Source organism: Bradyrhizobium sp. IAR9 (assembly GCF_013408065.1).
Classification (GTDB): domain Bacteria; phylum Pseudomonadota; class Alphaproteobacteria; order Rhizobiales; family Xanthobacteraceae; genus Bradyrhizobium.
The window spans coordinates 1-113,193 of record NZ_JACBZW010000009.1 but is presented as its reverse complement, the minus strand read 5'-3'; the positions used below and the strand labels follow the sequence as shown (position 1 = coordinate 113,193).

General features: G+C 65.4%; 103 protein-coding genes, 1 other RNA gene and 1 pseudogene (1 of these 105 only partly in view). 72 read left to right on the top strand and 33 right to left on the bottom strand.

What is annotated here, in order from left to right; genetic code table 11:
- From GGD67_RS23420 to GGD67_RS23410, 3 genes are all read left to right on the top strand, one after another.
- A protein-coding gene (locus GGD67_RS23420; RefSeq protein ID WP_179736140.1) for an FAD-binding oxidoreductase crosses the window boundary here: on the top strand, window positions 1-7 show its final stretch. 1,418 nt of this gene lie to the left of the window's left edge; 7 of the gene's 1,425 nt are visible here — the last part of the coding sequence; its start codon lies beyond the left edge, outside the window; the stop codon is at window positions 5-7.
- A gap of 135 nt (window positions 8-142) precedes the next feature.
- Window positions 143-1,441, top strand: coding sequence for a Spy/CpxP family protein refolding chaperone (locus GGD67_RS23415; RefSeq protein ID WP_179736138.1), 1,299 nt, complete (start codon window positions 143-145; stop codon window positions 1,439-1,441).
- Between the two features lie 36 nt (window positions 1,442-1,477).
- Entirely contained in the window at window positions 1,478-1,849 is a 372-nt protein-coding gene (locus GGD67_RS23410; protein ID WP_026202237.1) for a hypothetical protein, read from the top strand.
- 52 nt (window positions 1,850-1,901) lie between these two features.
- On the opposite strand, the gene GGD67_RS23405 is transcribed toward GGD67_RS23410, so the two are convergent.
- The gene (locus GGD67_RS23405; protein WP_179736136.1) at window positions 1,902-3,374 is read right to left on the bottom strand and encodes a caspase family protein; all 1,473 of its coding nucleotides are present in this window, start codon (window positions 3,372-3,374) and stop codon (window positions 1,902-1,904) included.
- Window positions 3,375-3,801: 427 nt separating this feature from the next.
- Between GGD67_RS23405 and GGD67_RS23400 the strand changes: the two genes are divergently transcribed.
- The 3 genes from GGD67_RS23400 to GGD67_RS23390 are packed head-to-tail and all read left to right on the top strand — an operon-like array spanning window position 3,802 to window position 7,697.
- Window positions 3,802-4,833 carry a TRAP transporter substrate-binding protein gene (locus GGD67_RS23400; RefSeq protein ID WP_179736134.1) on the top strand — a complete coding sequence of 344 codons (1,032 nt, stop codon included), beginning with the start codon at window positions 3,802-3,804 and terminating at the stop codon, window positions 4,831-4,833.
- Window positions 4,833-6,707, top strand: a complete 1,875-nt coding sequence (locus GGD67_RS23395) for a TRAP transporter large permease subunit (RefSeq protein ID WP_246784437.1) — start codon at window positions 4,833-4,835, stop codon at window positions 6,705-6,707. The genes GGD67_RS23400 and GGD67_RS23395 overlap by 1 nt, the downstream gene beginning before the upstream one ends.
- Window positions 6,708-6,719: 12 nt before the next feature.
- Complete coding sequence (locus tag GGD67_RS23390) at window positions 6,720-7,697, top strand: NAD(P)-dependent oxidoreductase (RefSeq protein ID WP_179736132.1); 978 nt, start codon at window positions 6,720-6,722, stop codon at window positions 7,695-7,697.
- 6 nt (window positions 7,698-7,703) lie between these two features.
- Here GGD67_RS23390 and GGD67_RS23385 read toward each other — a convergent pair whose 3' ends face one another.
- Complete coding sequence (locus tag GGD67_RS23385) at window positions 7,704-8,870, bottom strand: ABC transporter substrate-binding protein (protein ID WP_179736130.1); 1,167 nt, start codon at window positions 8,868-8,870, stop codon at window positions 7,704-7,706.
- A 328-nt stretch (window positions 8,871-9,198) separates the two neighbouring features.
- Between GGD67_RS23385 and GGD67_RS23380 the strand changes: the two genes are divergently transcribed.
- From GGD67_RS23380 to GGD67_RS23370, 3 genes are all read left to right on the top strand, one after another.
- Window positions 9,199-11,589, top strand: a complete 2,391-nt coding sequence (locus GGD67_RS23380) for an EAL domain-containing protein (RefSeq protein ID WP_246784436.1) — start codon at window positions 9,199-9,201, stop codon at window positions 11,587-11,589.
- A 103-nt stretch (window positions 11,590-11,692) separates the two neighbouring features.
- The gene (locus GGD67_RS23375) at window positions 11,693-12,994 is read left to right on the top strand and encodes an MFS transporter (RefSeq protein ID WP_179736126.1); all 1,302 of its coding nucleotides are present in this window, start codon (window positions 11,693-11,695) and stop codon (window positions 12,992-12,994) included.
- Between the two features lie 156 nt (window positions 12,995-13,150).
- Window positions 13,151-15,733 (top strand): EAL domain-containing protein, encoded by a 2,583-nt coding sequence (locus GGD67_RS23370; RefSeq protein ID WP_179736124.1) that lies wholly within the window; start codon window positions 13,151-13,153, stop codon window positions 15,731-15,733.
- A 74-nt stretch (window positions 15,734-15,807) separates the two neighbouring features.
- Here GGD67_RS23370 and GGD67_RS23365 read toward each other — a convergent pair whose 3' ends face one another.
- The 6 genes and pseudogenes from GGD67_RS23365 to GGD67_RS23340 form a co-directional block, all read right to left on the bottom strand.
- Entirely contained in the window at window positions 15,808-16,761 is a 954-nt protein-coding gene (locus GGD67_RS23365) for an MBL fold metallo-hydrolase (RefSeq protein ID WP_179736122.1), read from the bottom strand.
- Between the two features lie 130 nt (window positions 16,762-16,891).
- Entirely contained in the window at window positions 16,892-17,845 is a 954-nt protein-coding gene (locus GGD67_RS23360; protein WP_179736120.1) for an MBL fold metallo-hydrolase, read from the bottom strand.
- Window positions 17,846-17,932: 87 nt separating this feature from the next.
- Window positions 17,933-19,138: an NAD(P)/FAD-dependent oxidoreductase gene (locus tag GGD67_RS23355; protein WP_179736118.1), complete on the bottom strand. Its 1,206-nt coding sequence runs from the start codon at window positions 19,136-19,138 to the stop codon at window positions 17,933-17,935.
- Between the two features lie 122 nt (window positions 19,139-19,260).
- The gene (locus GGD67_RS23350; RefSeq protein WP_104463432.1) at window positions 19,261-19,581 is read right to left on the bottom strand and encodes a hypothetical protein; all 321 of its coding nucleotides are present in this window, start codon (window positions 19,579-19,581) and stop codon (window positions 19,261-19,263) included.
- Window positions 19,582-19,678: 97 nt separating this feature from the next.
- Window positions 19,679-20,023: pseudogene (locus tag GGD67_RS23345) on the bottom strand (helix-turn-helix transcriptional regulator); the annotation flags it as partial.
- 12 nt (window positions 20,024-20,035) lie between these two features.
- Window positions 20,036-20,995 (bottom strand): AraC family transcriptional regulator, encoded by a 960-nt coding sequence (locus GGD67_RS23340; protein WP_177237001.1) that lies wholly within the window; start codon window positions 20,993-20,995, stop codon window positions 20,036-20,038.
- A 383-nt stretch (window positions 20,996-21,378) separates the two neighbouring features.
- On the opposite strand from GGD67_RS23340, the gene GGD67_RS23335 reads away from it, so the two are divergent.
- Window positions 21,379-22,311, top strand: a complete 933-nt coding sequence (locus tag GGD67_RS23335; protein ID WP_018319687.1) for an AraC family transcriptional regulator — start codon at window positions 21,379-21,381, stop codon at window positions 22,309-22,311.
- A 23-nt stretch (window positions 22,312-22,334) separates the two neighbouring features.
- On the opposite strand, the gene GGD67_RS23330 is transcribed toward GGD67_RS23335, so the two are convergent.
- Together GGD67_RS23330 and GGD67_RS23325 are read right to left on the bottom strand one after the other, a co-directional pair.
- A complete protein-coding gene (locus GGD67_RS23330) occupies window positions 22,335-23,261 on the bottom strand; it encodes a catalase (protein ID WP_179736379.1) in 927 nt (308 codons plus the stop codon).
- A gap of 132 nt (window positions 23,262-23,393) precedes the next feature.
- Window positions 23,394-24,020 (bottom strand): TetR/AcrR family transcriptional regulator, encoded by a 627-nt coding sequence (locus GGD67_RS23325; RefSeq protein WP_179736116.1) that lies wholly within the window; start codon window positions 24,018-24,020, stop codon window positions 23,394-23,396.
- A gap of 128 nt (window positions 24,021-24,148) precedes the next feature.
- Here GGD67_RS23325 and GGD67_RS23320 point away from each other — a divergent pair, with 128 nt between their 5' ends.
- From GGD67_RS23320 to GGD67_RS23305, 4 genes are all read left to right on the top strand, one after another.
- Window positions 24,149-25,378 carry a cytochrome P450 gene (locus tag GGD67_RS23320; RefSeq protein WP_179736113.1) on the top strand — a complete coding sequence of 410 codons (1,230 nt, stop codon included), beginning with the start codon at window positions 24,149-24,151 and terminating at the stop codon, window positions 25,376-25,378.
- Window positions 25,379-25,520: 142 nt separating this feature from the next.
- Window positions 25,521-29,132, top strand: coding sequence for an AsmA-like C-terminal region-containing protein (locus GGD67_RS23315; RefSeq protein ID WP_179736111.1), 3,612 nt, complete (start codon window positions 25,521-25,523; stop codon window positions 29,130-29,132).
- Between the two features lie 359 nt (window positions 29,133-29,491).
- Window positions 29,492-30,610, top strand: coding sequence for a DUF2336 domain-containing protein (locus tag GGD67_RS23310; protein WP_018319694.1), 1,119 nt, complete (start codon window positions 29,492-29,494; stop codon window positions 30,608-30,610).
- A 34-nt stretch (window positions 30,611-30,644) separates the two neighbouring features.
- Complete coding sequence (locus tag GGD67_RS23305; protein WP_018319695.1) at window positions 30,645-30,887, top strand: hypothetical protein; 243 nt, start codon at window positions 30,645-30,647, stop codon at window positions 30,885-30,887.
- 154 nt (window positions 30,888-31,041) lie between these two features.
- On the opposite strand, the gene GGD67_RS23300 is transcribed toward GGD67_RS23305, so the two are convergent.
- Window positions 31,042-31,539 carry a GNAT family N-acetyltransferase gene (locus GGD67_RS23300; protein WP_018319696.1) on the bottom strand — a complete coding sequence of 166 codons (498 nt, stop codon included), beginning with the start codon at window positions 31,537-31,539 and terminating at the stop codon, window positions 31,042-31,044.
- Between the two features lie 167 nt (window positions 31,540-31,706).
- Window positions 31,707-32,810 (bottom strand): calcium/proton exchanger, encoded by a 1,104-nt coding sequence (cax, locus tag GGD67_RS23295; protein ID WP_179736109.1) that lies wholly within the window; start codon window positions 32,808-32,810, stop codon window positions 31,707-31,709.
- 295 nt (window positions 32,811-33,105) lie between these two features.
- Between cax and GGD67_RS23290 the strand changes: the two genes are divergently transcribed.
- Window positions 33,106-33,369, top strand: a complete 264-nt coding sequence (locus tag GGD67_RS23290) for a hypothetical protein (protein WP_092253962.1) — start codon at window positions 33,106-33,108, stop codon at window positions 33,367-33,369.
- Window positions 33,370-33,528: 159 nt separating this feature from the next.
- On the top strand, window positions 33,529-34,290 hold the full coding sequence (locus GGD67_RS23285; protein ID WP_091961499.1) for an outer membrane protein: 762 nt from the start codon (window positions 33,529-33,531) through the stop codon (window positions 34,288-34,290).
- Window positions 34,291-34,397: 107 nt separating this feature from the next.
- Here GGD67_RS23285 and GGD67_RS23280 read toward each other — a convergent pair whose 3' ends face one another.
- The 8 genes from GGD67_RS23280 to ssrA form a co-directional block, all read right to left on the bottom strand.
- Window positions 34,398-34,847 carry a hypothetical protein gene (locus GGD67_RS23280; protein WP_018319699.1) on the bottom strand — a complete coding sequence of 150 codons (450 nt, stop codon included), beginning with the start codon at window positions 34,845-34,847 and terminating at the stop codon, window positions 34,398-34,400.
- A gap of 418 nt (window positions 34,848-35,265) precedes the next feature.
- Window positions 35,266-37,137, bottom strand: a complete 1,872-nt coding sequence (locus GGD67_RS23275) for a ferrous iron transporter B (protein ID WP_179736107.1) — start codon at window positions 37,135-37,137, stop codon at window positions 35,266-35,268.
- A gap of 37 nt (window positions 37,138-37,174) precedes the next feature.
- Window positions 37,175-37,450, bottom strand: a complete 276-nt coding sequence (locus GGD67_RS23270; protein ID WP_018319701.1) for a ferrous iron transport protein A — start codon at window positions 37,448-37,450, stop codon at window positions 37,175-37,177.
- A 114-nt stretch (window positions 37,451-37,564) separates the two neighbouring features.
- Window positions 37,565-37,816: a ribbon-helix-helix domain-containing protein gene (locus GGD67_RS23265; protein ID WP_018319702.1), complete on the bottom strand. Its 252-nt coding sequence runs from the start codon at window positions 37,814-37,816 to the stop codon at window positions 37,565-37,567.
- Complete coding sequence (locus tag GGD67_RS23260; protein ID WP_018319703.1) at window positions 37,813-38,016, bottom strand: DUF4169 family protein; 204 nt, start codon at window positions 38,014-38,016, stop codon at window positions 37,813-37,815. Before GGD67_RS23260 ends, GGD67_RS23265 begins: the two co-directional genes overlap by 4 nt.
- A gap of 281 nt (window positions 38,017-38,297) precedes the next feature.
- Complete coding sequence (gene fumC, locus GGD67_RS23255; protein ID WP_179736377.1) at window positions 38,298-39,746, bottom strand: class II fumarate hydratase; 1,449 nt, start codon at window positions 39,744-39,746, stop codon at window positions 38,298-38,300.
- A gap of 89 nt (window positions 39,747-39,835) precedes the next feature.
- Complete coding sequence (locus GGD67_RS23250; RefSeq protein ID WP_018319705.1) at window positions 39,836-40,354, bottom strand: SspB family protein; 519 nt, start codon at window positions 40,352-40,354, stop codon at window positions 39,836-39,838.
- Window positions 40,355-40,469: 115 nt separating this feature from the next.
- Window positions 40,470-40,835, bottom strand: a transfer-messenger RNA (tmRNA) gene (ssrA, locus tag GGD67_RS23245).
- 96 nt (window positions 40,836-40,931) lie between these two features.
- On the opposite strand from ssrA, the gene GGD67_RS23240 reads away from it, so the two are divergent.
- The 12 genes from GGD67_RS23240 (at window position 40,932) to GGD67_RS23185 (ending at window position 51,374) form a co-directional block, all read left to right on the top strand.
- Window positions 40,932-41,276 (top strand): chromate transporter, encoded by a 345-nt coding sequence (locus tag GGD67_RS23240; protein WP_246790849.1) that lies wholly within the window; start codon window positions 40,932-40,934, stop codon window positions 41,274-41,276.
- On the top strand, window positions 41,273-41,800 hold the full coding sequence (locus GGD67_RS23235) for a chromate transporter (protein ID WP_179736105.1): 528 nt from the start codon (window positions 41,273-41,275) through the stop codon (window positions 41,798-41,800). The genes GGD67_RS23240 and GGD67_RS23235 overlap by 4 nt, the downstream gene beginning before the upstream one ends.
- A 95-nt stretch (window positions 41,801-41,895) precedes the next feature.
- Complete coding sequence (locus GGD67_RS23230; RefSeq protein WP_179736103.1) at window positions 41,896-42,657, top strand: tripartite tricarboxylate transporter TctB family protein; 762 nt, start codon at window positions 41,896-41,898, stop codon at window positions 42,655-42,657.
- A 7-nt stretch (window positions 42,658-42,664) separates the two neighbouring features.
- Window positions 42,665-44,179 (top strand): tripartite tricarboxylate transporter permease, encoded by a 1,515-nt coding sequence (locus tag GGD67_RS23225; protein ID WP_026202241.1) that lies wholly within the window; start codon window positions 42,665-42,667, stop codon window positions 44,177-44,179.
- Window positions 44,180-44,303: 124 nt separating this feature from the next.
- Window positions 44,304-45,284, top strand: a complete 981-nt coding sequence (locus GGD67_RS23220; RefSeq protein WP_179736101.1) for a tripartite tricarboxylate transporter substrate binding protein BugD — start codon at window positions 44,304-44,306, stop codon at window positions 45,282-45,284.
- Window positions 45,285-45,455: 171 nt separating this feature from the next.
- Window positions 45,456-46,250 (top strand): thymidylate synthase, encoded by a 795-nt coding sequence (locus tag GGD67_RS23215; RefSeq protein ID WP_018319711.1) that lies wholly within the window; start codon window positions 45,456-45,458, stop codon window positions 46,248-46,250.
- 5 nt (window positions 46,251-46,255) lie between these two features.
- Window positions 46,256-46,741, top strand: a complete 486-nt coding sequence (locus GGD67_RS23210) for a GNAT family N-acetyltransferase (RefSeq protein ID WP_179736099.1) — start codon at window positions 46,256-46,258, stop codon at window positions 46,739-46,741.
- Window positions 46,741-47,253: a dihydrofolate reductase gene (locus GGD67_RS23205; RefSeq protein WP_179736374.1), complete on the top strand. Its 513-nt coding sequence runs from the start codon at window positions 46,741-46,743 to the stop codon at window positions 47,251-47,253. Before GGD67_RS23210 ends, GGD67_RS23205 begins: the two co-directional genes overlap by 1 nt.
- A gap of 153 nt (window positions 47,254-47,406) precedes the next feature.
- Window positions 47,407-48,543, top strand: a complete 1,137-nt coding sequence (gene hflK, locus GGD67_RS23200) for an FtsH protease activity modulator HflK (protein WP_018319714.1) — start codon at window positions 47,407-47,409, stop codon at window positions 48,541-48,543.
- Window positions 48,540-49,436: a protease modulator HflC gene (hflC, locus tag GGD67_RS23195; RefSeq protein WP_018319715.1), complete on the top strand. Its 897-nt coding sequence runs from the start codon at window positions 48,540-48,542 to the stop codon at window positions 49,434-49,436. The genes hflK and hflC overlap by 4 nt, the downstream gene beginning before the upstream one ends.
- 72 nt (window positions 49,437-49,508) lie before the next feature.
- Window positions 49,509-49,715 (top strand): DUF2065 domain-containing protein, encoded by a 207-nt coding sequence (locus tag GGD67_RS23190; RefSeq protein ID WP_018319716.1) that lies wholly within the window; start codon window positions 49,509-49,511, stop codon window positions 49,713-49,715.
- A 141-nt stretch (window positions 49,716-49,856) separates the two neighbouring features.
- Complete coding sequence (locus tag GGD67_RS23185; RefSeq protein WP_179736097.1) at window positions 49,857-51,374, top strand: Do family serine endopeptidase; 1,518 nt, start codon at window positions 49,857-49,859, stop codon at window positions 51,372-51,374.
- A 161-nt stretch (window positions 51,375-51,535) separates the two neighbouring features.
- On the opposite strand, the gene serB is transcribed toward GGD67_RS23185, so the two are convergent.
- Window positions 51,536-52,441 carry a phosphoserine phosphatase SerB gene (serB, locus tag GGD67_RS23180; RefSeq protein ID WP_092253337.1) on the bottom strand — a complete coding sequence of 302 codons (906 nt, stop codon included), beginning with the start codon at window positions 52,439-52,441 and terminating at the stop codon, window positions 51,536-51,538.
- An 11-nt stretch (window positions 52,442-52,452) separates the two neighbouring features.
- Here serB and miaA point away from each other — a divergent pair, with 11 nt between their 5' ends.
- The 9 genes from miaA (at window position 52,453) to GGD67_RS23135 (ending at window position 61,478) form a co-directional block, all read left to right on the top strand.
- The gene (gene miaA / locus GGD67_RS23175; protein WP_179736095.1) at window positions 52,453-53,409 is read left to right on the top strand and encodes a tRNA (adenosine(37)-N6)-dimethylallyltransferase MiaA; all 957 of its coding nucleotides are present in this window, start codon (window positions 52,453-52,455) and stop codon (window positions 53,407-53,409) included.
- 329 nt (window positions 53,410-53,738) lie between these two features.
- A complete protein-coding gene (locus GGD67_RS23170; RefSeq protein ID WP_018319720.1) occupies window positions 53,739-55,514 on the top strand; it encodes an acetolactate synthase 3 large subunit in 1,776 nt (591 codons plus the stop codon).
- Window positions 55,515-55,518: 4 nt separating this feature from the next.
- Entirely contained in the window at window positions 55,519-56,490 is a 972-nt protein-coding gene (locus GGD67_RS23165) for a threonine dehydratase (protein WP_179736093.1), read from the top strand.
- A 23-nt stretch (window positions 56,491-56,513) separates the two neighbouring features.
- Window positions 56,514-57,056, top strand: coding sequence for an acetolactate synthase small subunit (gene ilvN / locus GGD67_RS23160; protein ID WP_011089241.1), 543 nt, complete (start codon window positions 56,514-56,516; stop codon window positions 57,054-57,056).
- A 3-nt stretch (window positions 57,057-57,059) separates the two neighbouring features.
- Window positions 57,060-57,755, top strand: coding sequence for a class I SAM-dependent methyltransferase (locus tag GGD67_RS23155; RefSeq protein WP_091961418.1), 696 nt, complete (start codon window positions 57,060-57,062; stop codon window positions 57,753-57,755).
- Window positions 57,756-57,800: 45 nt separating this feature from the next.
- Window positions 57,801-58,691, top strand: coding sequence for an EamA family transporter (locus tag GGD67_RS23150; protein ID WP_179736091.1), 891 nt, complete (start codon window positions 57,801-57,803; stop codon window positions 58,689-58,691).
- A gap of 7 nt (window positions 58,692-58,698) precedes the next feature.
- Window positions 58,699-59,301 carry a LysE family translocator gene (locus GGD67_RS23145; protein WP_179736089.1) on the top strand — a complete coding sequence of 201 codons (603 nt, stop codon included), beginning with the start codon at window positions 58,699-58,701 and terminating at the stop codon, window positions 59,299-59,301.
- 147 nt (window positions 59,302-59,448) lie between these two features.
- A complete protein-coding gene (ilvC, locus tag GGD67_RS23140) occupies window positions 59,449-60,468 on the top strand; it encodes a ketol-acid reductoisomerase (RefSeq protein WP_018319725.1) in 1,020 nt (339 codons plus the stop codon).
- A 161-nt stretch (window positions 60,469-60,629) separates the two neighbouring features.
- Window positions 60,630-61,478 (top strand): SDR family oxidoreductase, encoded by an 849-nt coding sequence (locus tag GGD67_RS23135; protein WP_179736087.1) that lies wholly within the window; start codon window positions 60,630-60,632, stop codon window positions 61,476-61,478.
- 11 nt (window positions 61,479-61,489) lie between these two features.
- Here GGD67_RS23135 and GGD67_RS23130 read toward each other — a convergent pair whose 3' ends face one another.
- Window positions 61,490-62,110 carry a hypothetical protein gene (locus tag GGD67_RS23130; RefSeq protein ID WP_179736085.1) on the bottom strand — a complete coding sequence of 207 codons (621 nt, stop codon included), beginning with the start codon at window positions 62,108-62,110 and terminating at the stop codon, window positions 61,490-61,492.
- A 107-nt stretch (window positions 62,111-62,217) separates the two neighbouring features.
- Between GGD67_RS23130 and GGD67_RS23125 the strand changes: the two genes are divergently transcribed.
- Complete coding sequence (locus tag GGD67_RS23125) at window positions 62,218-62,871, top strand: TetR/AcrR family transcriptional regulator (protein ID WP_246784434.1); 654 nt, start codon at window positions 62,218-62,220, stop codon at window positions 62,869-62,871.
- Window positions 62,872-63,086: 215 nt separating this feature from the next.
- Window positions 63,087-64,799 carry a sulfatase-like hydrolase/transferase gene (locus tag GGD67_RS23120; protein WP_179736081.1) on the top strand — a complete coding sequence of 571 codons (1,713 nt, stop codon included), beginning with the start codon at window positions 63,087-63,089 and terminating at the stop codon, window positions 64,797-64,799.
- 158 nt (window positions 64,800-64,957) lie between these two features.
- Here GGD67_RS23120 and GGD67_RS23115 read toward each other — a convergent pair whose 3' ends face one another.
- The gene (locus tag GGD67_RS23115; protein WP_179736079.1) at window positions 64,958-66,517 is read right to left on the bottom strand and encodes a glycine betaine ABC transporter substrate-binding protein; all 1,560 of its coding nucleotides are present in this window, start codon (window positions 66,515-66,517) and stop codon (window positions 64,958-64,960) included.
- On the bottom strand, window positions 66,514-67,296 hold the full coding sequence (locus tag GGD67_RS23110) for an ABC transporter ATP-binding protein (protein WP_179736077.1): 783 nt from the start codon (window positions 67,294-67,296) through the stop codon (window positions 66,514-66,516). Before GGD67_RS23110 ends, GGD67_RS23115 begins: the two co-directional genes overlap by 4 nt.
- 280 nt (window positions 67,297-67,576) lie before the next feature.
- On the opposite strand from GGD67_RS23110, the gene GGD67_RS23105 reads away from it, so the two are divergent.
- Window positions 67,577-68,395: an ABC transporter ATP-binding protein gene (locus GGD67_RS23105; protein WP_179736075.1), complete on the top strand. Its 819-nt coding sequence runs from the start codon at window positions 67,577-67,579 to the stop codon at window positions 68,393-68,395.
- The gene (locus GGD67_RS23100) at window positions 68,395-69,183 is read left to right on the top strand and encodes an ABC transporter permease (RefSeq protein ID WP_018319734.1); all 789 of its coding nucleotides are present in this window, start codon (window positions 68,395-68,397) and stop codon (window positions 69,181-69,183) included. The genes GGD67_RS23105 and GGD67_RS23100 overlap by 1 nt, the downstream gene beginning before the upstream one ends.
- 48 nt (window positions 69,184-69,231) lie before the next feature.
- On the opposite strand, the gene GGD67_RS23095 is transcribed toward GGD67_RS23100, so the two are convergent.
- Window positions 69,232-69,681 (bottom strand): cupin domain-containing protein, encoded by a 450-nt coding sequence (locus GGD67_RS23095; RefSeq protein ID WP_018319735.1) that lies wholly within the window; start codon window positions 69,679-69,681, stop codon window positions 69,232-69,234.
- Window positions 69,682-69,819: 138 nt separating this feature from the next.
- On the opposite strand from GGD67_RS23095, the gene GGD67_RS23090 reads away from it, so the two are divergent.
- The 19 genes from GGD67_RS23090 to GGD67_RS23000 all read left to right on the top strand — a co-directional run bounded on the left by GGD67_RS23090 (window position 69,820) and on the right by GGD67_RS23000 (window position 92,706).
- The gene (locus GGD67_RS23090) at window positions 69,820-70,845 is read left to right on the top strand and encodes an ABC transporter substrate-binding protein (RefSeq protein ID WP_177236956.1); all 1,026 of its coding nucleotides are present in this window, start codon (window positions 69,820-69,822) and stop codon (window positions 70,843-70,845) included.
- A gap of 30 nt (window positions 70,846-70,875) precedes the next feature.
- Window positions 70,876-71,580, top strand: a complete 705-nt coding sequence (locus tag GGD67_RS23085) for an NUDIX hydrolase (RefSeq protein ID WP_179736073.1) — start codon at window positions 70,876-70,878, stop codon at window positions 71,578-71,580.
- A gap of 93 nt (window positions 71,581-71,673) precedes the next feature.
- On the top strand, window positions 71,674-72,984 hold the full coding sequence (locus GGD67_RS23080) for an ABC transporter substrate-binding protein (protein ID WP_092253307.1): 1,311 nt from the start codon (window positions 71,674-71,676) through the stop codon (window positions 72,982-72,984).
- A 14-nt stretch (window positions 72,985-72,998) separates the two neighbouring features.
- Window positions 72,999-73,766 carry an ABC transporter ATP-binding protein gene (locus tag GGD67_RS23075; RefSeq protein ID WP_018319739.1) on the top strand — a complete coding sequence of 256 codons (768 nt, stop codon included), beginning with the start codon at window positions 72,999-73,001 and terminating at the stop codon, window positions 73,764-73,766.
- A 2-nt stretch (window positions 73,767-73,768) separates the two neighbouring features.
- Window positions 73,769-74,473 carry an ABC transporter ATP-binding protein gene (locus GGD67_RS23070; protein WP_018319740.1) on the top strand — a complete coding sequence of 235 codons (705 nt, stop codon included), beginning with the start codon at window positions 73,769-73,771 and terminating at the stop codon, window positions 74,471-74,473.
- A gap of 5 nt (window positions 74,474-74,478) precedes the next feature.
- Window positions 74,479-75,360 carry a branched-chain amino acid ABC transporter permease gene (locus GGD67_RS23065; RefSeq protein ID WP_092253303.1) on the top strand — a complete coding sequence of 294 codons (882 nt, stop codon included), beginning with the start codon at window positions 74,479-74,481 and terminating at the stop codon, window positions 75,358-75,360.
- Window positions 75,357-76,376 (top strand): branched-chain amino acid ABC transporter permease, encoded by a 1,020-nt coding sequence (locus tag GGD67_RS23060; RefSeq protein ID WP_179736070.1) that lies wholly within the window; start codon window positions 75,357-75,359, stop codon window positions 76,374-76,376. The genes GGD67_RS23065 and GGD67_RS23060 overlap by 4 nt, the downstream gene beginning before the upstream one ends.
- On the top strand, window positions 76,336-77,265 hold the full coding sequence (locus tag GGD67_RS23055; RefSeq protein WP_018319743.1) for a polyphosphate kinase 2 family protein: 930 nt from the start codon (window positions 76,336-76,338) through the stop codon (window positions 77,263-77,265). The genes GGD67_RS23060 and GGD67_RS23055 overlap by 41 nt, the downstream gene beginning before the upstream one ends.
- Window positions 77,262-78,299: a patatin-like phospholipase family protein gene (locus GGD67_RS23050; protein ID WP_179736068.1), complete on the top strand. Its 1,038-nt coding sequence runs from the start codon at window positions 77,262-77,264 to the stop codon at window positions 78,297-78,299. Before GGD67_RS23055 ends, GGD67_RS23050 begins: the two co-directional genes overlap by 4 nt.
- An 818-nt stretch (window positions 78,300-79,117) precedes the next feature.
- Window positions 79,118-81,457 (top strand): mechanosensitive ion channel domain-containing protein, encoded by a 2,340-nt coding sequence (locus GGD67_RS23045; RefSeq protein ID WP_179736066.1) that lies wholly within the window; start codon window positions 79,118-79,120, stop codon window positions 81,455-81,457.
- Window positions 81,458-81,554: 97 nt separating this feature from the next.
- Complete coding sequence (locus GGD67_RS23040; RefSeq protein WP_179736064.1) at window positions 81,555-82,547, top strand: tripartite tricarboxylate transporter substrate binding protein; 993 nt, start codon at window positions 81,555-81,557, stop codon at window positions 82,545-82,547.
- Window positions 82,548-82,708: 161 nt separating this feature from the next.
- The gene (locus tag GGD67_RS23035; RefSeq protein ID WP_084674887.1) at window positions 82,709-84,361 is read left to right on the top strand and encodes an NAD-dependent malic enzyme; all 1,653 of its coding nucleotides are present in this window, start codon (window positions 82,709-82,711) and stop codon (window positions 84,359-84,361) included.
- Between the two features lie 277 nt (window positions 84,362-84,638).
- Window positions 84,639-85,031 (top strand): BlaI/MecI/CopY family transcriptional regulator, encoded by a 393-nt coding sequence (locus tag GGD67_RS23030; protein ID WP_018319749.1) that lies wholly within the window; start codon window positions 84,639-84,641, stop codon window positions 85,029-85,031.
- A complete protein-coding gene (locus GGD67_RS23025; RefSeq protein WP_179736062.1) occupies window positions 85,028-87,544 on the top strand; it encodes a M56 family metallopeptidase in 2,517 nt (838 codons plus the stop codon). Before GGD67_RS23030 ends, GGD67_RS23025 begins: the two co-directional genes overlap by 4 nt.
- Window positions 87,545-87,689: 145 nt before the next feature.
- Entirely contained in the window at window positions 87,690-89,162 is a 1,473-nt protein-coding gene (locus GGD67_RS23020) for a DUF1800 family protein (RefSeq protein WP_179736060.1), read from the top strand.
- A 2-nt stretch (window positions 89,163-89,164) separates the two neighbouring features.
- Window positions 89,165-90,415: a DUF1501 domain-containing protein gene (locus tag GGD67_RS23015; RefSeq protein WP_179736058.1), complete on the top strand. Its 1,251-nt coding sequence runs from the start codon at window positions 89,165-89,167 to the stop codon at window positions 90,413-90,415.
- A 170-nt stretch (window positions 90,416-90,585) separates the two neighbouring features.
- Complete coding sequence (locus tag GGD67_RS23010) at window positions 90,586-91,749, top strand: serine hydrolase (protein ID WP_179736056.1); 1,164 nt, start codon at window positions 90,586-90,588, stop codon at window positions 91,747-91,749.
- Between the two features lie 167 nt (window positions 91,750-91,916).
- On the top strand, window positions 91,917-92,435 hold the full coding sequence (locus GGD67_RS23005) for a septal ring lytic transglycosylase RlpA family protein (protein ID WP_179736054.1): 519 nt from the start codon (window positions 91,917-91,919) through the stop codon (window positions 92,433-92,435).
- A 115-nt stretch (window positions 92,436-92,550) separates the two neighbouring features.
- A complete protein-coding gene (locus GGD67_RS23000; RefSeq protein WP_018319756.1) occupies window positions 92,551-92,706 on the top strand; it encodes a hypothetical protein in 156 nt (51 codons plus the stop codon).
- Here the strand turns inward: GGD67_RS23000 and GGD67_RS22995 are convergent.
- The 3 genes from GGD67_RS22995 to GGD67_RS22985 form a co-directional block, all read right to left on the bottom strand.
- The gene (locus GGD67_RS22995) at window positions 92,678-93,022 is read right to left on the bottom strand and encodes a hypothetical protein (RefSeq protein ID WP_179736052.1); all 345 of its coding nucleotides are present in this window, start codon (window positions 93,020-93,022) and stop codon (window positions 92,678-92,680) included. The genes GGD67_RS23000 and GGD67_RS22995 overlap by 29 nt on opposite strands.
- 86 nt (window positions 93,023-93,108) lie before the next feature.
- Entirely contained in the window at window positions 93,109-93,381 is a 273-nt protein-coding gene (locus GGD67_RS22990; protein ID WP_179736050.1) for a hypothetical protein, read from the bottom strand.
- Window positions 93,382-93,513: 132 nt separating this feature from the next.
- Window positions 93,514-96,201, bottom strand: a complete 2,688-nt coding sequence (locus tag GGD67_RS22985) for an alpha/beta hydrolase fold domain-containing protein (RefSeq protein WP_179736048.1) — start codon at window positions 96,199-96,201, stop codon at window positions 93,514-93,516.
- A gap of 228 nt (window positions 96,202-96,429) precedes the next feature.
- Here GGD67_RS22985 and GGD67_RS22980 point away from each other — a divergent pair, with 228 nt between their 5' ends.
- Complete coding sequence (locus GGD67_RS22980) at window positions 96,430-96,639, top strand: hypothetical protein (protein ID WP_026202245.1); 210 nt, start codon at window positions 96,430-96,432, stop codon at window positions 96,637-96,639.
- Window positions 96,640-96,720: 81 nt separating this feature from the next.
- On the top strand, window positions 96,721-98,211 hold the full coding sequence (locus tag GGD67_RS22975; RefSeq protein WP_179736046.1) for a carboxylesterase/lipase family protein: 1,491 nt from the start codon (window positions 96,721-96,723) through the stop codon (window positions 98,209-98,211).
- A 21-nt stretch (window positions 98,212-98,232) separates the two neighbouring features.
- On the opposite strand, the gene GGD67_RS22970 is transcribed toward GGD67_RS22975, so the two are convergent.
- Window positions 98,233-98,412, bottom strand: coding sequence for a hypothetical protein (locus tag GGD67_RS22970; protein WP_028145412.1), 180 nt, complete (start codon window positions 98,410-98,412; stop codon window positions 98,233-98,235).
- A 154-nt stretch (window positions 98,413-98,566) separates the two neighbouring features.
- On the opposite strand from GGD67_RS22970, the gene GGD67_RS22965 reads away from it, so the two are divergent.
- Window positions 98,567-99,361 (top strand): class III extradiol ring-cleavage dioxygenase, encoded by a 795-nt coding sequence (locus GGD67_RS22965; protein WP_179736044.1) that lies wholly within the window; start codon window positions 98,567-98,569, stop codon window positions 99,359-99,361.
- Between the two features lie 118 nt (window positions 99,362-99,479).
- Here GGD67_RS22965 and GGD67_RS22960 read toward each other — a convergent pair whose 3' ends face one another.
- From GGD67_RS22960 to glgC, 3 genes are read right to left on the bottom strand one after another with little or no spacing between them, the layout of a single operon-like run.
- Window positions 99,480-99,740, bottom strand: coding sequence for a SemiSWEET transporter (locus tag GGD67_RS22960; RefSeq protein ID WP_028145410.1), 261 nt, complete (start codon window positions 99,738-99,740; stop codon window positions 99,480-99,482).
- Window positions 99,741-99,778: 38 nt separating this feature from the next.
- On the bottom strand, window positions 99,779-101,233 hold the full coding sequence (glgA, locus tag GGD67_RS22955; protein ID WP_179736042.1) for a glycogen synthase GlgA: 1,455 nt from the start codon (window positions 101,231-101,233) through the stop codon (window positions 99,779-99,781).
- The gene (gene glgC, locus GGD67_RS22950; protein ID WP_018319764.1) at window positions 101,230-102,492 is read right to left on the bottom strand and encodes a glucose-1-phosphate adenylyltransferase; all 1,263 of its coding nucleotides are present in this window, start codon (window positions 102,490-102,492) and stop codon (window positions 101,230-101,232) included. Before glgC ends, glgA begins: the two co-directional genes overlap by 4 nt.
- A 380-nt stretch (window positions 102,493-102,872) precedes the next feature.
- On the opposite strand from glgC, the gene GGD67_RS22945 reads away from it, so the two are divergent.
- Complete coding sequence (locus GGD67_RS22945; RefSeq protein ID WP_179736040.1) at window positions 102,873-103,313, top strand: hypothetical protein; 441 nt, start codon at window positions 102,873-102,875, stop codon at window positions 103,311-103,313.
- Window positions 103,314-103,659: 346 nt separating this feature from the next.
- On the opposite strand, the gene GGD67_RS22940 is transcribed toward GGD67_RS22945, so the two are convergent.
- Window positions 103,660-104,640 carry an ABC transporter substrate-binding protein gene (locus GGD67_RS22940; RefSeq protein ID WP_179736038.1) on the bottom strand — a complete coding sequence of 327 codons (981 nt, stop codon included), beginning with the start codon at window positions 104,638-104,640 and terminating at the stop codon, window positions 103,660-103,662.
- A 488-nt stretch (window positions 104,641-105,128) separates the two neighbouring features.
- Between GGD67_RS22940 and GGD67_RS22935 the strand changes: the two genes are divergently transcribed.
- The 8 genes from GGD67_RS22935 (at window position 105,129) to GGD67_RS22900 (ending at window position 113,040) form a co-directional block, all read left to right on the top strand.
- The gene (locus GGD67_RS22935; protein WP_179736036.1) at window positions 105,129-106,229 is read left to right on the top strand and encodes an ABC transporter substrate-binding protein; all 1,101 of its coding nucleotides are present in this window, start codon (window positions 105,129-105,131) and stop codon (window positions 106,227-106,229) included.
- Entirely contained in the window at window positions 106,207-107,229 is a 1,023-nt protein-coding gene (locus GGD67_RS22930; protein WP_179736034.1) for an ABC transporter permease, read from the top strand. Before GGD67_RS22935 ends, GGD67_RS22930 begins: the two co-directional genes overlap by 23 nt.
- Window positions 107,223-108,020, top strand: a complete 798-nt coding sequence (locus GGD67_RS22925; RefSeq protein WP_179736032.1) for an ABC transporter ATP-binding protein — start codon at window positions 107,223-107,225, stop codon at window positions 108,018-108,020. The genes GGD67_RS22930 and GGD67_RS22925 overlap by 7 nt, the downstream gene beginning before the upstream one ends.
- Window positions 108,014-109,186: an acyl-CoA dehydrogenase family protein gene (locus GGD67_RS22920; protein WP_179736030.1), complete on the top strand. Its 1,173-nt coding sequence runs from the start codon at window positions 108,014-108,016 to the stop codon at window positions 109,184-109,186. The genes GGD67_RS22925 and GGD67_RS22920 overlap by 7 nt, the downstream gene beginning before the upstream one ends.
- A 22-nt stretch (window positions 109,187-109,208) precedes the next feature.
- Window positions 109,209-110,309: an LLM class flavin-dependent oxidoreductase gene (locus tag GGD67_RS22915; RefSeq protein WP_179736028.1), complete on the top strand. Its 1,101-nt coding sequence runs from the start codon at window positions 109,209-109,211 to the stop codon at window positions 110,307-110,309.
- Between the two features lie 254 nt (window positions 110,310-110,563).
- Window positions 110,564-111,409: a CmcJ/NvfI family oxidoreductase gene (locus GGD67_RS22910; RefSeq protein WP_179736026.1), complete on the top strand. Its 846-nt coding sequence runs from the start codon at window positions 110,564-110,566 to the stop codon at window positions 111,407-111,409.
- Between the two features lie 103 nt (window positions 111,410-111,512).
- The gene (locus GGD67_RS22905; RefSeq protein ID WP_179736024.1) at window positions 111,513-111,827 is read left to right on the top strand and encodes a septal ring lytic transglycosylase RlpA family protein; all 315 of its coding nucleotides are present in this window, start codon (window positions 111,513-111,515) and stop codon (window positions 111,825-111,827) included.
- Window positions 111,828-111,870: 43 nt separating this feature from the next.
- Window positions 111,871-113,040 (top strand): Gfo/Idh/MocA family protein, encoded by a 1,170-nt coding sequence (locus GGD67_RS22900; RefSeq protein WP_179736021.1) that lies wholly within the window; start codon window positions 111,871-111,873, stop codon window positions 113,038-113,040.
- The last annotated feature ends 153 nt before the right edge of the window (window positions 113,041-113,193 follow it).

Below are 113,193 nucleotides of genomic sequence, written 5' to 3'. Positions count from 1 at the left end.
GGCGTAGGCCTTCGGCACAACAAAGCCGCCGCAAGGCCGATGCCGTCCACCGGTTCGGGGGCGGGAACTTTCGGCAATCCTGTCGGTTCCAATTCCCGCCAAGTTCCGATGCCTCAATGGCGCGGCTCTGCGGGAGGGTGCGATGGTGCGACCGGTCATTCGAATTGCCGCGATGGCGCTTGCCTGCATGCTGGCGGGCGCGGCTCTGGCCAAGGGCGGCCATGGGGGCGGACATGGCGGTGGCCATGGAGGCGGGCACGGCGGTGGCCATCACGGCGGCGGACATTTCCGTGGCCACGGCGGTGGACATGGGCATGCCGGCGGGCATCATCGCGGCATGCGGTTCACATCCGGTGTCCGACGCGGCGGGCCCAACTTCGGTCAGATCCGCAACGCGGCGATCCGCCCCGCGAGCTTCCGCAATGCCCTGAACACCAGCGCATTCCGGAATGGCCGGCTGATCAGCAATCCGGCAGCGCGTGCACAGCTCGCGGCAGCGGCCGCATTGGCCGGCTGGAGCGGCGCAAGCAGCGGATGGTGGCAGCATGCGGGCGGCGGCTATGGCTGGGTCGGGCCGCTGTTCTGGCCGTTCGCCTATAACGATCTCTACGACTACACGATCTGGGGCGACGGGCTCGGCTTCTGGGGTTACGGATACCCGGACATCTATGCCGGCATTTTCGGCCCCTATGGCTATGATCGCCTGTCGGCCTATCTGCCGCAGCAATCGCAGGGACGACGGCGGGCGCGTAGCGCACCGCTCGATCAGCTCTGCGGCAGTGACCGCCGTGCCATCGCCGGACTACCGATCGATCAGATCGCATCCGCGGTGCAGCCGACGGATGCGCAGGGCACAGCTCTCGATGCGCTCGGCAATGCCTCGATCGACGCCGCAGCGCTGATCCGCACATCCTGTCCGACGCAGGCCGCAGCGACGGCGCCAGGCCGGCTCGCAGCGATGCAGCAGCGCATCGAGGCGATGCAGAAGGCTGTCGAGCTGGTCCAGCCCGCGCTCGACCAGTTCTATGGCTCGCTGAACGACGAGCAGAAGGCGCGCTTCAATGCGCTCGCCGAGGATCAGCGTCGTGCGACGGCATCGAACAATGCGAGGGAATCGTCGGTGCAGGCTTGCAACGTGGCCGCCGCGTTCGATTGGCCTGCTGCTGCGATCGATGAGAGGCTTCGTCCGAGCGACACCCAGCGCGCGGCGCTGCAGGTGCTCCAGGATACCAGCGCAAAGGTCAGCGCATCGCTCAAGGCGGGCTGCGAGCCCAATGACGTGATGACTCCGCCGGCCCGCATGGCCACAATCCGCAAACGGCTCGATGCGATGCTGGACGGGATCAAGTCGGTGCGCGCGGCGCTCGATGATTTCTATGCCACGCTGAACGACGAGCAGAAGGCGCAGTTCGAGGCGATCGGGCCGCGCCGCACGTCCTGAATGGTGCAAGCCAAATAAAGGCCATGGGTGGGGGCAATGAAGTGGTTCGCAAGGCGGCAGCCGGCCGACATCTGGGATGAGCCGATCCAGGGACCGATCGGCGATATCGACGCGGCGGAGCGCATTCGTAACATCTGCGAGGCTGCGAGAGCGGGCGCGGAGGCTGTCGGAGGCTCCGCACCGGCTGATAAGCGCGAACGTGAGCGCTTTGAACGTGCAGCCCGCGTCGCGATGGAGATTGCGATGAAGATCGCGGACGATCTGATGCGTGACGATGCGGTCCGCCGCATCGTCGACCTCTGCGTGAAGGCAAATGATATGAAGACGGCGCAGATCCTGTTTCGCGCGATCCAGGCGGGCTGGATCCGGGAGGCCGTCCAGCACGACTATCCGGCGCTGGCGCAGTAGATCCGGCTCGCGCGTCGGGCGCGAGCCGGATCTATGTCAATGCTGGACAGTCTCAGTATCTGCGGTAGTCGCCGCGATAATGGTCGCCGCCGCCGCGGCCGCCCATTCCCATGCCGATCCCGATTCCGATGCCGATACCCTGCATCACGGCGCCGGGCGGCGGGCCGGGGGGCGGCGCGCGTTCGTAGACCACTTCCTCGGGCGGCGGGCGGCGCTTCGGCGGCGTCTCGACCACCTTGCGCTTGGGCGGGGTGTCGTCGACGCGCTTCTTGATCACGGGCGCGACGCTCGGAGTGACCGGCGTTGCCGGTGTCGTTGGCGTCGAGCACGGGCAGGTCGGGCCCATCGCGACGGCGAGCGGGATCGCTGCGGCGGCGACGGGGACGCCATAATTGCGGTTCTGGACGCGGAGCAGCAGCCGGCGCGCAGTCGCGGCGAGGTCGCTATTGTCCCAATTGGCCAGGTAAGCCTCGAACGAAGCGCGGGTGTTGATCGCGGTTGCGCGCTCCCAGGCCAGCATCTGGCGCCGCCGTTCCAGCACCGTGCGCACGCGCGGCGTGCGGGTGTCCTGCGCGTACAGCTCGATGTAGGCCTGATAGGCCTCCACCGTGTCCTCGGTGATCACGAGCTCATACGCGACCATCGCAGGCTTGCCCCGTAATTCCTTGCGCCAGTCCTCGAGGCTGCGCGTGCCCCCGGCGAGCGCCATCGCGTTCGCGCCCGGAAGAGCGGGTGTGCTGCCGCTGCTCTCGCCGAAGAACTTGAAGTCGGTCGTCAGCGAGGAGCTTTCCCAGGGGATCTGTCGTCCGTCGGTCGATTGCGCGACGGCAACGCGGATGCGCTTGAACACTTCCTCGATCGGCAGATTGGGCTGCTTGGCGATGGTCAGCGCGGCCGTGGTGTAGGGGCTGTCGATGCCGCTGCCGTCCTCGGCTTCGGCGCCGGGCGAAGTCGAATAGGAGATGAAGGAGCCGGGCGCGCCGGCCTTGGTGTCGACGATCGCAAGGCCGTGGCCGGCGCCGCTGAGCGCCGGGAACGGATTGTTGCGGCAGGCATCGAGCATGAAGATGCGCGCCCGCGTCGGCAGCGCGCCGAGCGTGTTGAGCATGTCGTTCAGCCGCACGCCCTGGAGCGGAATGTCGGCCTCGCGCTTGGGATCGAGATCGACAGGCACCAGGTAGTTCTCGCCGTCGATCTGCAGGCCATGGCCGGCATAGAACACCAGCGCCACCGTGTCGGCGCCGCTGGCGCTGACCTTGCCGGCGAAATCCGAGATTGCCGCGCGCATCTCGTTCTGCGCCAGGTTGGCCGCCGTGGTGACGGTGAAGCCGGCATTGCCGAGCAACTCCGTCATGCCCTTGGCGTCGTTGGCGGCGTTGGGCAGCTCGGGCACGGTGCGATAGGCGGATTGTCCGATCACCAGCGCGAGCCGCGCTTCGGCTGCAGCGTCCGTCGGCGTCATCAACTGGGCGAGGGCGAGAAAACCGGAAGCAAGAAGCAAATTGGAAAGGACTGGACGGCGCATGGTGTCACCTCCATCGGCAATATTTGCGATGATGGCACCTTTTCTACGTCTGCGCCATGACGCCGTCTGTGCGCTGGATCACGCTGCGCGCTGCGGCAAAATGGGGCAGGCGCCGGCCCAAGCGCGATGCATCGGTCTAGCCCCATCCATGTGAATCACGCATTGATCCATGCTCCAATTGGATTGATGCAGGCTCGAACGCGACGGGGCCCATTGCGCGGATATGGCCGTAGGCCGATCACTATCGCAAAATCCCCGGGAATCGTAGTCGTTTCGAAGCGCTCACGGACTGCCCAACGCACTTCGCGCACGCTCTGCGGTTGCCGGCCGCCCCGCTTGCCTGCGCCGTCGCTTTGGCCATAAAGTCCGCGCAACAGGCCACGGCAACGACCGCGGCGAACAAAAATAATGTGGGAGAGACCGCACCATGACCATCGTGCCCGTGAACCGTCGCGCGTTCATCAAGTCATCCGCGGCGGTCACCGCCGGCCTCGTGCTCTCCCCCGCCATCATCGGCCGCGCCGAAGCCGCGACGCTCAAGCTGAAATGCTCCTCCTCGCTGCCGAACGATCCCAAATTCGCCAACGGTCGCGTCTACTACGACAACCTCGTCAAGAATTTGAAGGGCAACGGGCTCGGCGAGCAAATCGAGGTCGCCTTCTTCCCCGACAACCAGCTCGGCCAGGAGATCGACGTCATCAACTCGGTGAAGCTCGGCGTCATCGACCTCATGGTGTCGGGCTCCTCGATCTCGGCCAATCTGGTGCCGCTGGTCGGCACCTACGATCTCGGCTTTCTGTTCTCCAGCTTCCCGCAGCAGACCAAGGCGTTCGATGCCGGCGCGGCCAAGCCGATCGAGGACGCCCTGCTCAAGGGCGGCAACATCCGCATCATCGCCTGGGCCTATAATTTCGGCTCGCGCAGCGTATTGGCGAAGAAGCCGGTGAAAACGCCGGAAGATCTCGCCGGCCTCAAGATCAGGACGCTGCCGAACCCCGTCATCACGGAATGCCTGCGGCTGATGGGCGCCGCCGCGACGCCGCTGGCCTTCGGCGAGATCTACACGGCCTTGCAGGCCGGCGTGCTTGACGGACTGGAGCACGATCCGCCGACGATCCTGGCCAGCAAGTTCTTCGAGACGGCCAAATTCTACGCCCTGACGCAGCATAATTTCTCGCCGCTTGCGATCTATTTCAGCGACATGACCTACAACCGCATGGACCCGAAGCTGCGCGAGGGCTTTCTCGATGCCGCGAAGAAGGCCGCGGCCGACACGCGTGCGCATGGGCTTGCAGTCGAGAAGGAGGCGCTGGCCGCCTTGACCGAGAAGGGCGTGACCGTGGCCGAATGCGACCGCGAGGCCTTCAAGAAGCGCGTCGCGCCGCAGATCGAGAACTTCATCAAGGCCCGTCCGGAATCCAAGGCCGTCATCGACATCATCCGCGCGACGCAAGCCTGATGGCCAGGTCCGAGATGGTGGTGACGGCCGCCGTGCCCGTTTCGGCCGGCCGCCACGGCAGCATCGCCCTGCTGCTTCGGCTCAGCGATGCGATCGCGGCCATCCTGCTCGCCGCCGATCTCGTGGTGGTCTGCGTCTCGGTGCTGCTGCGTTTCTTCTTCAACGCGCCGGTCGAATGGTCCGACGACGTCGCACGCGGATTGATGGTCGGCTCGGCCTTCTTCGGTGCGGCGAGCGCGCTCGCGCGCGGCGAGAATGTCGGCGTGTCGTTCTTCCGCGATCTCCTGCCGCTGCGCCTGCGCACGCTGGTCGATGCCGCCGGCGCGCTGCTGGTCGTGCTGATCTCCGGCTACGTCGCCTACAACGCCATCAAGCTGGGCTCGTTGACCGCAGGCCAGACCACCGGCTCCGGCCTGCCGCTGGAGCTGACCTTCTATCCGATGGGCGTCGGCGCGCTGTTCATGACGGTGTTCGCGATCGACCATCTCTGCGCGCGCCCGTTCCCCGACATCATCAGGGGGCTCGTTGCGATCATCATCGTCACGGGCCTCTATCTGGCTTGGGATTACCTGTCGCCGTCCTCGGTGCCGTCGGCGGGCACCTTGATGCTGATCGGCTTCTTCGTAACGCTGTTCGGCGGCTTGCCGATCGGCTTTGCGTTGGCGCTCGCTGCGCTCATCTTCATCTGGGTCGAGGGCGCGCTGCCCGGCGTCATCTTCGCCCAGCAGATGGCGCGCGGCATCGACAATTTCGTGTTGCTTGCGATCCCGTTCTTCATCCTCGTCGGCTACCTCATGGAAGCCAATGGCATGTCGGTGCGGCTGATCGAGCTGCTGCAGCGCGCGGTCGGGCGCATGCGCGGCGGGCTGAACGTCGTGATGGTCGCGTCCATGGTGCTGTTCTCGGGCATCTCTGGCTCGAAGATGGCCGATGTTGCCGCGGTCGGTTCGGTGCTGATCCCGGCGGCGCGCCGCTCGAAGCAGAACCCCGGCGGCGCGGTGGCGCTGCTGGCGGCGTCCGCGGTTATGGCGGAGACCATCCCGCCCTGCATCAACCTGATCATTCTAGGCTTTGTCGCCAACTTGTCGATCGGCGGCCTGTTCGTCGCCGGTCTCTTGCCGTCGGCGCTGATGGCGCTGGTTCTGATCGCGGTGTCCATCATCTTCGGCAAGCGGCCGGACAAGGTCGAGGACGTCGAGCCGCAGATGCCGGTGTCGGGGCTCTGGAGCGGCGCGATCGCCTCGTTCGGCCTGATCTTCATGATCTTCTTCGGCTTCAAGAGCGGCTTTGCCACCGCGACGGAGATATCGGCCTTTGCCGTGGCCTATGCGCTCGTGGTCGGCAGCGTGGTGTTTCGCGAGCTCAGCTTCAAATCGGCCGCGCATAGTTTCGTGCAGGCGGCGACGCGCGCCGGTCTCGTGCTGTTCATCGTCGCTGCCGCGCAGTCGCTCGCGTTCACGCTGACCTTGCAGCAGGTGCCGCATGCGGTCGGCGATTTCATGCTCGGATTGTCGAAGACCTCAGGCGTCTGGCTGTTCATCCTGCTTGCCATCGCCGTGCTGATCGTGATGGGCTCGGTGTTGGAGGGCGCGGCCGCGCTGATCATCTTCGGGCCGCTGCTGCTGCCGGTCGCGGTGCAGCTCGGCGTTGATCCCCTGCATTTCGGCGTCGTGCTGGTCATCGCCATGGGCATCGGCCTGTTCGCGCCGCCGCTCGGGCTCGGGCTCTACGGCGCCTGCCTGATCGGCAACGTGCCGATCGAGCAGACGGTGAAGCCGATCATGGGCTATCTCGGCCTGTTGTTCCTCTGCCTGCTCGTCATCGCCTTCGTGCCATGGCTGAGCACCGCGCTGCCGCGGGCATTCGGCTACTGAAGGAGTTTTGACGTGAAGGTTCTGCTCGCGCACACACCGGAGATGCGGCGCAATTACTATGGCGATCGCAGCCTGAGCGGCCTACGCGCGGCCGCCGAGGTGATCCTGCACGAGAGCGACGAAACCCTGGACGCCGCCGGCCTCGTGCGTGCTGCGCAAGATGCCGACATCATCGTCGCAGACCGCATGACCGAAGGGCGCGGCGAGATCTTCGCAGCGCTGCCGCGTCTGCGCGCCTTCGTCCGCTGCGCGGTCGATATCCGCAACGTCAATGTGGAAGCGGCTTCAAACGCTGGCGTGCTCGTGACCCGCGCCGGACCCGGTTTCGTGCAGGCCGTTGCCGAGCTCGCACTCGGCTTCATGGTCGATCTCTCCCGCGGCATATCCAGGGCGACGGCGGACTACCAAGCCGGCCGCAAGGTCGAGGCGCGGATGGGCCGCCAGCTCGCGGGCAGCAAAATCGGCATTATCGGTTACGGCAGCATCGGCCGTTATCTCGCCGAGGTAGCAAAGGTGCTGCGCATGGAGGTGCTGGTCGCCGATCCCTTCGCAACCGTCAGCGATGCCGCGATCCGGCAGGTCGGTCTCGACGAGCTCCTCGCCGCGTCGGACTACGTCGTCTGCCTCGCGATCGCTAACGAGCAGACCGAGAATTTGATCGGCGAAGCGGCGCTGGCCCGCATGCAGAGGCATGCCGTCTTCATCAACCTCTCGCGTGGCAATCTCGTCGATGAGCCGGCGCTGGCGCGCGCGCTGCTGGAGCATCGCATCGCCGGCGCGGCGATGGATGTCGGCCGCGCGCCCGACCAGATGCCGACGCCGGAGCTGGCGAAGCTTCCCAACGTCATCGCGACGCCGCATGTCGGTGGGCTGACGCCGCAGGCGATCGAATATCAGTCGCTGGAAACGGTTCGGCAGGTCGAGGCAATCGTCAAGGGCGAGATTCCGCCGGGTGCCGTCAATGCCGAGCGCTGGACGCGGCGGCCGTGAGCGGCTTCATAGCCGGTCCACCGCCCTGAACGTTCCGTCCTTCTGGATCACCGTCAAAAACACCTTCGGCGGCGCATCGATCATGCGGATGCCGACATTGACGGCGCTGCCGCTTATGTCGAAGCGGCCGACATCGTTGATGGCGCGGAGCAGGCTCGCGCGCGTCGGGTTCGGCCCGGCCCTTTCCAGCGCCGCGGCCGCCAGCCGGCCGGAGAGATAGCCTTCCAGCGACACGAAGTCCGGTGTCAGCGTCGGATCGAACGCCTTCTGCGCCGCCTGGTAGTCGGCGACGAGCTTGAGCGAGCGGTCCCATGGAAACGGCACGACCTGTGAGACGATGACGCCTTCACCCTCGGGGCCGAGCTCCTTGGCCAGCGCATTGGCGCCGACGAAGGAGACGTTGACGAAGGTCGGATGGAAACCGCTGCGGTGCGCGAGCTTGATGAACTCCGCGCAGGGCCCATAGGTCCCGACCATCACGATCGCCTCGGGTTCGGCGCGCCTGATCACCCGCCAGGCTGCGGTGACCGCGCGGGTGTTGCGCTCGAACGTGCCCTCGGCGGCAAGCTCGAGGTCGCGCTTGGCGAGCGCGCGCTTGACGCCGACCAGACCGTCCCGGCCGAAGGAATCGTCCTGGTAGAAGATGCCAATGCGGGTGAAGTGGCGATCCTCGGTGAGGTGCTTGATCCACGCCTCGGCCTCCGCACCATAGCTCGCGCGGATGTTGACGACGTTGGCAAGCTCGAGGTCGCGCAGGAATTCGGCGCCGCTGAACGGACCGATGAAGGGAACGTTCCTGGCGCTGGTGATCGGAATTGTCGCCATCGCGGTCGGCGTGCCCACCGCGCCGATCAGCGCAAACACCTTGTCGTCCTCGATCAGGTGCAGCGTCTGCGCCACCGAACGGTCGGGGTCGTAGCCGTCGTCGCGGCTGATGAGCTGGAGCTTGCGGCCGTGGACCCCGCCCTTGGCGTTGATCTCGGTGAATGCCGCGACGATGCCTTGCCGCATGCGCTGTCCGAGCGCGGAGGAGGGCCCTTCCAGCGCGGCGGCCTGGCCGAACAGGATCGCATCCTCGCTGACGCCGGCCTCGTCGGCTCTCGCCGCCAGCACGGTCGCGGCGAGGAGCGCGATGGCCAGGACGAGGGATGTCGCTGATCGAAATCGATACATCAGGGAGTTTTTGCCGAATGATGGGAGGAGCCTTGCGCAACATATTCCTGCGAGGCTGAATAGCTCGCTAACCGGCGACGTGTCGGCAGCCCGTAGTACTCCGGGCAAAACCGGCAAGTTGTTTCCACAATGCCGGATCATTCGGGCACTTCGTTAACTAATTCACGCGTTGCGGAATGGAGGGGTTCCGAAATTGTGCAGTTCTTAACCGCGGTCTTGTTCCGATAGCGGCGCCGGCACCTCAACCAGAGGTTCGGTTCGTCGCGGACAGGGGGACGGCGGCTTCAAGATGGGCGATCGCGATCAGAACGATCAGGATCGGAGGCGTATGACCGGATGGTGGCGTGCCGCGCCGCTGCTCGGGCTTTATCGCCCTGCGCTCGTCGCGGTCGGCGTCGGTCTTCTGTTTTCGGTCGTGGGCGCGGCCGCCGTGGCGCGGTGGGAGGATCGCGTCAACAGGATCGAGTTCGAGAACGCGGCCGAAACCGAAGCGATCGTCATGCAGAACGGCATGGGCGAATACATCTCCCGGCTCGTCGCGCTGCGCACGCTGTTCGAATCGACCAACGACGAGGTCACCCGCAGCGAGTTCGAAACCTTCAGCGCCCGTCTGTTCGAGCGCCATCCCGGCATGCTGCGCATCGCCTGGTTGCCGCGCGTCAACCGCAAGGAACGCACCGAATACGAGACCGCGGCGATCGCGGACGGCGTGTCCGGCTATCGCATCAAGTCGCTCCAGGGCACGGGCTTTGCGACGGCGCCGCAGACCGATGAATATTTTCCGGTGTTCTACTCGACCCAGCCGAAGACCTCGGCGGTGTACGGCATGGATTACGCCACCGTCCCGGAGCGCCGCGCGGTGCTGGAGCGCGCCCGCGACAACGACAAGGTCGCAGCCATTCGCACGCGCTTGTTCGAACCGAAGGAGGGCGGCCGGCTGCCCGACGTCCTCGTTGCCGTTCCCGTCTACGCCAAGGGGACCTCGCGCGACACGGTCGCGGATCGGCGCCGCAATCTGGCCGGCTTCGTGGTCGGCATCTTCGACATGCCGCTGCTGATCCAGGCAATTCGCGTCACGACCGGAGCAAGCCCCGCGGTCAGCATGAACGTCTATCCGCCTTTCACGGCGCAGATCGTCAGCCTGGAGCAGATGCTGCCGGATTATTCGTCGGCGGCCACGGCGCCGCAGTCGATGCGGGACGTCGCGCGGGCGCTGCACTGGTCGGGCAGCCTCAAGATCGGCGACACCGATTGGCAGGTGCGGGCGGTTCCAACCGCCGGCGGTCCGCTGGAGACGACTTACGATCGCGCCGGCGCCGTGCTGATCGTCGGCATGCTGCTGACGCTGTCGCTGTCGACCTATCTCATGCTTGCGAGCCGCAATTCGCGGCGGCTGTCGCTGGCGAACCGGCGGGTGCTCGAGCTCGCCCAGACCGACATCCTGACCGGACTGCCGAACCGCGCCTTCTTCCTCACCCGGCTCGACGAGATGAACAGCCAGCTCATCGTGCGGGGCCTGCCGTTCTCGATCCTGATGCTCGACCTCGACCGCTTCAAGAACGTCAACGACTCGCTCGGTCACGGCGCTGGCGATGCATTGCTGCGCCAGGTAGCGCAGCGGCTGAAATCCGCCGTGCGCGCCAACGACGTGCTGGCGCGGCTCGGCGGCGACGAGTTCGCCATCATCCAGGAAACCGGCGAGGATCAGCGCGCCTGCTCGACCGAGCTGGCGGCGCGGATTGCCAAGCTCTTGACCGAACCGTTCCTGCTGCCTGGTCACCGCGTCGAGATCGGCACCAGCATTGGCATCGCCATCGCGCCGGATCACGGCAGCGATCAGGAGCAATTGCTGAAGAAGGCGGACCTTGCGCTCTATCGTTCGAAATCGGCAGGCCGCAACTGCTTCACCATCTACGACGAGGCGATGTCGGCCGAGCTGGAGGCACGCAACACCCTGGAGGGGGATCTGCGCGACGCCATCGCGCGGTGCCAGCTGGAGGTGCACTACCAGCCGTTCGTCGACGCCCTCAGCGGCGCGCGGCGCGGCTTCGAGGCGCTGGTGCGCTGGCGGCATCCGACACGCGGATTGATTCCGCCGGACCAGTTCATTTCGCTTGCGGAGGAGACCGGGCTGATCGTGCCGCTCGGCGAGTTCGTGCTGCGGCGCGCCTGCGCGGATGCGGCCGGCTGGCCCTCCGGCCTCGCGGTCGCCGTCAACCTGTCGCCGATCCAGTTCAAGGAGGCCCGGCTGTTCGAGGTGATCTGCGCGGCGCTCGCCGATTCCGGCCTGCCGCCCCAGCGGCTGGAGATCGAGATCACGGAATCCGTGCTGCTGGAGCGCGGGGTCGAGAACCACGCCTTCATGCAGCGGCTGAAGCAGCTCGGCGTCGAGCTCGCGCTCGACGATTTCGGCACCGGTTATTCCTCGCTCAGCTATCTGACGGCGTTCCCGTTCGACAAGATCAAGATCGACAAGTCGTTCATCCGCAACCTCACCCAGCAGCCGCGCAGCTCCGCCATCATCTCCTCGATCGTGACGTTGGCGCGCGGGCTCGACATGTCGGTCACCGCCGAGGGCGTCGAGACCCGCGAAGAGTACGAGCGGCTGAAGGCGCTCGGCGTCAATTTCGCACAAGGCTATCTGTTCGGCCGCCCGCAGCCGATCGAGCGGATCCTGTTCGACGGGCCGGCCAAACCCTCACGGCGCGACGCCGCCTGAGATCTCCCTGACGCATCTCGCTCAAGGGGCATGCGCGAAAAGCGCTTGACCCGGACATCTCCAGATGGTCGGAAGGATCGTCTAGGGATGAAATAAGCACAACATGCGGCTTCCGTTCTTCTACGGCTGGGTCGTGGTCGCCGTGACCTTCGTCACCATGGCCATCGGCGTCAACGCGCGTACCGCCTTTTCACTGTTCTTTCCTCCCATCATCTCCGAATTCGGCTGGGAGCGCGGCGTCACCGCGGGCGCCTTCTCCTTCGGCTTCGTGGTGTCTGGCGTGGTCAGCCCGCTGATCGGCCGCCTGATGGACCGCGCCGGCCCGCGCGCGGTGATGGAGCTCGGCGTCGTGCTGATGGGCGGCGGATTGCTGCTTGCGCCGCTCACCAGCGCGCCCTGGCACCTCTATGTCACCATCGGCGTCATGGTCGGTGCAGGATCGGTGTGTCTCGGCTATTCCGGCCAGTCGCTGTTCCTGCCGAACTGGTTCATCCGCAAGCGCGGCTTCGCCATCGGCATCGCTTTCGCCGGCGTCGGCATCGGCTCGGTGACGCTGCTGCCATGGGTGCAGCACATGATCGAGCAGACTGGCTGGCGCACCGCCTGCACCGCGATGGGCCTGCTCATCCTGGTCGTGCTGGCGCCGGTCAATCTGCTGCTGCACAAGCGTCCGCAGGATATCGGCCTCGAGCCGGACGGCGATGTCGTCCCGGCCGCAGGTGCGGCCCAGCCGATCTCCAATGTCGTCGATCCCGTCTGGGTCAATACCGACTGGACGCTGAAACGTGCCGTCGCGACCGCGCGATTCTGGTGGATCGCACTCGGCTATTTCTGCGGCCTGTACATCTGGTACGCGGTGCAGGTGCACCAGACCAAGTTCCTGCTCGACATCGGCTTCAGTCCCGGTGTCGCGGTGTGGTCTCTCGGCATCGTCAGCCTGCTCGGCATTCCCGGCCAGATCCTGCTCGGCCATGTCTCCGACCGGATCGGGCGGGAATGGGTGTGGGCGATCAGTTGCGCCGGCTTTGTGATCTGCTTTGCGGCGCTGATGGCGCTGAAGTTCCAGCCGTCGCTGTGGCTGGTCTACGTGATGGTGTTTACGCAAGGCGCGTTCGGTTACGGCCTCACCTCGATCATGGGCGCGGTGGTGTTCGAGATTTTCCAGGGCAAGCACCAGGGCAGCATCTTCGGCACGATCATGCTGGCGGCGCTGGCGGGCGGTGCGGCCGGACCGTGGGTGACCGGCTTCCTCTACGATCGCACTGGTGACTACACGCTCGCCTTCGCCATCGCGATGATCGTGAGCGCCTTGTCGGCGCTCTCGATCTGGCAGGCCGCGCCGCGCAAGGTGCGGGCCGTCGCCGGCCGGCTGCACAAGCTTCACGCGGGAACCGGCGCGGATTAGTTCCGCACCCATCAAGATACCGTCGCCGTTTTCGCGGATCGTTAAGCATGCCGCCTCTTGGCGAGGAGGAATGACGCGGCAAAAAACGACTTGGACACCATCGGAGCGTTAGCGTCGGACCGCTTGCCGTATTTCCCGATATCGCCGGGTCAAACGATGTCCGCCTTCGATTGTCTCACTGAAATTCCGGACGTGCTGCGAGCCGCGCTCGAACGCGCCGACGATGGCGTCGTCATCGTCGATGACGCGCATCGCATCACTCATTTCAACGCCGCCGCGGAGCGCATCTGGAAGTTGGCACGCACCGACGTGCTGGGTCGCGATGCCGAAATTCTCGCCCTCAAGGGCCTTCAGGCCGATCCGGTGGCCGATCTCCGGGACGAGATCAGTCTCGTGCGCCGTGACGGCAGCCGCATCAGGGCGGCTATCGCGCTGTCTTCCGTGAAAATCGGCGGCGCCAATCATTACATCCTGTTTGCGCGTGACGTCACCATCGAAGCCGAGCGCCGCGTCAGGATCGGGCTTCTCCACGCCGTCTCCGACCAGACCAACCGGGCGGTGATCATCAGCGACACCGAGCAGAACATCGTCTATGTCAATTCCGCCTTCACGACGCTGTTCGGCTACAGCAACGCGGAGGCCGAGGGCCGCCGCGCTGGCGAGCTGATCGCCGGCCGGCATACCGATCGCAAGGCCATCGCGAAGCTCATCAAGCGCCTGATGCATGGCGGTCGCCGCGGCGAAGCCGAGGTGCTGGTCTACGACAAGGACGGCGAGGAGATCTGGGTCTGCGCCCGGATCGATGCCTTCCGCGACACGAAGGGCCGGGTCAAGCACATCTTCGCGCTGCTCGAGGACATCACCGAGACCAAGCAGCTGCGCTCGCTCCAGCAACTCATCATGGGCGCGCTCGCCGACGAGGTGCCGATCGGCGAGATCGCCGACAGGCTGTGCCGTCGCGTCGAGGAGATCGCGCCCCACGTGGTCTGCTCGTTGCTTCACGTCGATGCCGCGGGCCTGATCCATCCGCTCGGCGGCCCCAGCCTGCCCGATGATTATTCCCGCGCGCTGGACGGCGTGGCCATCGGCCCCGATGTCGGCTCCTGTGGCACCGCCGCTTTCTACGGCGAACCGGTGCTGGCGACCGATCTGGAGACCGATCCGCGCTGGCAGCCCTACAAGGCGATGCCGCTCGCGATCGGCCTGCGCGCCTGCTGGTCGACGCCAGTCAAGGCGAAGGACGGCCGGGTCATCGCGACCTTCGCCTTTTACTATCGGGAGCCGCGCGCGCCAAGCAATTGGCACCGGCGCATCGTCGAGGCCTGCGTCAATCTCGGCGCCTTCGCGATCGAGCGCAAGGAAGCGCGCGCCGAGATCGCGCGGCTCGCCTATCACGACATTCTCACCGGGCTGCCGAACCGCGCGCAGCTGCGCCACCTGATCACCACGGCGATCGATGCCTGCCCGACCGGCAGCCATGTCGCACTCGCTTTTCTCGACGTCGATCATTTCAAGGACGTCAATGACACGCTCGGCCACGCCGCCGGCGACGAGCTCCTGATCCAGCTCGCCCAGCGCCTGCGCGAGCAGATCGGCCCCGAGGACATGCTGGGACGGCTCGGCGGCGACGAGTTCGTCATCCTGCTGCCGCAACGCAACGCCGAGAGCGCCGCGCGCGTCGCGGCCGACATCACGGAGGCGCTGGCTGCACCCTTGAAGCTCGGATCGAAGCTGATGCCGATGTCGGCCAGCATCGGCATCAGCCTCTATCCCGACCATGCCACCGACATCGACACACTGATGCAGCAGGCCGATGCCGCCATGTACATGGCCAAGCAGGCGGGCCGCTCGACCTATCGTATCTTCAGCGCCGAGATGAACGGGCTCACCGAGCAGCGGCTGGCGCTGATCGCGGCGCTCCGCCGTGCCATCGCCGAAGGCGCGCTGACTCTCAGTTACCAGCCGCAGATCCGCAGCTGCGACGGCGCCATCCACGGCGTCGAGGCGCTGTCGCGCTGGCGTGATGCCGTGCTCGGCGACGTCTCGCCGGCAAAATTCATCCCGCTCGCCGAGGAGTGCGGCCTGATCGAGCAGATCGGACTGTGGTCGGTGCGCGAGGCCTGCCGGCAGATGGCGAGCTGGCGTCGCGCCGGGCTCAACATCCCTAGCGTGTCGGTCAACCTGTCACCGATCAATTTCCGCAACGTCACGCTGGCCGCGCGGCTCAAGGACATTCTCTCCGAATACGATCTGTCGGCGGACGCCTTGATGCTGGAGATCACCGAAGGCGCTTTCATGCAGGACGGCGTCGCCGCGCTCGAGACGATGAACGCGATTCGCGAGCTCGGCGTCGGGCTCTCGTTGGACGATTTCGGTACCGGCTATTCCAGCCTCAGCCGTCTCGCGCATTTGCCGATCCGCGAATTGAAGATCGACCGCAGTTTCATGCGCGATATCGAGCGTGACGCCGGCGCGCTCGCGATCGCCACCGCCGTGGTGCGCGTCGGCCAGGGCCTCGGCATGACCGTCGTCGCCGAGGGCGTCGAGACCGAAGGCCAGCGCAAGACCCTGGCCGAGCTCGGCTGCGACGTCGTGCAAGGCTTTTTCTACGCCCCCGCACTTCCCCCCGTCGCGTTCGAGCGCTGGCTGATCGAGCACTGCGCCGAGCAGGCGAGGGCGATGCTGGGGCGGCTGGATGTTGGGCCGGCAGGCAGCGACGCCGTAAGGCGGTCGGCTTAGGGGCCGCGCCGAACACAGGGTGCGAACTCACTCATGCGGTGAGTACGCATCCCCGGCTCTAACCCGACGAGCGGTCAGTAGTCCCAGAAGGCTGGCACCCAGCGAAAGTGGTCGCCGTCGACCGCGACCCGGCCGATGGACGGGAACGGCATGTGCGTGGCGACGAGGAGTTCTTCGTTCGCTGCCAGCTCGCGCAGAAGATGGACCCGGACGCGGGCCGCCTCTTCGGGATCGTGCTCGAAGCCATTGTGCCAGTCGGGGTGGTCGAACCCGACAGTGAACACGGCGTCGCCGGCGAATGTCAGCCGATCGCCACCGGATGCCAGGCGGACCACGCTGTGCCCGGGGGTGTGGCCACCGGTGCGCGTGACCACCACGCCCGGTGCCACCTCGTGCTCGTCCTCGAAGGTACGCAGCTGGTTGTGGTATTCTTTCGCGAACCGCTTGGCGGTCGCCCGAAGCGCGTCCGGGAATCCCGGCGGCATCGAGACGTGGGAGAAATCGGGCGCCTCCCAGAATGCGACCTCGGCGGCTGCCACGTGGATGCGCAGGTCCGGGCGCAGCCGCTCCTTCACCTCGTCAACGAGCAGCCCGCCAATGTGGTCCATGTGCATGTGCGTCAGCACCACGTCGGTCACGGACTCAAGATCGATACCGGCGGCTTCCAGTCGTTTGCTCAACTGGCCGGCCCGCGGCAAGTGCAAGTCCGGGTCGGATCCCAGTCCGGCGTCGACGAGGATGGTCCGGTCGCCGCTACGCACCACGACCACGTTCAGCGCCCAATCGAACGCGTCCGGCGGCAGGAACATGTCCTTCAGCCACGCCGCGCGGACGGCCGGGTCGGCGTTGTGGGCCAGCATCGCGCCTGGCAGCGTCAGTACGCCGTCGCTGATCACCATCACGTCGATCTCGCCGATCTTCAGCGCGTAGCGCGAAGGAACCAGCTCTTGGGACCCCGGCTCGCCGGGGCGTGTGGTGTGGTGCAGGTTCATGTTCGTCTCCTCAGTGTTACGGATCGTCTGTTTCATCTTGAAAGCTCCTTCGTTCTGTCTTGACGCAGTTCAGTAAGTGACCGCGCGTCTGCCGTGGGCAGTGCGGTCAATGCCTTGAGGTGTTCGGAGATTGGGGCGTTCTGGGGCGACCTGATCCAACACGCGGTTAGTAGTCCCACCAGGTCGGGACCCAACGAAACAGGTCGCCTGCGGTCGCTACCCGGCCGATCGACGGGAACGGCATGTGCGTGGCGACGAGCCACGCGCCCGTCTCCGCCAGCTCGCGCATGAGCCCGATCCGGACGCGGGTCGCCTCCTCGGGATCGTGCTCGAAGCCGTTGTGCCATTCGGGGTGGTCAAACGAGACCGGGAATATGGCATCGCCGGCGAACATCAGCCGGTCGCCGCCGGACGCCAGGCGGACCACGCTGTGCCCGGGGGTGTGACCGCCGGTGCGCCTGACGACCACGCCCGGCGCCACTTCGTGCTGCTCCTCGAAAATGCGCAACTGGTTACGGTATGCGTCCAGGAACTGGCTGGATGCGCGCCGAGCCAAGTCGGCGAGCGCGGGCGGCATGGCGGTGCGGGAGAAATCGGGCGCTCCCCAGAACTTGACCTCGGCCGCGGCCACGTGAATCCGCAGGTCCGGACGCAGCCGCTCTTTCACCCCGTCGACGAGCAGCCCGCCGACATGGTCGAAATGCATGTGGGTCAGCACCACGTCGGTCACCGATCTAAGATCGATGCCGGCAGCATCGAGTCGCGAGCCGAGCTGCCCGGCGCGCGGAAAGTCCGGGTACTCCACACCGAGCCCGCTGTCGATGAGGATGGTCTGGTCGCCGCTGCGCACCACGACCTCGTTCAGCGCCCAATCGAACGCGTCGCGCGAAAGGAACATGTCGTCCAGCCACGCGCCTCGTGCAGCCGGGTCGGCGTTGGTGGCCATCGACTCCGCGGGCGGCGTCAGCACGCCATCGCTGATCACCATCACGTCGATCTCGCCGACACGGAGCGCATAACGCGACGGAACCAGCTCGTCGGACCGCGCTCTGTCGAAATGTGTGGTGTCGTGCAGGTTCATGTTCGTCTCCTTCTGAGCGTGAGAAATCATCTGATTCATCTTTGAGACTCCTCTGTTCGCATGTGGATTGTTGAGGGGCTGCAGCGGGCCGCGCCCGCAGGAGCGCGGCCGTCATCAGGTGGGCGTCTAGAGATCAGTCACGCGTTCCGGATCGGCTGACGCGAGCGCGGCGGCACGCTCGGCGCGCGGCGGGTAGATCCAGACCGTGTTGATCTCCCGCTTCGTCTTCTTGGCGACGTCGCCGACCATCTCGACGTTGCGCTCCCAGCCGCGCGTAAACAGCGCGCCGGCTTCGCCGAGGTCGAGACAGGTGACATAGGTTTTCTGGTGGTAAGGCCTGGTCGTGAGGCCGAGCAGCTCGGCTGCGGCATTGTTGCCGGCGAAGGCGCCCATCCGCGTGGCGTGCTGGCACGACATCAGCGCGTAATTGCCCTCGTCGTCGCAGGCCGCACGCGCCGCATCGCCGGCCGCGAAGACGCCCTGAACGCATGTCACCTGCAGGCAGCGGTCGACAAGCAACCGGCCGAAACTGTCGCGCTCGGCGGGAATCTGCGTCGTCAACGGTGCGGCGCGAATGCCCGCCGCCCAGATCACGGTCTCGGTTTCGATGTGCTCGCCGCTGGACAGGGTGACGCCGGATTTGTCGAGCGAGGCGACCCCTGCACCGAGGCGGGCTTCCACGCCAAGCTTGCCAAGGGCTTCCTCGATGATGGGACGGGGACCCGCGCCCATGTCGGGCGCGATCGACGTGTTGCGTTCGACGATGATGACGCGAGTCTTTGCGCTCGTGCCGAGGATGTCGCGAAGCCGCGCCGGCATTTCGGTGGCCGCCTCGATGCCGGTGAAGCCGCCGCCGCAGACGACGACCGTGTCGCGCCCGTTCGTGGCCGGCCGCTTGGCGAGGCCATGCAGATGCTTGTCCAGCGTGATCGCATCCTCGAGCGAATCGACGCTGAAGCCGTGCTCGGCAAGGCCCGGAATGTTGGGGCGAAACAGCCGGCTGCCGGTGGTCACGACGAGGCGGTCGTAAGAGAGCGTCTTTTTCGTGCCCTTCACTGTCGCGATCTTGACCATACTCGATTTGGTGTCGACCGTCTCGGCGCTGCCCTGAACATAGGTAACATCGATGGCCCTGAGCACGTCGAGCAAGGGCGCCGTCAGGGTCTCGGGCTTTCGTTCATAGAGCCGCGGGCGAACCACGAGCGTCGGCTCGGGGGCAACCAGCGCGATCTCGAGCTGGTCTGGCGAGACGCCCTGGATCTCGCGCAGGCGGGCGGCGGAAAGGGCGGCGTACATGCCGGCAAAGCCGGCGCCGATGATGACTAGTCGCATGAGTTTACTCCTTGATCTCTGCGTTTCGATCTCTGCGTTTCGAAAGTCCGTGCGCGCCCGTCGCTGCTCCGCTTGAGGCAGCGTCCGGTGACGGCACGAAGAGGTGAAGTGAATCGTCGGCCTTAAGGCGCGGCGCAGCGCGACAGCGGCGAACTCGATGGCCAGCCTTGGTGCAACGAACTTTGGCGTAGCCAACCTTGACGAAAGACGACCGGCTGAGTCGTCCTCGGGCCCCAGTCCTGGTAGGGAAGACCGGAGCCATCCCGGGTCATGATGGACACCAGCGGGTAGGTCGGATGCATGGCTTGCGCCGGAATCTCGACCTGCTCGCCCGTCGCCGACGTGAAGCGAACGGCCAGCGAGAGTCCGTACAATGTTGCGGTTGCAAGGCCTCGGCGTCGCGAAGCGATCACCCGCCGGCTGATGAAGTTTTTCCAGGTCATCTTCGGTCTCCGTCGATTGGTCTGGCACGGTGATGGTCTAGCGGATCGAATCTGCCGCTGCGCCAGAGCGATTGCCGCGGTTGCATCGCGATTGCTGCTAACGCTTGTGCCTGCGCCAGTCGCTCGGGCTCTCGCCGGTCAGCTTTTTGAAGGCGACTGCGAATGCCGTTTGCGAGGAATAGCCAAGCGCAGCTGCGATCGAGACGATCGAATCGTCGGAGTCGCGCAGCATCTTCATGGCCTGCTCGAGCCGGTGCTGGCGCAGCCAGGCATGCGGTGAAAGTCCAGTGCTTTCCTTGAACGCGCGGCGGAAATGGAAGCGCGACAGCCCTGCATCCGACACCAGCGCGGCGAGTGACAGGTCCGCCTCGACTTCGAACCGCAGGCGCTGGATCGCGCGGTTCAGTGTCGTCGCTGACAGTCCGCCGATGACGGACTGGATCGGCGGGGCTCGTTAGCGCGCGTGCCGCCTGCGCCAGTCGCTCGGCGTCTCGCCGGTCAGCTTCCTGAAGGCTGCTGCGAACGCCGTCTGCGACGAATAGCCCAGCGCCGCGGCGATCGAGACGACCGCTTCGTCGCTGTCGCGCAGCATCTTCATGGCCTGCTCGAGCCGGTGTTGGCGCAGCCAGGAGTGCGGGGAAAGGCCGGTGCTCTCCTTGAAGGCGCGGCAGAAGTGAAAGCGCGATAGTCCGGCATCGGAAGCCAGCGCATCGAGCGAGACGTCCGCATCGCTGTCCGAGCGCAATCGTTCGATCGCACGGAGCAGGATCTTCGGCGACAGCCCGCCCATGGTCGGCTGGAGCGTGGCTGGCGAACCTGTGTGCGCAACCAGCAGGCGCGTGGCCAGAAGATCCGTCAGCTGATGCCGAAACAGCGTATCCAGGGCTTCATTGCCTCCCAGCGTATCAGCCGCGCTCAGGAGCAGCCGAGACGTAATGGGGTCAGGATGCGCCGTCCGCTCCAGCAGCTCGTTCGTTCCCGTGATCTCGGCTTCGCGAGCAACGCGCTTCAACGTTGCATCGGGAAGATACAGTTGAACCACATCCACGGGCTTCGGAATGTCCCAGCGGGAGCTTGATCCTTCCGGAATGATGACCACGACCCCGCGACGAAACGTGCCGATCGCAACCGATTTTCCTGTCCGCCGCTCCATGCGCTGCACCATGCCGTTATGGGCCATGATCACGTGGTGGCTCATGGGCTTGACGACGTCGTGCAATCGATCATGTTTCCAATGGGCAATCCCGGCGCCGGAGGAGTCCAGTGCCATGCGAAGTGGCTCGGTCCCGAGCACGCGCGCCATTTCCGCATCGGCGCGTCGCTCGGAGCTCGAGCGATCGTGCGGCTGTGAGCCCGGCGGGGGTGGCAAGCCCTGGTGCGAGGGATTGCGCATGAGTGCAGTGCTCCCGGTCATTGGGTGGCTCCTCCTGATCAGCTCAAGCTTTCGATCAGTGTCCGTATTTGTACGGGCGTGTTCTATGCGCTGCGAAGGTTCCGCGTATTTCCTGAAGCGGTGATGCTTTGTCCGATCCTGCTCCAAGCCGCCGCCAGCTTTCACAAACGCACGATGGGCCGGCGACGCGCTTGCCGAGGCATTGAGCCGGGATTGCGCGAGAGGTAACAAAACTCGTTGAAATTGCTCGTGAAAGGCGATCTGAGGCAATAATGCGGCGGGCCGTCATACGGCTGTCGCTCCGACGCGCTGGTCTGGACCGTCGCCTGGCGATGTCGGATAATTAGGGGTGATTTGGCGATGGCGCCGCGCTCCCAAGTCCCCTCTCATACGAGATCACGGCCATGACACAGGCAGCTGCCTTCGCGCAGAAGGTCGAACGTTTCCTGCATCTGAAAGATGCGCCGCCAACGCTGGTCACGCGTTCGCTGCGCAGCGCCGAGCTCGCCGTCACCGAGACCCGGGATGACCATCCCATGCCGCGTCTTTCCGATTCGATGCCCTCGGAGGACGCCTATCTCGTCAGCCTCAAATTTCGCGATTTCGCCGATTGCGAGTGCTGGGAGCGTGGCCGTTGCGTGATCAAGAGCGATATCCGCGCCGGCGCCACCTATCTGTACGACCTGAAACGCGATCCGCGCTATGTGATCGACAAGCCTTTCCATTCTCTGTTCTTCCATCTGCCCCGTTCAGTGCTGGACGACATGGCGAGGCAAGGCGGCGCGCCAAGGATTGGCGAACTCGCCTATCAGCCCGGCGTCGGCCATGACGATATGACGATCCGCCATCTCGGCGCATCGTTCCTGGCGGCATTGCGCCAGCCTGATGAGGCCAACCAGCTCTTCATCGACCACATGATGCTCGCGCTCGCCGCACATGTTGCGACGACCTACGGCGGATTGCGGTGCGCCGCCGAGCCGGCGCGCGGCGGCCTTGCTCCTTGGCAGGTCAAGCGGGCCTGCGAAAGGCTGGAATCCGATCTCCGCGGAAAGCTCTCACTGGACAAGATCGCAGCCGAGTTCGATCTCTCCGTCAGTCATTTTTCGCGTGCATTTCGCGTCTCCACCGGCCTGCCGCCGCACCAATGGCTGCTGCGCCAGCGCGTGGACACGGCCAAGCAATTGATGACGGTGCGCGACCTGTCGCTGGCGGAGATTGCGATATCGGCCGGGTTCGCCAATCAAAGCCACTTCACCCGGGTATTTTCCTCGGTGGTCGGGATGAGCCCGGGAATATGGCGCCGCGAGGCGCAGGGCGTGCCGGAAAGCGAAACGTGATCCGGGCTCAAGACGCCATCCGCTCAACGGCGCCGTGCCTGAGAGATGGCATAGGCGGCGCTGCGCGCTGCAAACATCTCGTCCGGCGGGTGGCCGATGCCGTCGGCAAGATTGGCCGGATTGAACGCGGACCCGTCGCACGCCTCGTCTGATTCTGTGCCCGTGATCACGATCGTTCCGAGGCGTACCGCTTCGCGCGCATCCTCATCGGGCCAACGCTCGGTCACGTCCATGACGGGGTCGCCGGGCCGGTCCAGCAGCGCCATCACGCTGAACCTGACATCGCGTGCCCCGATCCGGGCTTCGAGCTCGCCGCGCAGAAAGCCGGGGGACTCGGGTGTGGCTGCGTCCTCGGGCGGCCTGCCTTCGTCGCCGACCGGCGCGACCTTGAATTTGATGAACCGTGTCTCGCCCTTTGCGTTCGTCGCGGGAAAGGCGTGCACGCCCCAGTAGGTCGTGCACGCAAGGCTTGCGGGCGGCGGATGCACGGCAAGGTAGCTTGCCTGATGCAGCGTTTCGGGATTGGCGGCGGAGAATGCCTCGACCTGCGCCATGTCCTGCTTGCCGTCCGGTCCCGGCATGCGCGCCTGGAGGAACGCCAGCATCTGGTCGAGCGTTCTGGCGAAATGAACCGGGGCGTTCTGTGTGAAGATCTCGGAGCGCTGATCCCCGCTGCCGAGCCGGAAGCTGAAGCCGCGCAGCGAGCACCTGTCAGTGTTCATCGCGTTCGGGGGGCAGCCGTCCGCCGAGAACCGCGCCAGCACCCGGGACGGCTTGGTGAAGCTGCGGGATCTGGTGATCTCCTTGGCCTGATGCGACGGGGTGTAGGTGCCGCGAACGCATTGGCCCCAGGCAAAGCTCGCCCGTGCCTTTGGCGGAAGCCCGGCAACCGCCTTCAGGGCATCGACAACAGACGTCGGCGTGGCAGCGCCGCTGGGGAACTGAGGCAGGACGAAACCCTGGGTTCGAACGATGGCGCTCGTTTGTGACGCAGGGCGGATCGAGCTTCTTTCCCAAAGCGGGCGCGCCTTGTCCGATCCTGCGACAAATCTCGCGGCTCGCTTGCTCGGGGCCACCGCGCGCTATGAAGACGCCCCCGTGTCCGACGCCAGCCCCGTCCTCCGCCGCAAATCCGTGATCGCCCGCAGAAAGCTGTCCGCCGGCGTCGTCTCGGGATCGATCAGCCGGTGCAGGCGAAAGCCGTCTTCGAGCGCCAGCACGACGGAGGCCATCCAGGGCGGATTCAGATTGTCGTTGCGTCCGTTGCTCTTCAACGTCGCCTCGACGATGTCGGCCACCAGCTTGCGCCGCGCGCGCAGGCGTTTGGCAAGCTCGGGACGGCGCTTCTCGGCGCGGGCGACGAACAGGATCATCTCCATGTGCAGCAGCGGCGAGCGGGCGAGGGGATCCTGCCGCGAGCGGTCCATCGCCTTCAGCGCCGCGATGAAATCGTCGAGATTGTCGTGCTGGGCGAGGATGTCCATGTTACGTCGGATCGACTGCTCGACATGGTCCTCGAGCATGGCGATGATCAGCTCGTCCTTGCTCTTGAAGTTGGAATAGAACGCGCCGCGGGTGAAGCCTGCCGCCGCCGCGATCGCCTCGATGCTGGCGCCGCCGATGCCGTCCTGCTCGAACACGCGCGCGGCCGCCTCGAACAATTTGTCGCGCGTATCGTCCCTGGTCGGTCTGGTTCTCACCCTTGACATCGGACGAGGTTAGGGCAGAATGCAACTCGATACAACAATGTATCGAGTTGATAATTCAGGGATGGTTACGCCGGGCAGTGGGGCTGCGATCGGCGTATTCGTGTCATCGGCAACCGATTGAGGTCACCATGAACGAGCACGTGCAAGGCGCAGGCGGACCGCTGTTCAACCCGCTGTCGCCGGACTTCATCCGCGATCCCTATCCGCACTATGAACGGCTGCGCACGAACGATCCGATCCACGTGACGCCGTTCGGCCAGTTCGTCACCAGTCGCCACGCCGACGTCAGCCTCGTGATGCGCGACAAGCGCTTCGGCAAGGATTTCGTCGAGCGCTCCAAGCGCCGATATAGCGCCGCCATCATGGACGAGCCGGTGTTCCGCAGCATGAGCCACTGGATGCTGCAGGCCGATCCGCCCGACCACACCCGCCTGCGCGGCCTCGTCGTGAAGGCCTTCACCGCCCGCCGCGTCGAGGACATGCGGCCGCGCATCCAGGAGATCGTCGACCAGGCCATCGATGCCGTGATCGAGCGTGGCCACATGGACCTGATCGAGGATTTCGCCTTCCGCCTGCCCGTGACCATCATCTGCGAGATGCTCGGCATCCCCGAGGACCACCGCGAGGTCTTCTACAAGAGCTCGCGCGACGGCGGGCGGCTGCTCGACCCCGTGCCGCTCACTGCCGAGGAGATCAGGAAGGGCAACGAGGGCAACCTGATGGCGCAGATGTATTTCCAGCAGCTGTTCGAGCTGCGCCGCAAGAATCCCGAGGACGATCTCACCACCCAGCTGGTGCAGGCCGAGGAGGACGGCAACAAGCTCACCAACGAGGAGCTGACCGCCAACATCATCCTCTTGTTCGGCGCCGGCCACGAGACCACCGTCAATCTCATCGGCAACGGCCTGCTCGCGCTCCACCGCAATCCGGACCAGCTTGCGCTGCTCAAGGCGCGCCCCGAGCTGATGGCAGGCGCGATCGAGGAATTCTTGCGCTACGATTCCTCGGTGCAGATGACCGGACGCGTCGCGCTGGAGGAGATCGAGGATCTCGGCGGCAAGAGGATCCCCAAGGGCGAGACCGTGCTGTGCCTGCTCGGCTCGGCCAACCGCGATCCCGCGGTCTATCCCGATCGGCCCGACCAACTCGATGTCACCCGCCAGAATGTGAAACCGCTGTCGTTCGGTGGCGGTATCCATTTCTGCCTGGGTGCCCAGCTGGCGCGCATCGAGGCCGAGATCGCCATTGCCACGCTGCTGCGGCGGCTGCCCGATTTGCGCATCGACAACGTCGAAAACCCGGAATGGCGGCCGACCTTCGTGCTGCGCGGCCTGAAGCGGCTGCCGGCGAGCTGGTGAGGCGCGCCGGCATTAACCTCCGCGCGCAACAGTCGCTGTGACTTCGCCACACTTCCCCCTATATAAGGGGCTGTTCCGGCGCGCCTGAAGTCCACTAAGGCCAGGGTTTGGTCCGGATGCCGGTTTGGCCGAGGGGAGACCCGTGCAGACGACGCTGCTCGGATTGGCGATTGCCTTCATTATTGCGCTGCTGGCCGCGCTGATCGGGCCTTACTACGTCGACTGGAACCGGTTCAGGCCCCAGTTCGAGGCGGAGGCTGGCAAGATCATCGGCGTGCCGGTGCGGGTCGCGGGCGAGCTCGACGCGCGTCTGTTGCCGGCGCCGACGCTGCGGTTGCGCCAGGTCACCTTCGGCGGCAACAACGATCTCGGCCGCCTGCGCGCCGACAAGCTCGATGTCGAGTTCAGCCTGGGCTCATTGATGCGCGGCGAATGGCGCGCCACCGAGCTTTCGGTGGGCGGCATGGCGGTCGATCTTGGTCTCGATGCCCGGGGGCGGCTCGATCTGCCCTCCACCGCGAGCGGCACCTTCAATCTGGCCTCGCTCGCCATCGAGCGGGTGAATCTCACCGGCCGCATTGCGCTCCACGATGCCGCCAGCCGCTCGACGCTGGAGCTGAACGACATCGCCTTCTCCGGCGACGTCCGCTCACTCGCGGGCTCGGTGCGCGGCGACGGCAGGTTCACCGCCGCCGGGGTGCGCTATCCGTTCCGCGTCTCCTCCGGCCCGAGCGCCGACGGCAGCGCCACCCGTCTCCATCTCAACATCGATCCCGGCGAGCGTGCCATCCTCGCCGATCTCGAAGGCGTGCTCGCCTTCGACAATCGCCTGCCGAAATTCGACGGTGCGCTGACGCTGGCCGTACCGGCGGTCAAGAAGGCGGGCGAGGCGGGTCCAACGCCGTGGAAGCTCACGACCAAGCTTAGGGCGGATCCAGCCGGTGCGAAGTTCGAGCAGATCGACGCGAGCTTCGGCGCTGAAGACAATGCGCTGAAGCTCGGCGGCGTCGGCGACCTCAAATTCGGCGCCTCGCCGCTGCTGCGCGCGGTGCTGTCGGCGCGCCAGGTCGATGCCGACAGGCTCGCGGGCAAGGACGATGCCGAGCCGCTTCGCATCCTGCCGGCGCTGCGCGCGGGGCTGGCTGCCATTCCGCAGGCGCCGATCCCGGCGCAGATCGAGTTCAATTCCGACCAGATCATGCTCGGCGGCCGCCCGCTGCAGAACATCGCGGCCGAGCTTCAGACCGATGGAAGGTCCTGGACCTTCCAGCGCCTCGAGCTGCGCGCGCCCGGCATGACGCAGCTCTCGCTCAACGGCGCAGCTCCCGGCGCCGACAGTTTCAGCGGTCGTCTCAGTGTCGAATCCTCCGATCCTGACGCGCTGATGGCCTGGTTGCAGGGCCGCAGCGAGATCAACCGCCGCAGCACGCGGCCGCTGCGCCTTGCCGGCGACGTAACCATCGCCGCCAACCATCTCGCCATCGACAGGCTGAAGGCCGACATCGAAGGCGGCGCCGTCACGGGCCGCATCGCCTTCGTGCAAACAGGCGCGAGAAAGGGCTCGCGGATCGACGCCGAGCTCAAGGCCGACCGGCTCGATCTCGACGCCGCCGCGAGCTTTGTGCGCGCGCTCGCGGGGCCGCAGGGCGAATGGCCGGAAGAGGCAAAGCTCTCGCTCGATATCGGCCGCGCCATCTCCGCCGGCCAGGAGCTGCGGCCGTTCGCGGCAAAGCTCGGTTACGGCCCGGCATCGCTGTCGCTGGAGCAGCTGCGCTTCGGCCAGGCCAGCGGCGTGACCACCGAGGCGAGCGGCAGCTTCGACCGCACCAAGGCCACCGGCAAGCTCGCGCTGAAATCCTCGGCCAATGCGCTGCGCGAGCTCACCGCGTTGATCGAGCCGTTTGCGCCTGCGGTCCGCGCCCGTTTCGATGCCATCCCCTCATTACCAGGCGCGACCCGCCTCAAGCTCGATCTCAGCCTCGACAGGAATGCCGAGCATGCCGATCGCAGCAATGCCCGCGCCGTGCTCGACCTCGACGCGCCGCAGCTCAAGGCCAGTGCGACGCTGGCTGCGCAGACGCCGGTGGCGGCGGTCAACGGCATCGACATCGACAAATTGCGCAACAGCGACTTCACGCTGGACTCGAAGATATCGACGCCGCAGGCCGGCGCGCTGCTGGCGCTGCTCGGGCTCGATCGCGTGGTGGCCGCAGGCGAGGGCGCGTCGCAATTCGAAGGCAAGCTGACCGGTGCATGGCGGCGGCCGTTGCAATTGAACGCAAAGCTCAGCGGCGGCGGGCTCGACGCCGATGCGCAGGGCAGCGTCGAACTGTCGGAGCCGAAAGCCAGCGTGAACCTGCGCGTGCGCAACGCCAATCTGGCGCCGCTGTTCGGGACCAGCCCGGCCGGCAAATCGATGCAGGCCGTCAGCCTGTCCTCCCGCCTCACGCTCTCCGGCAACCGCCTGACCTTCGACGATCTCGACGGCAATGCAGGGGGCTCGCATTTGCGCGGTCATCTGGCGGTGATGCTCGATCAGGAAAGGAGCGTCGACGGCGAAGTCGGCCTCGATACGCTCGATCTGGCGCCCGCGCTGGCGATGGCGATCGGCGCGGCGGGACACGAGTCCGGCGAGCCGCTGAGCGCGGGGTTGTTGGGCGGCTGGCGCGGCCGCATCGCTTTCCAGGCGTTGCGCGGGATGTTGCCCGGCGGCATCGAGCTGCGCCCGTTCGGCGGCACGCTGCGAAGCGACGGCCAGTCGCTCGCACTCGATGCATTGAAGGGCGGTCTCAGTGGCGGCGAGATGTCGGCGAGCTTCGACGCACGCAACGGCGCGAATGGTCTTGCGCTGAACGCGCGCATCGATCTCAGCAATGTCGATGCGGCGACGCTGCGCTACCGCGATCTCGCGCTGCCGAAGGGGCGCGCCTCGGTGCAGATGGCGCTGACCAGCCAGGGCCGCAGCGTCGCGGCGCTCACCGGTGCGCTCGCCGGCAACGGCACGGTGACGCTGGACTCCGCGGAAATCGGCGGCCTCAATCCGCGCGCCTTCGAGATCGCGATCCGCGCCAGCGACGGCGGCCAGGTCGCCGACGACAACCGCCTGCGGCAGCTGGTCGAGCCCGCGCTTGCCGCCGCACCGATCGCGGTGGCCTCGGCGCAGATCCCGTTCACGATCCGCGACGGTCGCTTGCGCGTCGGCGCCACGCCGCTGGAAGCGAAGAACGCCCGCGCCATCGTCTCCGGCGGCTATGACATTCCCGCCGACCAGGCCGACATCCGCGCCAGCCTGACGCCGATCATGACCGGCCTCTCCGGCGCCCCGCCGGAGATCCAGCTGTTCGCGGCCGGCCCTCCCGACAAGCTCAATCGCACCATCGACCTTGCGCCGCTGTCGTCCTGGCTTGCGGTGCGCACGATCGATCGCGAGACGCGCCGGCTCGACGCCATCGAGCGTGGCGAGCCGCCGCCGGCGACCGCGGCGCTGCCGACGCTGGTGTCTCCGGATGCAACGCCCGAGCAGGCGCCGGTTAACGTGCCGCTGCCGGGCCAGGATCCGCGCCGCGCGCCGTCAAAGCCGAAAGCCGCGCCGCTGCCGAAGGCTCCGCAGGCCGCTCCCGCAGCTCCAAGCCCGCCGCTTGCCCAACAGCTTGCGCCGCTGCCGCCGGCCATCGACGTGAAGCCCGCTCCGGGTCCGCCGCCCGCCAAGCCCAAGCCGAAGCCGCCGCTGGTGCTGACGCCGCAGAATCCGTAAGGGTGCCCTTGTTTAGGGAGATGAACCCGCGGGCTCGGTGCAGCCTCTCCCGCTTGCGGGGGAGGTCGGCGCGAAGCGCCGGGTGGGGGCTCTCTCCACATTGGGAGTCTCTCCGTTGAGACACCCTCTCCCCAACCCTCTCCCGCAAGCGGGAGAGGGAGCGCACCTTCCGAGCCGCCTTGTCCGCCGGTAAACCCATTCCCTCGCATTTGAATGAATTTTGCCCGGCAAAACTGATTTGCCGATTTTACCGAATTCTCGCGTTTGATCTCTAGCGTCAGTTCCCAGGGAATCCGGTGTCCCGCCACGAGCGGCGGGGCGGCGCGCCAAAAGAACTGCCAAGAATTGGGGTTATCGAGATGAACGGGGCGAAAACGCTTCTACAGGATCTGGACGACGCGATCGCGCGCGGCACTGACGAGAGCCGGGCCAAGGCGTTGTGGCATGCGACCGACATTCTGATCACCGGCCGCTACAGCGACGACGAGATCAGCATGTTCGGCGAGGTCATCGGGCGGCTCGCCGACGAGATCGAGGTCGCTGCGCGCGCGCAGCTCTCGGAGCTGATGTCGGCGTGCGATCACGCTCCGCTCAACGTCATCGAAAAGCTGGCGCTCGACGACGAGATCGAGGTCGCAGGTCCCGTGCTGCGCGACTCCACTCGCCTCGACGAGAAGATGCTGGTCGAGAGCGCCATGACCAAGGGCCAGTCGCATCTGCTCGCAATCGCCCAGCGCAAATCGATTGGCGAGGCCGTCACCGACGTGCTGGTCAAGCGCGGCGATCAGGAGGTCGTGACGTCGGTTGCCAGGAACGAGGGCGCGCGCTTCTCCGGTTCGGGCCTGTTGCACATGGTCCGGCGCGCCGAAGGCGATTCGATCCTCGCCGAGCAGCTTGGCCTGCGCAAGGACGTGCCGCGCCACATCTTCCAGCAGCTGATCTCGAAGGCGTCGGAAGACGTTCGCCGCCGCCTCGAGACCGAGCGGCCGGAAATGATGGCGCAGATCCAGAGCTCGGTGACCGAGGTCACCGGCGATCTCCAGTCCAAGTTCGGCCCGTCCTCCCGCAGCTATTTCGTCGCCAAGCGCGTGGTGACGACGCAGCATCGCCAGGGCAACCTCAACCAGGATTCGATCTCGAACTATGCGCGCCAGCACCGCTTCGACGAGGTGCAGATCGGCCTGTCGCTGCTGTCGGCGCTGCCGGTCGACGTGATCGAGCGCGCGATGATGGACCGTAACCGTGAGATGATTCTGGTGCTGTGCAAGGCGCTCGACTTCTCCTGGGACACGACCATGTCGCTGCTGTTCCTCGGCGCCAAGGATCATCTGATCACGGCGCGCGAGCTGCACGAAAACGAGCGCGATTTCGGCCGGCTCAAGATCGAGACCTCGCGTAGCGTCTTGAAGTTCTACCAGTCGCGCAAGACCGCGGATTCCACCGCGGGCGGCCGTCAGCCCGAGCTTCAGGTCCACTGAGCATCGTCCCGGAATTCGAAGGGGAGTATTTGCAATGTTGCCTCAATTCGGCACCGCGGTTCGCAAGAAGAGCCTCAACAGCGCCGTCACCGCCGATCTCGGCGGCGGAGCACCCGACAAGGCGTCGGTGGACGCGGCCTGGCTCGTGCTGGAAGCCGCCAATGACCTCGGCGATCACGCCGCGATCGACGCCTGCCGCCGCGTCATCGACGCCGAGCTGACCGGCACGGTGGCCGGAAGCTCCGACATCGATCTCGTGTTGGGGTATTTCAGGTAGGATCCGCGAGGCCGCGCGGCGACGTCATCATGCATAAACAACAAGCTAAAGCGCGATGACGCTCCATCCTGATCGCATCGCGCCTTAAGGGACTGGGCGGCTCAACCTCTTGCGTGGTGGTTACGTCGTCACCGCGCAGGAGGACCCGCGGCTCTCATCGACGGATGCGGTAGATCACCACGTCCTCACCGTGACGGTTCGTACTCCGCTCGAGCAGGTAATTCGATTTCTCCAGCACACGGCGCGATGCGCCGTTTGCGACATAGACGATGCCGATGAGAGACGGCAGCTCGAGTTGTGACAGCCCGATCCGAGTGAGCGCAGCCGCGATCTCGCTGGCAAATCCGCGGCCCCAGATGCCGCGCACGAACGCGTAGGCGATCTCGATCTCGTCGACGTCATCCACCAGGATGTGCCGGATGCCCGCCCGTCCGGCAAAGGCGCCGTCTTTCGTGCGCAGGGTCCACAGGCCGAAGCCGTATTGATCCCAATGCGCCATGTTGGCGACGAGATATTTCTCCGTTGCCTCCGCCGAGCGCACGCCGCCGAGATAACGCGACGCTTCGGGATCCAGATGGAGCGCGACGAGGTCGGCGAGGTGACTTTCGTTCAGCCGCTCGGCGTTCAGGTTGTCGGTACTGAAGCGATTCATGGAAGCAGAGTGTCGCCCGGAGCTGGTCGCGATCTGGATGTTATCGAGGCCGATGATGCCATCGTGCCGCTGTTTTGCCCGACAGGTCAACCGGCGCGCGGCGCTTTAGGTCGTTGTTCAAGCATGATCTTTTCGGAAAACCGCTGCGCACTCTTCCGGATCATGCTTTAGACCGGGCCGTGCGAGCCGGGCGGAACCATGTAGAGCGTCATCGCGAAGATCGCGTAGATGCAGAGCAGGAGCGCGCCGACGAACCAGGCGGAGCGTCCGCCATTGGTGACGAAGCTCGTCACCACGGCGGCGATCATGACCATGGTCACCGCGCCCGGCCAGAATTGAAGATCCATGGGCTGCGGCCCGACAACGTAGCTCAGCAGCACCAGAACGGGTGCGACGAACAAGGCGATCTGGCTGGCGCTTCCGAGCGCGATGCTCACGCTCATGTCGAGCCGGTTGCGGCGTGCCGCGGAAAACGCCACGGCCATCTCGGCCGCGGCCCCGACCAGGGCAACGACGATGAACCCGACGAATGCCGGGGTCATGCCGAGCGTTTCGGCGGCCTTCTGCACCGACGCGACGAAGATTTCGCTCACGAGCGCAACCAGCACGGTGACGATCCCCAGTGTCGGAACGGCGATTGCAATCGGCAGTATCGGACCACCAGCCTCGCCATGGTCGCTGCTTGCAAACAGATCCTTGTGCGTCTTCAGCGAGAACAGCAGGCCGAGACCGTAGGCCGCAATCAGCAGGACCGCCAGGGCGGTGCTCAAGCGCTGCACCGTCGCCTCGTGTCCGGGAAAGTCGAGATCGGCCACGGCCGAGGGTGACAACAGGGCAATCGTGGCCATCAGCAACAGCGCGGAATGGAGCCTGCCACCCGCCCGGTTGTATTCCTGCACGCGATGCCTCAATCCGCCCAGAAACAGCGATGCGCCCAGCATGAACAGCGAGTTGGTCACGATCGCACCCGCGATCGAGGCTTTGACCAGCATGTATTGACCGGCCTGCAACGCTGTGACCGCGATGATGAGCTCCGTGAGATTGCCAAGCGTGGCGTTCAACAGCCCGCCGACCGCATCGCCTGTCTTCTCGGCCACGGCCTCCGTCGCGTGGCTGAGCAGGCTCGCGAGCGGCACGATGGCGATCACGGCCAGCACGAACAGCAGCGTATGCGCGTCCGGCATGAGATGCTCGAGCACGATCACGACAGGCACGACAATCAGCAGCCACAGCAGCGGGCTGTGCCGGATTTCCCTGAGGAGAGCATTCATGGTCCGTCCTTCGCGGTCAGACCTCGACGCTGCCGCCGGAGAGGGGCCCGGTGTTGATCTAGCTCAACGGCTTGCGCGCCTCGAACCGGCGCCTCAATAGCAGGGCGGCTGATATCCGCACGCCCGGCGATAGCCATAGGCGCCAAAGGCGGCGGCTCCCGCCGCTGCTGCGCTGCATCTGGCCTTCCTCGCTGGCGAATTCGACAAGCCATTCGAGTTGATCTGCATCAAGCGCTGCGATCACGGCCAAACCACAACAACAACCGGGCTGGTTGGGGAGGTGTTGGTGTGAGCGATGATTCCGACTTGGTACGTCACCTTTGAAGTTCGAAAACGGGGGCTACTTTTGAGACAGCGGAGTCCGCGTGAGACGAAGACTTTCGCGACCGAGCATGAAGCCAAGCTGTTCGCGCGTGCCAGGCTCGACGAGGGGCTTGCGGTCTTTGCAGGCACGATCAACCCCCATCTTCCCAGGCGGCTCATCCCATCCTCCGGCATCCACGCTTGGCTTGCCGACGAACAAGACAGCACCTCCCGCTCCGAGATGGATGGCGAGTAAGCACGTTATCGTGCACAGACGTGGCGCTTGGGTGTTGCCATTTTGGTACGGGCCAAAGCCTCCCTCCCGCGTAACCTTCGAGACGTTCGCAATATGCACGCCAGCCTGCATAAGGCTCAATTTTTGAACGGAAGAGATGTAGGAAAAGGGGATACGACGATGAAGAAGCTCTCGATAGCTGCGATCGGCTTCGCGGCGCTGAGCATGGTGGCTCCGGCCATGGCTGCCGATATGGCTGTCAAGGCAGCGCCGCCGCCGGTACCTGTGATGGCAGTCTATAACTGGACGGGATTCTACATCGGCGCCAACGGCGGCTGGGGGCAGAGCCGTGGCTGCGTGGACTTCGTGACGGCCGCAGGGACGCTCGCAAGTGGTTGCGCCGATCGCTCCGGCGGCTTGATCGGCGGACAGCTCGGGTATCGCTGGCAGACCAATCAGTTTGTGCTCGGCCTGGAAGCGCAGGGCGATTGGGCCGAGATCAAGAACACGCGTGTCAGCCTGATTGATCCGCTGGTCTCGACCACGGGCAAGACAGATGGCATCGGGCTCTTCACGGCCCAGGTAGGTTGGGCATGGAACGCCTCGCTGTTTTACCTGAAGGGCGGTGCGGCGGTGACCCGTAATCGCTTCGACATTTTCAACAACGTCACGGGCGTTGGCCTCGCCTCCGCAGGTCACACGCGCTGGGGCGGTGCTCTCGGTGTCGGCTGGGAATACGGCTTCACGCCGAACTGGTCGGTCGGTGTCGAGTACGACCATCTCTGGATGGGGCGCGACAACACCGCCTTCGCAGCCGGCGTGGTCACGCCCGGCGGGCTCGCGCTCACGGGCAGCGGCGTCACCCAGGATATCGACATGGTCACACTTCGGCTGAACTATCGCTTCGGCGGTTACGGCGCGCCGGTCACGGCTCGCTACTGATCTCAGGTCTTCCCGGTGAACTCAGGCCCCGGCATCGACCGGGGCCTTTTTCGTGGGAGATGAACAGACACGCGGCGCGTTCGAGTGCCGCACGAGCGCCATTGCGATCACCAGTCCCGGTAGCCAAACCACCCGAACTGTGGTTGCCGCGCCGCCAGAACCATCTGCGGCGTCGGGTGTCGTTTCGATCGCGTCGCAATGTGTTGCGGCCTTCGCGGCCGCTTGTGCTCGACGGATTCGCGCTGCGGCGAGTCCGCGCGCGCCATCGCGAGTGCATTGGCAACCGCGGATGTCTCCGCCCGAATGACCGGCGGCTCTGTGCGGGCGAGGGAAGGAGGCTCCGTAGTCGAAGGTGCAGATGCGACCGCCACGATCACTGGCGCGGTCATATCGAGGACCACACGCTCGGGCCATTTGCGGTCCGAGTGAATGCGTATGGTTGCCCGATCCGCGGTCGTCCTCTCGGCGACTTGCGCGCCGGGCAGACAAAAGTCGGCAACGAACAGGAGCGCGAGCAACGCCGCTCCGACCTTCCAGAAATAGGCCAATAACGGCATCCCGGTCGCTCCGTGCCCCCACAATGGCCCAGCTTGCGACGACGTTCCGCTAGTCTCCGACTCGTTGCGCGAGGCAGCTTGATCCAGATCAAGCGCGCGAAATATCTCAACCTGGTCCTGGCGACTCTTTGAGGATGTCACTGGATCAATGCTTTGCCCGACGATGCCGCGCCTCGGTAGCAGCATGCAGCTCGACCGCTGCCGCAGCTTCGCAGCAGTCTGGTCGCGCGTCGGCAAAGCTCGTGACTTGCGAGCCAGACCTGTGCGGCATCGATGGTCTTCGGGAGAATGGCATCGTGCCAGTTTTTCGCCCGACCAGGCAGCCGAGACGACTCTCGCCCGCGCGTAAGCCATTGATTTCACAACCCCTGTCTACTGTGCATGGGGTTGTTTTCGCGAATTTTGTTTGGAGGGGCTGCTAGCCGGCGCCCAGCGCCACCGCGACGTTGTAGGTCAGGAGGCTCGCGGCATAGGCCAGTACCAGCATGTAGGTGAAGGTCACGGCCATCCAGGTCCAGCTTCCGGTCTCGCGCCGGATCACGGCCAGCGTCGAGGCGCATTGCGGGGCGAAGATGTACCAGGCCAGCATCGACAGCGCGGTGGCGAGCGACCATTTCGTCGCCAGCACCTGGCCGATCTGCTCGGCCGCTTCCTTGCCGCCCTCGATCGCATAGACGGTGCCGAGCGCCGCGACCGCGACCTCGCGGGCCGCCATGCCCGGGATCAGCGCCACCGCGATCTGCCAGTTGAAGCCGACCGGCGCGAGCAGCGGTTCGAGCGCCTTGCCGATCATCGCGGCCAGGCTGAAGTCGATGGCGGGCTCGGTGGCGCCCGCCGGAGGCTGCGGGAACGAGGCCAGGAACCAGATAAGCACCATCATCGAGAAGATCGTGGTGCCGGCGCGGTACAGGAACATCTTGGCGCGGGTGAAGATGCCGATCACGATCGATTTCAGCCGCGGCATCTTGTAGTCCGGCAGCTCGAGCATGAACGGCGCCGGCGCATAGTCGCGCAGCATGAAGAACTTGATCAGGAACGAGACGAGAAGCGCGCTGATGATGCCGCAGCCATAGAGGCCGAACATCACGAGGCCCTGCAGGTTGATGAAGCCCCAGACGTCCTTCGCAGGGATGAAAGCCGAGATGATCAGCGTGTAGACCGGAATACGCGCCGAGCAGGTCATCAGCGGCGCGATCAGGATCGTGGTCAGCCGGTCGCGCTTGTTGTCGATCACGCGCGTCGCCATGATGCCGGGAATGGCGCAGGCAAAGCTCGACAGCAGCGGAATGAAGGCGCGGCCGTGCAGGCCAGCGCCGCCCATGATGCGGTCCATCAGGAACGCGGCGCGCGCCATGTAGCCGAAATCTTCCAGCAGCAGGATGAACAGGAAGATGAGGATGATCTGCGGCAGGAACACGATGACGCTGCCGACGCCGGAGATCACGCCATTCTGCAGGAAGCTCTGCAACAGGCCGTCGGGCAGAGTGGCCTGCACGAGCTCCCCGAGCGCGTCGAAGCCGGACTTGAGCACGTCCATTGCCGGTTGCGCCCAGGCGAACACGGCCTGGAACATCACGAACAGGATCAGAGCGAGCACGATGAGGCCGCCAACCGGATGCAGCACGATCGCGTCGATCCGCGCGGTCCATGTGTCGGGCCTGGCAGGCAGGCTGACGCAGTCGGCGATGATGCGGTCGGCCTCGCGCTGGGTCGCGCGCAATTCGGAGACACTGAGCGCGCGCCAGCTGTTCGCCTCCGCCTCGGCGGCGAGCTTTGCCGAGACCTCGTCGGTCAGCTTCAAGAGGTCGGCGGTGCCGCCCTTGCGCACCGCGATCGAGGTGACCACGGGCAAGCCGAGCTCCTTGGCGAGCCGCTCCGTGTCGACGGTGATGCCGCGGCGGGCCGCGATGTCGAACATGTTGAGCACGAGCAGCATCGGCCGTCCGGTGCGCTTGAGCTCGAGCAGCAGGCGGATGGTCAGCCGCAAATTGGTCGAATCGGCCACGCACAGCACGAGGTCGGGCACGGTCTCGCCGGAGGCCTTGCCGAGCACGAAGTCGCGGGTGATCTCCTCGTCCGGGCTGCGGCCGCGCAGCGAATAGGTGCCGGGCAGGTCGACCACCGAGACCTGGCGTCCCAGCGGAGTGACGAAGAAGCCTTCCTTGCGCTCGACGGTGACGCCCGGATAGTTCGCGACCTTCTGCCGGCTGCCGGTCAGGGCATTGAACAGCGAGGTCTTGCCGCTGTTCGGCGTGCCCACCAGGGCGAGATGCAGCAGGGGTAATTCCATGGAATCACTGGTCCGGGATCAGAGGTCCGGTCGCTGTCTAGGCGACGATGATGGCCATGGCCTCGCGGCGGCGGACCGCAATCGTGATGCTGTCGACCCGCACGGCGATCGGGTCGCGCCCCACCAGCCCCTCGTGCAGGACCTCGACCCGGGCGCCCTCGACGAAGCCGAGCTCGATCAGGCGGCTCTCGAGCTCGATGTCGGAGAGCGCCGAGCCCGCCTCGCGAGCGGAAAGATGCTGGATGACGCCGGTATAGCCGCGCTGGGCCAGACCCAGCGGCATGTGCGGGCGCGTGTCATTGGTGTCGGTCATGCCCTGTATTTTCAACGCAAGGCATTGAGGTCAAGCGCGCGCGCTCGCTGAAACCGCACCTTAGAGTGATTTTAAAGTGCAGATCGCGGAGCGCCGTCCAAGGCGCCCCGGCGGTTACTGGGCCGCGACCTTGTCCGGCTGGGGGGCCATGGCCCGGCTCTTGAAGTAGTCCAGCACGAACAGGCGGATCGCCGACGACAAATTGCCCTGCTGGCGGTTGTTGTCGATCTCGCCGACCAGCTCGGACAACGTCATGTTGCGCAAGCCGGAGATCTCCTTCATGCCGTTCCAGAACGCCTCTTCCAGGCTGACGCTGGTCTTGTGCCCGGCGACGACGATCGACCGTTTCACGACGGGCGACTTCATGGCTGCTCCTCGCGATCGATCTGGTGCTGGTCCAACTGATGCTGGTCCAGATGCGCCTTCGCCTTGTCCGCGCGCGTCTCCTGCGCCGACCGTTCCGCCTTCGTGCGGCCGAACTTCGTCCGGTTGGCGTCCGCCTGCTTCGCCGAGGCTTCCCGTTCGGCGCGCTTCCTGAAACGATTCAGGTTGATGACGTTCCCCATGCCGCGTCTCCATCATCCGATCCTTTCCAGGCAGGATGAAACACTCAGAAACAGGGTGCCGCACTGCGCACCACAAGACTTGATCGCCATTCGCTTGTCCTCGTCAATCGGCCTCTCGGGCCATCAAACGATGAATTTCGCCCCCGTCGAGGGGCGGAAGGGCTGCGTAGCACGCCGTCCTGCCGGAACATTGACGGTAATCAAATCCCGCCCCCAAAGCCGCACATTTCTAGGGCGCCGAGCGTCCGTATCATTACGGATGGCTATCGGAATTCGGAGTTCTATCCCGGGCTGGTCATCTTCTCGGGGCGTACCAGGCGATCGAACTCATCAGCCGAGACGAAGCCGAGCCGCAGCGCTTCCTCCTTCAGCGTGGTGCCGTTGGCATGGGCCGTCTTGGCCACCTTGGCGGCGTTGTCGTAGCCGATCTTCGGGGCGAGCGCCGTCACCAGCATCAGCGAACGCTGCATCAGCTCACTTATGCGCTTTTCGTCGGCACGGATGCCGCTCACGCAATGCTCGGTAAAGGATCGCGCCGCATCCGCCATCAGGCGGACCGAGTGCAGCATGTTGTAGGCGAGCACGGGCTTGTAGACGTTGAGCTCGAAATGGCCCTGGCTGCCGGCCACCGTGATCGCGGTGTGATTGCCGAACACCTGGCAGCACACCATGGTCACCGCCTCGCACTGGGTCGGGTTGACCTTGCCCGGCATGATCGAGGAGCCCGGCTCGTTCTCCGGCAGGATGAGCTCGCCGAGCCCCGAGCGCGGGCCTGATCCCAGTAGGCGGATGTCGTTGGCGATCTTGAACAGCCCTGTCGCGACCGAGTTGATGGCGCCGTGCGCCAGCACGTAGGCGTCGTTGGAGGCCAGTGCCTCGAATTTGTTGGCGGCGCTGGTGAAGGGCAACTTCGTGATCCCGACCACGTGCTTGGCGAAAAGCTTCGCGAAGCGCGGCTTCGAGTTGAGGCCGGTGCCGACGGCGGTGCCGCCCTGCGCCAGCGGATAGAGGTCCTTCACCGCGCTCCTGAGCCGGGCGATGCCGCTTTCGACCTGCGCGGCATAGCCGGAAAACTCCTGGCCGAGCGTCAGGGGCGTGGCATCCTGCGTATGAGTCCGGCCGATCTTGACGATTTTTGCGAACGCTTTCTCCTTCTTGCGCAGCGCGCGGAGCAGCTCATCGAGCGCAGGAATGAGGTCGGCATTGATGCGGCTCGCGGCCGCGATATGCATCGCGGTCGGGAACGAATCGTTCGACGATTGGCTCATGTTGACGTGATCGTTGGGATGCACCGGCTTCTTGGCGCCGAGCTCGCCGCCGAGCAGCTCATTGGCGCGGTTTGCGATCACCTCGTTGAGGTTCATGTTGCTCTGCGTGCCCGAGCCGGTCTGCCACACGACAAGCGGGAAATGGTCATCGAGCTTGCCCTCGATCACTTCGCGCGCGGCGCGGATGATGGCGCCCGCGCGGCGCCGGTCGAGCAGGCCGAGCTCGAGGTTGGACTGCGCGGCCGCGAGCTTGACGATGCCGAGCGCGTGCACGAGCGAGATCGGCATGCGGTCGGTGCCGATGCGGAAGTTCTGGCGCGAGCGCTCGGTCTGCGCCCCCCAATAACGATTGGAGGGGACCTCGATGGGGCCGAAACTGTCGGTCTCGATGCGGGTGTCGGGGCGGGCAGTCTTCGATCGGTCAGTCTTCGAGCGGGCAGTTTTGGCCATGAGCACATCCATCCTGCCGCCCGAAATGCCGCGCGGCCGTTTCATGTGCTCTTCTATACAGACAGTTTGGCCGGGCGCGATGGCTCCGGCCCCAACCTAGATCATTTCTTGCGGAAACGATCGAGCCGCACGACTTCGGCGCCGCCCTGGTTCGGAGCCGCCGGCTCCTCCGTGCCTTCCGCCGTTTCAGGGGCAGGCGTCTGCACGGCGACGGCCGACGGCGCGGGAGCTGTCGGCAGCGTTTCGGGCGCGACCTCGGCGACGTCGGACGTGTCGAACTGCAGGCCGAATTTCACGGACGGATCGAGGAAGCTCTTGATGGCGCTGAACGGCACGATCAGCCGCTCCGGAATGCCGCCGAAGGACAGGCCGACCTCGAAGCGGTCCTCGAGCACGGTCAGGTCCCAGAACTGATGCTGCAGGATGATCGTCATCTCTTCCGGATATTGCGCCAGCAGCCGCGGCGACAGCTTCACGCCCTCGGCCTTCGACACGAAGGTGATGAAGAAATGGTGCTCGCCCGGCAGGCCCTGGGCCGCGGCATCGGTCAGCACCTTCCGCAGCACGCCGCGCAGCGCGTCGCGGGCCAGCACATCGTATCGGATATGATCGGTCGCCATGGTGGTCCTGTTGCATCCCCGAAGCCGGACCGTGCCGACCCGACTCGCCAAGCCGCAATAGTACCGCGCCTGACGGGTCAGCAGGAGTCCCCGCCGGGGAAGAAATCAAGAGTAAAGTGGAGGCTTCTGTTGCCAGGTGCCTCCGAACCCCGCCTAACGGAGCTTAACCCGTTAGGACTTTAAGATGGTCTTTCAAACTGCGTTACGCAGCCTGAGCAACCGGAGCAAAGTTGTCGTTGGCAACTATTGCAGTAGCCCGATAACGGCGGAACAATACCGGGAAAAAGTACGCCCTTTACGCCCTCGTCGATCCTATTTCGCCCCCGCCAAAGCCCACTTCGGGATGACCCGTTGGTGGGCTTTGGTGGAGGCGCCGGGTACCGCCCCCGGGTCCGAATGGTTTATTGCGACGACCGTTTATTTCCATAGCCGGCGAACCGGCAGCCCCAATATAGGGCGCAAAGGGTTTGAAAAACAGGGGGTTTTGAACGTTCCCGCGCAGTTCCCTTGGGATAGGTTCCGGACGGAGGCGCGCCTGGCCTTAGCGACGTCGCGGCCGGCGTTCTAAGCTTCTGAGATGTCCGAGGATTCAGCACCGGCCGGCCGAGCGCCAGGCCTGTTGCTGCCGCCGACGCTGATCATGACGGTGCTTGCGATCATCTACGCCCGTTACGGCGACCTCGACGTGCTGCGCCGCAGCCTCGCCGGCATCTCCTGCGCGGCGGTAGGCCTCGTGATCGCAGTAGTGGTCCGCATGATGACGCCGCTGCTGAAGCGGACGAATCCCCTCGCATTGATCCTGATGGCCGGCGTGTTTCTCGCCATCGGCGTGCCTCGCCTGCCGCTTCCGGCGGTGCTGCTGGTCGCGATCCCCGTCAGTGTCGGCGCCACTTTTTTCCTGCGGCGGAAAGTAGCAGCATGAAGCCCGAGAATCCGATCTGGGCGCTGATCTCCACCTTTGGACTGATGTCGCTGTTCGCGGTCGGCGGCGCCGCGGCGGCGGTGGCCGAGATGCACCGCATCGCGGTCGAGGTGCATCACTGGATGACCGACAAGCAGTTCACCGACGCCTATGCGATCGCGCAGCTCTCGCCAGGTCCGAACGTGCTTATCGTGACCTTAATCGGCTATGCCGTCGCCGGCATCCCCGGCGCACTGGCGGCGACGGCTGGCGATGTGCCTGCCGACGGCGCTGCTTGCCTATTATGTCAGCCGCCTCCTCAGCCCAGCAAATCGCGCTGGCCCGGCTTGATCCAGGCTGCACTGGTTCCGCTTTCGATCGGATTGATGGCGGCAAGTGCCTTGATCCTGGCCCAGTCGACCGATCGCACAATTGCTGCGGTGCTCCTGACCGCAATGGTTGCGGTGATCGCCGCGGTCCCGCGCATCAATCCACTCTGGCTCCTGCTCGCCGGGGGACTGTTGGGTTTTGCTGGCATTGTGTAATGAAAATCGCTAGGCAGTGATCCGGGCGGGGGACCCAGTTCCAGCCGATTTAGAACAACAGTGCTCGTGACTTACCGGTCGCGGAGGAGACATGCATGGCCGATACGATGGGCCACACGGCGACAGCCACCCGAAATACCCAGGTGGCGCTCGGCTTCTGTCTGCTGGCGATGGCGCCGCAGATTTTCGAATTCATCTGGTCGATAGGGACGATTTTCGGTTGGGGCGCGGGACGCGGCCCGGCCACGGTCGTGATCAGCCACGTCACCGCGTTGCTCGCCGGTGCGCCCAGTACGTTGATGGGAGCGGCCACCGGTGACACCAAGAAGGCGTCGTCCGAGGTGCTGCTGGCGCTGATCTATTCCTATCCGATCTTCGTGGTCGCGATCGTCACGCTGTTCATGACCATCAGGTCGGCGCAGGACTATGTCGGCGGGGTCATCCTGATGGCGCTGGCCCTGTTTGCGCTGTGGGCCTCGAGCGATCTGCAGGGGATGCGCGGCTTCTCCTTCGGCGCCGGCACCGCGCCGCGGATGTTCGGCGGACTGCTGGTCGCCTTGTCCGCCGGCATCGCCCTGACCGGACTTCTGACCGATGGGCCGACGATGGCCCATTACTCGTGGCGCGGGCCGCTGTTCGTGATGGCCGCGATCCTGTTCTTCGCGCTGGCGATCCGGCCGCTCGGCCTCGTGGTCACGGCCTTTGCGAGCTTCATGATCGCCGCGACGGGGTCGCATGAGACGCGCTGGCTGGAGGCCGCCATCGTCGGCGCCTGCCTGACGATCGGCTGCGCGATTCTTTTTCCCTACGTGCTCGGGCTGCCGATGCCGATGTACCCGCGTTTCATGATCCAGTGAGGGTGTGATGGATATCTTTGCCAACCTCGCTCACGGTTTTGCCGTCGCGCTGACCCCGATCAACCTGCTCATGTGCCTGATTGGCGCGCTGGTCGGCACCCTGGTCGGCGTGCTCCCGGGCATCGGCACCATCGCCACCGTCGCGATGCTGCTACCGATCACCTTCGGATTGCCGCCGGTCGGCGCGCTGATCATGCTCGCCGGCATCTATTACGGCGCCCAGTATGGCGGCTCGACCACGTCGATCCTGGTCAATATTCCAGGTGAGGCGACATCGGTCGTCACCGCTATCGACGGTCACCAGATGGCCAAGCAGGGCCGTGCCGGCCCGGCGCTGGCGATCGCGGCGATCGGCTCGTTCTTCGCCGGCTGCGTTGCGACCGTGCTGATTGCCCTGCTCGGCGCGCCGCTGACCAAGCTGGCGCTGGCGTTCGGTCCGGCCGAGTATTTCTCGCTGATGGTGCTCGGCCTGATCTTTGCGGTCGTGCTGGCCAAGGGTTCGGTGCTGAAGGCGATCGCGATGATCGTGTTCGGCCTGTTGCTGTCGATGGTCGGCTCGGACATCGAGACCGGCGCCTCTCGCATGGCCTTCAACATTCCAGAACTCGCCGACGGCCTCGGCTTTGCGACGGTGGCGATGGGCGTGTTCGGCTTCGCCGAGATCATCCGCAATCTCGACCATGGCGCCGAGATGAACCGCGATCTCGTGCAGCAGAAGATCACCGGCCTGATGCCGACCAAGAAGGACCTGCTCGACTCGACGCCGCCGATCCTGCGCGGCACCGTGCTCGGCTCGATCCTCGGCATCCTCCCCGGCGGCGGCGCGGTCATCGCCTCCTTCGCAGCCTATACGCTCGAGAAGAAGCTCGCCAAGAACCCGTCGCGGTTCGGCCGCGGCGCGATCGAGGGCGTGGCGGCGCCGGAAAGCGCCAACAACGCTGCGGCGCAGACCTCCTTCATCCCGCTGCTCACGCTCGGCATCCCGCCGAACGCGGTGATGGCGCTGATGGTGGGCGCGATGACCATCCATGGCATCGTGCCGGGTCCGCAGGTGATGCAGAAGCAGCCCGACCTCGTCTGGGGCATGATCGCCTCGATGTGGATCGGCAATCTGATGCTGATCATCATCAACCTGCCGCTGGTCGGAATCTGGGTCCGGTTGCTTCGCGTGCCGTACCGGCTGATGTTCCCCTCGATCGTGATCTTCTGCGCGATCGGCATCTACTCGGTGAACAACGCGCCGGTCGACGTCATCCTTGCCGGCGTGTTCGGTCTCGTCGGCTACTGGCTGATCAAGCACGATTTTGAGCCGGCACCGCTGCTGCTCGGAATGGTGCTCGGACCGCTGATGGAAGAGAACCTGCGCCGTGCGCTGCTGATCTCGCGCGGCGACTGGAGCGTGTTCCTGACGCGTCCGCTGTCGGCGGTGCTGCTCGCGATCGCGGCGAGCCTGCTGCTGCTCACGGTGCTGCCTGTGTTGCGGTCGAAGCGGGACCAGGTGTTCACCGAGTCTGAGAACTAGGAGGCTCCTGCGTCGGCGCGCCGCATTCGGAAGTCGAATCGACTTGTGTTACGGCTTCGTGAAATGAAAATGCCGGCCTTTGGGCCGGCATTTTGCTGTGTCCAAGGGAACGACGGGGATAGACATGACCTTCATTCGCGCGCTCACGAGCGCATGTGCCGTAGCGCTCGCCTCGCTGTGCGCTTTTGTTGCGCCGGCTGAGGCGCAGACTTATCCTACGCGCAGCATCACCATGATCGTGCCGTTTGCGGCCGGCGGCCCGACCGACGTCGTCGCGCGCATCGTCACCGCGCATATGGCGCAGACACTGGGACAGAGCATCATCATCGAGAACGTGGTCGGCGCCGGCGGCACCACCGCAACCACCCGCGCCGCGCGCGCGGCCAATGACGGCTATACGCTCATCACCGGGCATATGGGCACGCATGCCGCCTCGGTGCCGCTCTATCCGAAGCTCGCCTATCATCCCGAGAAGGACTTCGAGCCGATCGCGCTGCTCGCGGGCACCCCGATCCTGATCCTCGCGCGCAAGGACTTCCCGCCGAAGGATTTGAAGGAGTTCGTGGCCTATGTGAAGGCCAACGCCGAGAAGGTGAATGCTGCCCATGCCGGCGTCGGCTCGGTCTCGCACGTTTCCTGCGAGCTCCTGCACTCGATCCTCGACATCAAGCCGGTCGGCGTGCCCTTCAACGGCACGGGACCTGCGATGAACGCGCTGGTGGCGGGGCAGGTCGACTACATGTGCGACCAGATCGTCAACGCCGTGCCGCAGATCAATGCCGGGACCATCAAGGCCTATGCGATCGCAACGCCGGAGCGCAATCCGTCGCTGCCGAACGTGCCGACCACGGCGGAAGCGGGCCTGCCGAAATTCCAGGCCCAGGCCTGGAATGCGATGTTCGCGCCCAAGGGAACTTCGCCAGCGATTCTGGCCAGCCTGAACGCTGCGGCCAGCAAGGCGCTCGACGACGAGACCGTGAAGAAGCGCCTGCTCGAGCTCGGCAGCGTCATCCCGGGCCCTGCGGAGCGGACGCCGGAGGCGCTGGCCACCCTCGTCAAGAACGAGATCGCGAAATGGACCCCGGTGCTCAAGCCGGCAACTTAGGCAGTGCGATCAAGCCGATAGGGCAAGGGGCGGGACCTGGGTTCCGCCCCTTGTCGTTTGCGCCGGGACCACTCACTTTTCCGGGTATAATCGGAGCGGACAGCGAATCGCCGCTGTTGCAGCGCGGGGGCGGCCGCTAAGTTCGCCGCCTCCCCAAAGGCTCAGTCGCACATGCACCAGTATCAGGACCTGCTCGAGCGGATTCTTTCAGACGGCGCCGAGAAGACAGACCGGACCGGTACCGGCACGCTCTCGGTGTTCGGTCATCAGATGCGCTTCAATCTGTCGGCCGGCTTCCCGATGCTGACCACCAAGCGGCTGCCGCTGAAGGCGATCATCCACGAGCTGCTGTGGTTCCTGAAGGGCGACACCAACATCAAATATCTGCGCGACAACGGTGTCACCATCTGGGACGAATGGGCGGATGCCAATGGCGATCTCGGCCCGGTCTATGGCCATCAATGGCGCTCCTGGCCGGCGCCTGACGGCCGCAGCATCGACCAGATTGCGAACGTGGTCGACATGATCAAGCGCAATCCGGACTCGCGCCGCCTGATCGTCTCGGCGTGGAATCCAGCCGAAGTCGACAAGATGGCGCTGCCGCCGTGCCATTGCCTGTTCCAGTTCTACGTCGCAGGCGGCAAGCTGTCCTGCCAGCTCTATCAGCGCTCGGCCGACGTCTTCCTCGGCGTGCCCTTCAACATCGCCTCCTATGCGTTGCTGACCATGATGGTGGCGCAGGTCACCGGCCTGAAGCCCGGCGACTTCGTACATTCGTTCGGCGATACCCATCTCTATTCCAACCATCTGGAGCAGGCCCGGCTTCAGCTCACGCGCGCGCCGCGCGCGCTACCGGTGATGCGGATCAATCCCGATGTGAAGGACATCTTCTCCTTCCGCTTTGAGGATTTCGAGCTCGTCGGCTACGACCCGCATCCGCACATCAAGGCGGAAGTCGCGGTTTAGCGCCGATGTCGCTCAACATCCGACGTGTGCGCCCGGGCGAAGCCGGGCTCGTTCTCGCTTTCATCCGAGAGCTCGCCGAATACGAAAAACTCTCGCACGAGGTCGAAGCGACCGAGGCCGACATCGCCGATGCGCTGTTCGGCGAGCGACCGCAACTCTATTGCGCGATCGCCGAGTGGGACGGCGAGCCGGTCGGCTTCGCGGTCTGGTTTACAAATTTCTCCACCTTCAGTGGCCGTCATGGCATCTATCTCGAGGATCTCTACGTGCGGCCGTCGCATCGCGGCAGGGGGCTCGGCAAGGCGCTGCTGGTTTATCTGGCCAAGGAATGCGCCGATAACGGCTGGTCCCGCCTGCAATGGGCGGTGCTCGACTGGAACGCGCCGTCGATCGCGTTCTACAAATCGCTCGGCGCGTTGATGATGGACGATTGGACGCTGTGCCGCGTCACCGGGCCGGCGCTGACGCGGCTTGCCGGGAGTGCGCCGTGATGGAGATCGTCTTCGTCGTTGCGATCGCGGAGAACGGCGTCATCGGCGCGGGCAACGCGATCCCGTGGCGATTGAAATCCGACATGGCGCGCTTCAAGGCGCTCACGATCGGCAAACCCGTGATCATGGGCCGCAAGACCTTTGAATCATTGCCCCGCCGTCCGCTGCCGGGCCGCACGAACATCCTTATCACGCGCGATGCGGATTATCGCGCCAATGGTGCCATCGTCACGACGTCGGCCGCGGACGCCGACGCGGTCGCGCGCGGCGATGCCCTGCGGCGTTCGGTCACTGAGATCGCGGTGATCGGCGGCGCCGAGATCTTTCGGCAATGGCTCGATCGCGCCGATCGCCTCGAAATCACCGAAGTGCATGCGCGACCCGATGGCGATACGTATTTCGACATCGACAAGGCGGAATGGGACGAGGTGGGACGTGTCCGCCATCCTGCCGCAGGCGAGGACAGCGCCGACTTCTCCTATGTGACATATCGTCGGCGGCCGCGCCATTAACCGCATTCGTCAATGTTTACATTGACTTTTTCGAGCCCGAGCATAGCTCGGAAGACGGGCACCGCTGCGTTGTAAGGGACTTGCCTGTCCCCTATAAAGCCGGACCGGACAAAGCGGGCGGGGGCAATTCCACCCTGCCGAGGAGAGCGTCGAATGCCGTGGAAGAATCAGGGCGGTGGCCCATGGGGCTCGGGTCCGAAGGGACCATGGGGCTCAGGCCCGCAACCGGTCGGGCCGAGGCCGCCGGATCTGGAAGACCTTCTGCGGCGCGGCCAGGACCGCCTCCAGCAGATCATGCCGGGAGGCTATTTCTCCGGCATCGGCATCACGCTGATCGTGCTGCTGATCGTCGCGTTCTGGCTGCTGTCGGGCTTCTTCCGCGTGCAGTCCGAAGAGCTCGGCGTCGTGCTGCGTTTCGGCAAGCATGTTCGCACCGTGCAGCCGGGCCTGAACTATCATCTGCCCTATCCGATCGAGACAGTGCTGCTGCCCAAAGCGCTGCGCGTCAACACCATTTCGATCGGCATGACGCTGATCGACGATCCGGCACGGCGCGGCCGCTCCATTCGTGACGTGCCGGAAGAGAGTCTGATGCTGACCGGCGACGAGAACATCGTCGACGTCGACTTCACCGTGCTCTGGCGCATCAAGCCGGACGGCGTCGGCGACTTCCTCTTCAACATCCAGAATCCCGAAGGCACCGTGAAGGCGGTCTCCGAGAGCGCGATGCGCGAGGTGATCGGCCGCTCGCAGATCCAGCCGATCCTGACCGGCGCACGCAACGTCACCGAGCAGGGCGTGCAGGAGCTGATCCAGAGGACGCTGGACAGCTATGGCGCCGGCATTCAGGTCACCCAGGTGCAGATGCAGAAGGTCGATCCGCCGGCGCAGGTGATCGACGCGTTCCGCGACGTCCAGGCGGCGCGCGCCAATCTCGAGCAGTTGCAGAACGAGGCGCAGACCTACGCCAACCAGGTGGTGCCGCAGGCGCGGGGCCGCTCGGCCAAGATCCTGCAAGACGCCGAAGGCTACAAGGAGCAGGCGGTCGCCGAGGCCAAGGGCCAGAGCGCGCGCTTCCTGAAGGTGTACGAGGAATACAAGAAGGCGCCCGACGTGACGCGTGAACGGATCTATCTGGAGACGATGGAGCGCGTGCTCGGCGGCGCCGACAAGCTGGTCTATGACGGCGGGCCCTCGGGCCAGGGCATCGTGCCCTATCTGCCGCTCGGCGAACTGACGACCAAGCGGCCGCCTACCACCGGTCCGCAGTCGAGCGGAGGCAACCGATGAGGTCCCCGGTCACAGGTTTCGTCACGCTGGTTGGGCTCCTGCTGGTCGTGATCGTCGGCTACATGTCGCTGTTCACGGTGCAGCAGACCGAGCAGACCATCGTGCTCCAGTTCGGCCGGCCCGTCGACGTCGTCACCGCACCCGGCCTGCACTTCAAGGCGCCGTGGAATTCGGTGATCAACATCGACAAGCGGATCCTCGATCTGGAGAACCCGTCGCAGGAAGCGATCGCCTCCGATCAGAAGCGGCTCGTGGTCGACGCCTTCGCGCGCTACCGCATCAAGGATGCGCTGCGCTTCTATCAGAGCGTCGGCTCGATCCAGGCTGCCAACATCCAGCTCACCACGCTGCTGAACGCGGCGCTGCGGCGCGTGCTGGGCGAGGTCTCCTTCATCAACGTGGTGCGCGACGACCGCGAGAAGCTGATGCAGCGCATCCGCGACCAGCTCGATCGCGAGGCCGATGGCTACGGCATCCAGGTCGTCGACGTCCGGATCCGCCGCGCCGATCTGCCGGAGCAGAACAGCCAGGCGGTCTATCTGCGCATGAAGACCGAGCGCGAGCGCGAGGCGGCCGAGTTCCGCGCGCAGGGCGGCCAGAAGGCCCAGGAGATCAGGTCCAAGGCCGATCGTGAGGCGACCGTCATCGTCGCCGAGGCGAATTCGCAGGCCGAGCAGACCCGGGGCGCCGGCGATGCCGAGCGCAACCGCCTGTTCGCCGAAGCCTACAGCAAGGATGCCGACTTCTTCGCCTTCTACCGGTCGATGACGGCTTACGAGAACGGGCTGCGTTCGAACGACACCCGCTTCCTGCTGCGGCCGGACTCGGATTTCTTCCGGTACTTCAGTAACCCGTCCGGCAAGACGGCGACCGAGACGCCGGCGAAGCCGTAAGCTAGACAAAGGGCGGCGGATCTCGCCGCCCTTCGTCCAGACAAGAACAGCATAACGGGAGGTTCCAATCCGATGAGGTCCATTGCGTTCGCCGACTTCCTCATCGGCTTGGGCATCCTGTTCGTGCTGGAAGGCTTGATGTTCGCGGCAAGTCCCAACTGGATGCGCAAGGCCATGAAGAGCGCCATCGCCACGCCGGACAACATCCTGCGGGCGGTCGGGATCGGTTCGGCCATCGTCGGCCTGGTCCTGATCTGGGTCATGCGGCGCCCCATTTAGGCGGCGCGCCAACGCCAAAGTGAAGGCGAGAGACCGGTTTTCGCCGTATTATCGGGGTGTTGAGGCCCATTAACCTGCGCGCTTGCGCCGTCCCCCCGTCAAGCGCAGTCTGGCGCCGAATCCCTCTCTCTGGAGATCACAATGACCGCTGCCACCATTGCCCCGTCCCGCTCGCGACTTGGTGTGCGAATTGGGCTGGCCGCGCTCGCCGTCGCTGCTGTCAGCGCGTTCGGCTCGCCGGCTTATGCGCGCGGACCGGAGGGCATCGCCGACGTCGCCGAGAAGGTGATCGACGCGGTCGTCAACATCTCGACCTCACAGACCGTCGAGGCCAAGGGCGGCGGCAGCAACGCCATGCCGCAATTGCCGCCCGGCTCGCCCTTCGAGGAGTTCTTCGACGACTTCTTCAAGAACCGCAAAGGTCCGGGCGGCAGCAGCAAGGGTGGCGAGCGCGGCGACGGCGGCCCGCCGCCGCGCAAGACCAACTCGCTCGGAAGCGGCTTCATCATCGACACATCGGGCGTCGTCGTCACCAACAACCACGTCATCGCGGATGCCGACGAGATCAACGTCATCCTGAATGACGGTACCAAGATCAAGGCCGAGCTGGTCGGCGTCGACAAGAAGACCGACCTTGCAGTCTTGAAGTTCAAGCCGACCAAGCCGCTGGTCGCGGTGAAGTTCGGCGATAGCGACAAGCTGCGTCTCGGCGACTGGGTGGTCGCGATCGGCAACCCGTTCAGCCTGGGCGGCACGGTGACGGCCGGCATCGTCTCGGCCAAGAACCGCGACATCTCCTCGGGTCCCTATGACAGCTACATCCAGACCGATGCCTCCATCAACCGCGGCAATTCCGGCGGTCCGCTGTTCAACCTCGATGGCGACGTCATCGGCGTCAACACGCTGATCATCTCGCCCTCGGGCGGCTCGATCGGCATCGGCTTCGCGGTGCCGTCGAAGACGGTTGCGGGCGTCGTCGACCAGCTCCGTCAGTTCGGCGAGCTGCGCCGCGGCTGGCTCGGCGTGCGGATCCAGAGCGTCACCGACGAGATCGCCGAGAGCCTCAGCATCAAGCCGGCGCGCGGCGCGCTGGTTGCGGGCGTCGACGACAAGGGCCCGGCCAAGCCGGCCGGCATCGAGCCGGGCGACGTCGTCGTCAAGTTCGACGGCAAGGACGTCAAGGATCCGAAGGACCTGTCCCGCGTCGTCGCCGACACGGCGGTCGGCAAGGAAGTCGACGTCATTATCATCCGCAAGGGCAAGGAAGAAACCAAAAAGGTCACCCTCGGCCGTCTCCAGGATCCCGAGAAGGTACAGGCTGCGGTGAAGACCGACGAGCCCGCGCCCGAGAAGCCGGTGACGCAGAAGGCGCTCGGCCTTGATCTTGCGGCGCTGAACAAGGATCTGCGCAGCCGCTACAAGATCAAGGAGAGCGTCAAGGGCGTGGTCGTCACCAATGTCGACGCGAATTCCGACGCCGCCGAGAAGCGGCTCTCCGCCGGCGACGTCATCGTCGAGGTCGCGCAGGAGGCCGTCTCCAGCGGCGCCGACATCCAGAAGCGGGTCGACCAGCTCAAGAAGGACGGCAAGAAGTCGGTGCTGCTGCTGGTGTCCAATGCCGACGGCGAGCTGCGGTTTGTTGCGCTGAGCGTGCAGTAGTCGCTGGCCGGTGCCGTAGGGTGGGCAAAGCGACTTGTCCGCCGTAGCTCGAAGAGCGAAGGCGGAAGCGTGCCCACCACCTGTCGCCGTCGGAGAAAGATCGTGGGCACGGCGCTTTGCGCCTTTGCCCACCCTACGGCCGCTGAGCATGCGGCAAGAGGCTACCCCTCCACGAACTCGTCCCGCCGATACCCCTGCGCATACAGCAGCGCGGTGAGGTCGCCGTGATCGATCCGCGCCGCCGCAGCCGCCGCTACGGCCGGCTTGGCGTGATAGGCGACGCCCAGCCCCGCGGCCTGGATCATTGCGAGATCATTGGCGCCGTCGCCGACCACGACCGAATCGATGTCGTCGAGATCGAACGACTCCATCAGATCCACCAGCGTCGCGAGCTTCGCCGCGCGCCCCAAAATCGGCTCCTTCACCTCGCCGGTGAACTTGCCGTCGCGCACGACCAGCTCGTTGGCACGGTTCTCCTGGAAGCCGATCTTGGCGGCGACCGCGGTCGTGAACAGCGTGAAGCCGCCGGAGACGAGGCAGGTATAGGCGCCGTGCTTGCGCATGGTCGCGACCAGTTCGCGGCCGCCCGGGGTCAGCGTGATGCGCTTGGCCAGCACCTCATCGACCACGCCGGCGGGCAGGTCCTTCAGCAGCGCGACGCGCTCGCGCAGTGCCGGCTCGAACTCGATCTCGCCGCGCATGGCGCGTTCGGTGATGGCGGCCACGTGGGCCTTCATCCCGACGAGATCGGCAAGCTCGTCGATGCATTCCTGGCCGATCATGGTGGAATCCATGTCGGCGAGAAAAAGCTTCTTGCGCCGGGCGCCGACTGGCTGCACGACGATGTCGACGGGCAGGTCGCCGCGAAGCTCGCGGAGCCGCTGCTCGATGGCGTGACGGTCGGCTTCGAGGTTACTGTCGGCGCCGAAGGGAATGTCGACCGCAACCCCGTCGAACAGCCAGTGCGCGGGAGCTGCCTGGGGCAGCACGGCGCGGGCGCCATCGACGATGGTGGAGTCGAGCGCGGGATTGTCGGGGTTGCAGATCAGCGTGGCGACGAGGGACATTTGAGGTTTTCGTGAGCGAGGGGCAAGTCAGCAGAAGCCATGTTGGCAAGGCCGTGCTTATCGCAGGCCCGACCGCCAGCGGCAAGTCGGCGCTGGCGCTGGAGCTTGCCCTCAGCACGGGCGGGGTCGTCATCAATGCCGATTCCATGCAGGTCTATCGTGACCTGCGGATCATCACGGCGCGCCCCACACAAAGCGAGGAAGCGCGCGCGCCGCATCGCCTGTACGGTCATGTCGATGCAGCCGTGAATTTTTCGGCCGGTGCCTGGGTGAGTGATGCAGCCAAGGCGCTCGACGAGGCAGAAGCGGAAGGCCGTCTGCCGATCTTCATCGGCGGCACCGGGCTCTATTTCAAGGCGCTGACGGCGGGACTCTCCGTGGTGCCGCCAATCCCTGCCGAGGTGCGCGAGGACGTGCGCGCGCGGCTGGAACGCAACGGCGTCGAGGCGCTGCATGCGGAACTGGCGCGTCGCGACCCCAGTGCGGCCGAGCGATTGAACCTGCGTGACCGCACCCGGATCGCGCGCGCGCTCGAAGTGGTCGAGGCGACCGGCCGCTCGCTGCTCGACTGGCACCAGGAGGGCCAGCCGCCGCTGCTGCCGAAGGACAGTTTTCGCGCGATATTTCTCGCACCCGAACGGGACGAGCTCTATGCCCGTATCGATGCCCGCTTCGACGCCATGCTGGGCGCCGGCGCGCTGAGCGAGGTCGACCGGCTTGCCGCCAGAAACCTCGATCCGCTGCTGCCGGCGATGAAGGCTCATGGCGTGCCGGCCCTGATCCGGCACTTACGCGGTGAGCTCAGCCTGGAGCAGGCCGCCACCACTGGCCGCGCCGACACCCGCCACTACGCCAAGCGGCAATTCACCTGGTTCCGGCACCAATTGCCGGAGTTCGAATGGGTGAAGCCCGGGGAGGCGCGGGGATGGCTCGCCGCCCTTGTGAACGCGGCCCGCGACCCCGCCTGAGGCGCTTTTCCGTCCGGGTTCCCGAATTTACCTCTCGCCGAACCCAGGGAACACCGCTACACTGCCAAAATCGCGCGGGAACGGTCGCATCGCCTTGACATCCAGGCTTTGGCCGCTATGTTTCGCGCAACCTTTGGGAAGCCGGGCGCCCGCCATGCGTAACATTATTACCAAACTCCTTATCGCCGTCGTACCCAGGCACACCGCCGGGGGTGGCTAGCTGCCATCCACATGACAGGCGGTGTGCATGGGCCCTCTTCGGGGCCTTTTTTATTTCCCGAACCAGACACGAACGAAGCCGCTGACAACAGCGCATCCGGAGCAAGCCAATGAGCGACAAGAGCCACGATCCGAACCAGATGACCGGCGCTGCGATGATCGTTCGCGCGCTCATCGATCATGGCGTGACCGACATTTTCGGCTATCCCGGCGGCGCGGTGCTTCCGATCTATGACGAGATCTTTCAGCAGAGCGAGGTCCAGCACATCCTGGTCCGCCACGAGCAGGGCGCCGGCCACGCCGCAGAAGGTTATGCGCGCTCGACCGGCAAGCCGGGCGTTGCGCTGGTGACCTCCGGCCCCGGTGCCACCAATATGGTGACGCCGCTCACCGACGCGCTGATGGACTCGATCCCGCTGGTCTGCATCTCCGGCCAGGTGCCGACGCATCTGATCGGCAACGACGCGTTCCAGGAATGCGACACCGTCGGCATCACGCGTCCCTGCACCAAGCACAATTGGCTGGTGCGCGACGTCAACGATCTCGCCAAAGTGCTGCACGAAGCGTTCTATGTCGCGACCTCCGGCCGTCCCGGCCCGGTGCTGGTCGACGTCCCCAAGGACGTGCAATTCGCGACCGGCACCTATCATCCGCCGCGCAAATCCGACGTGCACCGCTCCTACGCGCCACGCGTGAAGGGAGATGCGACGCAGATCCGCAAAGCCGTCGCACTGCTGGCCCATGCCAAGCGCCCCGTGATCTACAGCGGCGGCGGCGTCATCAATTCCGGCCCCGAGGCGACCAAGCTGCTGCGCGAACTGGTCGAGGTCACGGGCTTTCCGATCACCTCGACACTGATGGGCCTCGGCGCCTATCCGGCGTCGGGCAAGAACTGGCTCGGCATGCTCGGCATGCACGGCACTTATGAAGCCAACATGACGATGCATGATTGCGACGTCATGCTGTGCGTCGGCGCGCGCTTCGACGACCGCATCACCGGCCGCGTCGATGCGTTCTCGCCGGGCTCGAAGAAGATCCACATCGACATCGACCCGTCCTCGATCAACAAGAACATCCGCGTCGACGTGCCGATCATCGGCGATTGCGGCAACATCCTCGGCGACATCCTCCAGGTGTTCAAGGCCGAGGCGAAGAAGCCCGACATCAAGGCGTGGTGGCAGCAGATCGCGCAGTGGCGCGCCCGCAACTCGCTCTACTACCGGAAGAGCAACGAGGTGATCCTGCCGCAGCACGCGATCCAGAGCCTGTTCGAGGCGACGCGCGGCAGGGATACCTACATCACGACGGAAGTCGGCCAGCACCAGATGTGGGCGGCGCAGTTCTTCGGTTTCGAGGAGCCGCATCGCTGGATGACCTCGGGCGGTCTCGGCACCATGGGCTACGGCCTGCCGGCGGCGGTCGGCGTGCAGGTTGCCCATCCCGACAGCCTCGTCATCGACATCGCGGGCGATGCCTCGGTGCAGATGACGATGCAGGAGATGTCGACGGCGGTTCAGTACGAGCTGCCGATCAAGATCTTCATCCTGAACAACCAGTACATGGGCATGGTGCGGCAGTGGCAGCAGCTGCTGCACGGCAACCGCCTGTCGCATTCCTACTCGGAGGCGCTGCCGGATTTCGTCAAGCTCGCGGAAGCCTATGGCGGCGTCGGCATCCAGGTGCACAAGCCCGGCGATCTCGACGGCGCCATCCAGGAGATGATTTCGGTCAAGCGCCCGGTGCTGTTCGACTGTCGCGTCGCCGCGCTCGAAAACTGCTTCCCGATGATCCCCTCGGGCAAGGCGCACAACGAGATGCTGTTGCCGGAGCAGGCCAACGACGAGGCCACCGCCAAGGCGTTCGCCGGCGGCAAGGCGCTGGTGTGAGGCCATGTTCGACCTGACCGAGCTCGAGCGCGCACATGCGATCGTGGGGCAGGCGATGCCGGCAACGCCGGCACACGCCTGGCCTTTGCTCGCCGAGCGGCTCGGCGCGCAGGTCGTGGTCAAGCACGAGAACCACACGCCGATCGGGGCTTTCAAGGTGCGCGGCGGGCTGGTCTATCTCGAGCGGCTGAAGCGCGAGCAGCCGAATATTCCCGGCATCATCTCGGCGACGCGCGGCAATCACGGCCAGAGCCTGGCGTTCGCGGCGAGCCGCCACGGCGTGCCCGCGGTGATCTACGTGCCGCGCGGCAATTCGGCCGAGAAGAATCGCGCGATGAAGGCCTTTGGCGCCGAGCTCATCGAGCATGGCGAGGATTTCCAGGCCGCGCGTGAGGAAGCCGAGCGCCGCGCGCAGTTTACCGGGCTCCATATGGTGCCGTCGTTCCACCCCGACCTTGTGCTCGGCGTCGCCACTTATGCGCTTGAGCTGTTCAAGGCCGCGGCGGACCTCGACATGCTCTATGTGCCGATCGGGCAGGGCTCCGGCATCTGCGGCTGCATCATGGCGCGCGACCTGCTCGGCCTGAAGACCGAGATCGTCGGCGTGCAGTCGACCGAAGCTCCGTCCTACGCGCTGTCGTTTGCGGCCGGCAAGATCGTGACGACCGAAACCAGCAACACGCTCGCCGACGGCATGGCGACGCGCATTCCGGACGCCGAGGCATTCACGCTGATCCGCAAGGGTGCCTCGCGCATCGTAGAGGTCACCGACGCTGAGGTCGCGGCCGCGATCCGTGCGCTCTGGACCGACACGCACAATCTCGCCGAAGGCGCGGGAGCAGCCGCGCTCGCCGCGGCGCTGCAGGAAAAGAGCAAGTTGAAGGGCAAGCGCGTCGGTCTCGTGCTGTCCGGCGGCAATATCGATTTCGATCTGTTCCGCCGTTGGGTCGGGACAGACGCGTCAGCGATGGCGTGAGGAAGAGACAAGAGGGGACGACAATGAACCAGCCCGCATCCGCCTACTTCATCGAGGATCGCCACGATCCCAACGAGACGCATACACTCTCGGTGCTCGTGCAGAACGAGCCTGGCGTGCTCGCGCGCGTCATCGGCCTGTTCTCGGGCCGCGGCTACAACATCGAGAGCCTCACGGTCTCGGAGACCGAGGCCCAGAAGCACCTGTCGCGCATCACCATCGTCACGACGGGTACGCCGATGGTGATCGAGCAGATCAAGCACCAGCTAGACCGCATGATCCCGGTCTACCGGGTCGTCGACATGACCCAGACCAAGCGCTCGATCGAGCGCGAGCTGGCGATGGTGAAGGTGCGCGGGCAGGGCGAGCATCGGGTCGAGGCGCTCAGGCTCGCGGATGCGTTCCGCGCCCGGGTGATCGACGCCACGACCGAGAGCTTTGTGTTCGAGATCACAGGCAATACGGACAAGATCAATCAATATATCGACCTGATGCGCCCGCTCGGCCTCGTCGAGGTGTCGCGCACCGGCGTTGCCGCGATCGGCCGCGGGCCTGAAGGGATGTGAACCATGCTGGCGCGCGACTGGTACTATAACGAGCGGAACCGGATGGGGATCGAGCCCGCTGTGGCCTCGATCTACGACGCCCACGACGATGCCGATCTGCGGGCGCGCGCCGCGCTGAAAATGCTGGGAGTCCAGCGCGGCTGGCGCATCGCCGACATCGGCTGCGGCAACGGCGTGCTGGCGACCGAAGCCGCACTGCTGGGCGCGGAGGTGGACGCCATCGACATCTCGCCGGCAATGCTGGCGCTTGCCGAGATCTACGCGCGTGATCGCAAGGCTCCCGTGCGCACACAGTCCGCCGGCCTGCTCAGCTTCGCCTATCGGCCGGAATCCTACGACCTGATCGTCAGCGAATTCACGCTGCACCACCTGCCGGATTTCTGGAAGGCGGTGGCGATGTCGCGAATCTATCGTGCGCTGAAGCCGGGCGCGAGCTTCTATCTGCGCGACATCGTCTATGCCTCCATGCCCGATGCGATCGAGCGCGACGTCGAGCAATGGGCCGACTACCAGATCAAGAACCACGATTTTTCGCGCGAAGGCGTCGTCACTCATATGCGCGACGAATACTCCACCTTCGGCTGGGTGATGGAGCGGATGCTGACCGACGTCGGCTTCGCGCTGGTCTCGGCCGATTACCACGCACCGATGCACGGCACCTATCTGCTGCGCAAACCAAGAGCCGGCGAGCAAGGCTAGACGACAACAACAGGGCTGCACGACAGGGCAGAACCGAGAACAACAATGAAGCCGGCCGATATCCTCATCGCCATCCTGGTGGCGATCATCTGGGGACTTGCCTTCGTGGCGAGCCGGATCGCGCTCGACGAGCTTTCGCCGGAGCTGATGACGGCGCTGCGTTTTTCCATCGCCGCGTTGCCGTGCCTGTTCATCCGCAAGCCCAAAATCGCCTGGTCGCTGCTGATCGCGATCAGCTTTACGCTGTTCCTCGGTCAATTCCTGAACCAGGCCTATGGTATCGCCCATGGCGTGCCGGTGGGGCTGACCAGCGTCGTCGTGCAGAGCCAGGCGCTGTTCACGATCGGCTTTGCCGCGATCGCTTTTGGCGAGCGGCCGACGCCGATGCAGGCGCTCGGCGTTGGTATCGCTGCGATCGGCCTTCTGATGATCTGCGGTACGGTCGGCTATGATTTCAGCGTCGCCGCGTTTGCGGTGCTGATGATCTCGCCGGTCAGCTTTGCCGTCGGCAATCTGCTGCTGCGCGGCGCCCGCGGCGTGCCGATGTTCGACCTGTTCGCGTGGTTGTGCCTTGCCGCGGCCGTGCCGCTGTTCGTGGTGGCGCTGATCGCTAATGGCCCTGCGCCGACATGGACATCGCTGAGCCACATAACGCTGACAGCGGCTCTCTGCATGCTGGCGCTTGGCGGCATCTCGACCAGCATCGCCTATTGGCTCTGGGGCCGGCTGCTGCGCGACTATCCCGCCGCGCAAGTGGTGCCGTTTGCGCTGCTGGTGCCGTTCGTCGGCTCGGCCGCCTCCAGCATCGTGTTCGGCGAGCGGTTCGGACCCTTGCGGCTCGCCGGCATGCTGACCGTGATCGGTGGTATCGCGGTGATGGTGCTGGCGAAGCGGCCCAAGGCGTTACCCGAAGAACCGTTGCCGAAAACGGCGTGAGGTGAGCATGTCCCAGTCGCTGCTCTATGCCTTCCTGATCTTCATGGTCGTGATGTATTTCACGCCCGGGCCGAACAACATCATGCTGCTGTCCTCGGGCCTGACCTACGGCTTCCGCCGCACCGTCCCTCACATCGTCGGCATCGTCCTCGGCTTCGCCTTCATGGTCGCCGCCGTCGGCCTCGGGCTCGGCTCCGTGTTCCTGGCCTATCCGATCCTCCAGACCATCCTGAAATATGCCGGTGCCGCCTACCTGATCTATCTTGCCGTCGCGATCGCCATGTCCGGCCCGACCAAGCCGGGCGAGGGGGATGGCCGCGGCCCGATGACCTTCTGGGGCGCGGCGATGTTCCAATGGATCAATGCCAAGGGCTGGGTGATCGTCATCGGCACCATCACCGCCTATGCGGCGATCGCCCAATTCCCGCTCAACATCGCGATCCAGACCGTGATCAGCCTGCTCGTCGGCACCGTCTCGACCGTGGTCTGGGCCCTGTTCGGCTCGGCATTGCGGCCGGTCCTGACCTCGGAGCGGCTGGTCCGCGCCTTCAATATCCTGATGGCGATCCTGCTGCTGGCCTCCCTCTACCCCGTTTTCATGGATGCATGATGTCGCGGATTTCCATGCAGAAACGGGTTTCCCAGCCGGCTGAAAATGCTCTAGACAGCCCCCGAAATCCGCAAATTTCACCGTCCAAGACTTGAGCAGTCGGACCTGACCAACGGCCGATTCTGGCCCCTAACGAGGAAACGACCCATGCGTGTTTATTACGATCGCGACGCCGACCTGAACCTGATCAAGGGCAAGAAGGTCGCCATCGTGGGCTATGGCAGCCAGGGCCACGCCCATGCGCTCAACCTGAAGGATTCCGGCGTCAAGGACGTCGCCATTGCGCTGCGCAAGGACTCGGGCTCGGTCAAGAAGGCGGAAGCCGCCGGCTTCAAGGTGATGGAAGTCGCCGAAGCCGCCAAATGGGCCGACCTCGTCATGATGCTGACCCCGGACGAGCTCCAGGGCGATATCTATCGCGATCACCTGCACGACAACATGAAGAAGGGCGCCGCCCTCGTGTTCGCGCACGGCCTCAACGTCCACTTCAACCTGCTCGACCCGCGCGCCGATCTCGACGTGCTCATGATCGCGCCGAAGGGTCCCGGCCACACCGTGCGCTCGGAATATCAGCGCGGCGGCGGCGTGCCCTGCCTGATCGCAATCGCCAAGGACGTCTCGGGCAACGCCCATGACCTCGGCCTGTCCTACGCCTCGGCTGTCGGCGGCGGCCGCGCCGGCATCATCGAGACCACCTTCAAGGAAGAGTGCGAGACCGACCTGTTCGGCGAGCAGGTGGTGCTCTGCGGCGGCCTGGTCGAGCTGATCAAGGGCGGCTACGAGACCCTGGTCGAAGCCGGCTACGCCCCGGAGATGGCCTATTTCGAGTGCCTGCACGAAGTGAAGCTGATCGTCGACCTGATTTATGAAGGCGGCATCGCCAACATGAACTACTCGATCTCCAACACCGCGGAGTATGGCGAGTACGTCACCGGCCCGCGCATCGTCACCGCCGAGACCAAGGCGGAGATGAAGCGCGTTCTCGCCGACATCCAGGGCGGCAAGTTCGCCCGCGACTGGATGCTCGAGAACAAGGTCAACCAGACCTCGTTCAAGGCGACCCGCGCCAAGCTCGCTCAGCACCCGATCGAGGAAGTCGGCGCGAAGCTGCGCGATATGATGCCCTGGATCAAGAAGGGCGCGCTGGTCGACAAGTCGAAGAACTAAGTCGTCTCCCGGACGCAGCGCATCACGCAGGTGGTGCGCTGCTGATCCGGGGGCCATTGCGGCTCCTGGGTCCCGGCTTCTGCGCTCCGTTTCGCTGCGCTTGTCCGGGACATGGGCAAAAATCCAAGGCATGATCGCAGGAACTCCAGGGGAGGAAGACCATGCGATCTGTCGTCGTCACCGGTGCGTCCACAGGCATCGGCTGGGCTACTGCCAAATTCCTGATCGGGCGCGGCTATCGCGTGTTCGGCAGCGTCCGCAAGCAGGCCGATGCCGACCGGCTTCAGGGTGAGTTTGGCGCCAATTTCACGCCGCTGCTGTTCGACGTCACCGACGAGGCCGCGGTCCTCGCTGCTGCGCGAAAAGTTCGCGAAGCGCTGAACGGTGAGACGCTGGCCGGCCTCGTCAACAATGCGGGCATCGCCGTCGCCGGTCCCGTGCTCGAATTGTCGGCGGATGATTTCCGCCGCCAGATGAACATCAACGTCATCGGCCCTGTCATCGCGACGCAGGCGTTCGGGCCGCTGCTCGGGGCCGACCCGTCGCTGAAAGGGCCGAAGGGGCGGATCGTGATGATCAGCTCGGTCGCAGGAAAGAACGGCAATCCGCTTTCAGCGCCCTACTGCACCTCCAAGCACGCCGTCGAGGGACTGTCGGAAAGCCTGCGCCGCGAATTGATGCTGTTCGGCATCGACGTCATCATCGTCGCCCCCTGCGCGGTGAAGACGCCGATCTGGAGCAAGGCCGAGCAGATCGATCTCTCCGTCTACCAGAACTCGCCCTATCTCCCGGCGCTCAACAAGGTCATGGCCTTCATGATGGACCTCGGCGCGAAGGGCCTGCCGCCCGAGCGGATCGCCGAGATCGTGTTCGAGGCGCTGACCGCGCCGAGCCCCAAGGTGCGCTATCAGATCACGCCGGACCCGCTGCGCCATCTGATCGGCGCCGTACTGCCGAAACGGACGATCGACCGGATCATCGCCAAGCGGCTCGGGCTGTTGCCGCAGTAAAGGCGGGCGCTTCAGCCCGCCGCAACGGTCTGCCCGCGCGGGTGGCGGGCCATCGCGATCATGCGCAGCGTCATCACGATCAGCAGCGGAATGAGGAACGCGGCATAGAGCGGCATCGCCGGCACGCGCTTGCCGAACGACACCATGAACTGAAACCAGAGATAATAGCCGCCGACCAGGTGCAGCGTACGCCAGGCGCGGCGCCCGATCAGCGCGGCGGCGCGGTCGAACGAGGTTGCGCTCATCGCGACGATGAAGCCATAGCCGATGCCGCCGAAAATGTAGGAGACGGCCGAGGTCGCCTCGGCAAAACTGGCAGGATCCATCCAGGCGAAAACAACGATCGCAACCGCGTGGATGGCGTGGGAGGCGGCAAAACTGAGGCCGAGATACCGGCGGTTGCGGCGCTGCCAGCGGGTCCATGCGTTGGGCCAAAGCCGCGCCATCGCTGCGGCGCTGAAGGCGAGGCAGAACAGCAGCAGCGAGCTGCGTGCGGTGAAGCGGATCACCATCCGCACGCCCTCGACCTCGAATTGCCGCATCGAGGCGATCCACATGCTGAGAAGGATCAGGCTGAGGGTGAGGGCGGCGAGCAGCCGCCAGCCTTCGAACCAGCTTTGACGTTGCAGCATGGTGATCTTCCTTCGTTATGTAATCATCGATTACATTTCGGCGCCGCGCGGCCGTCAATGGTGTAATCACCGCTTACATTCACGTTCGGGTGATGCTAGGAAGCGCCATGTCCGCCCGCCAGCCGTCCAAGCCGCGCGCCCGCCGCCCTGCAGCCCAGGCCAGGCCGTATCACCACGGCGACCTCCGCCGTGTCCTGATCGATGCCGCGCTGCAATTGGCGGCGGAGGGAGCGGAGGTCTCCGTTCGTGAGGCCGCGCGCCGGGCCGCGGTGTCGCCGGGCGCGCCGTTCCGGCACTTTCCAAACCGCGATGCACTGATGGCGGCGGCGGCCGAGGAGGCGCAGCGGCGTTTCCGTGCCGAGATCGAGGCCGCGCTGAGCGAGGCTCCGGCGGCCGGCCCGCTTGCCCGTTTCCGTGCCTTTGGCCTTGCTTACCTGCGCTGGGCGATGCGCAATCCCGCCCATTTCGAGATCATCTCCACCGGGCGCTATTTCGCCCATGGCAGCTCCGCGGAATTGACGCGCGACAATGCCGAGTTGATCGCGCTGACCGAGGGAATCCTGGCCGAGGCGGCGGAGCAGGGCCTGCTGCGGTCGGCGGACCTCAAGCGCATCCAGATCGCCGGCCGCGCCCTGGTCTACGGCTTCGCCCGGATGAATCTCGATGGCCACTTTCCGCGCTGGGGCGTCGAGGAGGGGGCGATCGAGCGGATGGCGGAAGGCGTGCTCGACCTCTTCATCGCCGGCATCGCAAAGCCTTAACCGAGCGAGCGGCTCGGCCCGCCGCCGTGCGGGCTTCGCCGGTCACTAACAATAAGCGAAGGTCGGGTCACCGCATGCGTTGCCTGTCCTTGACCGTTCCGTTACAGTTTTATGACACGGTGCAGGCTTCCGGCTGCTCCGGACGCCCCGTCACCGTCTCGAGGACCAGACGGCCTGGCATCACCGCGCCGGACTTGAAGTATAGCGTGTCGTCGATGGCGTCCGCGCCCAATCCAGGTCCTTCTGCCACGACCGCCGTGCTGGCGAGCGTCGCCGCGCTCGGCATCTGGCGGCTGCTCGCGGTTGCCGCGCCGCATCTGGCCGCGCTCGCGCTGATGTACCAGACCGAGACCGATTTCGGCTCGCGGCTCTCCTTCGCGCTGGCCTGGGGCATTCTCAATTTTTTCTGGATCACGCTGCTGCGCCGGCCGGCGCTATCAGGCGCGCTGTCGCTGACCATGGTCGTCGTGCTGGTGCTGCTGTCGCGGCTCAAGCACGACGTCGTCCAGATGACGGTCAACTTCATCGACCTGATGATGATCGACCGCGACACCGTCGCGTTCCTGTTCACGATCTTCCCGAATTTGCGCTGGTCGGTGATCCTGGCCGGCTTCGTCACGCTGCCGCTGATGTATGCGCTGTGGTGGCTCGATCCGTTCCGCATCCGCCGTCTGCCGGCGTTCGCCTGCAAGCTGGCCTGCCTTGCCGCCCTGGTCGGCTATTCGCTCTATCATCCGGACGAAGCCTGGCGCGGCTATTACGACGACGGCTATCTGTCGAAGTTCTTCCGATCCGGCGTCAGCTCGGTCTCCGATTTCGTGCAGTACGGCTTCATGGAATCGGCCGCCGCGACCAACGAGCGCCTCAACATGCCGCTGGTCGATTCCTGCCATCCTGCCGGACGCCGGCCGAACATCATCATGATCCATGATGAATCCAGCTTCGACATCCGCGCCGCCCAGGGCATCAAGGTGCCGCAGGGCTATGGCAGCCACTTCAAATCCTGGGACGGCAAGCAACGCACGTTCCTGGCCGAGAGCAATGGCGGGCCGAGCTGGTTCACCGAATACAACGTGCTTGCAGGCCTCTCCTCGCGCTCGTTCGGCCGCTTTGCCTATTTCGTGACGCGCATCGCCTCGAACCGCGTCGAGCGCGGGCTGCCGCTGGCGCTGCGCCGTTGCGGCTACGACACGATGTCGCTCTATCCCGCCCATGGCGGCTTCATGGCCGCGCGCAGCTTCCAGCTGACGACAGGCATCGAACGCTTCCTCGACGCCAAGGATCTCGGCGCCAAGGACGTCGAGCCCGACGGCTTCTTCTACGACAAGGCGCTCCAGCTGATGGGCCTGCAGCCGCCCAACAAGCCGCTGTTCACCTTCATCTATCTCGGTGCCAATCATTTCCCGTGGGAGACGCGCTTCCGTCCCGACCTGCTGCCGACCTGGCGCGCGCCGGGCAATGTGCCGTCCATCGACGAATATCTGCGTCGGCAGGCGATCAGCGCCGAGCAATACAAGGCGTTCGTCGCGGGCCTGAAGAAGACGTTCCCGGGCGAGCCCTTCCTGATCGTGCGCTATGGCGATCATCAACCCGAGTTCGCGCCTGCTATCCTCGAGCCCGGGCTCGACGAGGGCGCTCTCGGCAAGAAGCTGGACGCCTACGATCCGCGCCTCTACGCGACCTATTACGCGATCGACGCCGTCAATTTCGAGCCGGTGAAGAGTGCTGCCGTGATGGACACGATCGACGGCCCCTATCTGCCGCTGGTGATCCAGGAGGCCGCCGGCATCCCGCTCGATCCGTCCTTCGCCGAGCAGAAGGAGATCATGCTCCGCTGCAAGGGCGTGTTCTACAGCTGCAAGGACGGCGTCGAAGCGCGGCGGCTGAACCGCCTGCTGATCAACGCGGGGATCATCAGGGGGCTGTAGGCTCTACCGCCATCCTGAGAATCCGTAGGGTGGGCATAGCGACTTGTCCGCCGTAGCTCGAAGAGCGAAGGCGGAAGCGTGCCCACCACCTCTCACACGCATCCAGCGACCGTGGGCACGGCGCTTGCGCGCTTTTGCCCACCCTACGAAATCTCAACCTACCGCCCGCCCACCTTCTCCCACAGCCACCTCGCGACCGCATCCGGCGAGGAATTCGCGTCATTGCCGCTGGCGCGCAGGTTCGCCTCGCGCATGGCGGCGATGTCGATCTTGCCGAGCAGCGGTTGCAGTGCTGCCTTGAGCCGCTCGTCCCCGGCGCGCTTCGGTGCGAGCAGGAGGATCGCGTCGTAGGGCGGAATCGCGTGCCTGGGATCGTCGAGCGCGACAAGGTCGTATTTCGCGATCAACCCGTCGCTGGTGTAGCCGGCGATCACGTCGACTTCGCCGCTCGCAACCGCTGCATACATGAAATCTGGCTGCATCTGGCGCTGGGCGCGGAACGAAAGGCCGTAGGCCTTTTGCAGCGCCGCCCATTCCGGCCGCGAGAAGAACTCGTAGTCGCCGGCAATCGATAGCGTCGATGCGTGCGCCGCGAGATCGGCAATGGTCCGGATGCCAAGCGCTTCGGCTCGCTTCTTCGGAAGCACCAACGCATAGGCGTTCTCGAAGCCGAGCTCGCCGAGCAGGGTGATGTTGTCCTTTGCCAGGCTTGCCTTCAAGTCCGTCAACAGCTCTGCGCGCGGCTTGATGTCGGTGCGATGCAGCTGATTGGCCCAGAGCGTGCCGGAATAATCGACATAGAGATCGATGTCGCCGGCCTTCAACGCCCCGAAGATCACGCTGGAGCCGAGGCCCGAGCGCGTCGTCGCGGGCAGACCGGCGGCCTGGAGGCGGTCCCTGAGCAGGGCCGACAGCACATATTGCTCGGCGAAGGTCTTGGCGCCGACGACATAGCCCTGCGACGAGCGTCCCATCGTCGGCACCAGCGTTGCAGCGACCAGCGCCGCGATACCGGCTGCGCCGAGCGCGGTGCGGGCGCGGCTGCGCTGGCGCAGGCCGCCCTCGATCAGGCCGAGCAGCTGATCGACGGCGAGCGCCAGCAGCGCCGAGGCAAAGCAGCCGAACAGCACGAACACCCAGTTCTGGGTTTGAAGCCCGGCAAAGATGTAATTGCCGAGGCTGGTCTGCCCGATCGGCGTCGACAGCGTCGCGGTGCCGATCACCCACACCGCGGCGGTGCGGATGCCCGCCATCATCACCGGCAGCGCCAGCGGCAGCTCGACCATGACGAGCGACTGCCGCGCGGTCATGCCGACGCCCTTGGCGGCCTCGATCAGCGCGGGATCGATGCCGTTGAGCCCGGTGATGCCGTTGCGCAGCACCGGCAGCATCGAATAGAGCGCCAGCGCCAGCATCGCCGGCAGGAAGCCGAACGCCGAGAAGGATACGCCGAACCAGGCCAGCGTCACCGAGGCGGCCAGCAGCAGCAGCGGATAGAACAGCGCGAGCAGCGCCAGGCCCGGCACTGTCTGCACGATGCTGGCGATTGCGAGCAGGATGGCTCGCGGCGCCGGACGGTTGCGCGTCAGGATCGCCAGCGGCAGGCTGCCGGCAAGGCCAAGCGCGAGCGCGGCGAGGCTCACCCGCACATGATTGCCGAGATAATCGGGCAAATGCGCCAGCGCCTCGCCCCAGCGTGGATCGGAAAACAGGCTCATGCCGCACCGCTTTGTGGCAGCAGCGCGTTCAGCCGCTCGACCTGGCGCCGCGGCGTACGCAGCAGCTCCAGCACGTAAGCGTCGCTGTTGTTCGAGAGCTCGGTGGGGGTGCCCTGCGCGAGCAGCTGTCCGCTGCGCATCACCGCGATGCGGTCGGCGAGCAGGATCGCCTCCGTCATGTCATGCGTGATCATCACGGTGGTCAGGCCGAGCTTGCGGTGCAGCGAACGATAGTCGTCGCCGAGCGCATCGCGGGTGATGGGATCGAGCGCGCCGAACGGCTCGTCCATCAGCACGATGCGGGGCCTTGCCGCCAGCGCCCGCGCCACGCCGACGCGCTGGCGCTGGCCGCCGGAGAGCGCCTCCGGCAGACGGCTGCGATGCGCGTCACGGTCGAGCTGCACGAGCTCCAGCAGCTCGTCTACGCGCGCTGCGATATCGGCCGCTGGCTGGCCCAGCAGTTTCGGCGTGATCCCGATATTGTCGGCGACGCTCAGATGCGGAAACAGCCCGCCGCTCTGGAACACGTAGCCGATCCGCCGCCGCAGCGCGACCGGATCGACGCTTTGCACGTCCTCGCCTTCGACCGTGATGGTGCCGCCCTCGGCCTCGATCAGCCGGTTGGCGAGCCGCAGCAGCGTGGTCTTGCCGGAGCCCGAGCCGCCGACGATCGCCACAAACTCGCCCTCGGCGATGTCGAGCGACAAATCTTCCACGGCCTTGAGCGAGCCGAAGCTCTTGGTGACCTGGGCATAGCTGATGGCTGGCTTGGAAGGCATCGCAGGTGAGCTCGCTTTTCTCTTACCCTCCCCTGGAGGGGGAGGGTCGATCGCGCGCTGCGCGAGCGGGGTGGGGTGGTCTCTCAACCCGGGCAGTGTTGGACGTGGAGAGACCGTCACCCCACCCCGTCTCACATTTCGCTGGCGCTCATGTGAGCCGACCCTCCCCCTCCAGGGGAGGGTAAGAGCGCGGCGACGCCCATGCGTAGCACGCTTGGCGGCTTGATTGAACTTGGCCGCGCGAGCGGCTAAGGCATCGGGCCAAGTTCGGAGGGAATATATGTCAACGCCAACGGCAGTGGCGCTGGAAGATGCCAAGGTTGCGTTCCGGCTCGGGGACGGGCGGGTCTATACAGCGGTGGAAAAGGCCCACCTCACAGTGGCGCAAGGCGAGTTCGTCGCCATCGTCGGGCCCACGGGCTGCGGGAAATCGACGCTGCTCAACGTTGCGGCCGGGCTGCTGAAGCCGGCCGCCGGCAGCATCAGGATTTTCGACCGGCCGCTCGCGGGGCTGAACCGGGATGCCGGCTACCTGTTCCAGGCCGACGCGCTGTTCCCGTGGAAGACCGCCCTCGACAATGTCGCGATCGGGCTGGAGATCAAGGGCACGCCGCGCGCCGAGGCACTGCCGCGCGCACAGAAATGGCTGACCTCGGTCGGCCTTGGCGCGTTCGCGGGTCGCTATCCGCACATGCTCTCGGGCGGCCAGCGCAAGCGCGTGGCGCTGGCGCAGGTGCTGATCCGCGATCCGAAAATCCTCTTGATGGACGAGCCGTTCGGGCCGCTCGATGCGCAGACCCGCCAGGTGATGGGCAACCTGCTGCTGGACCTCTGGAACGCCGACCGCAAGGCCGTGCTGTTCGTCACCCATGATCTCGAAGAGGCGATCGCGCTCGCCGACCGCGTCGTGATCATGTCGGCCGGGCCGTCCTCGCGCATCATCGGCGACTGGCAGGTGAGCCTGCCGCGGCCGCGCGACATCTTCGAGGTGCGACTGGACAAGGAGTTCCATGCGCTCCACCGCGAGATCTGGAGCGTGCTCAAGGACGAGGTGATGAAGGGCTACGCGCAATCCACCCAAGCGGCGGAGGCGGTCTGATGTCGCGCCCGACGCTGTTTGCGCTGCAAGTCCTGGTCGCGGTCGTCTGCATCGTGCTGTGGCAGGTGCTGTCGACCGTTCCCGTGTTCGGCAAGATCCTGCTGCCGCCGTTCTTCTTCTCCAACCCGTTCGACGTCTTCAGCCAGATCGTGAAGTGGTTCTCTTCCGGCGTGATCTGGAAGCACCTCGGCATCACGTTGGCGGAATCGATCCTCGCCTTCGTGATCGGTTCGCTCGGCGGCGTGCTGGTCGGCTTCTGGTTCGCGCGCCAGCCGATTGTAGCGGCAGTGTTCGACCCCTACGTCAAGATGGTCAACGCGCTGCCGCGCGTGGTGCTGGCGCCGATCTTCGCGCTGTGGCTGGGCCTCGGCATCTGGTCCAAGGTCGCGCTCGGCGTGACCTTGGTGTTCTTCATCGTGTTCTTCAACGTCTATCAGGGCGTCAAGGAGGTCAGCCGCACCGTGCTCGACAATGGCCGCATGCTCGGCATGAGCGAGCGGCAGCTGATGCGGCACGTCTATTGGCCCTCGGCGCTGTCCTGGATGTTCTCCTCGCTGCACACCTCGGTCGGCTTTGCCGTGGTCGGCGCGGTCGTCGGCGAATATCTGGGATCGGCAGCGGGCCTCGGCTATCTCATCCAGCAGGCGGAGGGCGTGTTCGACGTCGCCGGCGTGTTCGCCGGCATGTTCGTGCTGTCGGCGTTCGTGATCCTGATCGACTATGGGGTCACGCTGGTGGAGCGGCGCCTGTTGGTGTGGCGGCCGACGGCGTCGGATGGGCGCGGCTAGGGCGCGAGGCGGGACCCGCGTATCGGCGCGGGCCCCAATCGCGAAGCCTCAATCCAGCAGCTTGGTGTCGTCGGGCGCCTGCGGCGGCGTCTTGATCGCGATCGCCTTGACCTGTCCGCTGATCGGCTTGGTGCCGCCATGCGGCGTGCCCTTCGGGATGATGACGAGGTCGCCCGGCTTGACCGTGACTTCCTTGTCGCCGAGCCAGATCGTGCCGGTGCCGTCCAGGATGTACTGGATCTCGTTGGTGTTGGGATGCATGTGCTTGGGCACATTGCCGACCTGGATCGAGATCGTGGCGCCGTCGGCGCTCGCGAACATTTTTGAGCGGTAGCCGACATTGTTGGCGGCGCCGAGCGCATCGCCCTCCATCTCGCCGGTGTGGATGATCTGCGCGGTGATGTTCTCGGCGGCCAGCGCCGGCCGGAGCAGCTGGTTCGCGGCGCATCCGGCGGCAAAGGCGGCGGCGATCGACAGCCCGATTGCAAGGCGATTCATGGATGATCCTCCCCATCACGAGTTTGTTGTTGTACCCGCATGCTATTGCGCCAAAAGGCCGATGGCCAGTGCCTTAGGCCACGCTTCTCAAGCCCGTCGCGCTGCTCTATGGTGCCGCCGGCCGAACGGAGGAAACCAATGAAGAACACGATTGCCAGGCTCGCCGCGGCGCTGCTCGCGCTGACGCTCACCACCGGATTTGCGGCGGCGCAAAGCAAGGTCACCATCGCGGTCGGCGGCGGCTCCTGCCTGTGCTATTTGCCGACGGTGCTGGCCAAGCAGCTCGGCGAATACGAGAAGGCCGGCCTCGATGTCGAGCTGGTCGACCTCAAGGGCGGCTCGGACGCGCTCAAGGCCGTGCTCGGCGGCAGCGCCGACGTCGTGTCCGGCTATTTCGACCATTGCGTCAATCTGGCCGCCAAGAAGCAGGAGCTCCAGGCTTTCGTGGTCTATGACCGCTATCCCGGCCTCGTGCTCGTGGTCGCGCCCTCGCGCACCAACGACATCAAGTCGGTCAAGGATCTCGCCGGCAAGAAGGTCGGCGTCAGCGCGCCCGGTTCCTCGACCGACTTCTTCCTGAAGTACATGCTCAAGAAGAACGGCATCGATCCGACCAGCGCCGCCGTGATTGGCGTCGGCCTCGGCGCCACCGCGGTCGCCGCGATGGAGCAGGGCCAGATCGACGCGGCCGTGATGCTCGACCCCTCCGTCACCGTGCTGCAGGGCAGCCACAAGGATTTGCGCATCCTCTCCGACACGCGGACGCAGAAGGACACGCTCGAGACCTTCGGCGGCGAATATCCCGGCGGCGCGCTGTACTCGACCGCGGCCTGGGTTGCCAAGCACGAGAAGGAGACACAGGCGCTCACCAACGCGATCCTCGCCACGCTCGCCTGGATCCATTCGCACAGCCCTGAGGAGATCATGGCGAAGATGCCGGAGGAGACAGTCGGCAAGAACAAGGATCTCTATCTCGCCGCGCTGAAGAACACGATCCCGATGTACTCGGAGACCGGCAAGATGGACCCGAAGGGCGCGGATGCCGTGCTCGCGGTGTTCAGCGTCGGCTCGCCCGAGGTGGCGAACGCCAAGATCGACGTCAGCAAGACCTTCACCAACAAGTTCGTCGAGCAGGCCAAGAAGACCACGGGGAACGCCAAATAGCTGACGCGAAGGCGTGATAGTCGCCCCCTCATGACGTCACCGATCATTCATCGCGTCACGACGCTTGCTCTTGCCGTGCGGCCGATCGTCTGGCCGTTCGCCGAGGAGCGCCGGGCCGAGATCGCGGCGCACTTCGCCGAAAAGCAGCGTGAGCGGCCGAAGATCTGGAACGGCCGCGTCCTGATGGGACGCGATCCCGTATTCGCGGACGGTCATTTCACTGCGACCTATTTCGAGACCGACTTCGCAAGCTTCCTTGCCTGGCGCGACTGGGGCTTTCCCGGCGCGCCCGTGTTCAACGGGTTTGGCATGGGCGCGCTGCGCACGTCCGACGGCGCCTTCCTGATGGGCGAGATGGCGCAGCACACCGCGAACGCAGGCCGCATCTATTTCCCGTCGGGCACGCCCGATCTCGACGATGTCAGGGATGGGATGCTGGACATTCCCGGCAGCGTCGTCCGCGAAATCCAGGAAGAGACCGGCTTGACGGCGGCGGACTATCGGGCCGAGCCGGACTGGTATTGCGTCGTCAGCGGCCCCACGATTGCGATGATGCAGGTGCTCAACCTCGATATGCCCGGCGACGAGGCTCGCGCCCGGATCGAAACCAATCTCGCCCGTGAGCACGAGCCGGAATTGTCGGCGATTCATCTCGTGCGCGGGACGGGTGATCTCACGCCGACCATGCCGCGATTTGTCACGGCCTTTATCGAGCAGCAGTTCGCCTCGCGCTGATGCGCGAGGCTTGACATCCCTGCGCTCTGCCCATGTGATGGGGGCAACCAAAAGCAAGACGAATGCAATGCACAATCGTCCAGGGAGGTTTTGATGCGCCTGCGCATGGCTGCCCGATTGGTACGTGGGCTGGTGATCGCGATATCCGCGACGAGCCTGGCGGTGGCCGCCCAGGCTCAGGACAAGAAGATCAAGATCGGCGTCGTTTTTGATTTGACCGGACCTCTGGCCGGCGGCGGTTCCGAACTCGGCTATATCGGCGCAAAGATCATCCTCGACCATTTCGCCAAGACCGGCGTCGAAGGATACAAGATCGAGGCGGTCTATGCCGATGCGCAGAGCAAGCCCGACATCGCCATCAACGAATCCGTCCGCCTGCTCGAGCAGGAGAAGGTCGACATGGTGCTCGGCTTCTTCTCCTCGGCGCAGTGCGTGCCGGTGGCCGCCCGCGTCGAGCAGCTCAAGAAGTTCATGTGGATGACGACCTGCATCTCGTCCGCCGTGTTCAACGAGAAGGGCTACAAATACGTCTTCCGCCCGCAGGCGAGCGGCGACCAGTTCGGCATGATGACGATGGATTTCATCGCGCAGAACGCCAAGGCGAAGTTCGACAAGGAGCCGAAGGACCTGCGCGTCGCCATCATCCACGAGGACGGCGCCTATGGCGTCGACGTCTCCAAGGGCAACGAGGCAGGCGCGAAGAAAGCCGGCTTCAACGTCGTGATGAAGGAGGGCTATTCGGCGACCGCGCCCGATCTATCGGCGCTGGTGACCAAGCTCAAGCGTGCCAAGCCCGACGTGATCTTCCACACCGGCTACAACCCCGACATCACGCTGCTGCTCCGCCAGGCCCGCGAGCAGGGCCTGAAGTTCGGCGCGCTGATGGGCCATGGTGCGGGCTACGGCGTCTATGAGAAGCTGAAGGAAGGCATGGGGGCCGACGCCACCTACATCTTCAACGCCGACCCGATCTCGATCTGGCTCGCCAACCAGAAGACCATGGATCCGAAGCTCCCGCCCGTGATCAAGATGGTCGGCGAGGAGTTTGACAAGATCAGGCCCGGGGTTGCCATCCGCTCCGCCCATGTCGGCATCGGCGCGTCCAACACTTACGTGTTCATGGCCGACGTGCTGCCGCGCGCGATCAAGAAATATGGCGGTGTCGATCCCGAGGCGCTGCGCAAGGCGGCGCTCGACACCGACATCCCCGAAGGTGGCACCATGCTCGGCTTCGGCGTGAAGTTCTACGGCGAGGGCAGCCCCATGGCCGGGCAGAACGAGCGCTCGTTCCCCGTCGTGATCCAGTACATCGACGACAAGTCCTCCGTGGTGTGGCCGAAGAGCCAGGCGCAGCGCGAAGCCGTGCTGCCGCTGCCGAAAGGCACCACCTACAGCAACCAATAGCGGCGGAGTGTCTGGTGCTGGAGGTCAGTGGGCTGGTGAAGCGGTTCGGCGGCTTCACCGCCGTCAACAACGTGTCGTTTCGGGTTGATCAGGGCGAGATCCTCGGCCTGATCGGGCCGAACGGTTCGGGCAAGAGCACGATCTTCAACATGCTCTCCGGCACGCTCGCGCCGACATCGGGCTCGATCGTGTTCGGCGGCTCCGAGATCGCGGGCCTCGCACCGCACCGGATCATCAACAGCGGAATCGGCCGCACCTTCCAGATTCCGCGGCCGTTCCGCCGCCTGACCATCTTCGAGAACGTCGCGCTCGCCGGCTTTTACGGCCAGGGTCGCCACAGCCGCATCAAGGCCGAGGAAGCGGCCGAACGGTCACTCGCGATGGTCGGTCTGCCGACCGATCGCCATGCCAGCGTCGACGGTCTCGGCGCAGCGGGGTTGAAGAAGCTCGAGCTTGCGAAAGCGCTCGCCACGGCGCCAAAGCTGCTGCTGGCCGACGAGAGCCTCGGCGGTCTCGACGAAACCGAGATGGATCAGGCCGCCGACATGTTGCGCAACATCCGCGACGAGCTGGGCATCACCATCATCTGGGTCGAGCACATCATGGGCGTGCTGATGCGCGTCGTCGATCGCGTCATGGTGCTCGATCACGGCGAGAAGATCTCGGAAGGCCTGCCGAGCGCGGTCGCGGGCGACCCGCGCGTCATCGAGGTCTATCTCGGCACCGATGCCGAGACCACGCAGGCCGCGGCCGCCGAAGCGCGCCGCCGCGCGGGAGGCTAGGCATGCTGGAGCTCCGCGCGGTCAATGCCGGCTATGGCACGTTCCAGGCGCTGTTCGATGTCAATCTCGACGTGAAGGCCGGCGAAGCCGTCGGCGTCATCGGCCCCAATGGCGCCGGCAAGACCACCCTGATGCGTGTCGTCTCCGGCCTGATCCGGCCCTCGCGCGGCTCGATCCGGATGGAGGTGACAGACGTCGTGGCGACTCCGCCGCACAAGATCGTCAGCCTCGGCATTGCGCATGTGCCGGAAAACCGGCGGCTGTTTCCGCAGCTCTCGGTCGACGACAATCTCAAGATGGGCGCCTTCATGAAGGAGGCGCGCAGTCAGTATGCCGAGCGGCTCGAAGTGGTGTTCGACCTGTTTCCGCGCCTGAAGGAACGGCGCCACCAGATGGCCGGCACCATGTCCGGCGGCGAGCAGCAGATGTGCGCGATCGGCCGTGCGCTGATGTCCAATCCAAAGCTGCTGCTGCTCGACGAGCCCTCGGCCGGCCTCGCGCCGGTCGTGGTGCAGCAGGTGTTCGAGCTGGTGAAGCGGATCCGCGCCAGCGGGCTGACTGTGCTGATCGTGGAGCAGAACGTGCAGCAAGTGCTGAAAGTGGTCGATCGCGCCTATCTGATCGAGGCGGGCACCATCCGGGCATCCGGCACGTCCGCCGAGATGCTGGCGAGCGACACGGTCAAGGAAGCGTATCTCGGGGTGTGAGGGGCATGCAGGCATTCTTGGACGTCTTCGACATCTATCTGCTGGAGGCCGTGATCAACGGCATCCTGCTCGGCGGCGTGCTGGCGCTGCTCGCGCTCGGGCTGAACCTGATCTTCGGCGTGATCGACGTGACCTGGATCTGCTATGCCGAGCTGGTGATGATCGGCATGTACGCCATGTATTTCATGGTGCAGTATTACGGCGTCAGCTATTTCGTCGCCGCGCCCTTCACCATCCTGCTGGTCGCGATCCTCGGCGCGGCGCTGCATTACCTCGTGATCGCGCCGCTGTTGACTGCGCCGCCGATCAACCAGCTGCTTGCGACCGGCGGCGTGCTGTTCGTGCTGCAGAGCTTTGCCACCGTCGCCTTCGGCATCGATTTCCGCAATCTCGGCATCCGCTTGCCAGTGCTCGCCCTCGGCGACATGAATTTCAGCTACGCGCGGCTACTGTCGTTCCTGGCCGCGCTGGTCGGCATGGTCGCCGTCTATCTGTTCATGACCCGCACCTTCACCGGCACCGCGATCCGCGCCATCTCGCAGGACCGGCAGATCATGGCGTTGATGGGCGTCGACACCAAGCGGATCTATCTCATCACCTCCGCGCTCGGCGGCGCGCTCGCGGGGCTCGCCGCCTGCCTGCTGGTGCTGCAATATGACGTGCACCCCTTCGTCGGCCTGTCCTTCGGGCCGATCACCTTCCTGATCTGCGTGCTCGGCGGGCTCGGCAATTTCATCGGCGGCTTCATCGCCGCCTTCGTGTTCGCCGAGATCATCTCGCTCGGCGGCCTGTTCTCCGACCTCGAATGGGGTTATGTGCTCGCCTTCGCCTTTTTCATCGTCATGATGTTCATCCGGCCCGCGGGCCTGCTCGCGAGGCGCCGATGATGGGGCAGGGGCGGCTTGCGGCATGGGGGATTGGGCTGGCGGCGCTGGTCGCGCTGCCCTTCGTCTATCGCGATCCCTATCATCTGCACATCCTGGTGCTGATCCTGATCTGGTCGTTCGCCTACACGTCGTGGTCGATGATGGGGCGGTTCGGCCTCGTCTCGCTCGGCCATGGCGGCTTCATGGGGATCGGCGCCTATGTCACCGCGCTGCTGTGGAATCACCTCGGCGTATCGCCCTGGATCGGCATTCCCGTCAGCATGGTCGCTGCCGGCGCACTGGCGCTGATCGTCGGTTATCCCTGCTTCCGCTTCCGCATCACCGGACACTATTTCGTGCTGGTGACGCTGGCGCTGTCGGGCATCGTGCTCCAGGTCATCACGGCGACGCGCGACTACACCGGCGGCTCGCTGGGCTACACGCCGAATCGAACCTCGGGCAACAAGCTGCTGGCACTGCAGTTCGACGACAAGACGACCTGGTATCTGATTGCGCTCGGGGTCTGGCTGTTCGGCATCGTGGTCTGGCACTGGGTCGACCGCAGCATGAGCCGCTATGCGCTGGAGGCGATCTCGGAGGACGAGGACGCAGCCGCCGCCGCCGGCGTCGACGTCACCGGGGAGAAGCTGAAGATCACGCTGCTCAGTGCGCTGATGACGGCGCTCGCGGGCGCGATCTACTGCCAGTACCAGATGTTCATCACGCCCGACACCGTCAGCGGCATCGCGGTGTCGCTGCAGATGGTGTTCGCGGCCATCGTGGGTGGCCTGTTCGTCTCGCTCGGTCCGACCTTTGGCGCCGTGATCACCATCCTGCTGGCGGAAACCCTTCGCATCGGCTTTGGCACCAAGGCGGTCGGCTGGGACAATCTCGTCTACGGCGTGCTGCTGGTCCTTTTCATCATATTCCTTCCCAAGGGCATCCTTGGTAGCTTGCTCGACCGACTGAAGCCGCAACCCAAGGTGCCCCGCGCTCATGAGCAAGAAGCCGTCCAAATCGCTCGCCCAGGAACTTGACCGCTACATCACGCCATTCCGCTACGATGGATCGGGCAAGTTTCATCTCAAGGCGCACAAGACCGACGAGAAGGGCGATCTCGACAAGGAGAAGTCGCTGGCGATTCTCGACGCCAACAAGAAGCGGCTGATCGGGTTTCAGGAGAAGCTCTATGCCCAGGACCGCTGGTCGCTCCTGATCGTATTTCAGGCCATGGACGCCGGCGGCAAGGACAGCGCCATCAAGGCGATCTTCGAGGGCATCAACCCGCAGGGCTGCGAGGTGACCGCCTTCAAGGCGCCGAGCAAGAACGAGCTCGACCACGATTTCCTTTGGCGGCACGCGGTCGCGCTGCCCGAACGCGGCCATATCGGCATCTTCAATCGCTCGCACTACGAGGAATGCCTCGTCACGCGCGTTCATCCGCAACTTCTGGCCAACGAGAAGCTGCCGTCAAAGCTCCTCACCAAGAACATCTGGAACGAGCGGTTCGAGGACATTGCCGCCTGGGAGCGGTATCTCTGCCGCAACGGCACCGTGGTGCTGAAGTTCTTCCTCAACGTCTCCAGAGAGGAGCAGCGCAAGCGCTTCCTCGACCGGCTGGAGGAGCCGGCCAAGCAATGGAAGTTCTCGATGGACGACATCAAGGAGCGCGCGCTGTGGCCGCGCTACCAGGCGGTCTACCAGGATATCGTCCGGCACACCTCTACGCCGCATGCGCCGTGGTATGTCGTGCCCGCGGACCACAAATGGTTCGCGCGCGTCGTGATCGGCTCGGTGATCAATGCCGCGCTCGAAAAGCTCGACCTGCGTTTCCCCCGCGCCGACAAGGCCTCGGTGGCGGAGTTCGACGAGGTGCGCAAGGCCTTGGAGAAAGAGGGGACGGGAGGCAAGAAGAAAGCAAAGTGACAGCCAATCGGACCGTCGACCGCAAGACCGTCAATTTCGCGCTCCAGGGCGGCGGCGCGCACGGCGCCTTCGTCTGGGGCGTGCTCGACCAGGTGCTCGAAGACGGCAGGCTCACGATCGAGGCGGTCAGCGCGACCAGTGCCGGCGCCATGAATGCGGTGGCGATGGCTTCCGGCATGGCGCACGGGGGCGCGGAGGCCGCGCGGGAGAGCCTGCACGCATTCTGGTACGAAGTGTCTCGCATGGACATGGCATACGATTTGATGTCGCCGCTGAACCAGTGGATCCAGGCCCTGAAGCTGCCGCCGGAATATCATCCGGTTCACGCCGTCATCCACACGTTGACGCACACGCTGCCGCCGGGTCTGCTCAATCCCTTTCATTTCAATCCGCTCCGGTCGCTCTTGCAGCGGGTCGTCGATTTCGACCGGCTCAATTCCTCGCCCGAGGCACCGCAACTGTTCCTCAACGCGACCAACGTCCGCACCGGCAAGATCAAGGTATTTCAGAGCCCGCATCTCACCGCAGATACCGTGCTGGCCTCGGCCTGCCTGCCGCCCTATTTCCAGGCCGTCGAGATCGACGGCGAACATTATTGGGACGGCGGCTACCTCGGCAATCCCGCGATCTTCCCGCTGATCTACCGCAAGGGCAGCCACGACGTCGTCGTCGTGCAGGTCACGGCCATCCGGCGCGACGAGCTGCCGACGAGCGCGGCCGACGTCCTCCATCGCATCAACGAGATCAGCTTCAATTCGTCCCTGATGCGTGAGATGCGCGCGATCGCCTTCGCCACACGGCTGATCGACGATGGCGAGCTCGACAGCGGCAAGCACAGCCGCATGTACATGCACTGGATCGGCAACGACCAGCTGATGTCGCAGCTCGGCACGGCCACGCAATTCCATCCCGAATGGAGCCTGTTGTGCCGCCTGCGCGACGAGGGCCGTTCGGCGGCGCGAAGCTGGCTGGCGCGCAACTTCGACCAGGTCGGGATCGCCTCGACGGTGGACCTGGCCGACATGTTTCTCTAGGCCACAGACAAAAACTACGAAAACGACCCCATGCACAGTAGCCGGGCGCAGCGGAATCAATGGCTTGCCGGTGGGTGTCGTATGAATGCTGATTTTGCGAAATCGAGTTGGCGCGTCGGGCAAAACAGGGACATGATGTCACCATGCCCATCCGGGGAACCGGCACATTCAAATGTGATCTTTCACATCATTGATCTCGCTTGACAGTTTTGTGGCACAGGAGGAGCATTCCGCTGGTCGCAATAAGCGACGCGCAACGTCCACCTCATGAGCAAGGGGAGGTCTATGACTCCACCTCCGCAAATCCAGCCGCGTTAAGTGCGATGGAGCTCGTTCGGACTATCGCATAGCGGCGGAAACCGCGAACGGCACGCCGGGTCAAGGTTTAGCGGGCTGCATCAGTGAGGCAGAGCCCCTACCTTCCCGGCGCTGTATTTTGCATCACATCGATCGTGTCCGGATGGCCAACACGAGGCTGACCGCGACAGGTGGTTTTGACATCCTGCTTTTCTCCTCCACCTTCCTCCTTGCCGTCATTCCGGGCCGACTCCCGGAATGACGGAGGGTGTTGCATGGCACGTCGGCTGGCCCGAGCGCGTCTCGAGCCATGGCCGCAGCGCAATTGCCAGGCAATTGACCCGCGCCGATGTTGCGGTTCCCCGATCTTCGCATTGCGGCAAATGCCAAGAGAATGTCGCCTCAAAGGCCAACTTCCGACACAGGCCGGAGGCGAATAGCTGCGATCCGACATGACGCGTGTGCTTCGGCGGCGACGGTCCTGACGCCGCGGGCTCATTCATTTTTTCCAGGGAATCCTCGTGTCGCATAAGCTTGCCCCGGCGGTCCTCGCCGCTCTCTTCCTCGCGATCTCCTCTTTCTCCGGCGTCCGCGCCGAAACGCCTCGGCCGGCGGCCAACAATGCTGCCGCACTGTCGCCCGACGAAGCCAGGCGCGCGCTGGATACGCTCCAGGACGACAAGAAGCGCGCGCAGATGATCGACACGCTGCGCGCGATCGCGAGTGCGTCCGGTCAGCAGCAGCCTGCGCCGCCCGCGCCTGAGCAGAAGTCGCCGATCCCGCTCTCCGCCGACGGCCTTGGCGCGCAACTCCTGCTCACGGTGTCGGAGGAGATCGGCGCGATCTCGAGCGAGATCGCCAGCATGGCGCGGACGCTCACGCACTTCCCGGCCTTCTACTACTGGTTCCTGCGGACTGCGAACGATCCTGCCGCCTACAATCTCCTGATCGAGATCGCCTGGAAGCTGGCGCTGGTGCTCGGCTGCGCGCTTGCGGCCGAGTGGGTGATCTTTCGCCTGATCCGCCGCCCGGTTGCGTTCCTGGAAGGACGCGTGCCGCAAACCGCGCACCTGCCGGCACAGGTGATCCCCATTGCCGACCCGCCGTCCTCAACGGCCGATGTCACGCCCGCGCCCGACTTGAACAAGCGACGCCACAGCCTCGCGCGCGTGTGGCAGGTCCTGTTGCGGCTGCCCTTCGTGCTGGGACGTCTCGTGCTCGAACTGCTGCCGGTGGTCATCTTCGTCGGCGTCGCCACCGCGCTGCTCGGCACCGAGATCGGCGAGCCCACGACCGTTCGCCTCGTGATCCTCGCGGTGGTCAATGCCTATGCCTTCTCGCGCGGACTCATCTGCGTGATCCGGGCGCTGGCGGGACCGTTCGGGCTGTTTCCGGTCCGGGCCGAGACCGCGGCCTATATCGAGATCTGGGCGCGCCGCATCGTCGGCGTCGGCGTCTCCGGCATCGCCTTTGCCAATGTGGCCCTGCTGCTCGGCCTGCATCGTACCGGTTATGCGGCGCTGCTGCGCATGGTGATGCTGGTCGTGCACCTCTTCATCGTCGTCATCATCCTGCAATGCCGCCGGCAGGTCGCCGAGGCCATCCGTGCGCCGGCCGAGCGGCAGGGCATCGCGGCCCGCCTGCGCAACCGCGTCGCCGGCGGCTGGCACTATCTCGCCATCGCGCTCGATCTTGCGCTGTGGGCGGTGTGGGCGCTCAACATCCGCAACGGCTATTCGCTGCTTTTGCAGTATTTCGTCGGTACGGTCGTGGTGGCGCTGGTCACGCGCGTCGCCATCATGCTGACGCTCAGCCTGATCGACCGCGGCTTCCGCATCAAGCCGGAGATCCTCCAGCGCTTTCCCGGTCTCGAGATCCGCGCCAACCGCTATCTGCCGCTGCTGCGCAAGATCGTATCCGGCGTGATCGGCTTCATCGGCTTCGTCGCCGTGCTCGAGGTCTGGGGCGTGGACGCCATCGTCTGGTTCTATGGCGGCCAGATCGGCAGCCGGCTGATCTCGGCCGTGGTGACGATCGGCCTTGCCGTCCTGATCGCGGCGGCGATCTGGGAAGCCAGCAACGCGCTGCTGGACCGCCAGATCAACACGCTGTCGCGGGACGGGCACTACGCCCGTGCCGCGCGGTTGCGCACCTTCCAGCCGATGCTGCGCACGGCGCTGCTGTGCCTGATCGCCACCGTCGTCGGCCTCACCGCGTTGAGCGAGATCGGCGTCAATGTCGCGCCGCTGCTCGCGGGCGCCGGCATCGTCGGCATCGCCATCGGTTTCGGCTCGCAGAAGCTCGTGCAGGATCTCATCACCGGTCTCTTTTTGCTGCTGGAGAACACGGTGCAGGTCGGCGACAATGTCAGCGTGTCGGGGCTGTCGGGCGTGGTCGAGAACGTCTCGATCCGCACCATCCGTCTGCGCGCCGGCGACGGCGCCGTGCACATCGTGCCGTTCAGCGCGGTCACGACCATCACCAATGCCAGCCGCGGCGCCGGCAACGCCTCGGTCAGCGTCAACGTCGCCTACAAGGAAGACACCGACCGCGCCGGCCAGATCCTCAAGGACATCGTCGACGAGATGCGCCGCGAACCGGAATTCCGCCCGCTGATCCGCGGCGACCTCGATCTGTGGGGCATCGACAAGGTCGACGGCGCGATGGTGTCGATCGTCGGCCAGATCCGCTGCACCGAGGCCGGGCGCTGGCCGGTCCAGCGCGAATTCAACCGCCGCATGAAGCTGCGCTTCCAGCAGAACGGTATCGACGTCGCTTCCGCCACCCAGACCATCCTGATGCACGTCGTGCCGCCGGCAGATGGCGCGGCCAATCTGACGCCGCGGCGGGCGGCCGGATAGCAGTCAACTTACCGCTTGCCTCGGCCCGTCCGGCAGCGTTCACTCGCCCTCCAGCCCGCTGCCGACATGCGGGCGGCAAAAAGGGTGGGAGAGGCTGATGCGGGGGCTGTGGGCCGTGTTGCGCGGTCATGTGATCGTCGTTGGCGCGTTGATTGGATGCGCGATGTGGTGCGCACCGGCAAGCGCCCAGTCATCGCGCCCCATAACCCTCATCGTACCGTTCGCGGCGGGAGGCCCGACCGACACGCTGGCGCGAATCCTGTCCGAGCGAATCGCCGCCGCGCTGCACACCACGGTCGTGGTCGAGAACGTGGCGGGCGCATCCGGCAGCATCGCCGGCGCGCGTGTGGCGCGTGCGACACCCGACGGCACCACCATCACCATCGGTCATTGGGGCACCCATGTGCTGAACGGCGCGATCTTCAAGCTGCCCTATGACGTGGTCGCCGATTTCGAGCCGGTCGCAATGATCGCGATGGGGACGCAGCTCATCGTCGGCAGGAAGTCGCTCGAGGCGAATAACCTGAAAGAGATGATCGCCTGGCTGAAGGCCAACCCCGGCAAGGCCACCGCCGGGACGGCCGGGGCCGGCACGGGCGCACATGTCGCCGGCGTCTTCTTCAAGGACAAGACCGGCACCGACTTCCAGTTCGTGCCCTATCGCGGCGCAGGACCTGCCATGATCGATCTCGTCGCCGGCCAGATCGACATCATGTTCGACCAGGCCTCGAACTCGCTGCCGCACGTCAAGAGCGGTGCGATCAAGGCCTTCGCGGTGACCTCGCCGACGCGGCTCGCATCTGCGCCCGATGTGCCGACCGTCGACGAAGCGAGCCTACCCGGCCTTTATATCTCCTATTGGCACGGCATCTGGACACCGAAGAACACGCCGAAGGACATCGTCACCAAGCTCAACGCGGCCATCATCGCCGTGCTCGCCGAGCCCGCCGTCAAGCAGCGCTTTGCCGAACTGGGGCAGGAGATTCCGCTACCAGCGCAGCAGACGCCCGCAGCGCTTGCGGCGTTCCAGAAGGCCGAGACCGAGAAATGGTGGCCGATCGTGAAGGCTGCCGATATCAAGCCGGAATAGCCTTGCGACGTTAACCTTTTCGCGTGCGACTGCCTGTCGTTCGCGAGAGTCTCGCTGCGGTGCGAGATCACAATCGATGCCTCCGTCGCTACGTCCTTGATCTCAATGGAGCGCTGGCCGACAATGTCCGCGGTTCAATATGAAGCTTCTTGGGGGAATTCGTGAATAGACCTGCCCGGGTCGTTGCCCAACCGACATCGTCCAATCCGCCGCAAGGCATGACACTGCTGCGCGATCCCTTGCTCAACAAGGGGACCGCCTTCACGGAAGCCGAGCGCGAGGCGCTGGGCCTGCGCGGCCTGTTGCCGCCTTGCGTGCTGACGATGGAGACGCAGGCTCAGCGCGTCCTCACCAATCTGCGAACGCTGCCGACCGATCTGGAAAAATACGTCGCGCTGAACGCGCTGCATGACCGCAACGAGGCGCTGTTCTTCCGCGTCGTCGTCGACAATATCGACGAGATCCAGCCGATCATCTACACCCCGACGGTCGGGCTCGCCTGCCAGAAATTCGGCCTGATCTTCCAGCGGCCGCGCGGCATGTTCATCTCCTCGCGCGACCGCGGTCAGATCGCGGACATTCTGAAGAACTGGCCCTATGCGGCCAAGCTGATCGTCGTCACCGACGGCGAGCGCATTTTGGGACTGGGCGATCTCGGTGCCAACGGCATGGGTATTCCGGTCGGCAAGCTCTCGCTCTATTCGGCCTGCGCGGGCGTGCATCCGGAAGCGTGCCTGCCGATTGTGCTCGACGTCGGCACCAACAACGAAGAGCTCTTGAACGATCCCTATTATCTCGGCCTGCGTGAGCGGCGGCTGACGGGCGAGGCCTATGACAGCTTCGTCGACGAATTCATGCAAGCTGCGCGAAAAACCTTTCCAGGCGTGCTGATCCAGTTCGAGGATTTCGCCAATCATTCGGCGTTCAAGCTGCTGCACAAATATCGCGACGAGGCCTGCGTCTTCAACGACGACATTCAGGGCACTGCGGCGGTCGCGCTCGCTGGCCTGTTCTCGGCGCTACGCGTGAACGGCGGCAAGCTGAAGGATCAGCGCATCCTGTTCTTAGGGGCAGGCGAAGCGGCAACCGGCATCGCCGATCTCGTGGTCTCCGCGATGATGGCGGAGGGTGCTTCGGAAGCCGAAGCACTGCGGCGCAACTGGCTGGTGGATTCCCGCGGGCTCGTCGTCGGCGGCCGTGAGGGCCTTTCCGGCCACAAGCTGCGCTATGCGCATACGGGTCAAGCGCCGATCGCCGACTTCCTCACCGCGATCAAGACGCTGAAGCCGACCGCGATCATCGGGGTTGCCGCGGTTGGCGGCGCCTTCACGCCCGAGGTGCTCAAGGCGATGGCCGAGCTCAACGAACAGCCGATCGTGTTCGCGCTGTCCAACCCGACCTCGAAGGCCGAATGCTCGGCGGAGGACGCCTATCGCTACACCGATGGGCGCGCGCTGTTCGCCTGCGGCAGCCCGTATGATCCGGTGACGCTGAACGGCCGCAGTTTCGTGCCGCGCCAGGGCAACAACTCCTACATCTTCCCCGGCGTCGGCCTCGGCGTCATCGCCAGCGGCTCGAAGCTGGTGACCGACGAGATGTTCATGGCGGCCGCCCATACGCTCGCCGATTGCGTCGGCAAGGAAGATCTCGCGCAGGGCAGCCTCTATCCGGCCCTGCCGCGCATCCGCGAGGTCTCGGTCCGCATCGCCGCGGCGGTGGCGGATGTTGCCTATCAGCGCGGCCTCGCCGACGGACCCGCACCCAACGACGTCAAGGCGCTCGTGCAGTCGCAGATGTACGAGCCGCATTACTAAGCCGCCATCCCTGCGCGGTTAAGGCGCGTCACGTGTCCGCCTCGTCATGGCCGGGCTTGTCCCGGCCATCCTCGTCTTGACGCGCGGTACGAACGTGGATGCCCGGGACAAGCCCGGGCGTGACGACCTCGCATATTTCGACTTCCCTCAAATCACGAGCCGGCAACTAGGTCAGCACACCGGCACCATCCCAGGTGGAATCGCCATTGTGCCGCGCGGCCGCATATGCGACAGTCTGTAGCGCTACAAGAAAACTCAATCCGCAAGGTAAGTCGCCATGGACGATCGTTTGCCCGAACTGGGCGACCTCGAGCACGAGGTCATGCAATTGGTTTGGGCCCATGGTCCTGTCACGGCCGAAATCGTGCGCGAGCGGTTGTCGCGGCGTCTGAAGGAATCGACGGTGCGCACGGTGCTGCGGCGGCTGGAAGAAAAGGGCTATGCTAATCACACCGTGGACGGACGTACCTACGTCTACCAGGCCGCCGAACCGCGCGCGAAGGTGGCGGCCAAGGCGGTGCAGCGCATCGTCGACTGGTTCTGCAACGGCTCGATCGAGGAGGTCCTCGTCGGCATGGTGGACAACAAGATGCTCGACCAGCAGCAATTGCGCACGCTGGCCGACCAGGTGGCCAAGGCGAAGAAGGCGAGGGGAGTGAAGAAAGAATGATCGCAACTCTGGCGGAGGCGGCACTGCGCTCCCTTGTGCTGGGAGGCGTCGTCTGGTTCGGTCTCAATCTGTTTCGCGTGCGCAACCCGCACGTTCACATGACGGCCTGGGTCGTCGTGCTGCTGGCATCGCTGGCGATGCCGTTCGTGATGCATTGGCCGACGCTCACGATCACCCGGCTGCCTTTGCCGGTCGCCGTGCCGGATGATTTTCTGCCGGCCGACGTCTCGATGCTGGAGACGCCGCAGCCCGCGCTGCCAGTCGCGCCCGGCATTGCCATCGCGCCGCAGGCCAAAAGCGGGCTCTCGATCAATTGGTGGCTCGTTGCCACCGTGATCTATGCCGGCGTCGCTGGCCTGTTGCTGCTGCGGCTCGCGATCGGGCTCTGCCTGACCTGGCGTTTGGCGCGCGCGGCAAAGCCGATGAAGGGCCTGCAGATGATCGACGCCGACGTGCGCGTCAGCCGCGATGTCGGCGGCCCCGTCACCTTCGGCTCGACCATTCTGGTGCCGCCGCAATTTTTCAGCTGGGACGCGAAGAAGCGCCTTGCGGTGCTCGCGCATGAAGGCGCGCATGTCGTCAACCGCGATTTCTACGTCCTCCTGCTGGCGTCGTTCAACCGCGCGGTGTTCTGGTTCAGCCCGTTCTCGTGGTGGCAGCTGGCGCGGCTTGCCGAGCTCGCCGAGATCATCAGCGACGCCGAGGCGATCGAGGTGATCGACGACCGGCTGTCCTATGCGGAAATCCTGCTCGATTTCGCCAGCACCGTGAAGCCGCGCCCGGTCGAGCTCGCGATGGCGCGGGCCTCGACCGTTCGCGCCCGTGTCGAGCGCATCATCGCGGCTGCCGCGATGCCCGTCGCCGTCAGCTGGCGCAAGCGGCTGTGGATCGCGGCTGCGATCGTCCCCGTGGTGATCGTGTCCGCCGGCATGATCGCCTATCGCACGCCGGACGCGGCGCCCGTGGCCGCGGATATCGGCGAGGTGCCCGTCCAGCATTACCGCCCGTTCGTCAATTTCTACGCCATGGGTCCGACCTCGGTGTTCGCCGTCTTCCGCGAGGGCGACGAGCTTTATGGCCAGCTCACGGGCCAGCGCAGGCTGCGCCTGACGGTCGGCAATGACGGCACGGCGTCCTACGCGGCCTCGTCCGGCGAGATCACCTTCGCGCTCGATGCGGAGCGCCGCTCGTCCGAGCTGACGCTGCGCATGAACGGCCGCGACATTCGTGCGGTTCGTGTCGCCGAGATGCCGGCGGCGGTAGCCGAGCCGTTATCGCTCGATCCGTATGTCGGTTGGTACAGGATTGCGCCGAACCGCGTGCTGACGGTGCGGCGTGACGGTGATCGGCTCCGGGTGCAGGAAACCGTGCTGGGCCCGGCGACGCTCCTCGCCGAAGGTGCCGACATCTTCTCAATTCGTGGCGAAAATCTCCTGATCTTCCTGCGTGACGAGCAATCAAAGGTCTCGCGCGTGCTGGTGCACAATTCGGTCTTTGGCGCCCGCCTGGCGCCCCGGATCGATGCGGCGGTGGCTCAGGCGATCGAGGCGGATTTCGCGCGCCGCCTTGCGGAAGTGCCTGACCGATTCAGGGAGCAGGTCCCGGCGCCCGGCGGCAAGGAGATGATCTTGCGCGGCATCGAGGATCTTCGCCGCGGTACGCCGAACTACGATCGGATGAGTGCGCCGCTGGCGGCCAAGGTTCACCGGCAGCTCAGCGAGTCGCAAACGACGTTCGTGTCGCTCGGCGCGGTGCAATCGATCTTCTTCCGCGGCGTCGGCCCCGGCGGCTACGACATCTATGGCGCGAAGTTCGAGAACGGCACGGCGGAATTTCGCCTGATGATCGAGCCGGACGGCAAGGCCGGCGACGTGCTATTCCGGGCCGACGGCAATGAGGAGCTCGGCGGCATCGTGCCTTGCGCGGAGGAGGCGAGCGTTCGCGGCCGCGCCGGCACCTCGCCGATCAGGATCATGCTCTACAACGAGATGGCCGACGACATCCAGGTGTTCAAGCTGGACGCGGACGGCAATCGCAAGGCGCAGATCGTCAGGCCCAACATGACCTGGTTCACCACCACCACCGTAAATAATCCCTGGATGATCGCCGACAAATCGGGACGGTGTCTGGAGATCCTGATGCCGGGCCGGCAGACCCGCTTCCACAATGTCGAAGCCTCGAATATCGGCGCGCATCCCGGTCGCGCCGCGCGCCGCGCCGTTCCGATCGCCAATGGCGAGGCGATGCTGCGCCGCTATATCGAGGGCGTCGGCAGAGGACAGCCGGACTACGAGCACATGACCTCGGAAGTGGCCGACATCACGCGTCAGCAGTTGCCGTTCGACCAGGCGATCCTGGCGCGGCTCGGTGCGTTGCGTGCGGTCTCCTTCCGCGGCGTCACCGCGCTCGACAGCGACATCTACATCGCCCAGTTCGCCAACGGCTCGGCGGAATGGCGCATCGGCGTCAGGAACGACACCATCACGAAGATCGCGCTCGGGCCGAATTTCTAGGGCCGCCGGCCGCTCCCGATGTCTTGATGGAGATGTTTCAATCTCCGCTTGTCGGCCGGACGCGCAAGTGCTACGGTTTGTAGCATTACATTTCGTAGCCTCGAACGGACACCGTCGGGCCGGCTCGAAGAATTGGGCATTCGCCATGAGCAATTCCGCAAAGGCCGAAGCCGTGCTGGCGCTCCATCGCTTTGGGATGGGGCCGCGGCCAGGCTCGATTGCCGCGCTGGGAAGCGACCCGCGTGGCGCGCTGATCGCCGAGCTCGACCGGCCGCTCGTGCTCGCCGCGGCGGCCAGCCTGCCCTCCAGTGCGAAAGCCTATCGCACCGTGGCCGATGCCAATGCGCGGCGCACGGCCCGCGCCAAGCAAGCGCAGCAGCAGGCCAAGAAGCAGCAGATGGCGTCGGCGCCCACCGCAGCTGACGACCAGGCTCAGCCGCAATTGCAGACGCAGGGGCAAGCGGGCCAGGAAAAGGACGCCGCCGAGATGGCGGCGAAGCAGGCCGCCGACGCTATTCCTGATCCCGGACGTCCGATGTATTTGCAGGAAGCCAAGCTGCGCACGGAGGCGGCGCTTGCAGCCGATATCGGCTTTGCCGAGCGGCTGGTCTGGTTCTGGTCAAATCATTTCTGCGTCTCGGCCAACCGGATCCAGAGCATGTCCGGCGCCTATGAACGCGAGGCGGTTCGCGCCAATGCGCTTGACCGGTTCGTCGATCTCCTGCTGGCCGTCGAAGGCCATCCGGCGATGCTGTTCTATCTCGACAATCTCGGTTCGATGGGGGCGAATTCGACCGCGGGCATCAACCGCAGCAGCGGCCTCAACGAGAACTTTGCCCGCGAGATCATGGAGCTGCATACGCTCGGCGTGCGCTCCGGCTACACCCAGGACGACGTCATCAACTTCGCCAACGTGCTGACCGGCTGGACGCTGGTGCCGCCGGGCGCCGATCCCCAGCATGGCGGCGAGTTCACCTTCAATCCGCGGCTGCACGAGCCCGGCGGACAGACCGTGCTCGGCAAGCGCTATGAGCAGGAGGATGTCGAGCAGGGCCGCGCCGTGCTGCGCGATCTCGCTACGCATCCGGCAACGGCGACTCATGTCGCGACCAAGCTCGCGCGCCACTTCGTCGCCGACGAGCCGCCGCCGGCGCTGGTCGAACAGATGGCGAAGGTTTTTCGCGACACCGATGGCGACCTCAAGCAGGTCGCGACCCTGATGGTGTCGTCGGACGAGGCGTGGCGCGCGCCGCCGTCGAAGCTCAAGCGTCCCGGCGAATGGGTCGTCGGCATGGTGCGCGCAACCGGCATCACGCAGGTCGATCCCGTCCGCTTCACCGGCGGCCAGGAGCTGCTGGGAGAGGCGCTGTGGCGTCCGCCCGCGCCCAAGGGTTATCCGGATGATGAAGCAAGCTGGATCGACCGCGTCGGCCGGCGGCTCGACGTGGCCAACAATTTCGCGGAGCGCATCACCGGCATGGCCGATCCGCAAGCCATCATCGAGGACGTCTTTGCATCGCAGATCGCCCCCGAGGTGAAGCAGGCGGTCGGCCGCGCCGAGAGCCGGCAGCAGGCGCTGGCGCTGCTGTTCATGTCGGCGGATTTTCAGAGGAGGTGAGCATGGGCGTCGTCAATCATTTGCCCACGCGACGCGAGCTTCTGGTCGGCTCCGGTGCGCTGTTCGCATGGAGCCAGATGCCCAGGATCGCGCGCGCGGAGGGGCGCGATCCGCGCCTGCTCGTCATCGTGCTGCGCGGTGCGCTCGACGGTCTCGGCGCCGTCGCGCCGGTCGGCGATCCCGACTGGATCTCATTGCGCGGCGATCGCGCGCTGGTGCTGGACGGCAAGCCGCCGGCGCTGCCGCTCGATGCCTTCTTCGCGCTCAATCCGGCGATGCCGAATTTGCACCGGCTCTACAAGAGCGGCAAGGCGGCGATCGTCCACGCAGTTGCGACGCCCTATCGCGAGCGCTCGCATTTCGACGGCCAGGACGTGCTGGAGAGCGGGCTCGTCAAGCCCGGTATGACCAGCTCCGGATGGCTCAACCGCGCGCTGCTCGCGCTGGAATCGGGCGGCCGCGTCGATCCACGCGGCAGCCGCGCGCTCGGCATCGGCTCGGTGACGCCGCTGGTGGTGCGCGGCTCGGCGCCGGTCATGACATGGGTGCCGCAGAAATTGCTCCCGGCGAGCGAGGACACGCAGAGCCGCCTGCTCGATCTCTACCAGCACACCGATCCGAAGCTCGCGACCGTGCTGCAGGCGCGCATGAAGCTCGCTTCGCTCAGCGGGGCACCTGGCGCGGGCGACGTTATGTCGGACGATCCGACCCTGGCGCCGCCGGGCATCGCGCGCGTGCGCGCCTACTTCGCCGACGCCGCCGGCACCGCCGCGCGGTATCTCGCCAAGCCCGACGGTCCGCGCGTCGGCGCCATGGGCTTCGTCGGATGGGATACGCACATCGCCGAAGGCGCGGCCTCGGGCCAGCTCTACAATCTGCTGGGCGCGCTCGACGGCGCCTTCGCCGCGATCGAGAGCAACATGGGCGAGGCCTGGGGCGAGACCGTCGTCGCCGTGGTCACCGAGTTCGGGCGCACTGCGCGCATCAACGGCACGCAAGGCACCGATCACGGCACCGGCACGGTCGCATTCCTGATCGGCGGCGGGCTCGCCGGCGGCCGCGTGATCGCGGACTGGCCGGGGCTGAAGCCGGCGCAACTGTTCGAGGATCGCGACCTCAAGCCGACCACCGATCTGCGCGCCGTGCTCAAGGGCCTGCTCAGGGATCATTTGCGCGTCGAGGAGAAGGTGCTGGCGGATGCGGTTTTCCCCGGCAGCGCCGACGTCAAGCCGATGGGGGGCCTTGTGGCCTGAAGGCGCAATGTGCACGCTGACGCAAAGAGAGCTCGATTTTCTCGCCAGCTTGAAGACGAACTGGCAAAGGCTCTATTGGCGTGAGTTCGTGCGCATCCTCAGGGAGAACGCGCAGCCCCGATACGCCGGCGCCGAAGCTGGCTCCGCGCCGCAACAGGGATGAGGCTCGCATGAGGCGGCGCCAGTTCATTTCGCTTCTCGGCGGCGCCGCACTGGCGCCGCTCTCCGCGGTCTGCGCGAACGCAGCCGACGGCTGCGGTGTTCCGCTCGAACGGGGCGACGGCTGGCCGGGCGGCTCCGTCGCTGGCGACAGTCTCGTCAATCGCGAGGCGCTGTGCGGGATGGCCGACCGGCTCGCCACGAGCGATGCCAATATCCATGCGGTGCTGGTCGCCCGCGACGGCAAGCTGGCGTTCGAGCGTTACTTCAAGGGCGCCGACGAGATACCCGGCTACATCTACGGCCGCCGTGTGGAAACCATCGCCTTCGATGCCGATACGTTGCACAACATGAAGTCTGTTTCGAAGAGCGTTGCATCGCTCGTCGTCGGGATTGCGATCGATCGCGGGCTGATACGCGGCGTCGACGAGCCGATCTTCAGCTTCTTCCCCGAGCTGTCCGACTTGCGTTCTCCCGAAAAGGACCGCATCCGGCTGGTGCATGTGCTCACCATGTCGATGGGCCTGAAGTGGGTCGAGGCGACGCCCGCGACGGGAGACGACGACAATGACGAGACGCGCATGCATATGGCGTGGGATCCGTGTCGTTACGTTCTCGGTCTTCCCGTGACCGCCGCGGCGGGGCAGGAGTTCTTCTACAACACCGGCGCGCTCACGCTTGTGTCGGCCATCATCCGCAAGGCGACGGGACGTCCTCTCGATGAATTCGCGCGCGAGAATTTGTTCGAGCCTCTGGGTATCACCGGCACGGCGTGGGGCCGGTACAGGGGGGATACCGATGCCGGAGGAGGATTGCGCTTGCGACCGCGCGACATGGCCAAGATCGGCCAGCTCGTGCTTGCGGGCGGTCGCTGGAACGGCCGCCAGATCGTCTCCAAGGCGTGGATCGAGGCTTCGACGGCAGAGAAGATCAAGGCGACGGACTCTCAAACCTACGGATATCTGTGGTGGCGCGGCCAAACGCGCCTCAATGACCGCAAGATCAACTGGATCGGCGCGCTTGGCCGCGGCGGGCAGTCGATCCGCATCGTCCCGGAGCTCGATCTCGTCGTCGCAGTGACTGCGGGTTACTATCAGGACTACAGCTCGCAAGCGTTTCGATTGCAGTTCGGCGTCTTCCGGGACGTGTTGCGCGCGATCCCGCCTCGGGCCTGAACGGGAAGGGCCCCTCTGGGGCGGTCACCGTCCCGATTCAGGACACGCCGGTGTGGTGGAATCGTCACAGCTGACGCGAAACGGCGGCGGCCCCACGCCCGCTTTTGTTCCGACAAGGTTCTGCCCTCATTGCCCACCGAAACTCCGGGCAGTTCGGAGGGCGCATCATGTCTTGCATTGCACGTGCCGAAACTGCCCGGATTTCACTGGCAACCGCGAGCCGGCTGCTGCTGGCCATCGTCGGGGCCGCCTCGCTCGCCGCCTGCGCGCAATCGCCGGTCGGCCGCCAGAAGGCCGATCTCGGGGGCACCGGCCGGCAGGCCGCGATCGAGCGGCCGCACCGGGTGGCGGCGCTGCATCCAAGGCCGATCAGCCGGGTGCGCATTCCCAATGGCGATGCAAAGCAAGCGACCTCACACGGCGTCGCCAGCTTCTATTCGGATACGGAGACTGCGAGCGGCGAGAAGTTCGACAAGAACGAATTGACCGCGGCCCATCCGACCCTGCCATTCGGCACCAAGCTGCGCGTCACCGACGTTTCCTCCGGCCGCTTCGTGACCGTCAGGGTCAACGATCGCGGTCCCTATATCCGCGGACGCGTCGTCGACGTCTCGCCTTCCGCGGCCGAGGCGCTCGGCATGGTCGACAGGGGCATCACCAATGTCCGGCTCGACGTCGTGCAATGAGGCCCGGCCCGTCGAGATCGACCCGCGCACTTAACCGGCTGTTAGCTGCTCTGTCGCACCATGGCTGTCCAACAAGTCGAGGCTCCAGGTTCGGGGTCTTCTGGGGAGGCGGCGCTTGAACACGATCCAGTATCTCGAAGATCAGGCTGCGCGCGCCGAGCGGCTCGCCAAACGGATCACGGATACGCTGACGATCGAAAGGCTCCTGACCTTCGCGGGCGAGCGTCGCCGCGAGATCGAAGTCATCGCCGGCAAGCATCGCCGCGCTTAACTCCCGCATTCATGCTATGGCTCTCGACGAAGTCGCTGAGATAGTCGGGCAGCTCTATGCCATAGATGTCGCAGCGCGCCTTTATCGCGCCGGCGACATCGGTCGAGATGTCCTTCATCCAATGTTCGAGCGTGTTGAACGAAATCACCTTGATGGGGTCGTTGAAGCAACCGGCGACGAACTCGCCGATCGTGGCTTCGAGATCGCTCCGCTCGATCCGAATCTCCGTCGCCTGGTCGAGGCGATCGATCACCACGAACAGGGTCTTGTCTGCGCCATAGGGCACGACCGGGGGTAGTACGCCAGTTGCAAGCATGTGAGGCACTCACGCCTTGACTTCCGATTTCCACCAACGGGAAAAACCGGCAGAAGGTTCCTAACGCGCCTGCATGTGAAGCGCCGTCAGAGAAACTCTCTCCAACGCGAGAGCTCGATAACGTGTTCGGGCGAGAGGATGCCGGTCACGAGCGGCGGCTGCGCCGCTGTCCGGATCTCATAGAGATGCCGGGTCGTCGCCGGCTTCCCCATGAACGCCGAGATGCACTCGTCGAGAGTGCCTTCCCTTATCGGGTATGATTCCCGGTCCGGCCGGCGCTGGTTTGCCAGCGATGGCCATTTATGCAGGGCCGCCAGCGCATCGAAATCGACCTTTGAAGCCGCAACCACGTCCCCCATCGTCCCACCTCACGCAAAAAACACCCCAGCACGCGGATTTGCGTGCCGGGGCCCATACCTGTCGCTGCATCTCAATGCCACGAGCACTTAACGGGGCAGCGGGGAAAAGGTTCCCGGCCGCTCCGTTTCCGCTCAACTCGCGGCCGCCGCGATTTTGTGCCCCGGGCTGGCGTTAACGTGATTGTCCTCGTCACCGCGGCTGATCTCCGGCGGTAGCCCGGCGAAGCGTCGCAAGGCTTCCGCCATTTGCACGCGGCCCGGCACGCCCGTGATCACCACATCGACCATGGTGAAGGACGAGTGGAAATGGCCGTGCGCCCTGAGCTGCTCGACCGGGACGCCTGCGGCCGCCATCGCTTCGGCATAAGCGATGCCTTCGTCGCGCAAGGGATCGAACTCGCAGGTCGCCACGAAAGCAGGCGGCAACCTTTCGACCTTGCCCCGGAGCGGCGAGGCGCGCGGATCGGTGCGGTCCGCCGGCGAGCAGTAGAGGTCCCAGAACCAGTACATCAGCGATCGCGTCAGGAAGTAGCCGGTCGCATTGTCGTTATAGGACGGGCGATCGAAGGTGCAGTCGGTGGCCGGGCAGATCAGGAGCTGGCCAGCGATCTCCGGCCCGCCGCGGTCGCGCGCGAGCTGGCAGGTGACGGCGGCGATGTTGCCGCCGGCGCTCCAGCCCGCCACCATTACCGGGCCCGGCTTGCCGCCGAGTTCAGTGGCGTGTTCGGCGATCCAGCGCGTGGCCGCATAGCCGTCTTCGGCAGCGGTCGGGAAGCGATGCTCGGGGGCGTGGCGATAGCCGACGCTGACGAACATCATGCCGGTCCGCCGCACCATGTCGCGGCAGAATGGCTCGTCCGACTGCTCGTCGCCGAGCACCCAGCCGCCCCCGTGGAAATAGACCACGACCGGATGCGGTCCCGGCGTCGCCGGCTTGTAGACGCGGTAGGGCAGCGCGCCGCCCGTGACGGGCAGGGTGCCGTCGATGATGTCGCCGATCGGCCGTCCGGCGGGCCGGCCCTTGTTGAACTCGTTCACGAACTCGCGCGCGCCGATCGCGCCCATCGACTCGATCGGCGGCAGGTTCAGCGACGCGAGCAGGTTCATCACCAGCCGCACGTCGGGCTGCAGCCGCACCACCTCGCCGTCATTGCATTGCTCCGTGCCGCCAGGGCCGGTGAGCTTGAAACCGAGCATGCCGCGGCTGACCACCTCGTCGCAGATGCTGCGATAGGGGCCGACGCCGCCGGTATAGGGCATCAGGCCCTGCACCTTGCCGGGGACGTTGGCGCCCGTGTACCAGGTGTTGGCGAGCCGATGCAGCGTCAGCATCGAACAGTCGGCCATGTGCCTGTTCCAGCCGGCCTGCGCCGTCTCGGTCGGCTCAATCGTGGTGAAGCCGGCGTCGCGCAATGCGGCCAGTCGGTCGACCACCCAGTCGACATGCTGCTCGATCGACACCGCCATGTTCGACAGCACCGACGGGCTGCCCGGCCCGGTGATCATGAAGAAGTTGGGAAAGCCTTCGACCGTGAGCCCGAGATAGGTCTGCGGCCCCTGCGCCCAGGCATCGGTCAGCGACTTGCCGCCGCGCCCGGTGATCGGATGCACGGCGCGGATCGCGCCGGTCATGGCGTCGAAGCCGGTCGCGAACACGATGACGTCGACGTCGAAGCTGCGGCCGTTCGTGGAGATGCAACTTGCCGTGATCGCCTTGATCGGCTCCTGCCGCAGATTGACCAGCGTGACGTTCGGCCGGTTGTAGGTGGCGTAGTAGTTGGTATCGAGGCAGGGACGTTTTGCGCCGAACGGATGGTCGTGCGGCATCAGCGCCGCGGCGGTCTCGGGATCCTTCACGGCCGCCGAGATCTTCTCGCGGATGAGATCGCAGATAAGCTTGTTGCCGTCGACATCGACCGCCTGATCAGCCCAGAGCTGGGTCAGGATATAGACCAGATCGCCCTTGCCCCAGGCTTCCTCGAAGCGCGCCCGGCGCTCGGTGTCGCTCAATTGCCAGCTCACCGCCATCTGCTGCGGATAGGGCACGCCCGCCATCGACTGGCGCGCCTGCTCACGATAGGCGGCGCGATCGCCCTGCAAAAGGCTCATGCGGTCCGATGGGGCCGGGCCATTATGCGCAGGCAGTGCGAAGTTCGGCGTGCGTTGGAACACGGTCAGATGCGCGGCCTGCTCGGCGATCAGCGGGATCGACTGGATCGCCGACGAGCCGGTGCCGATCACGGCGACGCGTTTTCCTGCGAGATTGACGCCGCCATGCGGCCAGCGTCCGGTGAAATAGACCTCGCCCTTGAAATCCTTGACGCCGTCGATCTCCGGCGGCTTCGGCGCCGAGAGGCAGCCGGTGGCCATGATGTAATGGCGGCAGGAGACCGGTGGGCCATTGTCGGTGGTGAGCTGCCAGCGCTCGGCCTTCTCGTCCCATTTGGCTTCGGTAACCTTGGTCCTGAAGCGGATGTCGCCCCTGAGGTGGTAGCGGTCGGCGACGAAGCCGAGATAGCGCAGGATTTCGGGCTGGGTCGCGTATTTCTCCGACCAGGTCCAGGCCGCCTCGAGCTCGGGATCGAAGGTGTAGCTGTAGTCGATGGTCTGGATGTCGCAGCGCGCGCCCGGATAGCGGTTCCAGTACCAGGTGCCGCCGACGTCGCCGGCCTCTTCGAGGCCGACCGCCTTGAAGCCGGCCTTGCGCAGGCGATGAAGCAGATAGAGGCCGGCAAAGCCGGCGCCGACCACGGCGACATCGACCTGCTGAGCGGTTCCGCGCTCATCGGAGGCACGTGTGGCAACCATCGCGTCAGGCATGGCATCCTCCCGTATGTTTTGTTTTGCCGGCAGGCTATCGCCACATGCACGGCTTGTCATCACGGCATGTGCAATCTTGGGTAGGCGTTTGCGGCGTCATCGTGGCCGCGTGAATGTTGCGGCACTACACGCACCGCGATGCACAATGGCCGTGATTACCCGGGCTAATCATGCCCGATCCGCCTCTGTATGCTTGCGGTTACAAGCCACGCGTAACGATCGAGCGTCATGCCAGAGTTGAGTGAGCGGACCAAAGCGAACATGGACGTCGTCCTGGAGCAGACGTGCCGGCAATTGCCGCATGGCGGCGATCACGACAGCCGCAGGTTCATCGCCGAACGCCTGATCGAAGCTGCGCGGGCCGGGCACACCACGCTTGGCGAGCTCGGCATCGTCGCGCGGCACGCGCTGGCGGAGATTCTCGCAAAGCGCGGTTAGTGCGAGCCGGCAGGCTTGCCCCGCCGACGGCGGCGGACGTAACGTGCAGGAAACCGTTCCGCGCATCGAGATGCACCGAAGATGCGATCCCTGCTCGCGCTTCTTGCGGCCTCCATTGTCCTGTGTTGCGACGGCCCGGCCGTGGCGCAGCCGGTCGGACAATTTCCATTCGCGCTGACGCGTGAAGGACAGATGCTCGGCGCCGTCGAAGGCGAGGTGGCCTCGTTCAAGGGACTGGCCTACGCCGCGCCGCCGGTCGGCGCGCTGCGCTGGCGCCCGCCGCAGCCGACGCCCGAAAGTTCGGAGATGCACACCGCCTACGATTACGGCGCGCCGTGCCTTCAGCCGTCCTTGCCTGATGCGAGCGAGGATTGCCTGACGCTGAACGTGTTTCGTCCCTTCGGGGTAGACGGCCCGCTGCCGGTGATGATGTTCATCCATGGCGGCGGCTTCATCAGTGGCACCGCGAATGAGCGGCTGTTCGACGGTGCCAGGCTGGCGCAGGCCGGCCTCATCGTGGTCACCGCAAATTATCGCCTCGGCGCGCTCGGCTGGCTCGCTGATCCCGCGTTGGCGGACGGCGGCTCCGGCAATTACGGCCTGATGGACCAGATCGCCGCGCTGCGTTGGGTTCATGACAACATCGCGGCCTTCGGCGGTGATCCGCACAACGTCACCTTGTTTGGCAGCGACGCGGGCGCGACATCGATCGCGCTTCTGATGCTGTCCGCGCAGTCGCGCGATTTGTTCCAGAAGGCCATTCTGCAATCGGTGCCCGGTCGCGCGCCTCTGCGCTCGGTGCAGGACGCGCAGGCGACCGGCCGGCAGTTCGTGGCGGCGCTCGGACCGCTGGCGGATTTGCGCGCCGCCGAACCGCGCCGCCTGCTTGCCGCCGAAAGCCGTCTGCTGGAGCAATCGCGGTATGCCTTCGCGCCAATGATGGATGGAAGTCTGGTGACCGAGGATATCGCTGCCGGCTTTGCGGCCGAACATCAAAGCCGCATTCCTCTGATGATCGGCTCGAACGACGACGAGACGGGTTTCGACGGCGAGTTCGATACCAGGGAGGAGCTTGCAGCGTCAGGCCTCACAAGCGATGAGCTGCGCAAGCTCTATCCCGATCTCGCCAAGCCTTCTCTCGACAGGCCTTCTCTCGCCAAGCCTTCGGATATTGCGGCAAGATTTTACACCGACAAAGTTTTTTCCGAGCCCGCAAGGCTGCTGGCCCGCCTGCATGCCGCAAGCGGCGCGGCGACCTTTCGCTATCGCTTCGCTTACGTGCCCGAGGCGCGCCGCGCCAATCCTGGGGCTGGGCACGGGCGCGAGTTGCAGTTCATCTTCGGTGCAGAAGGCGTGCCGGGCGCGGGCATCTTCTCGCGGGCTGATCGCGAGGTCGCAAGCCGCATGCGGTCCTATTGGATCAACTTCGCCAGAAGCGGCGATCCCAACGGTCCCGGTCTGCCGCATTGGGACGCAGCCGCAGGGAGCGATCGCCTGCTGCTGATCACCAACGAGCGCATCGCGAGCGGCGACGATCCCTTGGCGGAGCGTCTCGACCGGCTCGCGCGCTAGCGCCGACAAAAATGGTTGGACTTAAGCCGCGAGCTCGACGCGGGGCGCCGGCGTCAGCCGGCCTTCCTCCAGGTAGTCCATCGCGCCGTCCTTCTCGACGGCGTAGAACTGCTGGCCTTCGCGCGACTTGAAGGCGGCGCGAACGATGCCGCGGCGGCCCTTGTCACTGTTGACGACGTCCCCCAGCGCAAACTTCTTCATCTCACGTCTCACTTGTCTTCAGGCCGACTGCTTCGGCCACGCCGGGGATTTTGGGCGGCAAATCGTTAACGACTTGCTAACCATGCCGGTTTGCCTATGCTCGCCGCCGGACGCGCGGGCACGCGCAGAGTGCCGATGAGACGAGCCGAGCCCCATGACGCGATTTCCGACCCTGTTCCTGTCGCATGGCGGCGGCCCCTGGCCCTTCATGGAGGACCGGCGGGTGCAATATGCCAGGACCGCCGAAGAGTTCGGCCGGTTGCCGCAGCTTCTCCCGGAGCGGCCGAAGGCCGTGCTCGTCATCACCGGCCATTGGGAGGCCGATGCCTTCACCGTCTCGACCTCGGCGCAGCCGCCGATGGTGTACGACTATTACGGTTTCCCCGAGCATACCTATCACCTCAAATATCCGGCGCCGGGCCGGCCCGAACTTGCGACCGAGGTGAAGGCGCTGCTCACGCGCGCGGGCCTCGAATGCCGGGAAGATCCCAACCAGGGTTTTGATCACGGCACCTTCGTGCCGCTCGGCCTGATGTATCCGAACGCCGACATGCCGATCGTGCTGCTGTCGCTGAAGTCTGCTTACGATGCGGCCGAGCACGTCAAGGTCGGCGAGGCGATTGCCCCGCTCCGCGATGAAGGCATCCTGATCGTCGGCAGCGGGCTGACCTATCACAACATGCGCGGCTTCAACCGGCCGGAGTCCAAGCCGGTCTCGTATGACTTCGAGGCCTATCTGAACGAGGCGATCAGCAACCCGGATCCGGCCCGCCGCAACGCGATGCTGGTCGATTGGGAGAATGCACCGAGCGCGCGCCTGGCGCATCCGCGCGAGGACCATCTGCTGCCGCTGATGGTGGCTGCCGGCGCCGCCGGCAGCGATATCGGCAAGCGCGTCTTCGTCGACGAGGTCGCGAGTGTGGCGATGGCGTCGTATGTGTTTGGGTGATTCCGTAGGGCGGATTAGCGAAGCGTAATCCGCCGTCGTGCGGCAAGGTGGCGGATTACGCCCGCGGACTGCGCTTCGCGCAGCCAGGGGCTAATCCGCCCTACGGCATCCCGCGACCTCACCCGTATTTCAGCTTCATGAACAAAATGCCGCCGGCGAGCAGCATGGTGATGGCGTTGGCGGCGACCAGCGGCGCATCGCCCGAGAGCAGGCCGTAGATCAGCCAGAGCGCGAGGCCGAGCACCATGACCAGGAACATGCCGAGCGAGATGTCGCCGGTGGAGCGCGTCTTCCACACCTTGATGGCTTGCGGCGCATAGGCCACGGTGGTGCAGGTGGCGGCGGCAAAGCCGATCAGCTTGATCACGAACGGGTCCATGCCGGCTCTATAGCATGGATTCGACGACGGTCATCGCCTCAGGCACGCTCCGCCATGAGCCCGCGATACAGCGCGGCATAGTCGCCGGCGCGGTTGCGCCAGGAGACGTCGGTCGCAAGGCCGTTTCGTTGCAGCCGGCGCCAGGTCTGCTTGTCGTGGAAGGCGGTGTTGGCCTTGCGCAGCGTGCCCGCGAGGGCAGCCGCCGTCACGGGTGCGAACTTGAAACCGGTGGCATCGCGGTCGGCGGCGTCGGCTTCGCTGATGTCGACGATGGTGTCCTCGAGCCCGCCGACGCGTGAGACGATCGGAACGGCGCCATAGCGCAGCGCGCAGAGCTGGGTCAGGCCGCACGGCTCGAAGCGTGACGGCACGATCAGCGCGTCCGATCCGGCCTGGAGCAGGTGCGCCAAAATCTCGTCATAGCCGATCACGACGCCGATCCGGCCGGGATTGGCGCGGGCGGCGGCCTGATAGCGATCCTGGAGATCGCGGTCGCCGCTGCCGAGCAGCGCGAGCTGCATGCCTTCGGCCAAAATGGTCGGAATGGCCTCGAGCAGCAGATCGAGCCCCTTCTGCCACGACAGCCGGCTAATGACGCCGAGCAGCGGCGCCTCGTCGGAGGAATCGAGATTGAACTGCTGCTGGAGCACCGCCTTGTTTGCCGCCCGGAAGGTCAGGTCCTCGGCGCCGTAGCGGTAGGCGATGTGCGCATCGTCCTGCGGATTCCACACCGAGATGTCGATGCCGTTGAGGATGCCGCTCAGCACGTTCGCGCGTGCGCGCAATAGGCCACCGAACCCCATGCCGCCTTCGTCGCTCTGGATCTCCTGTGCGTAGGTCGGCGACACCGTCGTGATGCGATCGGCGAATTGCAGGCCCGCCTTCAAGAAGCTGATGCCGCCGAAATATTCGATCTCGTTGACGTTGAACGCGTGCCAGGGCAGCCCGATCGCACCGATCAGCTCGGGAGCGAACTTGCCCTGATAGGCCATGTTGTGGATGGTCATCACGGTGCCGGGCCGCGGGCGATTGTCATAGTGCAGATAGGCGGGCGCGAGCCCGGCCTGCCAATCATGGGCGTGCACGACATCGGGAACGAAGGCGGGGACGAGGCCGTGGCCGATATCGGCGGCGATGCGCGACAGCGCCGCGAAGCGCACGCCATTGTCCGGCCAGTCGACACCCTCGGTGGTGACATAGGGATTGCCCGGCCGCGCATAGAGATGCGGCACGTCGAGCACGAACAGGTCGAGCCCGTCATGGGAGCCCGCGAGCAGCCGGCCCGGCCCACCGAAGTAATCCGGCCAGCTCCGGATTTCGTCTGCGTTCGATACGAGCCGCGTCACGTCGGGATAGCCCGGCATCAAGGTGCGCATCTCGACGCCATGCGCCTTCAGCGCGATCGGCAGCGCGCCGGCGACATCCGCGAGGCCGCCGGTCTTGACGATGGGATAGACTTCAGAAGCGACCGCGAGGACGCGAACAGGCCTCATGTATTGAGCCTGTCGATCATCGGCTGGGTGACGAGCGAAATCCCCTGCTCGGTGGTGCGGAAGCGCTTGGCATCGAATGCGGGATCCTCGCCGATCACGAGTCCTTCGGGAATCTCGACGCCGCGGTCGATCACGACGTTCTTCAGCCGCGCGCCGCGGCCGACATTGACATAGGGCATGATCACGGCGTTCTCGACATTGGCATAGGAGTTGATGCGCACGCCGGTGAACAGCAGCGACCGGCGCAGCGAGGCGCCGGAGATGATGCAGCCGCCCGAGACCAGCGAGCTCACGGCCTGGCCGCGCCGGCTCTCCTCGTCATGGACGAATTTCGCCGGCGGCGTGATCTCCGCATAGGACCAGATCGGCCAGGAGCTGTCGAACAGGTCGAGCTCCGGCACGACGTCGGTGAGGTCGATATTGGCGGCCCAATAGGCATCGACCGTGCCGACGTCGCGCCAATAGGCGCGGGGGTCGCTGCCGGAACGCACGCAGGAGGTGGAATATTGGTGCGCCATCGCGCGGCCGTTCTTGACGAGGTAGGGAATGATGTCCTTGCCGAAATCGTGGTTCGAGTTCGGGTCATCGGCGTCGCGCTTGAGCTCCTCGAACAGGAACTTGGCGTCGAACACGTAGATGCCCATGCTGGCGAGCGAGACGTCCGGCTTGCCCGGCATCGGCGGCGGATCCTTCGGCTTCTCCAGGAACTCCTGAATCCAGCCGTTCTCGTCGATATGCATGATGCCGAAGCCCGAGGATTCCGTCCGCGGCATCTCCAGGCAACCGACGGTGACGTCGGCGCCGCTGTCGACGTGCTGGCGCAGCATCACCTCGTAATCCATTTTATAGATGTGGTCGCCGGCCAGCACCACGATGAAGCGGCAGGCGTGGGATTCGATGATGTCGATGTTCTGGTAGACCGCATCCGCCGTGCCGACATACCACATGTTCTCGGAGACGCGCTGGCTCGCGGGGAGGATGTCGAAGCTCTCGTTTCGCTCAGGGCGGAAGAAGTTCCAACCCATCTGAAGATGCCGGATCAGGCTGTGCGCCTTGTACTGGGTTGCGACCGCGATGCGGCGGATGCCCGAATTGACGGCATTCGACAGCGCGAAATCGATGATGCGGGACTTGCCGCCGAAATAGACGGCTGGCTTGGCGCGGCGGTCGGTCAGCTCCAGCAGCCGGCTGCCACGTCCGCCAGCCAGGACGAACGCCAGCGCCTGACGGGCAAGCGGCTCGGGTCTCGCGGCACTCATGTCATTCCTCCCACTCACACCCGGCGCAGGCCGAGGCTATTTGTCGCGAGAAGCCTCGCGCCATTGGAACCGATAGTAGCGGTACGAATAGTCAATCGTGAAGTAGGTTGTTGGTTGCGCGGGCGAGAAGCTTAATGCTTTGCCTTGGCCGCGGGGCTCCGGCATCGCACCGGTGTCACGTCGGGCAGAGCGGGCGCGTTGGTCACCGCCTCGCATGCCGGCAGCCGGCTCGCAGCGAGGCTTGGACGAGGCTTGGACGAGGCTTGTGCGCCGCACGCAAATCCGGGCTTGGAAAATCCGGGCTTTGACTTGGCGCAAAGATGCCCGATCATGTCGCTGCGATCCTTTTCCAAGCAAGACGTTAGACAGGGAGCAAGTCGATGAGGATCTGGAAAACGGCAATTGCCTGTTCGGTCGCCGGCGTGATCATCGCCGGTCAAATTCAACAGGCGGCAGCGGCCCCGCTGCCGACCAACGTCGCGGCCATGAAGGCCGCGGTTGGTGACGATGTCGCGCAAGTGCATTGGCGCGGCGGCGGGTGGGGTTGGGGCCTTGGCGGTCTCGCGGCCGGCGCGATCATCGGCGGCGCGATCGCGGCCGGCGCGCCTTACGGCTACGGCTATTACGGCGGCGGACCGTATTATGGCGGCTATGGCTATCCGGGTTACGGCTACGGTTATGCCCCCGCCTATTACGGCGGCTACGGCTACGCGCCGGTGTATCCGCGCTATTATCGGCCCTATCGTCCGTATTACGGCTATGGCTACGGCTACCGGCCGTACCGGGTCTATCACCGGCACTATTATCGCCGATATTGGTGAGAACCGCGCTCGGCTAGAATGAGAACCACACGATCAGGCTCATGCAGGCCAAATGCGTGAGCACGATCGCGGCGAGATGCAGCGGACCGGCCTTGAGGCGAGGCCTGCGCATCCCGCTACGTTCCACCTTGTTGGGTTTGCCTATTGCCGCGAACACGGCGCGCTCCCTCTCCCGCTTGCGGGGGAGGGCTGGGGTGGGGGTGTCTCCGCGGGCGACAACCCCCAAGAGGAGAGAGCTCTCACCCGGCGCGCGGGACGATGCTTCGCATCGCCCGGAACGCGCCGACCTCTCCCGCAAGCGGGAGGGGTCGAGCGAGCCCGCGGCTCAGTCCGCAATTCATCTCGCTCAATTCGATCCCGCCGCCGCGGCGGTGAAGCTGCGGTCGACGGCTTTGCTCACGTCGAGCTTCTTGGGCAGGATGCCGTAGCGCGTCGAGCGGTCGGAGGCTTCCTGCACCTCCTTCACCACGTTCTCGTCGATCACGATCGGGCTGGTCCGCTGCGCGGTGTAGGCTGACAGCAGCACGTCTTCCGGCAATTTGGTCAGCTCGGCGGTGTTCCTGGCATATTCGGATACGTGATCCAGCGACCACAGCCGCGCCTTGTTCAGCCGCTGCATCAGGTCCTGCACCGCCGCGCGCTTGGTGGCGATGGCGTTGTCGGAGGCGACGATGAAGGTGATGGTCGGCGTCAGGCCTTCGCCGTCGGCGATCACCCGCGCCCTGTCGTTCAGCGTGGCGAACGACACGTAAGGCTCCCACACCGCCCAGGCATCGATCGAGCCGGCGACCAGCGCGATCTTGGCATCGACCGGGCCGAGCGGCGCGAAGGTCGCATCCTCGAGCTTGATCTGTGCCTTTTCCAGCGTCGCGTCGATCAGGAACTGGCCCCAGCCGCCGCGCGTGCCGGCGAGGCGTTTACCCCTAAGGTCGGCGGCCGATTTGATCGGCGAATCCTGACGCACCAGGATGGCTTGCGTCCTCGCATCCGACCTGGTGCCGCCGATCGCCTTGATCGGCGCGCCGGCGGCGTAGACCGAGAGGAAGGAGAGATCGCCGGTGTAGCCGACGTCGAGCGCGCCGGCGTTGAGCGCTTCCAGGATCGGCGCCGCCGCGGGGAATTCCGACCATTCGATTCTGTAGGGCAGGTCCTTCGCGTAGCCGGAGATTTCGAGCAGCGAGCGGTTGCCGCCCTTCTGGTCGCCGACGCGCAGCACGACGGTGTCCGCGGCAAACGACGCGGCAGTCGTCGACAGCGTGATGGCGGCGGCGAACAGCGAAGCGGCGAGCCGGCGGGTGATGGAATGATCGTGGGAGTTGATGCTCATATAGCCTGTCTTGTTGCTTGCTTGTGATTTTGGCTCACGACGCGTGAGCGAGCGATGCAGCGAGACGATCAAGTCTATGACCGCGCGAAGTGCAGTCAATGAAATGGCCAACCGTATTGCGCGCGCATCGGGCAAGGACGTTTCATTGAATCCTTGCGCGCGAGAACACGACGGTCTTGCGAGAGAAGGATGCACGGGATCCAAGCAGATGCGCGCTCGTGGCGATGGTCGGGAGCAACCGCATTCGCGAAAATCGTTTCATCGTTCCCGCGCGCGCCGATGGAGAGAATGACCTCGCTTCGCATCACATTCGAAATTCCATTTCATTGACGATACGGCGAGTGCGCCGCATGATTTGCGCATCGCATCAACGCGGCGCGACAAACGCCGGCGGAATAATTTTCTCTCAACGCAGCTCCGTACGGACCATGCGCAACGCGAACCGTTGCGCACATGGCGGAGCCGTGCCAGCGCAGGAGTGGGGACTGATGAACAACGACGACAAGCGCGCCGGCCGGGGGCTCGACCGGCGCCATCTGCTCCAGGCGGGGCTTGCGGCAGCTTTCGCCGCGCCGCTCGGCGCGCTGGGCGCGCAGGCCTTTGCGCCGCGCGGGATTGCATCCGGCATCGATTTCTCGGAGTTCCCGCTGTGCCGGACGGCGTCCGATGCGCCCGCGCTCACCGGCGCGCCGCGCAAGCTGAAACTGTCGTGGAACGCCGGCGCCGTCTGCCTCGCACCGGTGCCTGTTGCGATCGGGCATGGCTTCTTCCAGAAGCACAATCTCGACGTCGAGCTCGTCAATTATTCCGGCTCGACCGACCAACTGCTCGAAGCGATCGCGACGGGCAAGAGCGACGCTGGTCTCGGCATGGCGCTGCGTTGGCTCAAGCCGCTGGAGCAGGGCTTTGACGTCAAGATCGCCGCCGGCACCCATGGCGGCTGCATGCGCGTGTTGTCGCGCGCCGACTCCGGCGTCGCCAGGCTCGCCGATCTCAAGGGCAAGATCGTCGCGGTCGGCGATCTCGCCGGTCCCGACAAGAACTTCTTCTCCATTCAGCTTGCCAAGCTCGGTATCGATCCGAACAAGGATGTCGACTGGCGCGCCTATCCCGGCAACCTCCTTAATGTCGCCGTGGAGAAGGGCGAGGTGCAGGCGTTCCTGTCCTCCGATCCGCTAGCCTATCTCTGGCTCAAGGACACCCAGTACAAGGAAGTCGCCTCCAATCTCGACGGCGAATTTCGCGAAAAGAGCTGCTGCATTCTCGGCCTGCGCGGCAGCCTGGTGCGGGAGGAACCGCTGGTCGCGCGCGCCATCACCCAGGCGCTGCTCGATGCCGCGATGTTCAGCTCGCAGAATGCGACGATCGCGGCAAAGTCGTTTCAGCCCTATGCGCCGAAGGCGGCCACGCTCGCCGATATCGAGGGCATGGTACGCTACCATACCCACCATCATCATCCCGTCGGCGACGTGCTGAAGCGCGAGCTCAAGGCCTATGCCGACGATCTCAAGAGCGTGCAGGTCTTCAAGCCGAGCACCGACACGGCCAAATTCGCGGAGCGCATCTATGTCGACGTATTCGCTGTCTGACGGCCTCGCCTCCGGTGCGCCGCGTCTTTCCCGCACGCCGCTGCTGGCGAGCTGGGCGAGGGAATCCGGCGTCGGCGTGCTCGCCAGCATCGCCTGGATCGCCTTCGGCCTGTCCTGCCTGTGGTGGGAGGATGTCGGCGATTGGTCGCGCACGCATTCGCTCGGCATCGCCGCCTTCGTCATCGCGGCGATCTCCCTGTTCGGAACGGTCGGTGCCGATTATCTGGGATCGGCGGGCAGGGCCCTGCACAAGCGCGCGCCCTGGCTGGTCGCGCTCGGCGGCTTCCTGACGCTGTGGGAGGTCGCGACGGCAAAGTTCGCCTGGCTGCCACTGCCGTTCTTTCCGCCGCCGCAATCGATCATCGAGGTCTACACCGATGATCTGCCAAAATTGCTCGACAGCGTCTTCGCCTCGGTCAAGCTTCAGCTCGGCGGCTATCTGATCGGTGCCACGGTCGGCTTTTTGACCGGCGTCTCGATCGGCTGGTCGCGCGCGGTCGGCTATTGGGTGCATCCGGTGCTGCGCTTCATCGGCCCGCTGCCCGCGACGGCCTGGCTGCCGATCGCCTTCTTCACCTTCCCGTCGAGCTGGAGCGCCTCGACCTTCCTGATCGCGCTGGCAACGGGCTTTCCCGTCACCGTGCTGACCTGGTCAGGCGTCGCGAGCGTCAGCAATGCCTATTACGACGTCGCGCGCACGCTGGGCGCAAAGCCATCCTTCCTGGTGCTGAAGGTCGCGATCCCCGCCGCGCTGCCGCACGTCTTCGTCGGATTGTTCATGGGGCTCGGCTCGTCGTTTGCCGTGCTCGTCGTCGCCGAGATGATCGGCGTCAAGGCCGGGCTCGGCTGGTACCTGCAATGGGCGCAGGGCTGGGCCGCCTACGCCAACATGTATGCGGCGCTGATCGTGATGTCGCTGCTCTGCTCCGGCGCGATCACGCTGCTGTTTGCGATCCGCGATCGGCTGCTGGTCTGGCAGAAGGGGACCGTGAAATGGTAGCCACAGCTCTCGCCGAAACCGTTACGCATCCCGCCGCCGGCGCCGCGCTCGACATCGAGCAGGTCAGTCACGCCTTCGACATCGACGGCACTGAGCTGCCTGTTCTCAGCGACGTCAGCATTTCCGTGGAGCCAGGCGAGTTCGTCGCGCTGCTCGGCCCCTCCGGTTGCGGCAAGTCGACCTTGCTGCGGCTGGTCGCCGGCCTCGATAAGCCCAGGGCAGGAAGGTTGCGCGAGGACGACAGCCGCATCAGAAGCCCGCATCCTTCGCGCGTGGTCGTGTTCCAGGATCCGACCCTGTTTCCCTGGCGGTCGGTCTGGGACAACGTCGCCCTGGGCCTCGAGGCCCAGGGCATCCTCAAGAGCCAGCGACACAGCGTCGACGACGCGCTCGATCTCGTCGGACTGGCCTCGTTCCGCAACGCCTTTCCGCACCAGCTCTCCGGCGGCATGGCGCAGCGCGTCGCGCTGGCGCGCGCGCTGGTCAACGATCCCAAGATCCTGATCCTCGACGAGCCGCTCGGAAAACTCGACTCCCTGACCCGCATCACCATGCAGGCCGAGCTCGTCTCGCTCTGGCAGCGCAAGGGTTTTACCACGCTGCTCGTGACCCACGATGCTGAGGAGGCGTTGGTGCTCGCCAATCGCGTCATCGTCTTCAGCGATCGGCCCGCGCGCGTGAAGGCCGACATCCGCGTCGACCGGCCCTATCCCCGCCATCGCGGCGATCCCTATCTGGCGGACCTGCGCCGCCAGATCCTCGGTCTGCTGGGATTGGACGCGACATGGTGACATCCGCAGCCAAAGGGCGCACGGCCCAGAGCGAGCCCGACTACATCGCGCGAGCCGAAGCACTCGCCGAAGGTTTCGCGGCACGCGCAGCCGAGCATGACCGCAGCGGCAGCTTCCCGTTCGAGAATTTTCGCGAGCTGTCCGAGGCGGGCTTGCTGTCGCTGACCGTGCCGGCGGTCCATGGCGGGGCCGGCGCGGGTGCGCGCTACGCCGCGCGCGTCCTCGGCATCATCGGCAAGGCCGACCCGTCGACCGCGCTGGTGCTGTCGATGCACTACATCAACCATCTCGTCATGGCGCGCAGCCCGACCTGGCCGGCGCGGCTGTCGCGCAAGCTTGCGCGCGAGAGCGTCGAGGGCCTCGCGCTGGTCAACGCGCTGCGGGTCGAGCCGGAGCTCGGCTCACCCGCCCGCGGCGGCCTGCCGTCGACGATCGCGCGGCGCACCGAGACCGGCTGGCGCCTCTCCGGCCACAAGATCTATTCGACAGGCTCGCCGATCCTGAAATGGTACCTGGTCTGGGCGCGGACGGATGAGGCCGAGCCGCGCGTCGGGCAGTTCCTGGTGCCGGCGGGCCTGCCGGGCACGCGCATCGTCGAGACCTGGGATCACCATGGCCTGCGCGCGAGCGGCAGCCATGACGTCATCTTCGACGACGTCGTGCTCCCGCTCGATGCCGAGGTCGATCTGCGCAAGCCGGCGGACTGGCGGACGCTCGACGTCACGCAGGCCGCCGTCCACACGGTCTTCGTCGCCGCGATCTATGACGGCGTCGCCCGCGCCGCGCGCGACTGGTTGATCACGTTCCTGAAGCGGCGCGTTCCCGCCAGCCTCGGCGCGCCGCTCGCGACCCTGGCCCGCGCACAGGAGATCCTCGGCGCCATCGAGGCGCGGCTCGCGGTCAATGCGCGGCTGATCGCCTCCTTCTCCGGCGATTTCGACGACGGTGTCGCGCTCTCTGCGGCCGAATCCAACGTGATCAAGCTCATCGTCACCAACAACGCCGTTGCCGTGGTCGAGGATGCACTGTCACTCACCGGCAATCACGGCCTGTCCCGCGCCAATCCACTGGAGCGGCACTATCGCGACGTCTTGTGCGGTCGGGTGCATACGCCGCAGGACGATTCCACGCGCATCGGCCTCGGCCGTGCCGCACTGGGCCTCTAGGACATCAACACGGAGACGGGACATGTCGATCGAGTTCATCGGCTTCATCAGCAACAACAATTCGTCCGAGACCGTCGTCCGCGAGGGACCGGTCCTCAACCCCACCCACATCGAGACAGTGACGAAGGCGCATGAGAATGCCGGCTTCGACCGCGCGCTGCTGGCGTTTCATTCGACCTCGCCCGACGCGCTCCAGGTTGCCCAGCACGTGCTGGGCGTGACCTCCCGCCTCAACGTGCTGATCGCGCAGCGGCCGGGTTTCACCGCGCCGACGCTGCTGGCGCGGCAGTTCGCGGTGCTCGACCAGTTTTCCCGCGGTCGCGTCGCGCTCCACGTTATCACCGGCGGCAATGCCACCGAGCTCAGGCAGGACGGCAACACGCTCGACGACAAGGACGAGCGCTACGCCCGCACCTCCGAATTCCTCGACATCCTCAAGCTGGAATGGACCAGCGACAAGCCGTTCACCTACAAGGGCAGGTATTACCAGGTCGAGAACGCGTTCTCGCAGGTGAAGCCGTATCGCCCCGAGGGCATCCGGGTCTATTTCGGCGGCGCCTCGGATGCGGCGATCGATGTTGCCGGCAAGCACGCCGACACGTTTGCGCTGTGGGGCGAATCCTACGCGCAGGTGCGCGACGTGACCTCGCGCGTCCACAACGCCGCTATCAGGCAGGGCCGGCCGACGCCGCGCTTCAGCCTCTCGGTGCGTCCGATCATTGCGCCGACCGAGAAGCAGGCCTGGGAGAAGGCGGAGGACATCCTGGCGCGCGCCACCGCGCTGCAGGACAAGACCGGTTATCGCAAGCCCGCCGATGGCCACGCCACCGCCGGTGCGCGGCGCCTGCTCGCGCTCGCCGATCAGGGCAGCCGCATCGACAAGCGGCTGTGGACCGAGATCGCAAAGCTCACCGGCGCCAACAGCAACACCACCGCGCTGGTCGGCACGCCCGAGCAGGTCGCCGAAGTCTTCGGCGATTATTACGATCTCGGCATCAGCCATTTCCTGATCCGCGGATTCGATCCCTTGATCGACGCGATCGAGTATGGCCGCGAGCTGATCCCGCTGACGCGCGAGCTGGTCGCCAGGCGCCAGGCCGTTCGCGGCCAGGCCGCGGAATGATCCGCCGCTCGTGTCCCGGACGCGGTGCAGCGTGCAACGCTGCGTGATGCCCTGCGTCCGGGGCACGAGAACTCACAGGGCGCTCAAGCATCCGTGAAACGAGGGTGCGCCTTCTAACCCGATCGCCATCCTCGACACGTTCGTTCTGCGCTTCAGGCCGCCGACAACATCCCCATTGCTATTTGCATCGCCTCCCTTGCGCCGCTTCGCACCCCGTCAAAAATCAATCCGACGACCACATCGGGAGACCGGCCATGGGCCTGCAAGAAACGAGAATCGAATCGCTTCCCTTCGTCACTGCCGAATTGAACTATCTCGCGCCGACCGCGGGAAAACCGCGCACCTACGCCTTCGATCCGCCGGCCGGAGAGCCCAAGAGCACGTCGCTGCCGGAGCCGCATCAGGTGCCGATCTTCGATGCGCGGCTGATCGCGAACAATTTCTCGCTCGACCGCGAGGGCTTTGCGCTGGTGCGTCATCCGACCCAGGTGAAAGACTTCTACGACGAGGCGGAGGTGAGAGCGCTCTACTATCCCGCCGTCGAGGCGTTCCTGCGCGCGACGCTGAAGGCCGACCGCGTCGTCATCTTCGACCACACCGTGCGCAAGCGCGTCGAAGGCGCGGCCGACATTCGCGATGGCGGCCCGCGCCAGCCGGCCACGCGCGTTCATGTCGACCAGACCGCCGTCTCCGGCGCCAACCGCGTGCGCGAGCATCTGCCTGATGAAGCCGAGGAGCTGCTGAAGGGCCGCGTGCAGGTGATCAATCTCTGGCGGCCGATCCGCGGCCCCTTGCGCGATTCACCGCTGGCGATGGCCGACGGCACCACGGTTGCGCCCGGCGATCTCGTGGCGTCCGACCTGATCTATCCCAACCGCCGCGGCGAGACCTATTCGGTGAAATACAATCCTGATCATCGCTGGTTCTATTTTCCGGAGATGACGCCGGACGAGGCGCTGCTGCTCAAATGCTACGATTCCGCCACCGACGGCCGCACCCGCTTCGGGCCGCATACCGCCTTCGTCGATCCGACCACGCCTGACGATGCCGCGCCGCGTGAAAGCATCGAGGTGCGCACGCTGGTTTTTCACAAACAGTAACAATCTTTGATGGCGCTGCCGGGATCCGTCCCGGCAGTTCCAGGAACTGAAGGGAACAAATCGACGTTTGCGGGACGGGTTTGGGCCAACCCGGAGCGGTGCCGTGCGCGCGCAGCCGACGCTATTGTTTTGTCTCGCTACTTTCTCGTTTTCACCATTTTCTGTTGCACATGCCGAAAGCGGGCTCGCCTCGTACTACGGCTACGCAAAAGCCGGCAAGGGCGGCGAGCTCACCTGCGCGCACCGGACGCGCCCGTTCGGCAGCGTGCTCAGGGTTTCCTATGGCAGCCGCACGATCCAGTGTCGCGTCAACGATCGCGGCCCCTTCATCCGCGGCCGTATCGTCGACCTCTCGGTGCCGGCCGCCCGCGCGCTCGGCATGATGAGCGCCGGCGTGGTGCGAGTCTCCGTGGAATAGGCCGGCCAGCGCGCTATAGTGCCGCCCAAAGCAAGGGGGCACTATGGTTGGGATCAGGATCGGACTCGTCGGCTGCGGCTTCGTGTCGGAGCTGCACATGTATGCGTTCCGGCGCGTCTATGGCGTGGACGTCGAGGTCGCGGCGGTGGCCGCGCGCGGCGACCACGTCGTCGAATTCGCCGGCCGTCACAACATCCCGCGCGTCTATCGCAGCTTTGCCGATCTGATCGCCGACCGCGAGATCGACGTCGTCGACATCTGCACCCCGCCCAATCTTCATGCCGAAATGATCGTCGCGGCGATGCAGGCCGGCAAGCATGTCATTTGCGAAAAGCCGTTCGCCGGCTATTTCGGCCGCGACGGCGACCAGCAGCCGATCGGCAAGCACGTGCCGAAGGCGCTGATGTATGAGCGCGTGCTCGAGGAAATGGACAAGACGCGCGCCGCGATCGAGCGCACCGGAAAGCTCTTCATGTATGCCGAAGACTGGATTTACGCGCCCGCGGTGACCAAGACTGCGGAGATCATCAAGGCGACCAAGGACAAGATCCTCTTCATGAAGGGCGAGGAGAGCCATTCCGGCTCGCACGCGGCCCACGCCGCGCAATGGGCGATGACGGGCGGCGGCTCGCTGATCCGCATGGGCTGCCATCCGCTCTCCGCCGTGCTCTACCTCAAGCAGGTCGAAGCCAAGGCGCGCGGTGAGAGCATCCGTGTCGCCAGCGTCACCGGCGATGTCGGCAACGTCACCGCCGGCCTCAAGCCGGAGGAACGCACCTACATCAAGGCCAATCCCGTCGACGTCGAGGATTGGGGCACGCTGACGGCGACGTTCTCGGACGGCACCAAGGCCACCGTGTTCTCCGGCGACATGATCATGGGCGGCGTGCGCAATCTGGTCGAGACATATACGTCGGGCGGCTCGCTGTTCGCCAACATCACCCCGAACAATCATCTGATGAGCTACCAGACCTCCGAGGAGAAGCTCGCCAGCGTCTACATCACCGAGAAGGTCGACCGCAAAACCGGCTGGCAATATGTCTGCCTCGAGGAGGAATGGACGCGCGGCTATCTGCAGGAGATCCAGGACTTCATGGAATGCGTGGCGACTAGCCGGCAGCCGCTGTCAGACCTCGCGCTCGCCTATGAGACGATCAAGGTGAACTACGCAGGGTACTGGGCCGCGGAGGAGGGGCGGAGGGTGGTGTTGTGAGAGTGTGATGAACTCGCTGAGCTAGCCGCGAGCAGGCTGCCAATCCTTCTCCCCTTGTGGGCCTGTTGCGTTATCGGTCTTGGAGGCTGAGGACATGAGGAGAGAGGGGCGCGGTCACGGCAATTGCCAGCGAGGTCTCTAGTGTTCGCCCTC

Excerpts from the sequence above, each read along its gene's own strand:
- GGD67_RS22925 (WP_179736032.1), top strand. The coding sequence starts at position 107,223 with ATGGTAGCCACAGCTCTCGCCGAAACCGTTACGCATCCCGCCGCCGGC.
- GGD67_RS23125 (WP_246784434.1), top strand. The coding sequence starts at position 62,218 with ATGTCCGCCCGCCAGCCGTCCAAGCCGCGCGCCCGCCGCCCTGCAGCC.
- GGD67_RS23375 (WP_179736126.1), top strand. The coding sequence starts at position 11,693 with ATGCGGCTTCCGTTCTTCTACGGCTGGGTCGTGGTCGCCGTGACCTTC.
- GGD67_RS23005 (WP_179736054.1), top strand. The coding sequence starts at position 91,917 with ATGTCTTGCATTGCACGTGCCGAAACTGCCCGGATTTCACTGGCAACC.
- GGD67_RS22990 (WP_179736050.1), bottom strand. The coding sequence starts at position 93,381 with ATGGGGGACGTGGTTGCGGCTTCAAAGGTCGATTTCGATGCGCTGGCG.
- GGD67_RS23210 (WP_179736099.1), top strand. The coding sequence starts at position 46,256 with ATGTCGCTCAACATCCGACGTGTGCGCCCGGGCGAAGCCGGGCTCGTT.
- GGD67_RS23365 (WP_179736122.1), bottom strand. The coding sequence starts at position 16,761 with ATGAAACAGACGATCCGTAACACTGAGGAGACGAACATGAACCTGCAC.
- GGD67_RS22995 (WP_179736052.1), bottom strand. The coding sequence starts at position 93,022 with ATGCTTGCAACTGGCGTACTACCCCCGGTCGTGCCCTATGGCGCAGAC.
- GGD67_RS23320 (WP_179736113.1), top strand. The coding sequence starts at position 24,149 with ATGAACGAGCACGTGCAAGGCGCAGGCGGACCGCTGTTCAACCCGCTG.
- GGD67_RS23135 (WP_179736087.1), top strand. The coding sequence starts at position 60,630 with ATGCGATCTGTCGTCGTCACCGGTGCGTCCACAGGCATCGGCTGGGCT.
- GGD67_RS23055 (WP_018319743.1), top strand. The coding sequence starts at position 76,336 with ATGAGCAAGAAGCCGTCCAAATCGCTCGCCCAGGAACTTGACCGCTAC.
- GGD67_RS23190 (WP_018319716.1), top strand. The coding sequence starts at position 49,509 with ATGAGGTCCATTGCGTTCGCCGACTTCCTCATCGGCTTGGGCATCCTG.
- GGD67_RS22900 (WP_179736021.1), top strand. The coding sequence starts at position 111,871 with ATGGTTGGGATCAGGATCGGACTCGTCGGCTGCGGCTTCGTGTCGGAG.
- GGD67_RS23250 (WP_018319705.1), bottom strand. The coding sequence starts at position 40,354 with ATGGCGACCGATCATATCCGATACGATGTGCTGGCCCGCGACGCGCTG.
- GGD67_RS23270 (WP_018319701.1), bottom strand. The coding sequence starts at position 37,450 with ATGACCGACACCAATGACACGCGCCCGCACATGCCGCTGGGTCTGGCC.
- GGD67_RS23015 (WP_179736058.1), top strand. The coding sequence starts at position 89,165 with ATGGGCGTCGTCAATCATTTGCCCACGCGACGCGAGCTTCTGGTCGGC.
- GGD67_RS23230 (WP_179736103.1), top strand. The coding sequence starts at position 41,896 with ATGGCCGATACGATGGGCCACACGGCGACAGCCACCCGAAATACCCAG.
- GGD67_RS22945 (WP_179736040.1), top strand. The coding sequence starts at position 102,873 with ATGAGGATCTGGAAAACGGCAATTGCCTGTTCGGTCGCCGGCGTGATC.
- GGD67_RS22915 (WP_179736028.1), top strand. The coding sequence starts at position 109,209 with ATGTCGATCGAGTTCATCGGCTTCATCAGCAACAACAATTCGTCCGAG.
- GGD67_RS23340 (WP_177237001.1), bottom strand. The coding sequence starts at position 20,995 with ATGACCGGGAGCACTGCACTCATGCGCAATCCCTCGCACCAGGGCTTG.
- GGD67_RS23090 (WP_177236956.1), top strand. The coding sequence starts at position 69,820 with ATGAAGAACACGATTGCCAGGCTCGCCGCGGCGCTGCTCGCGCTGACG.
- GGD67_RS22930 (WP_179736034.1), top strand. The coding sequence starts at position 106,207 with ATGTCGACGTATTCGCTGTCTGACGGCCTCGCCTCCGGTGCGCCGCGT.
- GGD67_RS23205 (WP_179736374.1), top strand. The coding sequence starts at position 46,741 with ATGGAGATCGTCTTCGTCGTTGCGATCGCGGAGAACGGCGTCATCGGC.
- GGD67_RS23105 (WP_179736075.1), top strand. The coding sequence starts at position 67,577 with ATGTCAACGCCAACGGCAGTGGCGCTGGAAGATGCCAAGGTTGCGTTC.
- hflC (WP_018319715.1), top strand. The coding sequence starts at position 48,540 with ATGAGGTCCCCGGTCACAGGTTTCGTCACGCTGGTTGGGCTCCTGCTG.
- GGD67_RS23120 (WP_179736081.1), top strand. The coding sequence starts at position 63,087 with ATGGCGTCCGCGCCCAATCCAGGTCCTTCTGCCACGACCGCCGTGCTG.
- ilvC (WP_018319725.1), top strand. The coding sequence starts at position 59,449 with ATGCGTGTTTATTACGATCGCGACGCCGACCTGAACCTGATCAAGGGC.
- GGD67_RS23025 (WP_179736062.1), top strand. The coding sequence starts at position 85,028 with ATGATCGCAACTCTGGCGGAGGCGGCACTGCGCTCCCTTGTGCTGGGA.
- GGD67_RS23115 (WP_179736079.1), bottom strand. The coding sequence starts at position 66,517 with ATGAGCCTGTTTTCCGATCCACGCTGGGGCGAGGCGCTGGCGCATTTG.
- GGD67_RS23225 (WP_026202241.1), top strand. The coding sequence starts at position 42,665 with ATGGATATCTTTGCCAACCTCGCTCACGGTTTTGCCGTCGCGCTGACC.
- GGD67_RS23070 (WP_018319740.1), top strand. The coding sequence starts at position 73,769 with ATGCTGGAGCTCCGCGCGGTCAATGCCGGCTATGGCACGTTCCAGGCG.
- GGD67_RS23380 (WP_246784436.1), top strand. The coding sequence starts at position 9,199 with ATGACCGGATGGTGGCGTGCCGCGCCGCTGCTCGGGCTTTATCGCCCT.
- GGD67_RS23335 (WP_018319687.1), top strand. The coding sequence starts at position 21,379 with ATGACACAGGCAGCTGCCTTCGCGCAGAAGGTCGAACGTTTCCTGCAT.
- GGD67_RS22985 (WP_179736048.1), bottom strand. The coding sequence starts at position 96,201 with ATGCCTGACGCGATGGTTGCCACACGTGCCTCCGATGAGCGCGGAACC.
- GGD67_RS23020 (WP_179736060.1), top strand. The coding sequence starts at position 87,690 with ATGAGCAATTCCGCAAAGGCCGAAGCCGTGCTGGCGCTCCATCGCTTT.
- GGD67_RS23360 (WP_179736120.1), bottom strand. The coding sequence starts at position 17,845 with ATGAATCAGATGATTTCTCACGCTCAGAAGGAGACGAACATGAACCTG.
- GGD67_RS23080 (WP_092253307.1), top strand. The coding sequence starts at position 71,674 with ATGCGCCTGCGCATGGCTGCCCGATTGGTACGTGGGCTGGTGATCGCG.
- GGD67_RS23155 (WP_091961418.1), top strand. The coding sequence starts at position 57,060 with ATGCTGGCGCGCGACTGGTACTATAACGAGCGGAACCGGATGGGGATC.
- serB (WP_092253337.1), bottom strand. The coding sequence starts at position 52,441 with ATGTCCCTCGTCGCCACGCTGATCTGCAACCCCGACAATCCCGCGCTC.
- GGD67_RS22920 (WP_179736030.1), top strand. The coding sequence starts at position 108,014 with ATGGTGACATCCGCAGCCAAAGGGCGCACGGCCCAGAGCGAGCCCGAC.
- GGD67_RS23085 (WP_179736073.1), top strand. The coding sequence starts at position 70,876 with ATGACGTCACCGATCATTCATCGCGTCACGACGCTTGCTCTTGCCGTG.
- GGD67_RS23170 (WP_018319720.1), top strand. The coding sequence starts at position 53,739 with ATGAGCGACAAGAGCCACGATCCGAACCAGATGACCGGCGCTGCGATG.
- GGD67_RS22980 (WP_026202245.1), top strand. The coding sequence starts at position 96,430 with ATGCCAGAGTTGAGTGAGCGGACCAAAGCGAACATGGACGTCGTCCTG.
- GGD67_RS23370 (WP_179736124.1), top strand. The coding sequence starts at position 13,151 with ATGTCCGCCTTCGATTGTCTCACTGAAATTCCGGACGTGCTGCGAGCC.
- GGD67_RS23275 (WP_179736107.1), bottom strand. The coding sequence starts at position 37,137 with ATGGAATTACCCCTGCTGCATCTCGCCCTGGTGGGCACGCCGAACAGC.
- GGD67_RS23260 (WP_018319703.1), bottom strand. The coding sequence starts at position 38,016 with ATGGGGAACGTCATCAACCTGAATCGTTTCAGGAAGCGCGCCGAACGG.
- GGD67_RS23405 (WP_179736136.1), bottom strand. The coding sequence starts at position 3,374 with ATGCGCCGTCCAGTCCTTTCCAATTTGCTTCTTGCTTCCGGTTTTCTC.
- GGD67_RS23240 (WP_246790849.1), top strand. The coding sequence starts at position 40,932 with ATGTCCGAGGATTCAGCACCGGCCGGCCGAGCGCCAGGCCTGTTGCTG.
- GGD67_RS22910 (WP_179736026.1), top strand. The coding sequence starts at position 110,564 with ATGGGCCTGCAAGAAACGAGAATCGAATCGCTTCCCTTCGTCACTGCC.
- GGD67_RS22940 (WP_179736038.1), bottom strand. The coding sequence starts at position 104,640 with ATGAGCATCAACTCCCACGATCATTCCATCACCCGCCGGCTCGCCGCT.
- GGD67_RS23300 (WP_018319696.1), bottom strand. The coding sequence starts at position 31,539 with ATGAATCGCTTCAGTACCGACAACCTGAACGCCGAGCGGCTGAACGAA.
- GGD67_RS23310 (WP_018319694.1), top strand. The coding sequence starts at position 29,492 with ATGAACGGGGCGAAAACGCTTCTACAGGATCTGGACGACGCGATCGCG.
- GGD67_RS23110 (WP_179736077.1), bottom strand. The coding sequence starts at position 67,296 with ATGCCTTCCAAGCCAGCCATCAGCTATGCCCAGGTCACCAAGAGCTTC.
- GGD67_RS23400 (WP_179736134.1), top strand. The coding sequence starts at position 3,802 with ATGACCATCGTGCCCGTGAACCGTCGCGCGTTCATCAAGTCATCCGCG.
- cax (WP_179736109.1), bottom strand. The coding sequence starts at position 32,810 with ATGAATGCTCTCCTCAGGGAAATCCGGCACAGCCCGCTGCTGTGGCTG.
- hflK (WP_018319714.1), top strand. The coding sequence starts at position 47,407 with ATGCCGTGGAAGAATCAGGGCGGTGGCCCATGGGGCTCGGGTCCGAAG.
- GGD67_RS23305 (WP_018319695.1), top strand. The coding sequence starts at position 30,645 with ATGTTGCCTCAATTCGGCACCGCGGTTCGCAAGAAGAGCCTCAACAGC.
- GGD67_RS23145 (WP_179736089.1), top strand. The coding sequence starts at position 58,699 with ATGTCCCAGTCGCTGCTCTATGCCTTCCTGATCTTCATGGTCGTGATG.
- GGD67_RS23215 (WP_018319711.1), top strand. The coding sequence starts at position 45,456 with ATGCACCAGTATCAGGACCTGCTCGAGCGGATTCTTTCAGACGGCGCC.
- GGD67_RS23060 (WP_179736070.1), top strand. The coding sequence starts at position 75,357 with ATGATGGGGCAGGGGCGGCTTGCGGCATGGGGGATTGGGCTGGCGGCG.
- GGD67_RS23385 (WP_179736130.1), bottom strand. The coding sequence starts at position 8,870 with ATGTATCGATTTCGATCAGCGACATCCCTCGTCCTGGCCATCGCGCTC.
- GGD67_RS23220 (WP_179736101.1), top strand. The coding sequence starts at position 44,304 with ATGACCTTCATTCGCGCGCTCACGAGCGCATGTGCCGTAGCGCTCGCC.
- GGD67_RS23415 (WP_179736138.1), top strand. The coding sequence starts at position 143 with ATGGTGCGACCGGTCATTCGAATTGCCGCGATGGCGCTTGCCTGCATG.
- GGD67_RS23265 (WP_018319702.1), bottom strand. The coding sequence starts at position 37,816 with ATGAAGTCGCCCGTCGTGAAACGGTCGATCGTCGTCGCCGGGCACAAG.
- GGD67_RS23065 (WP_092253303.1), top strand. The coding sequence starts at position 74,479 with ATGCAGGCATTCTTGGACGTCTTCGACATCTATCTGCTGGAGGCCGTG.
- GGD67_RS23150 (WP_179736091.1), top strand. The coding sequence starts at position 57,801 with ATGAAGCCGGCCGATATCCTCATCGCCATCCTGGTGGCGATCATCTGG.
- GGD67_RS23235 (WP_179736105.1), top strand. The coding sequence starts at position 41,273 with ATGAAGCCCGAGAATCCGATCTGGGCGCTGATCTCCACCTTTGGACTG.
- GGD67_RS22965 (WP_179736044.1), top strand. The coding sequence starts at position 98,567 with ATGACGCGATTTCCGACCCTGTTCCTGTCGCATGGCGGCGGCCCCTGG.
- GGD67_RS23280 (WP_018319699.1), bottom strand. The coding sequence starts at position 34,847 with ATGCCGTTATTGGCCTATTTCTGGAAGGTCGGAGCGGCGTTGCTCGCG.
- glgC (WP_018319764.1), bottom strand. The coding sequence starts at position 102,492 with ATGAGTGCCGCGAGACCCGAGCCGCTTGCCCGTCAGGCGCTGGCGTTC.
- GGD67_RS23290 (WP_092253962.1), top strand. The coding sequence starts at position 33,106 with ATGATTCCGACTTGGTACGTCACCTTTGAAGTTCGAAAACGGGGGCTA.
- GGD67_RS23395 (WP_246784437.1), top strand. The coding sequence starts at position 4,833 with ATGGCCAGGTCCGAGATGGTGGTGACGGCCGCCGTGCCCGTTTCGGCC.
- GGD67_RS23185 (WP_179736097.1), top strand. The coding sequence starts at position 49,857 with ATGACCGCTGCCACCATTGCCCCGTCCCGCTCGCGACTTGGTGTGCGA.
- GGD67_RS22970 (WP_028145412.1), bottom strand. The coding sequence starts at position 98,412 with ATGAAGAAGTTTGCGCTGGGGGACGTCGTCAACAGTGACAAGGGCCGC.
- GGD67_RS23130 (WP_179736085.1), bottom strand. The coding sequence starts at position 62,110 with ATGCTGCAACGTCAAAGCTGGTTCGAAGGCTGGCGGCTGCTCGCCGCC.
- GGD67_RS23165 (WP_179736093.1), top strand. The coding sequence starts at position 55,519 with ATGTTCGACCTGACCGAGCTCGAGCGCGCACATGCGATCGTGGGGCAG.
- GGD67_RS23040 (WP_179736064.1), top strand. The coding sequence starts at position 81,555 with ATGCGGGGGCTGTGGGCCGTGTTGCGCGGTCATGTGATCGTCGTTGGC.
- GGD67_RS23010 (WP_179736056.1), top strand. The coding sequence starts at position 90,586 with ATGAGGCGGCGCCAGTTCATTTCGCTTCTCGGCGGCGCCGCACTGGCG.
- GGD67_RS22960 (WP_028145410.1), bottom strand. The coding sequence starts at position 99,740 with ATGGACCCGTTCGTGATCAAGCTGATCGGCTTTGCCGCCGCCACCTGC.
- fumC (WP_179736377.1), bottom strand. The coding sequence starts at position 39,746 with ATGGATGTGCTCATGGCCAAAACTGCCCGCTCGAAGACTGACCGATCG.
- GGD67_RS23030 (WP_018319749.1), top strand. The coding sequence starts at position 84,639 with ATGGACGATCGTTTGCCCGAACTGGGCGACCTCGAGCACGAGGTCATG.
- GGD67_RS23285 (WP_091961499.1), top strand. The coding sequence starts at position 33,529 with ATGAAGAAGCTCTCGATAGCTGCGATCGGCTTCGCGGCGCTGAGCATG.
- GGD67_RS23350 (WP_104463432.1), bottom strand. The coding sequence starts at position 19,581 with ATGACCTGGAAAAACTTCATCAGCCGGCGGGTGATCGCTTCGCGACGC.
- ilvN (WP_011089241.1), top strand. The coding sequence starts at position 56,514 with ATGAACCAGCCCGCATCCGCCTACTTCATCGAGGATCGCCACGATCCC.
- GGD67_RS23100 (WP_018319734.1), top strand. The coding sequence starts at position 68,395 with ATGTCGCGCCCGACGCTGTTTGCGCTGCAAGTCCTGGTCGCGGTCGTC.
- GGD67_RS23355 (WP_179736118.1), bottom strand. The coding sequence starts at position 19,138 with ATGCGACTAGTCATCATCGGCGCCGGCTTTGCCGGCATGTACGCCGCC.
- GGD67_RS22975 (WP_179736046.1), top strand. The coding sequence starts at position 96,721 with ATGCGATCCCTGCTCGCGCTTCTTGCGGCCTCCATTGTCCTGTGTTGC.
- GGD67_RS22935 (WP_179736036.1), top strand. The coding sequence starts at position 105,129 with ATGAACAACGACGACAAGCGCGCCGGCCGGGGGCTCGACCGGCGCCAT.
- GGD67_RS23325 (WP_179736116.1), bottom strand. The coding sequence starts at position 24,020 with ATGTCAAGGGTGAGAACCAGACCGACCAGGGACGATACGCGCGACAAA.
- GGD67_RS23410 (WP_026202237.1), top strand. The coding sequence starts at position 1,478 with ATGAAGTGGTTCGCAAGGCGGCAGCCGGCCGACATCTGGGATGAGCCG.
- GGD67_RS23095 (WP_018319735.1), bottom strand. The coding sequence starts at position 69,681 with ATGAATCGCCTTGCAATCGGGCTGTCGATCGCCGCCGCCTTTGCCGCC.
- glgA (WP_179736042.1), bottom strand. The coding sequence starts at position 101,233 with ATGAGGCCTGTTCGCGTCCTCGCGGTCGCTTCTGAAGTCTATCCCATC.